Origin of the sequence: Aestuariimicrobium sp. G57, from assembly GCF_050110855.1 — a bacterium.
GTDB lineage: Bacteria > Actinomycetota > Actinomycetes > Propionibacteriales > Propionibacteriaceae > Aestuariimicrobium.
In genome coordinates, this window is record NZ_JBNINW010000001.1 from 184,232 (window position 1) to 285,165 (window position 100,934).

Annotated in this window: 96 protein-coding genes (1 of these 96 cut by a window edge); 52 read left to right on the forward strand and 44 right to left on the reverse strand. The window is 68.1% G+C overall.

What is annotated here, in order from left to right; translation table 11 throughout:
* Together scpA and mutA are read right to left on the reverse strand one after the other, a co-directional pair.
* Positions 1–380 carry the 5' end (the start) of a methylmalonyl-CoA mutase gene (scpA, locus tag ACQCX5_RS00880; RefSeq protein WP_434540135.1) on the reverse strand. 1,807 nt of this gene lie to the left of the window's left edge, so only the first 380 of its 2,187 coding nucleotides appear in the window; the start codon lies at positions 378–380; the stop codon falls past the left edge of the window.
* A complete protein-coding gene (mutA, locus tag ACQCX5_RS00885; RefSeq protein ID WP_434540136.1) occupies positions 377–2,248 on the reverse strand; it encodes a methylmalonyl-CoA mutase small subunit in 1,872 nt (623 codons plus the stop codon). Before mutA ends, scpA begins: the two co-directional genes overlap by 4 nt.
* A gap of 283 nt (positions 2,249–2,531) precedes the next feature.
* On the opposite strand from mutA, the gene ACQCX5_RS00890 reads away from it, so the two are divergent.
* Complete coding sequence (locus ACQCX5_RS00890; RefSeq protein WP_434540137.1) at positions 2,532–3,728, forward strand: DUF2207 domain-containing protein; 1,197 nt, start codon at positions 2,532–2,534, stop codon at positions 3,726–3,728.
* 89 nt (positions 3,729–3,817) lie between these two features.
* Here the strand turns inward: ACQCX5_RS00890 and ACQCX5_RS00895 are convergent, their stop codons facing one another.
* Positions 3,818–5,041: a pyrophosphate--fructose-6-phosphate 1-phosphotransferase gene (locus ACQCX5_RS00895; protein ID WP_434540138.1), complete on the reverse strand. Its 1,224-nt coding sequence runs from the start codon at positions 5,039–5,041 to the stop codon at positions 3,818–3,820.
* A gap of 109 nt (positions 5,042–5,150) precedes the next feature.
* Between ACQCX5_RS00895 and ACQCX5_RS00900 the strand changes: the two genes are divergently transcribed.
* Genes ACQCX5_RS00900 through ACQCX5_RS00910 form a run of 3 tightly spaced genes read left to right on the forward strand, consistent with a single transcriptional unit; the run spans position 5,151 to position 8,343 of the window.
* Complete coding sequence (locus ACQCX5_RS00900; protein WP_434540139.1) at positions 5,151–5,567, forward strand: pilus assembly protein TadG-related protein; 417 nt, start codon at positions 5,151–5,153, stop codon at positions 5,565–5,567.
* A 36-nt stretch (positions 5,568–5,603) separates the two neighbouring features.
* Positions 5,604–6,230: an L-threonylcarbamoyladenylate synthase gene (locus ACQCX5_RS00905; RefSeq protein ID WP_434540140.1), complete on the forward strand. Its 627-nt coding sequence runs from the start codon at positions 5,604–5,606 to the stop codon at positions 6,228–6,230.
* 55 nt (positions 6,231–6,285) lie between these two features.
* A complete protein-coding gene (locus tag ACQCX5_RS00910) occupies positions 6,286–8,343 on the forward strand; it encodes a M3 family metallopeptidase (protein WP_434540141.1) in 2,058 nt (685 codons plus the stop codon).
* A 9-nt stretch (positions 8,344–8,352) separates the two neighbouring features.
* On the opposite strand, the gene ACQCX5_RS00915 is transcribed toward ACQCX5_RS00910, so the two are convergent.
* Positions 8,353–9,231 (reverse strand): HpcH/HpaI aldolase/citrate lyase family protein, encoded by an 879-nt coding sequence (locus tag ACQCX5_RS00915; protein WP_434540142.1) that lies wholly within the window; start codon positions 9,229–9,231, stop codon positions 8,353–8,355.
* A gap of 107 nt (positions 9,232–9,338) precedes the next feature.
* Here ACQCX5_RS00915 and ACQCX5_RS00920 point away from each other — a divergent pair, with 107 nt between their 5' ends.
* Both ACQCX5_RS00920 and ACQCX5_RS00925 read left to right on the forward strand, forming a co-directional pair.
* A complete protein-coding gene (locus ACQCX5_RS00920; protein WP_434540143.1) occupies positions 9,339–9,830 on the forward strand; it encodes a DUF456 domain-containing protein in 492 nt (163 codons plus the stop codon).
* A 37-nt stretch (positions 9,831–9,867) separates the two neighbouring features.
* Complete coding sequence (locus ACQCX5_RS00925) at positions 9,868–10,164, forward strand: DUF2277 domain-containing protein (RefSeq protein ID WP_434540144.1); 297 nt, start codon at positions 9,868–9,870, stop codon at positions 10,162–10,164.
* A 28-nt stretch (positions 10,165–10,192) separates the two neighbouring features.
* On the opposite strand, the gene ACQCX5_RS00930 is transcribed toward ACQCX5_RS00925, so the two are convergent.
* From ACQCX5_RS00930 to ACQCX5_RS00955, 6 genes are all read right to left on the reverse strand, one after another.
* A complete protein-coding gene (locus ACQCX5_RS00930; protein WP_434540145.1) occupies positions 10,193–10,924 on the reverse strand; it encodes a rhomboid family intramembrane serine protease in 732 nt (243 codons plus the stop codon).
* The gene (locus ACQCX5_RS00935; RefSeq protein ID WP_434540146.1) at positions 10,921–11,628 is read right to left on the reverse strand and encodes an HD domain-containing protein; all 708 of its coding nucleotides are present in this window, start codon (positions 11,626–11,628) and stop codon (positions 10,921–10,923) included. The genes ACQCX5_RS00930 and ACQCX5_RS00935 overlap by 4 nt, the downstream gene beginning before the upstream one ends.
* Positions 11,629–11,635: 7 nt before the next feature.
* Positions 11,636–12,022, reverse strand: coding sequence for a hypothetical protein (locus ACQCX5_RS00940; RefSeq protein ID WP_434540147.1), 387 nt, complete (start codon positions 12,020–12,022; stop codon positions 11,636–11,638).
* Positions 12,019–12,690, reverse strand: a complete 672-nt coding sequence (locus ACQCX5_RS00945) for a transposase (protein WP_434540148.1) — start codon at positions 12,688–12,690, stop codon at positions 12,019–12,021. Before ACQCX5_RS00945 ends, ACQCX5_RS00940 begins: the two co-directional genes overlap by 4 nt.
* Positions 12,691–12,744: 54 nt before the next feature.
* Entirely contained in the window at positions 12,745–13,668 is a 924-nt protein-coding gene (locus tag ACQCX5_RS00950) for a PAC2 family protein (protein WP_434540149.1), read from the reverse strand.
* 159 nt (positions 13,669–13,827) lie between these two features.
* Positions 13,828–15,216, reverse strand: coding sequence for a glucose-6-phosphate dehydrogenase (locus tag ACQCX5_RS00955; RefSeq protein ID WP_434540150.1), 1,389 nt, complete (start codon positions 15,214–15,216; stop codon positions 13,828–13,830).
* A 97-nt stretch (positions 15,217–15,313) separates the two neighbouring features.
* Between ACQCX5_RS00955 and ACQCX5_RS00960 the strand changes: the two genes are divergently transcribed.
* Positions 15,314–16,162, forward strand: coding sequence for a transglutaminase-like domain-containing protein (locus ACQCX5_RS00960; protein ID WP_434540151.1), 849 nt, complete (start codon positions 15,314–15,316; stop codon positions 16,160–16,162).
* A 23-nt stretch (positions 16,163–16,185) separates the two neighbouring features.
* On the opposite strand, the gene ACQCX5_RS00965 is transcribed toward ACQCX5_RS00960, so the two are convergent.
* Together ACQCX5_RS00965 and ACQCX5_RS00970 are read right to left on the reverse strand one after the other, a co-directional pair.
* A complete protein-coding gene (locus tag ACQCX5_RS00965) occupies positions 16,186–17,148 on the reverse strand; it encodes a transglutaminase family protein (RefSeq protein WP_434540152.1) in 963 nt (320 codons plus the stop codon).
* A complete protein-coding gene (locus ACQCX5_RS00970; protein WP_434540153.1) occupies positions 17,145–19,673 on the reverse strand; it encodes a circularly permuted type 2 ATP-grasp protein in 2,529 nt (842 codons plus the stop codon). Before ACQCX5_RS00970 ends, ACQCX5_RS00965 begins: the two co-directional genes overlap by 4 nt.
* Positions 19,674–19,807: 134 nt before the next feature.
* Here ACQCX5_RS00970 and ACQCX5_RS00975 point away from each other — a divergent pair, with 134 nt between their 5' ends.
* Positions 19,808–21,220 carry an O-antigen ligase family protein gene (locus ACQCX5_RS00975; protein WP_434540154.1) on the forward strand — a complete coding sequence of 471 codons (1,413 nt, stop codon included), beginning with the start codon at positions 19,808–19,810 and terminating at the stop codon, positions 21,218–21,220.
* Here the strand turns inward: ACQCX5_RS00975 and ACQCX5_RS00980 are convergent.
* Positions 21,140–22,246 (reverse strand): acyltransferase, encoded by a 1,107-nt coding sequence (locus ACQCX5_RS00980; protein WP_434540155.1) that lies wholly within the window; start codon positions 22,244–22,246, stop codon positions 21,140–21,142. The genes ACQCX5_RS00975 and ACQCX5_RS00980 overlap by 81 nt on opposite strands.
* 91 nt (positions 22,247–22,337) lie before the next feature.
* On the opposite strand from ACQCX5_RS00980, the gene ACQCX5_RS00985 reads away from it, so the two are divergent.
* A complete protein-coding gene (locus tag ACQCX5_RS00985; RefSeq protein ID WP_434540156.1) occupies positions 22,338–23,309 on the forward strand; it encodes a DUF808 domain-containing protein in 972 nt (323 codons plus the stop codon).
* Positions 23,310–23,408: 99 nt separating this feature from the next.
* Positions 23,409–28,133 (forward strand): NAD-glutamate dehydrogenase, encoded by a 4,725-nt coding sequence (locus ACQCX5_RS00990; RefSeq protein WP_434540157.1) that lies wholly within the window; start codon positions 23,409–23,411, stop codon positions 28,131–28,133.
* Between the two features lie 40 nt (positions 28,134–28,173).
* Here the strand turns inward: ACQCX5_RS00990 and ACQCX5_RS00995 are convergent, their stop codons facing one another.
* Positions 28,174–29,196, reverse strand: coding sequence for a glycerophosphoryl diester phosphodiesterase membrane domain-containing protein (locus ACQCX5_RS00995; RefSeq protein WP_434540158.1), 1,023 nt, complete (start codon positions 29,194–29,196; stop codon positions 28,174–28,176).
* An 83-nt stretch (positions 29,197–29,279) separates the two neighbouring features.
* On the opposite strand from ACQCX5_RS00995, the gene ACQCX5_RS01000 reads away from it, so the two are divergent.
* Genes ACQCX5_RS01000 through ACQCX5_RS01020 form a run of 5 tightly spaced genes read left to right on the forward strand, consistent with a single transcriptional unit; the run spans position 29,280 to position 32,739 of the window.
* A complete protein-coding gene (locus ACQCX5_RS01000) occupies positions 29,280–29,735 on the forward strand; it encodes a fluoride efflux transporter FluC (protein ID WP_434540159.1) in 456 nt (151 codons plus the stop codon).
* Positions 29,732–30,088 carry a fluoride efflux transporter CrcB gene (gene crcB / locus ACQCX5_RS01005; RefSeq protein WP_434540160.1) on the forward strand — a complete coding sequence of 119 codons (357 nt, stop codon included), beginning with the start codon at positions 29,732–29,734 and terminating at the stop codon, positions 30,086–30,088. The genes ACQCX5_RS01000 and crcB overlap by 4 nt, the downstream gene beginning before the upstream one ends.
* Before the next feature lie 54 nt (positions 30,089–30,142).
* Complete coding sequence (locus ACQCX5_RS01010) at positions 30,143–30,769, forward strand: maleylpyruvate isomerase N-terminal domain-containing protein (protein WP_434540161.1); 627 nt, start codon at positions 30,143–30,145, stop codon at positions 30,767–30,769.
* A 46-nt stretch (positions 30,770–30,815) separates the two neighbouring features.
* Entirely contained in the window at positions 30,816–31,997 is a 1,182-nt protein-coding gene (locus ACQCX5_RS01015) for an alpha-amylase family protein (protein WP_434540162.1), read from the forward strand.
* Positions 31,998–32,049: 52 nt separating this feature from the next.
* Positions 32,050–32,739 (forward strand): (4Fe-4S)-binding protein, encoded by a 690-nt coding sequence (locus ACQCX5_RS01020; protein WP_434540163.1) that lies wholly within the window; start codon positions 32,050–32,052, stop codon positions 32,737–32,739.
* 490 nt (positions 32,740–33,229) lie between these two features.
* Here the strand turns inward: ACQCX5_RS01020 and ACQCX5_RS01025 are convergent, their stop codons facing one another.
* From ACQCX5_RS01025 to ACQCX5_RS01035, 3 genes are all read right to left on the reverse strand, one after another.
* On the reverse strand, positions 33,230–35,242 hold the full coding sequence (locus ACQCX5_RS01025) for a PKD domain-containing protein (protein ID WP_434540164.1): 2,013 nt from the start codon (positions 35,240–35,242) through the stop codon (positions 33,230–33,232).
* A 206-nt stretch (positions 35,243–35,448) separates the two neighbouring features.
* The gene (locus ACQCX5_RS01030; RefSeq protein WP_434540165.1) at positions 35,449–36,117 is read right to left on the reverse strand and encodes a response regulator; all 669 of its coding nucleotides are present in this window, start codon (positions 36,115–36,117) and stop codon (positions 35,449–35,451) included.
* Positions 36,090–36,761, reverse strand: a complete 672-nt coding sequence (locus ACQCX5_RS01035) for a sensor histidine kinase (protein WP_434540166.1) — start codon at positions 36,759–36,761, stop codon at positions 36,090–36,092. The genes ACQCX5_RS01030 and ACQCX5_RS01035 overlap by 28 nt, the downstream gene beginning before the upstream one ends.
* Before the next feature lie 155 nt (positions 36,762–36,916).
* Between ACQCX5_RS01035 and ACQCX5_RS01040 the strand changes: the two genes are divergently transcribed.
* Entirely contained in the window at positions 36,917–37,294 is a 378-nt protein-coding gene (locus tag ACQCX5_RS01040) for a PaaI family thioesterase (protein ID WP_434540167.1), read from the forward strand.
* Positions 37,295–37,296: 2 nt separating this feature from the next.
* Here ACQCX5_RS01040 and ACQCX5_RS01045 read toward each other — a convergent pair whose 3' ends face one another.
* From ACQCX5_RS01045 to ACQCX5_RS01055, 3 genes are all read right to left on the reverse strand, one after another.
* Positions 37,297–38,103, reverse strand: a complete 807-nt coding sequence (locus ACQCX5_RS01045) for a dioxygenase family protein (protein WP_434540168.1) — start codon at positions 38,101–38,103, stop codon at positions 37,297–37,299.
* 53 nt (positions 38,104–38,156) lie between these two features.
* Entirely contained in the window at positions 38,157–39,233 is a 1,077-nt protein-coding gene (locus tag ACQCX5_RS01050; RefSeq protein WP_434540169.1) for an NADH:flavin oxidoreductase/NADH oxidase, read from the reverse strand.
* Positions 39,234–39,304: 71 nt separating this feature from the next.
* Positions 39,305–40,786, reverse strand: a complete 1,482-nt coding sequence (locus ACQCX5_RS01055) for an FGGY-family carbohydrate kinase (protein ID WP_434540170.1) — start codon at positions 40,784–40,786, stop codon at positions 39,305–39,307.
* Positions 40,787–41,014: 228 nt separating this feature from the next.
* Here ACQCX5_RS01055 and ACQCX5_RS01060 point away from each other — a divergent pair, with 228 nt between their 5' ends.
* The 3 genes from ACQCX5_RS01060 (at position 41,015) to ACQCX5_RS01070 (ending at position 44,650) form a co-directional block, all read left to right on the forward strand.
* Positions 41,015–42,388 carry an L-serine ammonia-lyase gene (locus tag ACQCX5_RS01060; RefSeq protein ID WP_434540701.1) on the forward strand — a complete coding sequence of 458 codons (1,374 nt, stop codon included), beginning with the start codon at positions 41,015–41,017 and terminating at the stop codon, positions 42,386–42,388.
* 124 nt (positions 42,389–42,512) lie between these two features.
* Entirely contained in the window at positions 42,513–44,213 is a 1,701-nt protein-coding gene (locus tag ACQCX5_RS01065; protein WP_434540171.1) for an ABC-F family ATP-binding cassette domain-containing protein, read from the forward strand.
* Positions 44,210–44,650 carry a YchJ family protein gene (locus ACQCX5_RS01070; protein WP_434540172.1) on the forward strand — a complete coding sequence of 147 codons (441 nt, stop codon included), beginning with the start codon at positions 44,210–44,212 and terminating at the stop codon, positions 44,648–44,650. The genes ACQCX5_RS01065 and ACQCX5_RS01070 overlap by 4 nt, the downstream gene beginning before the upstream one ends.
* A 4-nt stretch (positions 44,651–44,654) precedes the next feature.
* Here ACQCX5_RS01070 and ACQCX5_RS01075 read toward each other — a convergent pair whose 3' ends face one another.
* The 6 genes from ACQCX5_RS01075 to ACQCX5_RS01100 all read right to left on the reverse strand — a co-directional run bounded on the left by ACQCX5_RS01075 (position 44,655) and on the right by ACQCX5_RS01100 (position 50,713).
* Positions 44,655–45,914, reverse strand: a complete 1,260-nt coding sequence (locus ACQCX5_RS01075; protein WP_434540173.1) for a M23 family metallopeptidase — start codon at positions 45,912–45,914, stop codon at positions 44,655–44,657.
* A gap of 114 nt (positions 45,915–46,028) precedes the next feature.
* Positions 46,029–46,730 (reverse strand): DUF6882 domain-containing protein, encoded by a 702-nt coding sequence (locus tag ACQCX5_RS01080; protein ID WP_434540174.1) that lies wholly within the window; start codon positions 46,728–46,730, stop codon positions 46,029–46,031.
* Positions 46,731–46,749: 19 nt separating this feature from the next.
* Positions 46,750–48,813 (reverse strand): NAD(+) synthase, encoded by a 2,064-nt coding sequence (locus ACQCX5_RS01085; protein ID WP_434540175.1) that lies wholly within the window; start codon positions 48,811–48,813, stop codon positions 46,750–46,752.
* The gene (locus tag ACQCX5_RS01090; protein ID WP_434540176.1) at positions 48,810–49,208 is read right to left on the reverse strand and encodes a (deoxy)nucleoside triphosphate pyrophosphohydrolase; all 399 of its coding nucleotides are present in this window, start codon (positions 49,206–49,208) and stop codon (positions 48,810–48,812) included. Before ACQCX5_RS01090 ends, ACQCX5_RS01085 begins: the two co-directional genes overlap by 4 nt.
* Positions 49,205–49,792, reverse strand: coding sequence for an HhH-GPD-type base excision DNA repair protein (locus tag ACQCX5_RS01095; protein WP_434540177.1), 588 nt, complete (start codon positions 49,790–49,792; stop codon positions 49,205–49,207). The genes ACQCX5_RS01090 and ACQCX5_RS01095 overlap by 4 nt, the downstream gene beginning before the upstream one ends.
* 33 nt (positions 49,793–49,825) lie before the next feature.
* Complete coding sequence (locus ACQCX5_RS01100; RefSeq protein WP_434540178.1) at positions 49,826–50,713, reverse strand: aldo/keto reductase; 888 nt, start codon at positions 50,711–50,713, stop codon at positions 49,826–49,828.
* Positions 50,714–50,759: 46 nt separating this feature from the next.
* Between ACQCX5_RS01100 and ACQCX5_RS01105 the strand changes: the two genes are divergently transcribed.
* From ACQCX5_RS01105 to ACQCX5_RS01120, 4 genes are read left to right on the forward strand one after another with little or no spacing between them, the layout of a single operon-like run.
* Entirely contained in the window at positions 50,760–51,302 is a 543-nt protein-coding gene (locus tag ACQCX5_RS01105; protein ID WP_434540179.1) for a DUF6328 family protein, read from the forward strand.
* A gap of 34 nt (positions 51,303–51,336) precedes the next feature.
* Positions 51,337–52,446, forward strand: a complete 1,110-nt coding sequence (locus tag ACQCX5_RS01110) for a LolA family protein (protein ID WP_434540180.1) — start codon at positions 51,337–51,339, stop codon at positions 52,444–52,446.
* Positions 52,443–53,384, forward strand: a complete 942-nt coding sequence (locus ACQCX5_RS01115; protein WP_434540181.1) for an ABC transporter ATP-binding protein — start codon at positions 52,443–52,445, stop codon at positions 53,382–53,384. The genes ACQCX5_RS01110 and ACQCX5_RS01115 overlap by 4 nt, the downstream gene beginning before the upstream one ends.
* Positions 53,374–54,207, forward strand: coding sequence for an ABC transporter permease (locus ACQCX5_RS01120; RefSeq protein WP_434540182.1), 834 nt, complete (start codon positions 53,374–53,376; stop codon positions 54,205–54,207). The genes ACQCX5_RS01115 and ACQCX5_RS01120 overlap by 11 nt, the downstream gene beginning before the upstream one ends.
* Before the next feature lies 1 nt (position 54,208).
* Here the strand turns inward: ACQCX5_RS01120 and ACQCX5_RS01125 are convergent, their stop codons facing one another.
* Together ACQCX5_RS01125 and ACQCX5_RS01130 are read right to left on the reverse strand one after the other, a co-directional pair.
* The gene (locus ACQCX5_RS01125) at positions 54,209–55,612 is read right to left on the reverse strand and encodes an MFS transporter (RefSeq protein ID WP_434540183.1); all 1,404 of its coding nucleotides are present in this window, start codon (positions 55,610–55,612) and stop codon (positions 54,209–54,211) included.
* On the reverse strand, positions 55,609–56,982 hold the full coding sequence (locus ACQCX5_RS01130; RefSeq protein ID WP_434540184.1) for an MFS transporter: 1,374 nt from the start codon (positions 56,980–56,982) through the stop codon (positions 55,609–55,611). Before ACQCX5_RS01130 ends, ACQCX5_RS01125 begins: the two co-directional genes overlap by 4 nt.
* A gap of 257 nt (positions 56,983–57,239) precedes the next feature.
* On the opposite strand from ACQCX5_RS01130, the gene ACQCX5_RS01135 reads away from it, so the two are divergent.
* From ACQCX5_RS01135 to ACQCX5_RS01160, 6 genes are read left to right on the forward strand one after another with little or no spacing between them, the layout of a single operon-like run.
* Positions 57,240–58,046 carry a helix-turn-helix transcriptional regulator gene (locus ACQCX5_RS01135; RefSeq protein WP_434540185.1) on the forward strand — a complete coding sequence of 269 codons (807 nt, stop codon included), beginning with the start codon at positions 57,240–57,242 and terminating at the stop codon, positions 58,044–58,046.
* The gene (locus ACQCX5_RS01140) at positions 58,043–61,771 is read left to right on the forward strand and encodes a nitrate reductase subunit alpha (protein ID WP_434540186.1); all 3,729 of its coding nucleotides are present in this window, start codon (positions 58,043–58,045) and stop codon (positions 61,769–61,771) included. The genes ACQCX5_RS01135 and ACQCX5_RS01140 overlap by 4 nt, the downstream gene beginning before the upstream one ends.
* 33 nt (positions 61,772–61,804) lie before the next feature.
* Positions 61,805–63,466 carry a nitrate reductase subunit beta gene (gene narH, locus ACQCX5_RS01145; RefSeq protein WP_434540187.1) on the forward strand — a complete coding sequence of 554 codons (1,662 nt, stop codon included), beginning with the start codon at positions 61,805–61,807 and terminating at the stop codon, positions 63,464–63,466.
* Positions 63,466–64,230: a nitrate reductase molybdenum cofactor assembly chaperone gene (narJ, locus tag ACQCX5_RS01150; protein WP_434540188.1), complete on the forward strand. Its 765-nt coding sequence runs from the start codon at positions 63,466–63,468 to the stop codon at positions 64,228–64,230. Before narH ends, narJ begins: the two co-directional genes overlap by 1 nt.
* Positions 64,227–64,967, forward strand: coding sequence for a respiratory nitrate reductase subunit gamma (gene narI, locus ACQCX5_RS01155; RefSeq protein WP_434540189.1), 741 nt, complete (start codon positions 64,227–64,229; stop codon positions 64,965–64,967). Before narJ ends, narI begins: the two co-directional genes overlap by 4 nt.
* A gap of 2 nt (positions 64,968–64,969) precedes the next feature.
* On the forward strand, positions 64,970–65,497 hold the full coding sequence (locus ACQCX5_RS01160) for a DUF6457 domain-containing protein (protein ID WP_434540190.1): 528 nt from the start codon (positions 64,970–64,972) through the stop codon (positions 65,495–65,497).
* Between the two features lie 40 nt (positions 65,498–65,537).
* Here ACQCX5_RS01160 and ACQCX5_RS01165 read toward each other — a convergent pair whose 3' ends face one another.
* The gene (locus tag ACQCX5_RS01165) at positions 65,538–66,884 is read right to left on the reverse strand and encodes a DUF222 domain-containing protein (protein WP_434540191.1); all 1,347 of its coding nucleotides are present in this window, start codon (positions 66,882–66,884) and stop codon (positions 65,538–65,540) included.
* Between the two features lie 548 nt (positions 66,885–67,432).
* Positions 67,433–67,711, reverse strand: coding sequence for a DUF2249 domain-containing protein (locus ACQCX5_RS01170; protein WP_434540192.1), 279 nt, complete (start codon positions 67,709–67,711; stop codon positions 67,433–67,435).
* A gap of 72 nt (positions 67,712–67,783) precedes the next feature.
* Between ACQCX5_RS01170 and ACQCX5_RS01175 the strand changes: the two genes are divergently transcribed.
* A complete protein-coding gene (locus ACQCX5_RS01175) occupies positions 67,784–68,476 on the forward strand; it encodes a helix-turn-helix transcriptional regulator (protein ID WP_434540193.1) in 693 nt (230 codons plus the stop codon).
* A gap of 11 nt (positions 68,477–68,487) precedes the next feature.
* Here ACQCX5_RS01175 and lpdA read toward each other — a convergent pair whose 3' ends face one another.
* A complete protein-coding gene (gene lpdA, locus ACQCX5_RS01180; protein ID WP_434540194.1) occupies positions 68,488–69,888 on the reverse strand; it encodes a dihydrolipoyl dehydrogenase in 1,401 nt (466 codons plus the stop codon).
* 114 nt (positions 69,889–70,002) lie between these two features.
* Here lpdA and ACQCX5_RS01185 point away from each other — a divergent pair, with 114 nt between their 5' ends.
* A complete protein-coding gene (locus ACQCX5_RS01185; RefSeq protein ID WP_434540195.1) occupies positions 70,003–71,529 on the forward strand; it encodes a helix-turn-helix domain-containing protein in 1,527 nt (508 codons plus the stop codon).
* 17 nt (positions 71,530–71,546) lie between these two features.
* Here the strand turns inward: ACQCX5_RS01185 and pdxY are convergent, their stop codons facing one another.
* Positions 71,547–72,395, reverse strand: coding sequence for a pyridoxal kinase PdxY (gene pdxY, locus ACQCX5_RS01190; RefSeq protein WP_434540196.1), 849 nt, complete (start codon positions 72,393–72,395; stop codon positions 71,547–71,549).
* A gap of 130 nt (positions 72,396–72,525) precedes the next feature.
* On the opposite strand from pdxY, the gene ACQCX5_RS01195 reads away from it, so the two are divergent.
* Together ACQCX5_RS01195 and ACQCX5_RS01200 are read left to right on the forward strand one after the other, a co-directional pair.
* Positions 72,526–73,302, forward strand: a complete 777-nt coding sequence (locus ACQCX5_RS01195) for a glycerophosphodiester phosphodiesterase (protein WP_434540197.1) — start codon at positions 72,526–72,528, stop codon at positions 73,300–73,302.
* Positions 73,303–73,368: 66 nt separating this feature from the next.
* Entirely contained in the window at positions 73,369–73,704 is a 336-nt protein-coding gene (locus ACQCX5_RS01200; RefSeq protein ID WP_434540198.1) for an RNA polymerase-binding protein RbpA, read from the forward strand.
* 24 nt (positions 73,705–73,728) lie between these two features.
* Here the strand turns inward: ACQCX5_RS01200 and ACQCX5_RS01205 are convergent, their stop codons facing one another.
* Both ACQCX5_RS01205 and lnt read right to left on the reverse strand, forming a co-directional pair.
* Complete coding sequence (locus ACQCX5_RS01205; RefSeq protein WP_434540199.1) at positions 73,729–74,226, reverse strand: FxsA family protein; 498 nt, start codon at positions 74,224–74,226, stop codon at positions 73,729–73,731.
* Between the two features lie 9 nt (positions 74,227–74,235).
* Positions 74,236–75,840 (reverse strand): apolipoprotein N-acyltransferase, encoded by a 1,605-nt coding sequence (gene lnt, locus ACQCX5_RS01210; protein WP_434540200.1) that lies wholly within the window; start codon positions 75,838–75,840, stop codon positions 74,236–74,238.
* A gap of 29 nt (positions 75,841–75,869) precedes the next feature.
* Between lnt and ACQCX5_RS01215 the strand changes: the two genes are divergently transcribed.
* Positions 75,870–76,826, forward strand: a complete 957-nt coding sequence (locus ACQCX5_RS01215) for a 5'-3' exonuclease (RefSeq protein WP_434540201.1) — start codon at positions 75,870–75,872, stop codon at positions 76,824–76,826.
* 4 nt (positions 76,827–76,830) lie between these two features.
* Here ACQCX5_RS01215 and metW read toward each other — a convergent pair whose 3' ends face one another.
* Complete coding sequence (gene metW / locus ACQCX5_RS01220; protein WP_434540202.1) at positions 76,831–77,424, reverse strand: methionine biosynthesis protein MetW; 594 nt, start codon at positions 77,422–77,424, stop codon at positions 76,831–76,833.
* Positions 77,421–78,578, reverse strand: coding sequence for a homoserine O-acetyltransferase MetX (gene metX, locus ACQCX5_RS01225; protein WP_434540203.1), 1,158 nt, complete (start codon positions 78,576–78,578; stop codon positions 77,421–77,423). Before metX ends, metW begins: the two co-directional genes overlap by 4 nt.
* 125 nt (positions 78,579–78,703) lie before the next feature.
* Here metX and ACQCX5_RS01230 point away from each other — a divergent pair, with 125 nt between their 5' ends.
* Positions 78,704–79,324 (forward strand): alpha/beta hydrolase, encoded by a 621-nt coding sequence (locus tag ACQCX5_RS01230; protein WP_434540204.1) that lies wholly within the window; start codon positions 78,704–78,706, stop codon positions 79,322–79,324.
* Positions 79,325–79,373: 49 nt separating this feature from the next.
* Here ACQCX5_RS01230 and ACQCX5_RS01235 read toward each other — a convergent pair whose 3' ends face one another.
* Positions 79,374–79,841 carry a hypothetical protein gene (locus ACQCX5_RS01235; RefSeq protein WP_434540205.1) on the reverse strand — a complete coding sequence of 156 codons (468 nt, stop codon included), beginning with the start codon at positions 79,839–79,841 and terminating at the stop codon, positions 79,374–79,376.
* Between the two features lie 80 nt (positions 79,842–79,921).
* On the opposite strand from ACQCX5_RS01235, the gene ACQCX5_RS01240 reads away from it, so the two are divergent.
* Both ACQCX5_RS01240 and ACQCX5_RS01245 read left to right on the forward strand, forming a co-directional pair.
* Positions 79,922–80,353: a Fur family transcriptional regulator gene (locus tag ACQCX5_RS01240; protein WP_434540206.1), complete on the forward strand. Its 432-nt coding sequence runs from the start codon at positions 79,922–79,924 to the stop codon at positions 80,351–80,353.
* A gap of 112 nt (positions 80,354–80,465) precedes the next feature.
* Complete coding sequence (locus ACQCX5_RS01245) at positions 80,466–81,926, forward strand: catalase (protein ID WP_434540207.1); 1,461 nt, start codon at positions 80,466–80,468, stop codon at positions 81,924–81,926.
* Between the two features lie 80 nt (positions 81,927–82,006).
* Here the strand turns inward: ACQCX5_RS01245 and ACQCX5_RS01250 are convergent, their stop codons facing one another.
* Positions 82,007–83,269, reverse strand: a complete 1,263-nt coding sequence (locus ACQCX5_RS01250) for a citrate synthase (RefSeq protein ID WP_434540208.1) — start codon at positions 83,267–83,269, stop codon at positions 82,007–82,009.
* Positions 83,270–83,357: 88 nt separating this feature from the next.
* Here ACQCX5_RS01250 and ACQCX5_RS01255 point away from each other — a divergent pair, with 88 nt between their 5' ends.
* The 7 genes from ACQCX5_RS01255 to ACQCX5_RS01285 all read left to right on the forward strand — a co-directional run bounded on the left by ACQCX5_RS01255 (position 83,358) and on the right by ACQCX5_RS01285 (position 88,363).
* Positions 83,358–84,218 (forward strand): Cof-type HAD-IIB family hydrolase, encoded by an 861-nt coding sequence (locus ACQCX5_RS01255; protein WP_434540209.1) that lies wholly within the window; start codon positions 83,358–83,360, stop codon positions 84,216–84,218.
* A gap of 24 nt (positions 84,219–84,242) precedes the next feature.
* Positions 84,243–84,812, forward strand: coding sequence for an isochorismatase family protein (locus ACQCX5_RS01260; protein WP_434540210.1), 570 nt, complete (start codon positions 84,243–84,245; stop codon positions 84,810–84,812).
* Positions 84,813–84,823: 11 nt separating this feature from the next.
* Positions 84,824–85,498: a DNA alkylation repair protein gene (locus ACQCX5_RS01265; RefSeq protein ID WP_434540211.1), complete on the forward strand. Its 675-nt coding sequence runs from the start codon at positions 84,824–84,826 to the stop codon at positions 85,496–85,498.
* Positions 85,495–86,514 carry an NAD(P)H-dependent flavin oxidoreductase gene (locus tag ACQCX5_RS01270; protein WP_434540212.1) on the forward strand — a complete coding sequence of 340 codons (1,020 nt, stop codon included), beginning with the start codon at positions 85,495–85,497 and terminating at the stop codon, positions 86,512–86,514. The genes ACQCX5_RS01265 and ACQCX5_RS01270 overlap by 4 nt, the downstream gene beginning before the upstream one ends.
* A gap of 1 nt (position 86,515) precedes the next feature.
* Positions 86,516–87,280: an MFS transporter gene (locus ACQCX5_RS01275; RefSeq protein ID WP_434540213.1), complete on the forward strand. Its 765-nt coding sequence runs from the start codon at positions 86,516–86,518 to the stop codon at positions 87,278–87,280.
* Positions 87,281–87,351: 71 nt separating this feature from the next.
* Positions 87,352–87,705 carry a hypothetical protein gene (locus tag ACQCX5_RS01280; RefSeq protein WP_434540214.1) on the forward strand — a complete coding sequence of 118 codons (354 nt, stop codon included), beginning with the start codon at positions 87,352–87,354 and terminating at the stop codon, positions 87,703–87,705.
* A 97-nt stretch (positions 87,706–87,802) separates the two neighbouring features.
* Positions 87,803–88,363, forward strand: coding sequence for a dihydrofolate reductase family protein (locus ACQCX5_RS01285; protein ID WP_434540215.1), 561 nt, complete (start codon positions 87,803–87,805; stop codon positions 88,361–88,363).
* A 7-nt stretch (positions 88,364–88,370) separates the two neighbouring features.
* Here ACQCX5_RS01285 and ACQCX5_RS01290 read toward each other — a convergent pair whose 3' ends face one another.
* Positions 88,371–89,975 carry an ABC transporter permease gene (locus ACQCX5_RS01290; RefSeq protein WP_434540216.1) on the reverse strand — a complete coding sequence of 535 codons (1,605 nt, stop codon included), beginning with the start codon at positions 89,973–89,975 and terminating at the stop codon, positions 88,371–88,373.
* Entirely contained in the window at positions 89,972–90,874 is a 903-nt protein-coding gene (locus ACQCX5_RS01295; protein WP_434540217.1) for an ABC transporter ATP-binding protein, read from the reverse strand. Before ACQCX5_RS01295 ends, ACQCX5_RS01290 begins: the two co-directional genes overlap by 4 nt.
* A gap of 84 nt (positions 90,875–90,958) precedes the next feature.
* Here ACQCX5_RS01295 and ACQCX5_RS01300 point away from each other — a divergent pair, with 84 nt between their 5' ends.
* From ACQCX5_RS01300 to ACQCX5_RS01315, 4 genes are all read left to right on the forward strand, one after another.
* Positions 90,959–91,447, forward strand: coding sequence for an RNA polymerase sigma factor (locus ACQCX5_RS01300; protein WP_434540218.1), 489 nt, complete (start codon positions 90,959–90,961; stop codon positions 91,445–91,447).
* The gene (locus tag ACQCX5_RS01305; RefSeq protein ID WP_434540219.1) at positions 91,444–92,049 is read left to right on the forward strand and encodes a methylated-DNA--[protein]-cysteine S-methyltransferase; all 606 of its coding nucleotides are present in this window, start codon (positions 91,444–91,446) and stop codon (positions 92,047–92,049) included. The genes ACQCX5_RS01300 and ACQCX5_RS01305 overlap by 4 nt, the downstream gene beginning before the upstream one ends.
* Positions 92,046–92,897, forward strand: coding sequence for a DNA-3-methyladenine glycosylase family protein (locus ACQCX5_RS01310; RefSeq protein WP_434540220.1), 852 nt, complete (start codon positions 92,046–92,048; stop codon positions 92,895–92,897). The genes ACQCX5_RS01305 and ACQCX5_RS01310 overlap by 4 nt, the downstream gene beginning before the upstream one ends.
* 121 nt (positions 92,898–93,018) lie before the next feature.
* Positions 93,019–95,337, forward strand: coding sequence for a N,N-dimethylformamidase beta subunit family domain-containing protein (locus ACQCX5_RS01315; protein WP_434540221.1), 2,319 nt, complete (start codon positions 93,019–93,021; stop codon positions 95,335–95,337).
* On the opposite strand, the gene ACQCX5_RS01320 is transcribed toward ACQCX5_RS01315, so the two are convergent.
* Entirely contained in the window at positions 95,323–96,129 is an 807-nt protein-coding gene (locus ACQCX5_RS01320) for a helix-turn-helix domain-containing protein (protein WP_434540222.1), read from the reverse strand. The genes ACQCX5_RS01315 and ACQCX5_RS01320 overlap by 15 nt on opposite strands.
* A 72-nt stretch (positions 96,130–96,201) precedes the next feature.
* On the opposite strand from ACQCX5_RS01320, the gene ACQCX5_RS01325 reads away from it, so the two are divergent.
* The 3 genes from ACQCX5_RS01325 (at position 96,202) to ACQCX5_RS01335 (ending at position 98,183) form a co-directional block, all read left to right on the forward strand.
* Complete coding sequence (locus tag ACQCX5_RS01325; RefSeq protein WP_434540223.1) at positions 96,202–96,573, forward strand: VOC family protein; 372 nt, start codon at positions 96,202–96,204, stop codon at positions 96,571–96,573.
* Positions 96,574–96,590: 17 nt separating this feature from the next.
* Positions 96,591–97,118, forward strand: coding sequence for a putative immunity protein (locus tag ACQCX5_RS01330; protein WP_434540224.1), 528 nt, complete (start codon positions 96,591–96,593; stop codon positions 97,116–97,118).
* A gap of 72 nt (positions 97,119–97,190) precedes the next feature.
* Positions 97,191–98,183: an LLM class flavin-dependent oxidoreductase gene (locus tag ACQCX5_RS01335; protein WP_434540225.1), complete on the forward strand. Its 993-nt coding sequence runs from the start codon at positions 97,191–97,193 to the stop codon at positions 98,181–98,183.
* 10 nt (positions 98,184–98,193) lie between these two features.
* Here ACQCX5_RS01335 and ACQCX5_RS01340 read toward each other — a convergent pair whose 3' ends face one another.
* From ACQCX5_RS01340 to ACQCX5_RS01350, 3 genes are all read right to left on the reverse strand, one after another.
* Complete coding sequence (locus ACQCX5_RS01340; protein WP_434540226.1) at positions 98,194–98,742, reverse strand: DUF1990 family protein; 549 nt, start codon at positions 98,740–98,742, stop codon at positions 98,194–98,196.
* A gap of 3 nt (positions 98,743–98,745) precedes the next feature.
* Positions 98,746–99,123 carry a nuclear transport factor 2 family protein gene (locus ACQCX5_RS01345; protein ID WP_434540227.1) on the reverse strand — a complete coding sequence of 126 codons (378 nt, stop codon included), beginning with the start codon at positions 99,121–99,123 and terminating at the stop codon, positions 98,746–98,748.
* 126 nt (positions 99,124–99,249) lie between these two features.
* Positions 99,250–100,140 carry a helix-turn-helix domain-containing protein gene (locus ACQCX5_RS01350; RefSeq protein ID WP_434540228.1) on the reverse strand — a complete coding sequence of 297 codons (891 nt, stop codon included), beginning with the start codon at positions 100,138–100,140 and terminating at the stop codon, positions 99,250–99,252.
* 98 nt (positions 100,141–100,238) lie between these two features.
* Here ACQCX5_RS01350 and ACQCX5_RS01355 point away from each other — a divergent pair, with 98 nt between their 5' ends.
* Positions 100,239–100,874, forward strand: coding sequence for a DsbA family protein (locus ACQCX5_RS01355; RefSeq protein ID WP_434540229.1), 636 nt, complete (start codon positions 100,239–100,241; stop codon positions 100,872–100,874).
* Positions 100,875–100,934: the final 60 nt, after the last annotated feature.

Genomic DNA, 100,934 nt, shown 5'->3' on the forward strand with positions numbered 1-100,934 from the left:
GCGTGGTCGGAGTCGTAGCCACGGTGCGTCGCCAGGTCGAAGGCGATCGAGAGACCCTTCTGGCCCGCAGCCAGGTTGCGCCGGTAGAAGGCGTTCGACTCCTCGGCGGTCGAGAAGCCCGCGTACTGGCGGATCGTCCACGGCTGCGAGGTGTACATCGTGGCGTAGGGGCCCCGCAGGAACGGCGGGATGCCGGGCCGGGTGTCGAGGAAGTCGAGCCCCGCGTAGGCCGATTCGTCATAGGCCACCGGCACCTGCACGTGCTCGGGCGTGTCCCACACCTGGGTCTCGCCCGCACGGTCGGCAAACAGCTGCGGTGCGTCGGCCGGGGGTGCACCCGCACCCAGGTCGATGCCGCTGAAATTGGGGATGCTGCTCATGCTGCTGCCTCCGCAAGGTCGAGGATCTCATTCAGGTGTGCCACGACGTCCATGCCGTCGAAGACGAAGCCGTCGACCAGTCCGGTGAAGTCCTGGCCCCCCAGCTCTTTGTCGCGCCCGGCCAGGTAGACCTTGGCCGCGCCGGCGCCCTTGAGGGCCGTGGCGACCGGCAGGGCCTGTTCGCCATAGACGCTCGTGGACGAGCAGAGCACGGCCACCTTGGCACCCGAGGCGGCGAACTGCTCGGCGAATGCGGCGGGGTCAGTGCCCTCGCTGGTCGGGATCTGGAACCCGGCCACGCTCTCGAGGTTCTCGACGAAGCCCAGCCGACCACCGAAATCACGGCGGGTGCCGATCGCAGCCAGGAAGACCTTTGGGGTGCCGGCGGCGGCGGCGCGATCGCGCAGCCCCTCGAACACCTCTGCATCGCGGCGCAGCGGGAACTGCTCACGTGCGTTCGGCGCGGTCGGGCGCGGGCGTGCGGTGATGGGCTGTTCGTCGCGCATCGGGAACATGCTGACGCCGGTCAGCGGCAGCTTGCGGGTGGCGAGCAGACCGCTGCGCGCTTCGACCGTGGCAGTGATCGCCGCGGCAATGGCACCCGAGGCGAAGGCCTGGCCGAAGCCGCCGTCGGACTCGATCTGCTGCACGCGTTCCCAAGCCGCCCGGGCAAGCTGGTCGGTGAGCGATTCGACGTACCAGGAACCGCCCGCGGGGTCGTTCACTCGTCCAATGTTCGACTCTTCGGACAGCACGATCTGCACGTTGCGGGCAAGTCGGCGGCTGAAGTCGCTGGGCAGGCCCACCACCGTGTCGAACGGCAAGGTGGTGATGATGTCGGCACCGCCAACCGCTGCCGCGAACGTCGAGGTGGTGGCGCGCAGGATGTTCACGTACGGGTCGTCACGCGTGAGCATGCGCTGCGAGCTGACAGCGTGGGCCAGGGCACCGCGCCGGAATTCATCGACGCCGGTGACCTCGCCGACGCGGGCCCAGAGGCGGCGCAGTGCCCGGAACTTCGCGATCGTCAGGAACTGGTCGGTGGTGGCGGCGAGGCGGAAGCAGATCTGGCCGAACGCATCGGTTGCCTTGATGCCTGCCGACTCGAGGTGGCGCAGGTACTCGATGCCGGTGGCGATGGCGAAGGCCAGTTCGTCGACATCGCCGGCACCCGCCTCGTGGTAGGCCAGCACATCGACGGTCATCGAGCGGGCCGACGGCAACTCGGCCAGGGCCTTGGCCACCCACTCGGCAGCGGGGGACAGGTCGACCGGGCGGTCGGTGTGCGCGGCCAGGGCGAACGGGTCAATGCCGAAGTTGCCCACCAGCTTGTCCAGCGGACGGCCCGAGTTCCTCCAGACGTCATACAGCGCCTGGGCGGCGCTGGCCTGGTCGGTGTGGCTGACCACCGAGACCGGGGCCAGGTCAAGAATGATGTCAGCCAGCTCGTCGGCGAGTGCCGAGGCAGGAATGGCGTCCGGGTCGACACGCAGCCACAACGATGTGGCGCCCCGTTCCATGTCGGCGAGCAATTGCTGCTTGGTGAATGCCAGGTCGGGGTCCTCGTGGTAGGCGCGCACGTCCCAGGCGACAGGGTCGCCGTCCTTGATGACCGACCCGCGGGTGTAGGGGTCGACGCCTGCGGCACCGAGGTGCTCCGGACCGTCCTCGCGGGTGTACAGCGGCTCGATGACCAGCCCGTCCACCGTCCTGGTACGCAGGCGCTCCAGCGCCTGGTCCACGGTGAGCTGCTTGCCCTCGGGACGACCCCGGTTGAGGACCTTCAGGACCTCTGCCTGCCACTGCTCATCGGTGGGGACGGGAAAGTCACCGGCCAGGAGCAGGGTTTGCGCCGCATCGGCATTCATCGGCGACACCTCTCTGGTAGCTGTCTTGACGCCGCCGATCGTCGCGGACCGCGGCGCAGGGTGGGGGGATGGAAGCCGCCCAACCCGCTGCAAACGACACTAAACCATCGTGAATTTCGATTTGTGGGGTGGGTGCCGTTTCGGGACACTGACGGTGCTGGGACAATGGGGTGCACGAGTCCACGCTCGTCCACAACCCCTTGGCCGTGACGCCATTGGCGGCCGCCGGTGCGTTGTGCGCAGTCGCTACCCTTGTTGTACAGCGCACAAGAGGAGAAGCTTCGTGGACAGTACTGACATCGGCCTGCTGGTTCTTGGAGCACTGGTGCTGCTGGTGATGACCGGCGTGTACTGGATCTCGCGCCGATTCGCCCACGACCGCATCTTCGCCGGGCCCACGCCTGGGCAGTTGCCCGGCCCGGGGCAGCCGGTCGAGGTGGCCCGCGTCAAGCCCGGCCGGGAGTACTCGGGCGAAGTGGCTGTGCAGTTCCAGCCCCCGAAGGGGCTGACCCCCGGGCTCGTTGGCACTGTGGTCGACGGCAAGGCCGACATGCATGACGTCACGGCGACCATCGTTGACCTGGCAGTGCGCGACTACCTCAAGATCTCGGCAGTGGACGCCCCTGACGGCCCCGACCAGCTGCCGGCACGCCGCGGACGTGCGGCCCGGCAGCCCAAGCCGAAGGACTGGGTGATCACCCAGTTGCGCCCGCCGAAGCCGCGGCCGGGCGAGAAGCCACTGCTGCCCTTCGAGGCACGCCTGCTGCAGGAACTGTTTGCCACCGGTCGCACCGTGCACATGTCAGAGCTGGGCAGCCGCTTCGCCAACACCATGCGAGCCACCCAGGCCGAGCTGTACGAGTCGGTCGTCGCCCGTGGCTGGTACGACAAGCACCCGCAGCGCGGTGCGGGTGCGGGCTGCTTCGGGGCGCTCAGTGTGGTGGCGGGTACGGTGTTCGGGATCGGGTTCGTGCTCGCCGGCGCATCGGTGGGCGGCGTGATCGCCGGGGCCATGGTCTTCGGTGGCGGCATCCTGGGCTACAGGGCGCTGCAGGGGCGGGTGCCCCGCACGGCCGAGGGCACCGCCGTCCACATCCAGACACTGGGCTTCAAGAAGTACCTCGCCACCGCCGAGGCCGACCAGATCAAGTTCGAAGAGGCGGCCGACATCTTCAGCCGCTACCTGCCCTATGCCATCGTGTTCGGCGTGGCCGACCACTGGGCCAAGGTGTTCGGCGAGGTCGCGGCGCGGGCGAGGCTCGAGGGCTATGACGTGCCGATGGTCATCGACTGGTTCGACGGCCTCTACCTCGGTGCCGTGGTCTTTGACCTGCTCGACGCCAGTGACGGCATCGGCCTGCTCGACTTCGTCTCGGGTGAAGGACTCGACATGCTGGGCAGCGGCGTTGAGGGCATCGCGTCATTGGCCGAAGGCGTGGGCGATTTCATCGACGGCATCGACTTCGACTTCGATTTCTGAGCCGTGGACTTCTGAGGACAAGCCTCGTGGGCCGATCCGTTCGGATCGGCCCACGTGCTGCCTGCTGGGTGGTTCAGTGGCTGGGTGGTTCAGTGCTGCACGACGACCCGCGTCGGCTGCGGCTGGCCGATGCCGTCAAGGGTAGCCACGAACCAGTCGGCGCTGATGTCGAAGTTCTTGCCACCCTTGATGCGGTCGAACGCGATGTTGGTGAGCACATCACCGTTCTCTTCGTCCTGGCCCACCACACCGGTCCTGCCCTCGAGCGCGCAGTCGACTGCCAGGTCGGTGCACTGCTTGATCAGGTCGAGGTCGGCCTGGTTGGCGGCGGCCGATCGGGCGAAGTAGCCGGACTTCTGCACCATCACCTTCTCTGCACCCAGCAGCTTGGCGAACTGGTCACCGAACCACTTGCCGGGGTTGATCTTGTCGAGCTTCACGTGGCCGAAGGGGTCGCGCGGGATTTCCTCGCCGGCCTTTTCCATCTCGGCGAGGATCGCATCGAGGCCCGCGCCCTCGGACAGGAAGATGGTCACGTTGCCGACCTCGTCCATGACCTTGCGCAGGCGATCGGCCTCGCCCTGCAGGTCGATCTGGCCCTCGGGCACGTAGACCGCGTGCACGTCCCAGGCCTCGCGCGACAGGCCGAGTTCGGGCAGCCACTGCTGCGTGTCGAGCCATTCGCGGTACTTGGCGGCGGTGGCGGCGGTCAGGTAGCCACAGTTGCGGCCCATGACCTCGTGGATGATCAGCATGCGCGACCCCGAGTTGTGCTCGGCCACGACGTTCCTGGCGAAGATGGCACCCTGCTCGGCAGCGGTCCAGGCCCCCAGCGACTGCTTGATGGGGATGATGTCATTGTCGATCGTCTTGGGCAGGCCCACGACGGTCAGGCCGTAGTCATGCTTGGCGAGGTAGGCAGCCAGGTCGGCGGCAGTGGTGTTGGTGTCGTCGCCGCCGATCGTGTGCAGCACGTCGACCCCGTCTGCCACGAGGCGGTCTGCCGCGACCTTCAGCGGGTCATCGCCCTCGTTGACCAGGCCGCGCTTGACCAGGTCGGCCGCGTTGGTGAGCTTCACCCGCGAGTTTCCGACCGGCGATCCGCCGAACAGGTGCAGCAGGTGTGCCTTCTCGCGCACCTCGGGGGTGACGCTCAGGTAGTCACCCTTGAGAAGGCCCTGGTAACCGTGCCTGTAGGCGATGATCTCGGTGTCGGGGCTGAGCTCGGTGTAGCGCTGGATCAGTCCGCCGATCGCGGACGACAGGCAGGGGGCGAAACCGCCGGCAGTGAGCAGGGCAACCTTGGAGACCATGGAGCGGCCTTTCTGTGGATCGGGTCAACGTCACCGCTGAGCCTATTCCACCGCAACGACCTGTGGACAGCACCCCCGCGTGACCCGCCCCATGGTCAAGACTGTGGCCATGACCCAGCACGTTCCCGTGCCAACGGCCCTGCGCCACCGCGACCGCGGCGCCAGCGTCACGGCCATGTTTGCCGCGGTGATGGTGGTGCTGCTGCTTTGCGTCGGGCTGGTTGTCGACGGGGGTGCCCAATCGGCTGCCCGGGCCCGGGCAGAGGCCGTGGCCACCGAGGCGGCTCGTGCCGGTGCCGCTGCAGCTGCGGGCGCCGACATCCAGGGCACGTCGGGCACCGGACGAGCGATCGCCGCCGCACGCGCCGTGCTGGCGAATCGCCGGATGCAGGGCAGCGTGAGCGTGCAGGGCGGCATGATCACCGTCGAGACCAGCACCAGCTCGTCCACGACGTTCTTGTCACTGATGGGTGTACGCCAACTGGACGCCCGCGGCAGTGCCACGGCCAGGCTCGTCCAGGTCTGACCCCCGACGACGCCCGGCAGGACTAGCATTCCGCTCATGGCCCGCTACCTCGACGTGCACCCGGACAACCCGCAGCCGCGGGCACTGCAGCAATGTGTCAGCACCCTGAAGGATGGTGGGCTGGTGGCCTATCCCACCGACTCGGGGTACGCGCTGGGGTGCGTGCTCGACAACAGGGACGGGCTCGAGCGCATCCGCAGCATCAGGGACCTCGACCAGCACCACCACTTCACGCTGATGATCAGCGAGTTCGCGCAGGTCGGGCACTGGGTCGACATGGACAACTGGGTGTTCCGCACCCTCAAGGCCAACACGCCCGGCCTGTACACCTTCATCGTGAAGGCAGCCCCTGAGGTGCCGAAGGTGATGCAGCACCCGAAGAAGAAGTCGATCGGCCTGCGGGTGCCCACGCACCGTTCGACACTCGCCCTGCTCGAGGCGCTCGGTGAACCACTGGTGACATCATCGCTGATCCTGCCGGGCGAGGACGAGCCCATGACCGACGGCTGGCTCGTCAAGGAAACCCTCGACCACCAGGTCGACATCGTGCTGGACGATGGCAACTGCGGGCTGAACGCCACCACGGTGGTCGACCTGACCGGCGGGGAGCCCGAGGTCCTGCGGGTCGGGGCCGGCGACCCCACCCCCTTCGTCGAGGACTGACTTGTCGTCGGGGCGGACCTGCGCCGCAGCGCCCACTGGCCATAGCATGACCTGCATGTCGAACCCCTTGCTGACGCCAAGCACCCTGCCTTATCAGTTGCCCGACTACGCCGCCCTGGGCGTCGAGCAGTACCGGCACGCGATCACGGTCGGCATGCAGAAGAACCGCGACGCGGTGCAGGCGATCATCAACAACCCCGAGCCGCCGACCTTCGACAACACCATCGCCGCACTCGAGGCCGCCGATCGTGACCTCAACCGGGCACTGAGTGCGTTCTACCCGGTGGTCACAGCCCACGGCACCGATGAGATCCGCGCGCTGGCGGCCGAGGTGGCCCCCGAGCTGGCGGCGCACAGCGATGCGATCTGGATGGACCAGGCGTTGTTCGGGCGCATCGCTGCCGTCGCCTCGGGCGACCTGTCCGGGCTCGATGCCGATGCGGCCCACCTGACCGGACGCTACCTGGTGCACGCCCGGCTCGCCGGTGCCGAGCTCGATGACGAGGGGCGCAGCGAGCTGGCTGCCATCAACGCCCGCCTGGCCGGCATGCGCCAGCGTTTCCAGGAACTGCTGCTCAAGGACACCAATGACCTCGCGGTGCACTTCACCGATGCTGCCGAGCTCGACGGCCTGCCGGCCGACCAGCTCGACCTGTGCGCCGATGCGGCCCGGGGCAAGGGCCTGGACGGCTACCTGGTGGCGCTGGTCAACACGACCGTGCACCCCTACCTGTCCGACCTGACGGTGCGCGAGAGCCGCCGCCGCATCTATGAGGCCACTGCCCAGCGGGGTCACCGCGGCAACGAGTTCGACACCACGGGCCTGGTGGTCGAGATGGTGGCGCTCCGCGCCCAGCGGGCGTCCCTGCTCGGCTACCCGACCCACGCCCACGCCCGGACCGCCGACCAGACCGTCGGCAACCCCGAGACGATCCGTGAGCGGATCCATCCCCTGGCGGCACCGGCGCTGGCGAACATGTACCGCGAGGCAGAGGCCCTGCAGGAACTCATCAACGCCCGCCAGCACGCCGCCGGTGAGGCAACATTCGAACTGGCGCCGTGGGACTGGCCCTATTACACCGAACTGCTGCAGCAGCTTCGCTTCGACCTCGATTCTGCGCAGGTGAAGCCCTACCTCGAGATGCACCGCGTCATCGAGGACGGGGTCTTCTTCGCGGCCACCCAGCTGTACGGCATCACGTTCACCAGCCGCAACGACCTGGTCGGGTGGCACCCGGACGTGCTCTTCTATGAGGTGGCCAATGAGGATGGCTCACCGCTCGGGCTGCTGCTGTACGACCCGTTCGCCCGGGACACCAAGCAGGGTGGCGCGTGGATGAACTCGCCGGTGCACCAGTCGCGACTCTTCGGCACCCTGCCGGTGGTCAGCCAGAACCTGAACCTGCCCAAGCCGCGCGAGGGCGCTCCCGTGCTGCTGACCCTGGACGAGGTCAACACGGCGTTCCACGAGTTCGGGCATGCGCTGCACGGGCTGTTCTCGAACGTCTACTGGCCGACCCAGTCGGGCACCGCAGTGCCGCGCGACTTCGTGGAATTCCCGAGCCAGGTCAACGAGATGTGGCAGAGCTGGCCCGAGGTGCTGGCCAACTACGCGCGCCACCACGACACCGGCGAGCCGATGCCTGCCGCGATGGCTGACAAGGTGCGCGCCCTCGGCGGCTTCAACCAGGGCTTCATGACCACCGAATACCTGGGCGCGGCGCTGCTCGACCAGGAACTGCATTCCCTGCACGCCGGCGAACAGGTCGGCGACCTTGATGCGTTCACGGCCCGTGCCCTCGAGCGGGTGGGGCTGGCGAACCCCTATGTCGGTCCCCGGTACCGGCCGTCGTACTTCGCGCACACATTCGGCAACACCTACGACGGGGCCTACTACTCCTACATCTGGTCAGAGATTCTGGACGCCGACACCGTGGAGTGGTTCCGCGCCAACGGCGGCCTCGACCGGGAACTGGGCGAGACGTTCCGGCGCGAGTTGCTCAGCCGTGGGGATTCGCGCCCGCCCATGGACTCGTTCAAGGCGGTGGTCGGACGCGAACCCGACATCACGCCGCTGCTGGTGCGACGTGGGCTGACGGTCGCCGAGGCCTGAGGCCCCGACTCAGAAGTGGTAGGTGTCCGAGGGTGCGGGGTAGGCGTCCTCGTAGCCCTCGGGCATGTCGAGACCGAACCGCTCGGCCAGCCCCAGGATCTTCTTGGCGCGGGCAAGGCGCGGCAGGTCGGAGCCGTTGCGGATCGTGCCGCCCTCGGACTGGAACTCGCTGAGGAAGTCCAGGGCCCACGACATGTCGCCGATCGAGGGGGAGAGGATCTCGTTGACAGTCGCGCACTGCTCGGGCATCAGGCAGATCTTGCCGGTCATGCCGAAGGCGGCGGTCACGCCTGCGGCATCGGCCAGGGCCACACCCACGGCACCGACGGCGGGCCCGTCGATGGGTCCGGGCAGGCCGGCTGAGCGGGACGCGATCGTGAACTGGCTGCGGGTGTAGGCGAGCACGGTCGAGTCGTCCGAGAAGCCGGTGTCCCGACGGAAGTCGCCCAGGCCGAAGCCCAACCGGAACAGGCCCTTGGTGCGGGCGATGCTGGTCAGGTTCTCGACACCGCGGGCCGTTTCGACGAGGGCCACGATCTTGACGCCGGGCAGCAGGGCCGCGGTGCGCTCGATGTGCTCGTGCGATTCGACCATGGCCAGCATGACGCCCTCAAGGCCTTGGTGCTTGCCGAGTTCGCTGCAGTCATCGGCCCACCAGGGGGTGCCGAAGCCATTGATGCGGGCCCACGCCTTGTTGCCGGCGCCCAGGTACTCGCTGACGTTGCTGCGTGCCTGTTCCTTGTTGTCGGGGGCTACCGCGTCCTCGACATCGAGCAGGACGACATCTGCAGCGCTGGCAGCGGCCTTCTCGAAGCGTTCGGGCTGGAAGGCATTGACCAGCAACCAGGAACGGGCGAGATCGGGTCCGACGACGACCTTGGGAGACAACTTTGTTTCCTTTCGGGGGAGTGAACCCCAGTAGGCTAACCCAGCCCGGCCCCCGGCCACACATCGCGACCCCGCCCGGACGAGGCATTGGTGCCTACCATGGGGACATGACACCACTACTGGCAGGCATCCTGGCCTTCATCCTCGCGCTCATCGGGGTGACGGGCATCGTCATCCCCGTGCTGCCGGGGTCCATCACCATCCTGGTCGGGCTGGCCATCTGGGGCATCTGGGGTGGTTCGGGCCAGGCCATCGCAGTGGCAGTCATCGGTGGCGTGTGCGTGCTCATCGGCATGGTCGCGAGCGCCGTGCTCACCAAACGCAACCTCGATGCCAGGCAGATCCCGCAGTGGCCGGTGCTCGTGGCGCTGGTGGGGGGTGTGATCGGCAGCTTCGTGCTGCCGGGTCTCGGGCTGGCCATCGGGTTCGTCGTCACACTGCTGGTCTGCGAGTTGGCCCGTGTGCGCGACGTCAAGGCGGCCGTGTCGACGAGTTGGACCGCCGTCAAGTCGGTGGGCCTCGGCATGCTCATCGAGCTCGGCATGGCGCTGCTGGCGATCACCGGCCTGAGCGTCTCGGTGCTGGCCACGCTGCTGTAGCCCATCAATCCATCCGCGTTCTGCCCAGGAGGAACACATGTGTCGCAACATTCGTCCGCTCTTCAACTTCGAACCCGAGGTGACTGACGACGAGGTGCGGTCCGCCGCGCTGCAGTACGTGCGCAAGGTGTCGGGGTTCACCAAGCCGTCGCAGGCGAACCAGCAGGCCTTCGACCGTGCCGTCGACGAGATCGCCCACATCACGGCCCACTTGATGCAGGACCTCGTCACGAACGCTGCGCCGAAGGACCGTGACGTCGAGGCCCAGAAGGCGCGGGCACGTGCCGAGAAGTCGGGACGCTATGCGATGACGGGGGCCGCTGCCGCGCAGTGAACCCGGCCTCTGGAGGATCGCCCGGCCTCTAGAGGATCGTGTAGCGGGCCACAATCGCTGCGACCACCAGTGCGGCGATCAACACCACCTCGACCCACATGGTGCGGATGCTGGTCTGCTTGCGCATGCCGCGCATGAACGCCCACGTGGTGCCTGCGCCCAGGATCAGCCCACCGATGTGTGCCTGCCAACCGATGCCGGGCACCAGGAACGAGATGGCGAGGTTGATCGCCAGGATGGGCAGCAGGCTGCCGGAGCGGACCAGCTTGTAGCGTTCCATCACCACGAGCGCGCCGAACAGGCCGAAGATGGCACCCGAGGCGCCACCGGCCTGGGTTTCATTGAGAGGGTTGAGCTCGGGTTGGGCGAACAGCAGGTACACGGCGCTGCCGCCCAGGGCCGAGACGAAATACAACACGATGAACTTCCACGCGCCCAGGATCATCTCGAGCGGTCGACCCAGCATGTACAACGCGAGCATGTTGAGCCCGATGTGGAAGATGCTGAAGTGCATGAAGGCCGAGGTGAGCAGTCGCCACGGTTCGTACATCGCCGAGGTGTAGGTGAGCACGATGCTGCTGGCGTAGCCGGGCACGAACAACTCGGCCAGGAAGCTCAGCACGTTGAGCGCGATCAGCACATAGGTCACGGGGTGGGCGAGCGAGGGTCGCTGCGGCCGCACGATGTAGCCCTGTGGCGGCAGGTACTGGGGCCGCTCGTACTGGGGCTCCTGGTCGTGTCCGGCTGGTGGTTGCGTCATGCGCTGGGGTCCTCGTCGTCATGGCTGGGGTTGAGCAGTCGCCGGCGCTCGTCGGTGAGGTTGCGTCTCGCCGGCGATTCCCACAGCCTGCGCCCGGTGGGCGTCCAGAACAGCTGGGGGCGGTTGAGCAGGGCGCCGGTGGCCGCGATCCGGTCGCGTTGCCACGCGAGCTCGGCCACGTCCGGGCGTTCGCGGCGCAACTGGGCGACGTGCGCCAGGTACTGGTCAGGGTCGGCGGCCAGCAGCGCAAGGTCGGCATCGCACATCCTGGCCCCGCGCCCATCGTCGGGTGCCGGGTCGTGGTTGATGGTCAGCAGCACCAGCCGGGCCACCTCGTCGATGTCGGTGCTGTCGAGCAGGCCGGCCAGCGCGGTGCGGGCCAGCTGTGCCGATTGCTGTTCGTCGGTCGGCTTGTCGTTGTGGTGCACCGCGTCGTGCCACCAGAAGGCCACCACCTCGAGCGGGTCACCGCCCAGTTCAGCCAGTGCGCCCAGGCCGGCGGCCAGGTGGGTGATGCCGTGGTAGTGCCGGTGGGGTTCATGCCAGCGGGTCAGCAGGTCTCGTCCCAGGGCTTCGACGTGGCTGTCGACCTCGGGGGTGTGTTCACGGCGGGGTCCCGGCACCAGGGCGCGCATGGCGGTACGCCAGGTGTCGAGCAGCCGTTCCCCGAGTTGCTGGTGATGGTCTTCGGTCAGGTCATCCATGTCGTCCTCACGTCAGCCCTGTGAGCCAGTTGGTCAGCGCACCACCGGCCACGGCGATGAGCACACTGATGAAGGTGCCGATGATGAACCGTTCCGAGACGCCTGCATCATGGGACTTCAGGTCGGGGTAGCGTGCCAACCCCTTCACCGCCAGGATGATGGCCAGGCCCGGCAGGAACCCACCGACGACGCAGGCGTAGGTGCCCAGCCGTTCCAGCGCGCCAATCCAGGCACCGCCCTTGAGCCGGTCGGCCGCCTGTTGCTGCTGTTCTGGCGGCGAGTCGCTGGCGACCTTCAACAGCCCCGCCACCAGGCGCACGCCGAAGAGCACCACGAAGGCACCGATGACGATCGCGATGCCCGAATCGACACCGAACTCGGCCCAGCGCTTCATGCGGGCCCAAGGGTCTCGCCGACGCGCAGCACCCGTTCGAAGAGCTGGACGAGCAGGGCGCGGCCCTCGTCACCCGGTTGCCATCCTGCCGTGCGCAGGCGCTGCGAGACGGCGGACGGTGAGATGCCCAGGGCCTCGGCGGCGGCCCGTCCGGTGCCCTCGGCGCGCAGCGCGTCGACCACGGCCCATCCCTCCTTCGTGCGTCGGCTCCACAGGTGGTGCAGCAGGCCGGCGACCGCCTGGGCGGCGGCGACATCCTGCGCGTCATCGCCAGCGTACCGGGGGGCAGTGACATCCCTGCCCGTGTGCCCACCGGCCACGAAGGCCAGGTCGCTGGCCGAGGAGTGTGCCCGGTCGACCGCGGTGCGCGCCGCGATGAATGCCCCACCACGTGATTCGCGCACGTGGGCGGGCAGCGGGTACTCGACCAGTCCGAAGCCGATGCCGATGCGCCAGTGGCCCTCGCGGGCGACGAACTCCAGCACGGCCGCGAGGGTCTGGGCCGAGCGGGTCAACAACTGCACCTCGTCACCGGCGGTGCGCTCGGCTGGCAGGGCCAGGTCGTGGGTCGCGAGCAGCGTGAGCAGCGCGGGCACCCGGTCGGGTGAAGAGCTGCTGCGCCGCTGGTCGATGTTGGCCACCGCCCACGTGAAGTCTTCAGCCTTCATGCCGATAGTTTAAGTCCTGCACCTGAATCGTTCAAGGGGAGTTGCCGGCCGGGGTCAGTCCTCGGGACGAGGCTCCTCGCCAAGGTCGCGCAGGAACGCCTCGGCCTCTGCGGCGATGTCATCGCCCGTGGGCAGGTCCTCGTGCGTGGCCGCGAGCCGTGGGCTGCTGGTCTGGCGCTCCTGGAAGTTGTCGAACTGCTCCTCGAGTGCATGCACCAGGCCGGTGGCCTCTTCGGACTCGGCCACCTCGTTCGAGATGGCGGCCCTGGTGATGCCGGCACGGATCGCCAGCTCGGTCGTCCGGATCGTGTGACCGGTGGCCTGGCTGAACGCGTTCACCAGCGCAATCGCGGCGTCGGGGAACTCGGTCTGGGCGAGGTAGTGCGGCACATGCGCCGTCAGGCCGATCACCTCGTAGCCCGCCTCACCGAGACGGAACTCGAGCACTGACGGGAACGATGCGCCAATGGCCATGCGACCGAACATGGGCGTGTTGCCCGGGATCAGGGCCGGGTCGCTGGCGTGCTTGGTGATCACGACCGGGCGGGTGTGCGGTACCGGCATCGGGATGGCGCCGCCGATCACCACCCGTTCGACCGAGGTCTGCTCGAGCACCCAGGTGATCGAGGCGACAAGGCGTTCCCACTGCAGGTCGGGCTCGACGCCCTTGAGCAGCAGGAAGGGTACCGACGACTCGTCGACCAGGTGGTGCAGCTCGATGCCGGGCTGCTGGTATTCGGCGATCCGGTCGGCGTCGAAGATCATCACCGGGCGCTGGCCGCGGTAGTCGATGAGTTGGTCGAGGTCGAAACGACCCAGCAGGTGGTGCGGGTAGGTGTCGATCAGGTGTTGATCGATCAACGACTGGGTCTGGCCGGCATCGACGAATCCGGTCAGGGTCACCAGCAGCGTGCGGGCGCGCACCGTGCGAAGGTCGATGTGCGGTTCTGGTTGGAACAGGTCCGAAGGAATGGTCATCGCTCACCTCCAGGGCGCGTGGCAGGGGTACTGGTCAGGGGATCCATACGTTCTCGCATTTACCACCTCAACGCCACGGCAGCCCTGGTGATTCCCACACCGGCACCCAGGCGCATTCGTGCTCGTCAGCGGCCAGTCTACCCCCGCCACCGGGCGCCATCAGCGCCAGGTGGTGGGCCCCGTCGAGCCGGCGCGGTATTCCTCGAGCGGCACCTCGTTGTTGTGCCAGGCCGCCAATACTGGCCCCAGGACGCGCCAGCACTCCTCGGCCATGTCGCCGCGCACCGACAGCAGCGGGTCGCCCGACAGGATCAGGTCGAGGATCTCGCCGTAGGGCCGCACCGGTGACTCACCGAGCTCGCTGTGCAACACCGTCTGCTCAAGGTCCCACCGGTCCCCGGAGGCATTCGTCGTGATCTGCATCGAGATCGTCTCGGGTGCGATGCCGATGGCCAGCACGTTGGGTTCAGGCGCGTTGTGAAACCCACTGACCGGGTGCACGATGGGCCGGTACTTGACGATGATGCCGCGGAAGCCGTCGCCGAGCGCCTTGCCGGAACGCAGCCGGAACGGCACGCCGGTCCAGCGCGCATTGCGCACCTCGAGGGTCACCTCGGCGAGCGTCTCGGTGTTTCGTGAGGGGTCGACCCCCGGTTCGTCGACATAGGACGGTACCTCGCGCTCGCCAATGGTGCCCGCCGTGTACCGGGCCCGGCGGCTCGAGGCGACCGGGTCGTCTGCCCACAGGTGGGTGGCGCGCAGGGCGTGCACCATGAGGTCACGCAGCTCGAGCTGGTCGATGGCTGCCGGTTCCTCCATGGCGACCATCGCCATGACGAGCATCAGGTGGCTCTGCAGCATGTCCTTCAGTGCGCCCGCACCGTCGTAGTAGCCGGCGCGCCCCTCAAGGGCCAGTTGCTCGTCGGTGATGATCTCGACCCGTTCGATGTTGGTGGCATTCCAGGTCGGCTCGAAGACCCGGTTGCTGAATCGCAGTCCGATGAGGTTCAGCACCGTGGCCTTGCCCAGGTAGTGGTCGACCCTGAAGACCTGCTCCTCGGGCACCAGGCTGGTCAGCAGCTTGTTGAACTTCTGCGCCGATTCGAGGTCATGGCCGAAAGGCTTTTCGATGGCCAGCCGCAGGTTGGGCGGCAGGTCGATGCGCGCGAGCGCTTCGCATGCCCGCTGGCTGATCGTGGGCGGCAGGGCGAAATACAGCACGATCGGGCGCTCGGGGTCGGCCAGCTCGGTCAGCAATTGGTGCAGCGCCGTGGCATCGGTGGCATCCATCCGCTTGTACTCGGTGCCCGCGACGATGGCGGTGCTGCGGTCGGCCGAGCAGCCGCCCTCGCACAGGGCATCGGCCACACGCTGCTTCCAGTCCTGCTCGGACAGGTCGTCCGCAGCCGCGCCCACGAGATGGATGTCGTGGTGTGGACGCTGGCGCAGCAGCGTGCCCAGACCGGGCAGCAGCAGCCTGTGGGTGAGATCACCCGAGGCGCCGAAGATCACCAGGGTCGAACGCTGCTTGGCGAGATGTTCGGACATGACACCCTTTCCTGATGCGGACGTGCTGGAGCTTGTCGCGCCACCACTCTAGGCCCCGCGTGGCAGGCTGGCGGCCGAAGTGCCCTACAGTGGCGCCGTGCCCGACGCCCTGCCACCTGCTCACGCCACCCCCACCACCACTGTCAGCGCCTCGCTCGATGTGGCGGTGACGGCACCCGCCGACATCGTCTTCTCGATCGCCGTTGCCTCTGGCCACCGGCTGGTGTCGGAGTCTTTGACGATGACCTCGACGCACCAGGGCGGTGAGGCCACCCCCGTGGCATTCCATGAGTTCGTGGCCAATCCCCAGGTGCGGCTGCACCGCACACCGAAGGCCCCGGTGGGCCTGTTGCAGGTGCGCTACCAGGCCGAGGTCGGCGAACTGCTCACCCCGGTGCCGCATGGCGAGCCCGAAGAGATCCTGTACGGTCGACCCTCGCGCTACTGTGATTCCGACCGGCTGGCCCAGGTGGCCTGGAACTACTTCAAGGGGTTGCAGGGCACCGACCTGGTCAAGGCCGTGCGCGAGTGGGTGAACACGCACATCGCCTACACCCTCGGCAGCAGCCGGGTGGTCGATGGCGCCCTCGAGACCTACCTGTCGCGCAAGGGGGTGTGCCGCGACATGGCGCACCTGACCATCACGTTCTGCCGCGCCATGAACATCCCGGCCCGCCTGGTCTCGGTCTATGCGCCCGGGCTGACGCCGATGGACTTCCATGCCGTGGCCGAGATGCTGGTCGACGGTCGTTGGTACATGATCGACCCAACCGGGCTGGCGCCGCGCCAGACGATGGTGCGCATTGCGACCGGGCGCGACGCCTCGGACACGGCGTTCATGACCACCATCGGTGGACGTACGCAGCTGAAGTCGCTGAAGGTGACCGCGACGAGCTCGGCCGACCTGCCGAGCGACGACGGCCGGGAGCTGATCGAACTGGTGTGACGCCGCCGACCCGCTGGTGCTGCTCAGGCCGGGCCGACCAGCGTCTCCCGATCACCGACCCTGATGACATCCACCCCGACTGACAGCGATGAACTGTCAGCCTCGGTGGTGATGACCCCCTTCAACGGTGAGACATCGGCGAAGTCACGGCCCCAGCCATTGACCACATAGCGCGAATCGGCGAAGTGGGCATTGGTCGGGTCGATGTCGACCCAGCTGCCGTCGGGCACGAGCACCGACGCCCAGGCGTGGCTGGCGTCCGACCCCTCGAGCTTCTGCTGCCCCGGCGGGGGAGCGGTCTCGATGTACCCGCTGACGTAGCGCGTCGGCAGCCCCATGACCCGCAGGCACCCGATGGCCAGGTGGGCAAAGTCCTGGCACACGCCCTGGCGCAGGTCGAGCAGCTGCTGCAGGGTGGTGCGGGTGGTGGTGGCGCCCGGCCGATAGGCGAAGTCGCGATAGATCCCCAGCGTCAACGAGGCCAGCGCATCGCCGAGGGGTGCGTCGGGGGCCAGCAGGGTGTGCGCATAGGCGATGACGTCGTCGGTGATGGTCACCTTCGGTGATTCCAGCTCGTAGAGCACCTTGTCGACCACGTGTCGGGGGTCGCGGTGCACCAGTTCGACGGCCTCGGCGAGTGTCCACCGGTTGAGCGCCGCGATCGAGGTGCCCGGCCAGGCGACGTCGACCAATGACTCCTTGGTGATCTGCAGCGTCGTGTGGGCGTCCGGTACCTCGAGGTAGTGGGACAGGTTGCCGAAGTAGTCGACATGCTCGTGCACGACCGATGCCGTGGGGCTCACCGTGAAGGTGGTGCTGACCACTTGCTGTGACGCGCAACTGCGGGGTGAGAGCAGCCCGCGCTCGTAGCAGTCGGTGACTGGCTTGTTGTAGGTGTAGGTGGTGCGGTGCACCACCCGGTAGCGCCGCGGCACCATGTGCTGGGGCGACTGTTCCATCATGGACTGGTCGACGGTCCCGGTCATCCGCGCAGCCTCGGTTCGACAGTGTTGAACCAGCCCGTCTGGCGGAACACCCGGGGTGCCGGTCGCTGGAAGTGTCGCCGGGTGATGGCATCGGACAGGTCGCGGGTGTCGTCGGCCGCACCCACCAGCACGTCGCTGATGTGTTGCCACGACCCGCTGCGCAACAGGGGCGCTTCACCCTGTACGCGTTCGCGCAGGGCCCGGGTGCGCGCGGCCGCGTGGTCGTCACCGATCAGGACGAGGTCGCGTTCGAGCTTTGCCCACTGGAAGCACACCGAGCGGGGGTTGTTGGGTTCGAGCACGAGCAATGCCATCGCGGCATGCAGTGGGCGCGGGGGCAGCGTTCCGAGGGCCTGGCCGCGATGGTGGCTGATCAACGACTCACAGACGGCCATCACCGACTCGGCCACCAGGTCTTCGACCGACATCGACAGGTCGGCGGCGAACACCTCACCCAACAACCACAAGGTGTTGGTCGCCCGCTCGATGCGCGTGCCTGCGTCGATGAAGGCCCACGTGTGGTCGCGCATCATCGACTCGCCGTTGATGCCGGCCAGGGCCTGGGTGGCGCCGACCACCGACGTCAGGTCGAGTTCGTCCGAGGCCCGGGCCATGTCCAGGCCCAACTGGCTGATCAGCGGCCACACGTCCATCGACAACATGTCCGGCACCTCGTGGGCGGCGCGTTCCAGCTGGTCGATGTCGTGGGCGAGGCTGCCCGGCTGGCCGGGGTCGGTCGCTGCGCGCCGCAGCAGTTGCCGTGACGACTCCGCGGGCCGATCGGTGCCCACCGTCTCGGGCATCGCCGTCATCGAGGCCACCGCACCGCCCACCAGGGCCAGCACCTGGTGACCCATGGTGCCCACCCGGTTGCCGTAGTCCTCACTGAGGTCGAGGGCCTTGCGCAACAGCCGGCTGGTCGACTCGACCCGCTCGGTATAGCGGCCGTACCAGAACAGGTTGTCGGCGACGCGGTTGGGCAATGGCTGCTGGTCGCGACCCTCGACCCACAGCATCGGCTCGTGCCCGACCGGACGGGTCAGCACCCCCGGCACGGTGTCGTCGGCCTCGAGCACCCACACGTCCTTGGTCAGCGCTCCCGAGCCGCTGCTGATGCGCCACGCATCGCCTGATGGTGCCACCCGTGCCAGCCCGCCCGGCATCAGGGTGTACCCGCCGTGCTCGGCCACGGCAAACGTGCGCAGCACGGTGCGGCGGGGCACCAGTCCCTCGGGCGTGACCACCGGCGTGGTCGAGGCCATCACGGGGTCCTGCCCCACCCAGGCCCAGGGCTGTTGGCGCAGCTGGCGCACGATGGATTCGCGGTCCGTGCGCGAGAGCGTCCAACCGGCCCGGGCCGCGCCGGCCCCAGTCCGGTGGATGGGCTTGATCACCAGTTCGTCGAGGTGGGTGACCACATGGTCGAGCTGGGTGGGGTCACCGCACCACCAGGTGGGTGCCGGGGGAAGCAGCAGGTCTTCGCCGAGCAGTTCGCGCGCGACCCGTGGCAGGAACAGGTTCAGCGCCGGGTTCTCGAGGACGCCCGAGCCCAGCCGGTTGGCGATGGCGAGGTTGCCCTGCCGCGAGGCCTCGAGCAGGCCGGCCACGCCCAGTTGTGAGTCCGGACGAAACTCCAGCGGGTCGCAGAAGACCGAGTCCACGCGGCGCAACAGCACATCAACACGTGTGCGGCGGTCGTCGTCCAGCACCCAGAGCGCAGCGTCGCGGACGGTGAGGTCGTCGGCCTCGACCAGCGAGTAGCCCAGCAGTGTCGCCAGGAAGCCCTGCTCGTAGGCGGTCTCGGACGCCGACCCCGACCAGAGCAGTGCGCCCCGGGGCATGTGTCCGGTCTGCGGGGCCGCGTCGAGCAGACTCTGGCGCATCGACTGGAAGAACCCCCGCAGCCGCCGCAGCCGGGTGCCCCGGTGCAGGTCTGCCATCACCCGCGAGGTGATGCGCCGGTTGACCATGGCATAGCCGGCCCCCGAGGGCGCGGCCGTGCGGTCGTCCAACACGTGCCACAACCCCTCGGCGTCGCGACCCAGGTCGGTGCCCACGATGTTCAGCTGCGGGCCGCCGGCGAACGGCACGCCATGGGCCTGCGGCAGGAATTCGGGGTGTCCCAGCACCACCTCGGCGGGCAGCACCCCCTGCCGGATCAGCAGCTGGTCGCCGTAGATGTCGGCGACCAACAGGTTCAGCACCGTGAGACGCTGGGCCACCCCGCGCTCGATCTGCTGCCATTCATCGGCGTCGACCACCATCGGCAGCGGGTCGACCTTCCACCGGTTCGGGTTGAGCGTGCCCCCGTAGTGCACGCCGTCCTCGTGCACGAGGCGGCGGGCATCGGCTGCGGCACTGAGCAGGCCCGTCAGGCCGCTGCTCTCGATGACCGACGACAGGATGCGCTGCGGGTCGCGCACGCCTTCGGCGCCGATGACTTCGTCCCAGGCCTCGCCGTGCGAGACCAATTCGGCATAGGGGGCCAGCGGGGAGGAATCCCAGTCGAGTTCCTCGACGCTCATCCGCGCTCCTTCCGACGGCGTCATCGAGACTAGCCGAGCGAACAGTCGTTGCCCGGGAAATCCTGCAAGGGACATACAGTGGTCCCCGGTCCGCGGCGGTCGCGGCGACTGGGTGCAGGAACGGGGAGGTGGTCATGCCCGAACAACCGACGAGGCGTGAGCGCGTGCTCGACCGCATTGAGAATGCTGCGCTGGTCTGCTGGCCGATGCTCGTGCTGGTGGCGCTCTACCTGCCCAGTGGGTTGGCCTCGCCGCACCGGCTGGTGGTCGCACTGCTGCTGGCCTGCGCGGCGCTGCGCATCGTGTGGCGACCGGTGCTGTGGCGTTCGCCGGCCCTCTGGGGTGCGTTGGTCGTCGGGGCCGGTTTCGCGGTGTTCGGGCTCGTCGGGCTTCGCCGCTACCCCCACCTGAGCGCAGGTGTCGAACTCGGCCAGGTCGCGTTCCTGGTGCTCGCGTTGGTGGCGATGTCGATCGTTGGACGACGCACCGCGGCCATCTTTTGGCTCATCGGCGGCTGGTGCATTGCCGGGGTGGCGGCCAGCGCCGTCGGCATCTGGGAAACCGTCACCAACTGCCACCTTTCGGTGAACGCCCCGGGCGCCTATTGGGGGCAGCGGGCCGCGACCTGGAAGATCAACAGTGCGTTCTTCGACAACCCGAACCTGTATGCCTACTTCCTGGCCGTGCTGATGGCGCTGGTGGTGCTGGCCGGGTTCGCGGCGAGCGCCCTGCCCACCGCGCGCCGGCGTGCGGCGGGTCGGGTGGCGGCGGTGGTGGGCTTCCTCGTGCTGGCCCACCAGCTGTACATGACCGACGGTCGCGCCGGCATGCTGGCGGTGGCGCTGCTGGTGCTCGGGCTGCTGCTGCGCTCGTGGTGGGGACGCGGGCTGGTGGCGGCCGGGGCGCTGGCTTTCTGGGTCGGCGTGCGCGTCGGGTTCGGCCCGGCGGTGAGCCTGTGGGCAGCCATCTACGAGGTCTACGACCAGGCCGATGAAGCCCCCCGGTCGACATGGATCCGCGTGCAGCTGGTCAGGAGTGCCTGGCACATGCTGCGTCAGTCCGACTGGATCGGCGTCGGCCCGGGCGGCTACCCGCTGCGCAACATGCTGCCCGACAACCCCATCAACGTGTGGAACATGCCCAACCCGCATTCAGGCATCGTCGAGGTGATGGCCGAGTACGGCCTGGTGACGGTCAGCCTGCTGATGCTGGCCCTGCTGGTGGCGGCGGTGGCCTGTGTGGTCATGAGCGTGCGTCGCCGGGGCCTCGACCGCAGGGCCGGGGTGGGGGAGTTCGTCTCACGCTGGTCACCCACCCGCACCACGCTGGCGATCACGGCGATCCTGGCCGTGAGTGTTCCGGTTGTCTCGCTGGCGCACAGCACGTGGTTGCGCCAGCCGCTGACCGCCTTGCACCTGGCCACGCTCGTCGGCCTGGTCACGTGGGGGCTGGTGTCGTGGCGCGGCTCAGATCACCCAGCCGACCCAGTCGCGACCACGGGGCAGTCGTTGCAGCACGGCCCGGACGACGAGCGCGAAGAGCAGTGAGCCGGCGAACACGACGACGGTGACCAGCACCAGCAGCACGGGGGTCGGCAGGGGGCCGTTCGCCATGGTCCAGCCGGCGGCGCGGAACCCGCGCATCACGATCGCGAGCAGCGCCGGGTGCACCAGGTAGATGCCCAGCGTCGCGGCCCCGAGCGCCGTGATGACCTGCCGCTGGCCGGCTGACGGCTCGTGCGCGCCACCCCACTGCTTCGCGGCGACGAAGACGGCAGCCGCGGTGGCGGCCGTCGTCACCAGCGGGTAGGCATAGAACGCGGTGGTGAACTTGCCCTGCGCCGTGCTCGCCATCGCCGTGGCGATGATGGTGAACGCGATGCCGGCCAGGCCGGCGACGTGGATGCCCAGGCGCTGACGGGCGCTGTGCTCGCGGTGGGCCAGCCACCAGCCCAGCACGAAATAGCACAGGTACCCGGTGTACTCGGGCATCATCCGGTAGAGCCCCTGGCCGGTGAGCGCACCGAGCAGCGTGAGCACGAACGTGGTCACCGGGCCACCCACCACCAGCACGAGCACCAGCCAGTCGGCATGGCGCGGTTCGGTGCGGTGCAGGAACAGCCGCACCAGTGGGGACAGGAAGTACAGCGGCACCAGCATGTAGAGGAACCACAGGTGGTACCAGGTCGGGTTGAACCACATCTCGACCAGCCACTGCGCAGTCGAGGCGACCGTGACGGGCTGGTTGCCCAGCACCATGGTGAAGATGCCGTAGAGCACGCTCCAGATGACCAGGATCGACAGCAGGCGCAGGGCGCCCCGCAGCGTCTTGCGGTAGGCCGCGCGCAGGTCGTCCGCGGCCGCCGAGGGCCGCAACAGAAACATGCCCGAGACCATCACATAGATGGGCACGCACCACCTGGTGGCCCCGTCGAGGATGTTCATCCAGTGCATGTCGCGTGACCCCACACGTACGTCGAGCAGCTCGTAGCCGGCGACGTGCAGGGCCACGACGGCCAGCATGGCGATCACGCGCAACAGGTCGGGATAGAGGAGTCGCTGAGGAGTGGGCACGTGTCACGACACTAGTACGCGGCACCGCGGGTGGTATTTTCTAGCTGCAGTCGACTGGCTGCGTCGTCGCCCGAATCCCGGAGGTCCCAACGTGGCCGGTGGTCTCGCCGCCCTGCTCGATGACGTGGCAGTCATCGCCAAGATGACCAGCGTCGCTGGCTCCAAGGCGGTGGGTGTGGTGGTGGACGACGCCGCCGTCACCCCGCAGTACGTGCACGGGTTCTCACCCAAGCGCGAACTGCCGATGATCTGGCGCATTGCCAAGGGCTCGCTGCTCAACAAGGCGATCCTCATCGTCGTGCTGATGCTGCTTGACACGTTCCTGCCCGTGGTCCTGACCCCGCTGCTGATGCTCGGTGGGCTCTACCTGGTCTTCGAGGGTGCTGAGAAGTTCTACGAGGCGGTCAAGGGCGGGCACGAGGCCGAAGAGAAGACCCCCGTGGTCGAGGCCGGCCCCAACCACGAGAACACCATGGTGCGCAGCGCGATCACCACCGACTTCATCCTGTCGGCCGAGATCATGGTGATCTCGCTCAACACGATCAACGACTCGATCAGCGGTGGCATCAGCATCGGCATGAAGGCGGTGACGATGGTGGTCGTCGCGATCCTGATCACCCTGCTCGTCTATGGCGTGGTGGCGCTCATCGTCAAGATGGACGACATCGGCCTGGCCATGACCGAACGCAGCGACCCCGGCAGCCAGAAGATGGGCAGGCTGCTCGTCAACGGCATGCCCTGGGTGCTGCGGGTGCTCTCGACCGTCGGCATCGCCGCGATGCTGTGGGTCGGTGGGCACATCCTGGTGTCGGGGTTCAACACGCTCGGGTGGCACGGCCCCTATGAGTTGGCCCACCTGCTGGCCGACCCGGTGCACTCGGTGCCCGGCATCGGCGGGTTCCTGGCCTGGCTGGTCGACACGGTTTATTCGGCGCTCGTCGGCCTGCTCATCGGTTCGGTCATCGCGGTGGTCATGCACTTCCTGCCCTTCCACCAGAAGAAGCCGCACGACAAGGACATCCCCGAGCCGACCAAGGATGCTGCCACCGTCGGCGAGCACTGAGCGCCACGCTCCACTAGGCTGGACCTGCCCACCGCGGTGAAGAGGTCCGACAACGACGTATGACCGGCCCCGATGGGCTCGAAGAGGACATTAGCGTCGATGATCAACGGTACGGAACGCGAAGCGATCCACCGGGCCATCCGTTCCCACGGCGAGGTGGACGAGGCCTACTTGGCGGCCTATTACGGACTCGTCCCCACTGAACGGCTGCTCAAGCTGCGACCCGAAGACCTGCTCGGCATCGCACTGGGCCACCGGGAGCTCGCCAGGACCCGCCAACCCGGCCAGGACCTGGTGCGCGTGCACACGCCCACGGTGGCGCGCGACGGCTGGGCGGTGGGTGCCAGCGTCGTCGAGACGGTCACCGAGGACAGGGCGTTTCTCGTCGACTCCTTGCGGGGCACCCTCGAGATGATGGGGCACCGGGTCAGCGAGGTGTTCCACCCGATCTTCCACGTGACCCGCACGCCGTCCGGCGACCTCGTCGATGTGGTCGCCCGCAACGGCGATGACGGGCCCGGTACCAACGAGTCGTGGATCCATCTGCACATCCCGCGCCTGCACGACCCTGCCGAGGCCGAACACCTCACGCAGGTGCTGCACACGGTGCTGGGCGACGTCCGTGCTGCCGTGGACGACTGGGGGGCGATGTCGGCCCAGATGTGGCAGGCCGCCAACCACGTCGACGACCGCGAGCAGGCCGCGCTGCTGCGCTTCCTCACCGAGGACGAGTTCGTCTTCCTCGGCAGTGTGCGCTACGACGTCGAGGGCGAAGAGGTCATCGCCAACAATTCCACGCGCCTCGGCATCGCCCGCAGGCTGCTCGACGCCGCCGACCTGCCACTCGACACCCCAGCGCGGCAGCTTGCCTGGGGCACGCATCAGGTGATCGTCACCAAGGGCTCCCACCCCTCGCCACTGTTGCTCGGGCGCCACAACGACATCGTCGCGGTCAAGGTGCCCGGCCCCGACGGCGCCCCGGCCGCGGAGATTCGGTTCGTCGGTGCGCTGGCCAACACCGTGCACAGCGGGTCGACCAGTCGGGTGCCGTCGCTGCGCACCATCTCGGCCCAGGTGCTCGCAGACCTGGACGTGTCCCGTGACTCGCATGCCGGTCGCGAACTGCTCGAGGTCATCGACAGGCTGCCGCGCCAGACGCTGTTCAACGCCGACCCGCACGCACTCGCCCAGAGCACGCTCGAACTACGGGAGCTCTCGGCCCACCCGCGGGTGATGCTGCTTGCCGACGTCGAGCCGTTCCAGCGCTATGTCACGTTCACCGCACTGCTGCCGCGCGACCGGTACTCGACGCGATCGAGGCTGCAGATCACCGACATCCTGATGAAGGCCGTGGACGGCGCCTCGGTCGAATACCAGACCCAGGTCTCGAACTCACCCCTGGCGCAGCTGACGTTCACGATCCGGGTCGCACAGGGCAGCAGCGTCGGCCACATCGACGTCGACGCCCTCGAGCGGGTGATCGATGGGGTGGGCCGCGACTGGAACGAGGAACTGCAGGCCGCCCTCGTCGAGGAATTCGGGGATGCCCGCGGCGATGAGCTGGCCGGGCGCTACCTGCGGGCATTCCCGATCTCGTACACCGAGCAGATGTCAGGACGTATCGGTGCCTGGGACACCCAGCAGCTCGACGCGCTGCGTGACGAGCCGCTGCGGCTCACGCTCTATCGCCCGGCAGGCGCTGCGGACGGCGTGCGCCGGCTCAAGCTCTACCTGTCCCGCGACGCCACCTTGTCGACGTTGCTGCCGCTGTTCAACGACCTGGGGGTCACCGTCACCGACGAGCACCCCTACGAGGTCACCCCGCGCGACGGCCGGACCCAGCACCTGCTCGACCTCGGCCTGCACGCCGACGAGCAGTACTGGCAGGCCCCGGGGGCGGCCGAGCGGTTCCAGGACGCGGTGCGCGGCGCATGGCTGGGCACGGTGCAATCGGACGGGCTGGCGGCGCTGGTGTTGGTGGCAGGGTTGTCCGTACGCCAGGTGGTGATCCTGCGCACAGTCGTGGCCTACCTTCGGCAGCTGGGCCTGAGCTACTCGACCGCACACGTGCACCAGGTGCTGCTGCGCCACCCCGAGGCGGCACGACTGCTCGTCGACTTGTTCGAGGTGCGCTGCGACCCCGACCGATTCGACGACATGGACGAGCGGCAGGCTGCGGCCGACCAGGTGGGGGAGTCGTTGGCCGAACAGGTCGACGCCGTCACCTCACTTGACCAGGAGGCGATCCTGGAGGGGTGCAAGTCGGTCATCACGGCTGTACTGCGCACCAACTTCTACCGGCGCGAGGCCGATGGTGGGCCCGAGCCCGCCGTGGCGCTGAAGCTCGACACCCAGACCATCGCGCTCGCGCCGCAGCCGCGTCCGTACCGCGAGATCTGGGTGCACGGCCCCCGGGTCGAGGGCGTGCACCTGCGGTTCGGCCCCGTTGCCCGCGGCGGGCTGCGCTGGTCCGACCGTCGCGAGGACTTCCGCACCGAGGTGTTGGGCCTGGTCAAGGCGCAGGTGGTCAAGAACGCCGTCATTGTGCCGGCGGGGGCGAAGGGCGGCTTCTTCGCCAAGCGGTTGCCGCCCCCCAGTGACCGCGAGGCGTGGCTGGCCGAGGGGCGGGTGGCCTACCAGCAGTTCATCGGTGCCATGCTCTCGGTCACCGACAACCGGGTCGACGGCCAGGTCGTGGCGCCCGAGCGGGTGGTGCGCCACGACGAGGACGACACCTATCTGGTGGTGGCCGCGGACAAGGGCACGGCCACCTTCAGCGACCTGGCCAACGCCATCTCACTGGCGCGGGGGTTCTGGCTGGGCGACGCCTTCGCGTCCGGTGGTTCGAACGGTTTCGATCACAAGGCCATGGGCATCACCGCGCGTGGCGCCTGGCAGTCGGTGATGCGGCACTTCCGTGAACGTGGCCTCGACACCCAGGCCCACGACTTCACGGTGGTGGGCATCGGCGACATGTCCGGGGACGTCTTCGGCAACGGCATGCTGTGCTCACCGCACATCAGGCTCGTGGCGGCATTCGACCACCGCCACATCTTCGTCGACCCGAACCCTGATGCGTCCACGGGGTTTGCCGAACGTGAGCGGCTCTACCACCTGCCCCGTTCGTCGTGGGCCGACTACGACACCACGCTGATCAGCGAGGGGGGCGGTGTCTGGGCCCGGGACGCGAAGTCGATCCCGGTGAGCGAGCAGATGCGCCTGGCGCTGGGGCTCACTCTCGACAAATTGACCCCGCCGGAACTTGTCTCGGCCATCCTGCGGGCACCCGTGGACCTGCTGTGGAACGGCGGCATCGGCACCTGGGTGAAGGCCTCGTCCGAAAGGCACGACCAGGTCGGCGACCGCGCCAATGACCCGGTGCGCATCGATGCGGCCGAATTGCGTTGCCGGGTCGTGGGCGAGGGCGGCAACCTGGGCTTCACCCAGCGTGCCCGCATCGAGGCGGCGCTGGCCGGGATCGGGGTGAACACTGACGCGATCGACAACTCGGCGGGCGTGGACACCAGTGACCACGAGGTCAACATCAAGATCGTGCTCGACGGTGCGGTGCGCGCGGGCGACCTGACCGCCAAGCAGCGCGACCAGCTGCTGGGCGAGATGGTCGACGAGGTCGCCGAACACGTGCTGCGTACCAACTACGAACAGAACGTGCTGCTCGGCAATGCCCGCACGCAGGACGCCCAGATGGTCGGCCCGCACCAGCGACTGATGCGCCAACTGGAACAGACCGTCGGTGTTGACCGGGCCCTCGAGGCGTTGCCGAGTGATGCAGAGTTGGTGGACCGTCAGTCGCGCCTGGGCCGTGGCATGACCACACCGGAGTTCGCGGTGGTGCTGGCGTGGGCCAAGATCGAGATCAAGCAGCAGCTGATCCCCTCGCCCGTGCTGGACGACCCCTGGTTCGACCACGTGCTGGTGGACTACTTCCCGGCGTCGGTGCGGCAGCGGTTCGCGGCGCAGATCCATCAACACCCGCTGCGGCGCGAGATCGTGGCGAATGCCGTGGCAAATGCCGTGCTCAACCGCGGCGGCATCTCGTTCGTCTTCCGGGCGACTGAGGAAACGGGCGCGAGTGTTGAGGACGTCGTCGAGGCCTTCATCGCCTGCCGCGAGGTTTTCGGGCTCGGCGACTACACCGAAGCCGTCGAAGCGCTCGACAACCTCGCCCCGACGAGGGCGCAGACCGAGCTCTACCTGCGGTTCCGGCGGTTGCTCGACCGGGCGGTGCGGCGCACGGTGCTCAGTGGCGGCGTTGATGACATCACGGGGTTCGTGCGGAAGTACCGGTCGGGCGTCGAGGCGCTCTGGGGCCTGGTGCCGGGGTTGTTGCAGGGCCGGCTGGTGGGGGAGTACCAGGCGACCGTGCGCCAGCTGACCGAGTGGAACGTGCCCGACGCCCTGGCCCGCCGATCCGCGGGACTGGGGCCCGCCTACGTGGCGTTCGATGCCGTCGACCTGGCCACCAAGCATGGGGTCGAGGTCAGCGAGGTGCTGCGGATCTGGTTCGACCTGCTGCAGCGGCTGCGGATCAGCGACCTGCTCGATGCCATCACCCGGCTGGGCCACCAGGACCGCTGGGATGCGATGGCGCGCACCTCGGCCAGGCTCGACGCGCAACATGTGCTCGGACGGGTGGTCAGCTCAGTGCTCGAATGCGGCCAGAGCGTGGACGAGTGGTATGCCTCGCATGAGCCGCGCATCACCGAGGGCATGGGCACCGTCCTCGCGGCACTGCAGGTGGAGGACGGGGGACTGGCGCCGGTCTCGGTCAGCCTGCGGGCATTGCGGAACCTGGCGAGGTGAAGGCCACCCACTGAACAATGTCTGGTTCAGTGTGAGGACTTCACTGCCAGCTGTTCGGTGGGAAATTGTATGGCGGTTGCGGGTGCGCGTACTGCTGCGGCTGCACCAGCATGGGGGCGCCGATCGGGCGCACTTCACCGCGCTGGCGCCGGTCGATGTCGGCGTAGACGACGAACAGCACCACCTGCATGAAGACCGAGCCGAACGCGCTGATGGCCTGCATGACGACCTGCACGATGCCGAACGTGACCAGGTCGATGCCCGACAGCGCGTTCGGGTCAGACAGGTCGACCGTGGTCCCGTTCTGCACGATGCCCTGGGCGACCGACGAGACCAGGCTCATCAGCAGGCCGGCCACCAGGACCACAGCGAGGATGCGCCAGAAATGACCCTTCGTCAGGCGCCACGACTCTGCGTACGCCCCGAAGCCCGACCGGCCACGCAGCGCGGCGGCCGGCACCCCGAGCGAGAACTTCGTGATCAGCACCAGTCCCACCGGGATGGCCAGCAATGACAGCACCAGCAGCACGCCGATGGAGGCGAGGATCGCGCCGGCCTGGTCCTGGGTGGGCTGGGAGGTCGTGAGCACCGTCGCAAGGCTGGCGAACACCAGCACCATGAGACCGACGGTGAGCAGAATTCCCACCGCCGAAAGCAGTACCTGCACCCATCCGAAACGGGCCAGTGTTCCCTTCGTGCGCCCGGCCGCCTCGCGCCAACTGCGTGCCTGGCCCCAGGCGCTGCCCTCGGCCACACCCAGGGCGATGCTCGCCACGTACAGGCTGGTCAGCGCAGAGACGGCGCTGATCAGGAACAGTGGCAGCGCCAGTTGAACCATGAATCCCGCGAGCTGCTCGGGCCCCTGCGGCATGTCGAGCTGGGTCAGCACGACGGCAGCGACGATGCCGGTCACCACCAGGGTGACCACGGCCTGCACCAGGGCGAGCAGCGCATAGATGCCGATGCGCTGGCCGAACAGCCTCAGCGCACTGGCGAGCAGGTCGCCGAAGTCGATGGGGCTGGGCGGCAGGGCCGGGTAACTGGCGTTGGCAGGTGCGGTCATGGGCCCAGACTATTGAGGCACCGGTCCATGGACGAGTGCTGGGCGGCGGCCTGTGGACAACGTGACGGTCTAGCATGCGGTGGGTGAATGAAGAGTCATCGCGCCCTGCCTACCTGCGGGCCCCGCTGCTCGCGCTGGTGGCGCTGGGCGGTGCCGCGGGCACGGCGATGCGGGCCGAACTGGGCCGGCTGCTGCCGCATGCGCCCGGCACCTGGTCGTGGTCGACGCTGTTGGTGAACCTGGTCGGTGCCTTCGTGCTGGCGGTGCTGCTGGAACTGCTGGGCCGCCTCAGGCGCGGTCACCTGCCCCTGCGGCTCATGCTGGGCACCGGGGTGCTGGGTGGGTTCACCACCTATTCGGCGTTCTCGGTCGAGACGGTGCAGTTGTTGCAGTCCGGGCGGGCGCTGCTGGCGCTCGCGTACGTGGTGGTGACCGTCTTCGGGGGGCTCGTCTTGGCCCTGCTCGGGTTGCGGCTGACCGGTGCCCACGGCACCTGGGGGCACCTGTGGGCGGCACGCGAACCGGGAGCGGCGTCATGATCATGGTGCTCGTGGCGCTGTGCGGCGGTGTCGGCGCCGCGGCCCGGTTCTTCGTGGACGGCGTGGTCAACAGCCTGCGGCGCCACTCAGTGCCCCAGGGATCGCTGGCGGTCAACCTGCTGGGCTCGTTCGGCCTGGGTCTGCTCGCCGGCTGGTGGACGGGCCGCTCCGATGAGGTGTTGTTGCTGGTCGGCACAGGGTTCTTCGGCGGCTTCACCACCTTCAGCACGGCGACGCTCGAGTCGGCCCGACTGATCGCCGAGGGCCGCTGGCGCACCGGCGTCGTCCTCGCGGTGGGCATGGTGGTGGCCTGTGTCGCGGCGGCGGCGTTCGGCTGGTCACTGGCACCGTGAAGCGGGTTCTGCGAAAACCTTGTGGGCACCCCGGTACCGGGCAAGACTGGGGCCATGAGTGATCCTGCAGCCTCCCGTGAATGGTTCAACCGTCTCTCCGTCGGCGCGCTGTCGCTGGTCGACCAGCTGCCCGATGATGCAGCCCACCGCCCGGGCCTGGGCAACTGGACCCTGGGCGAGCTGGCCGTCCACACCCTGCGTGCGTGGACGACCCTGACCAAGTACCTGTCCGAGGACGAGCCCGAGCACCCGCACGTGATCAGCGCAGCGGACTACCTCGTGGCCGGCCTGACCCAGCCCGGCGTCCACGAAGGTGTGGAACAGCGTGCCCGGGCAGATGCTGCCGAGATCGGCGACAGCCTGTCGGCGGCTGCGCACGAGGCGTTCGCCGCCGCGCGCGAAGCCCTCGGTGAGGCCCCGAACAACCGGGTGGTGGCCACCCGCTTCGGCAACCTGCAGGTGCGGGAATACCTGCGCACCCGCAACCTCGAACTGGCCGTGCACGGGCTCGACCTGGCCGGGGCCCTGGACGTGGAACCACCGGCAGTCTTCGCCGAGGCAGCCGTGCCTGCGCTTGCCCTGCTCGGCGAGGTTGCGGCCAAGCGCGGCACAGCCCTGGAGCTGGTGCGGGCTGCCACCGGACGTGCACCGCTGCGGCCTGACTACACTCTGCTGCACTGAAATTTACAGGTGCACTGGCATCTGGACGTCGGCCCGAGAGGCAACCGTGCTTGTTGACCACGCGATCTGGTGGCATGTCTACGCCCTCGGGGCGGTGGGTGCCCCGGTGCACCAACCGGACACCCCGGGGCAGCACCACCGGCTGCGCGCGCTCGTCGACTGGCTCGACTACGCCATCGAACTCGGCTGTTCGGGGCTGTTGCTGGCGCCGGTCTTCACGTCGGTCAGCCACGGCTACGACACGCTCGACCATTTCAGCATTGACCCCAGGTTGGGCGACGATGCCGACTTCGACCACCTGATGGACGAAGCCGGCCGACGCGGCATGGCGGTGATGCTCGACGGGGTGTTCAACCACGTCGCGCGTGAGCACCCGCAGGCCGCTGTGCTGGGTGCGGCGAGGTCGTGGGAAGGCCACGAGTCATTGACCGAGCTCGACCACGCCAACCCGGCGGTGGCCGACCTCGTGGTCGACGTGATGCTGCACTGGTTGCGGCGCGGCATCGCCGGGTGGCGCCTCGACGTCGCCTATGCCGTGCCGGCCGAGTTCTGGCGGGCCGTGCTGCCCCGGGTGCGCGCCGAGTTCCCGGACGCGCTGTTCCTGGGCGAGGTCATCCATGGCGACTACGACGAAATCCTGGCCGACACGGCGCTGGACACCCTGACGCAGTACGAACTGTGGAAGGCGATCTGGAGTTCACTGAAGGACACGAACCTGTGGGAGCTCGCCTGGGCACTCGAGCGTCACGACACCTTCTCGTCCACCCACGTGCTGCAGACGTTCGTGGGCAACCACGACGTCGACCGCATCGCCAGCGTCGTCGGCGATGACGGCGCGGCCATCGCGGCGGGGCTGCTGTTGACCCTGCCGGGCATGCCGAGCATCTACTACGGCGATGAGCAGGGCTTCCGCGGCACCAAGGCCGCAGGGTTCACGGCGGATGACCCGATGCGCCCGCCGCTGCCGGACGGTGGGCCGGGCGCGTTGCTGCCCATCGGCGCGTGGTTGTACCGCTGGCACCAGGACCTCATCGGCCTGCGGCGCCGCCATGCCTGGCTGACCCGCGCCCACGTCGTCGTCCTCGACAAGACCAACGAGACGATGCATTACGCGTGCACGGGTGGGGCAGGGGAGCGGCTCGACGTCGAGGTCGTGCTGGCACCCGCGCCATCGTTCCGGGCGCAGGTTGAGGGCGGCGAAACCCTGGAGTGGTCGCCCGGTCGCTGAGTTCTCGGACGAGTGCTGGCATTCGTGCGGTCAGCGCGGCAACATGGGGGCCATGTCGGACAACGAAGTCACCGAAGCCACTGCCAGCAACCACGAGTTCCTCATCGCCGAGACGGCCAACCAGGCCGGCGATGCCATCATCGCGATCGACCGCGAGGGCATCATCCGGGTCTGGAACGCCAAGTGCGAGCAGACCTTCGGCTGGTCGGCGGACGAGGCACTGGGGCAGCCGGTCGAGATGATCATCCCCGAGAAGTACCGGGCAGGCCACGAGCACGGGTTCGGCAACGCGATGGCGTCGGGGCATCTCGCATCAGACGGCAAGGCACGGCTCACACGGGCGTTGAGCAAGAGTGGTGAGCCCACCTACGTCGAGATGACGTTCGCCGTGGTGAACGATGCGTCCGGTGCGGCTGTGGGTGCGGTGGCGGTGGCCCGGGCGGCCGAGAAGCCCGACCGGGGCGGTGCCCAGGGGGCGCAGCAGCAGGCCGACCCACGCGACGAGAAGGGCCCCCGCAAGCTGTACACGGGGCCGCTGGTCGACGTGAGTTTCGAGGCGGAGCTGTGCATCCATTCAGGCAACTGCACCGGGGGAATGCCGTCGGTGTTCAACACGCGCAAGCGCCCCTGGATCGACCCCGGGGTGGCCGACACCCCAGAGAAGGCGGATGAGCTGCGTGCGGTCATCCGCCGGTGCCCGAGCGGGGCGCTGCAGATCGTGGAGCACGAGCAGGGGGAGTGACTCGGGGGCACCGGTGCGCACAGCAGTGTGCATCGACCGGCGCGAAATGGCCCGAAATGCCCGAAATCCCGCTGGTCGATGCACGCTGCTGTGTGGGGGGACGATCTACATGATCGGGTGAAGTTCTTCGCCCAGATCGACCCCGTCCGGCCGAAGAACTTGCTCCAGAGCGAGTTTCCCTGGTTCTCCGGGCGGGATGGCATGCACAAGTGGGCGCGGGTGTCATGTGTACAAGTTTGTGGACGGGCGGGGGCTGGTGAAGGGCCGCGCACGAGCCTCGTCCGCCGGTTGGGACCACACCGAACATGCGCAAGTGGCGCAAGTGGCGCTGGTGCAGCCGGTTCGGCCGATTCGGGCAGCACTCGTGACGTGAGTGCCAGTTCCGCCAGTTCGTGTCAGTCCCGGTGCGTGACCACCCACAGGGAGCGGCACCCGGGCGTGAGGAACACGCACCGGGTGCCGTTGTTGGCATCAAGTAACAGTCAGCTGATCACTTGGTGTTCAGCTTGAACACCCCCGCTGCGCTCGCGGCCCGGTACGTGCCTGCCACACCGCCCCAGTCGGCCGTGATCGGGTAGGTGCCTGGCTTCTGGTTCAGCACGATCTGCCCGGTGGCGACGCCCTGGGCATTCGTGGTCACCGTGGTCTGCTGGGCGCCGATGGTCACGACCACACTCTGGTTGGCGATCGGACGACCCAGCGCGTCGACCAGGGTGACACTGACGGGGGCTGCCTTCTTGGGCTTTCCCGTCACCGCCCCGGTGTAGGTCAATACCGTCGCCATCGTGTTGACGTGCAGGCTCTGCGTGGCCGACGTGCTGGCCTCATACAGCGTCGAGCCCGCATAGCCGGCGACCACCGGGTGGTCACCGGCCTGGGGGGCCACCACTGTGACGCTGGCCGAGCCCCCGGCACCGGTGAGCGCCTGTCCTGCAGGGCTCCCGTCGAGCGTGAAGTCCACCTGCGCGCCGTTCACCGGGTTGCCGAACTCGTCGACCACCGACCCCGACAGGGTGACATGTGCCGAGTAGGTTCCGGTCGTGTCGCCCGTGTACGAGGTGGTGGTGGCCCGCTTGGTCACGGTCACCGGGATGTTGGCCGAGGTGCAGCCGCCGTCCTTGTCGCATACGGTCAGTCCCACGGTATAGTCGCCCGGGACGGCCCACTGGTGGGTGACCGAGGCACCACCGGACGAGATCACCGTCCCGTCACCGAACGTCCACGCATACGTGAGCGTCGCCTGGTCACCGGCCCCCGGGTCGACCGCCTGCGCCTGCAGGGTCAGGGGTCGTCCCCACGCCAGGGTGGCATTGGTCGGCGTGACGCTGAGATTGGGCGCCCGGTTGCCCACCGACACCGTGAAGGACTGCGTGTCGGACAGGCCCGTGACATCGGTGAACGTCACGCTGCCGGTGTAGGCACCGGAATCGGTGAACACCTTCGTCGGGGTGGGCCCGTACTGCGTGGTTCCGTCCGAGAACCGCCAGACGAACGAGCCACCGGCAGCGCACGGGCCGGTGGCACTGGCCGCGAAGGCGATCCCGCTGCCTTCATTGCCGCTGTACAGGGCGGTCGTCGTCACCACGGGCGCGATGTTGTTGGCCTGCAGCACCCCCATGTCGATCGAGCCGCCGGCATGGTTGAGGCTGACGCTGCCTGCCCGGGCGTCAACGGGGAACGACTCACTGTAGACGTTGATGTAGGGGAAGTCCGGGTATGGCACCAGGGGGATCGGGACGGGGGAGGACACGTCGATGTTCAGCTGCACGCTGGTGTTGAACGTCAGCGTGCGCTGGGCAGCCAGGTCGGTCATGGCGTAGGTGAGGGTGTCCCCGGCCCCGACGCGGCAGCTCACCGTCAGCGGGTCGGTCTGGGTGCTCTCGGACGGGGCCAGCACGGCGTTCGGGGCCACTGCGGTGCCCCCTGAGGTCGCTGCCCGGTTGGCAGTGGGGGAGAGCAGGTCAGTGATGGCGACCTGCGAGGTCAGCTTGAGCGACACCTTGGGCGAGAGTGGCGCCAGCGACCCGACCACCGAATCAGGCACCGGTTGGAACACGTCCAGGGAGGCCGACGAGATCGTGCAGGTGCCGTAGTGACCTGATGAGTCCGGGGTACAGGTGCCGCTCATCGGCACCGACGCGGTGAATGAGATGCTCACGTCGTTGCCTGACACATTGGCCGTGCCGGTGAGCGTGGCCGAATAGGTCATGCTCAGGTGCCCCGAGGTGGGGTCAAAGGAGTACCCGGGGTCGAGGTGGCGGCCCTGGCGCACGTTGTCCGGGTCCCAGCCGACGATCAGCGACCCGCTCTCGGACCACGTGGTGCTGGCCGACAGGGTGACGCTGCCGCTGAAGTCACCCGAGGTTGCCGTCTTGGTGACCGAACCGAGACTCGCGGTGTCGGTGAGCGTCACCGGGATCGTGCCCGTCGCCGAGGTGACGGCGTGGGCGGTGGAGAGGAACGTGGTCGTCATCAAGGCGGTGACGGCAAACAGGGTGGTCACGACGTGCAGGGGACGCACTCGACGATGAGTGGGCCCCGCGGTGACGCGTGCGGGGAGGATGGGCATGGGAGGGCTCCAATCTGTTGACGCGGGGGGCAGGGGTCCCGCCCCGAGCAACGGCCCACCAGACACTCAACGACCCTGTGGTCCCGGGTGTCACGGGACAGAGTCCCGGCATCGCAGGGAGGATTGCCACGGGGGCGGGCTCAGGGCGTGCGCCCCAGACCCGCCTCGCGCGCCTTGCTGACCGCCTGGGCCCGGTCGCTGACCTGCAGCTTCGCGAACACGTTCGAGACCAGGTTGCGCACGGTTTTGGGCGAGATGCCCAGCCGGGTCGCCACGGTCTGGTTGTCGCAGCCGCGGGCCACCAGCGCCAACACCTCGCGTTCGCGTGGGGTCAGGTTCTCGAAGGGCAGGTGCGCGCGGGTGACGGTGTCGAACCAGGTGTTCATGCGTCCCGTCAGTGCGCCCGAGAAGACGACCCCGCCGACGGCGATGGCCCGGATCGCCTCGAGTACCTCATCGGGCCCGGCTGTCTTGACCAGGTACCCCCTGGCCCCGGCCCGGAACGCCCGGAACACCACTTCGTCGTCGTCGAACATGCTCAGCATCAGCACACCCGGCGGGTGCTCGAACTGGCAGATCCGCCGGGTGGCCTCGACGCCGTCGAGCCCGGGCAGGTTGAGGTCCATCACCACCACGTCGGGTCGCAGCAGCTCGGCCTGCACGCAGGCGTCGTCCCCGTTGCCGCAGGTGCCCACGACCGCCAGGTCGTCCGCCACGCCGATCAGCCCGGCGAGCCCCTGCCGGTAGACGGGGTGGTCCTCGGCGAGCAGCACCCTGACGGTCATGGCCGTGCCCCGAGCGGCAGCCATGCCTGGACGGTCGTGCCGGGTTTCCCATTGCGCCGACGGACGACGCATCGTCCACCCAATTCGGCCGCTCGTTCGCGCATGACGGTCAGTCCCACGCCGGCGCGCACCTCGTCGGCCACCCCGATGCCGTCGTCGCTGACCCGCAGCGTGACGCCGGTGGCGTCGCGTGCCAGGCAGATGCCGACCCATCCCGCCCCGGAGTGGTGCGCGACGTTCAACAGCGCGCTGGACACGATCCGGTAGATCGCGACCTCAAGAGCGGCCGGCAGGGGAGCCTGCCAGTCGCCCCGGGTCTCGAACCTGGCACGGATGGGCCTCAGGTCGTCCGTGCGGTCGCGCAGGGCAGCCAGCAGGCCGCGGTCGTCGAGTGCGGGCGGACGCAGGTCATAGCTGAGGGTCCGCAAAAGGGTGGCGGCCGCAGCAGCCTCGACCACCATGGCCGAAAGGATGGCGTCGACGGCCTGCCGGTCGAGATGTTGCTGGGCCACCAGGGCCCTGGCGGTCTGGGCCTTCAGCCCCAGCCCGGCGACCGTCGGGGCCACGTCGTCGTGCAGGGTGCGCCGCAGCGCACGCCGTTCCTCTTCACGTGCCAGGACGATGCGCTCGCGGGACTCGTGCACCTCGGTGACGCCAAGGTCAGCCATGGGCCCATGATCCTCCCGGTCTGCAGGTACCCGCAATGGGGGACCATGGGCCGGGGCTCTCGAGTGTATTCTGACATAATGTTGCTTATCGGGTTTTCACGTCAACGGGTGACTACGCCTCGTAGTGACACTCCAGGATCCGCCAAGATGAATCCATGGAATCCCCGTTCCGCACCAACAACGACATCCTGTGGTCCGACGACGACCGCGTGATCTGCCACACCGACCAGCGCCATGCCAACGTCGGCGGCACCATCCACGGCGGCGTCATGGCGACGATGCTCGATTCGGTCATGGGCGGCCTGGTCATCCGGGCGCTGCCCGACGACCGCACGGCCGTCACCTCGTCGTTGACCGTCAACTACCTCGACCCGGGCTACGTGGGCGACGTGCTCGTGGCCACCGGGACGATCCGCCGGCTCGGGCGCACCACGGCGTTCGTCGACGCCACCCTGACGCGCCAGGACGACGACACCCCGCTGGCCACGGCCACCGGGGTGTTCGCCATCATCGTCCGGACGTCGCCCAGCTGACCTCAGGCGAACTGCCAGCTGCGCTTCGACAGGCCGTACCAGAAGCCGTCGACCGTCGACTCGTTGTCGAGCCCGCCGGTGGCATCTGCCGCACCCAGAGCCACATACAGCGGCGCCCAGTGCTCGGTGCGCGGGTGGGCCTCATCGGCCGCGGGCGCCACGAACGAGAAGTTCATCAGCGCATCGACGTCCTTGGCGGCCATGGCCTCACGTGCCCAGGCGTCGAACTCGGCCGACTCGACCGGCGGCGTGGTGTCGGCACCCTCGCTCGGGCGGAACCAGCGCAGGTTGTGCGTGGTGAAGCCCGAGGTGATGATCATGGTGCCCTGGTCGCGCAACTCCCCCAGCTGCTGGCCGATGGCGAACAGCTTCTCGGGTTCGAGCGTCGGCATCGACATCTGCAGCACCGGCACATCGGCATCCGGGAACAGTTCGACCAGCGGCACGTAGGCGCCGTGGTCCAGTCCGCGGGTCTCGTCGTGGAACAGCGGCGTGTCGTCCGTGGCGACCTTCTTGGCAATGTCCTGGGCGAGCTCGGGCGCGAGCGGCGCGTCATAGGTCACGTTGTAGTAGCGCTCCGGGAAGCCCCAGAAGTCATAGACCAGCGGCACCTTGTGGCTGAACGAGCTCACCGTGATGGGTGCCTGTTCCCAGTGTGCGGACACCACCAGGATGTTCTTCGGCTTGGGCAGGTTGGCCGACCACTGGTGCAGCTGATCGGTCCAGGTCGCGTCATCGGCGAGCGGCGGTGCCCCATGGCTCAGGAAGAGGATGGGCTGGCGGGTGGCCTGGGTCTGGGTCTCGGTCATGATGGGTCCAACGTTAGTTGAATGTGCAAATATTCCGCAAGTGGTGGACGAGCTCAGAGGTAGGCCCGCTCATACTGGTGCGGCACCAGCGGCACATCGGCCCGCAATACACTCGCCGCCCGGATCGCGAAGTTGGCATCGCGCAGGAACGCCCGCCCGACCCGCACCACGTCTGCCTGCCCCGTGGCGATGACGTGCTCGGCCTGGTACGGCTCGTCGATCTTGCCGACGGCCGAGACGGGCATGCCGGTGGTCTGCTTGATGGTGGCGGCCAGTGGTGTCTGGTAGCCGGGACCAACCGGGATGTTCGCCCCAGCGACGTTGCCGCCCGACGAGACGTCGACCATGTCGACGCCGCGCTCCCCCAGCCAGCTCACCACCTGGCAGGCCTCGTCGATGTCGAACCCGCCGTCGGTCCACTCCGTGGCCGACAGCCTCACCAGCAGCGGCATTCCGTCCGGGATGACCGCACGGACCGCGTCGACGAGGCGCAGCAGCAAGCGTGCGCGGTTCTCGAGCGGGCCGCCGTACTCGTCGGTGCGCTGGTTGCTCAACGGCGACAGGAATTCGTGCACGAGGTAGCCATGTGCCGCGTGGATCTCGACCAGGTCGAAGCCTGCCTCTACCGCACGCCGCGCAGCCGCGGCCCACGCCTCGACCACAGCGTCGATGCCGGCGGCGTCGAGCTCGACCGGGACGGCGTAGCCGCCGAAGGCCACCGCCGAGGGCGCGACCGTCGGCCAACCACCCTCGGCGACCGGCACGGTTCCCTTGTTCTTGTGCCAGGGCCGATATGTGGACGCCTTCCGACCGGCATGCGCCAACTGGATGCCGATGGCTGCCCCAAGGGAATGCACCAGGTTGACGACGGGCACCAGGGCATCGCGCTGGCTGTCATTCCACAGCCCCAGGTCCTCGGGGCTGATGCGTCCCTCGGCGGTGACCCCGGTCGCCTCGATGACCACCGCGCCGGCACCACCCCTGGCGAACGACCCGTAGTGCATCAGGTGCCACGGGGTCACCACCCCGTCCTGTCCAACCGCCGAATACTGGCACATCGGCGGCACCCACAGCCGGTTGCGCACGGTGAGCCCGCGCAGGGTGATGGGGGCAAACAGGGTATGGCTCATGCCGGGAACAACCCGGCCGGGCACCCTGCGTATTCCATCACCCTGCGTGTTCCTTCACCCCGGGCCCACCCTCATTCCGCGTTCTGGAAGGCCGCCAGCGCGTGCATCTGCGCCTGCGTCGCCGGGTACAGGTCGCGGTAGACCTGGTAGAGCGCGTTGTACTTCTCGTGCGCCTCAGGGTTCGGCTCGACGACCCGCTCGACCTCGTTCCAGGTGGTGTCGATCGGCACGAGGCCGGCACCCATCGCGGCCAGCAGCGCATCGCCATAGCTCGCACCGATGGTCACCTTCGGGATCTCCTGCGAGATGCCGATGACGTCGCTCATGATCTGCGGCCACAGGCCACCAGTCGTCCCGCCACCGACGGCGACGTAGCGCGAGGCCTGCCCGCCCGATTCCTTGACGGTCTGCAGCAGGTGCCGGGAACCGTAACCGGTCGACTCGAGCACGGCGCGGTAGATGTCGCCGCGGGTGTGGGTCAGGTTCAGCCCGGCCAGCAGTCCGCGGGCGTCCGGGTCGGCGATCGGTGAGCGCTCGCCCGAGAAGTACGGCAGCAGCACCAGCCCGCGCGCACCCGCCGGTGACTCACCGGCCTCTTTGGTCAGGGCTGCGTAGTCGGACGAGACCACATCGCTCAGCCAGGTGGTGAGCGAACCCGTGGTGCTCATGCCGCCCGACAGGTTGTAGGTGCCCTTGAGCAGGCCCGAGCAGCTCCACAGGTCGGGGCCGATCATCGGCTTGTCGCTGATCTCGACCGCCACCATGGTCGAGCCGTACATCAACATGACTTCGCCGGGGAACTTCACCCCGACCGAGAACGCCTCGACGAACGCGTCGGTCGACCCCATGACGACGGGCGTGCCCGGTGCCAGCCCGGTGACACGGGCGGCGGCGTCGGTCACATGGCCGACCACCTCGTTGGCCCAGGCCAGCTGCGGGAACTCCAGGTCGCCGCAGATGTCACGGCGCCACTCGTCGACCCAGTCGGTGGTGAACGGCGAATAGACCGGCTCACACATCGACGCAGAGAGGTGGTCGATGACATACGCGCCGGTCAGGTTGAACACACAGTACGAGTGGGCCATGAACCACTTCTTGGTCCGCTCCCAGATCTCGGGCTCGTTGCGGCGCACCCAGAGCATCTTCGGTCCGACCGACTGGGTGGTCATGTTGTTGCCGCACACGTCGAGCACCTTGTCGGCGCCGTAACGCTCCGTCAGCTCGACGATCTCTTTGGACGATCGCGTGTCCACGCCGTACAGGATGCCCGGCCGCAGCGGTCGTCCACCCTCGGTCGTGGGCAGGAAGTCGGGGCCGATGCCCGAAATGGCGACACTGGCGACGTTGCCCACCGCGCGCGAGGTGAGCTCGCGCAGGATGTGGGCACAGTCATGCCACCACACCTCGTCGGCGTCATGCTCGGCGAAGCCGGGGCGCGGGAACGACGTGTCGTGCTTCAATGTCGAGGTGTGCACCACCTCGCCGTCTGCGGTGGCCAGCACGCCCTTCGTCGAGCCGGTGCCGATGTCAATGCCGATGACGTATTCGTCCATGATGTGGAGTCCTCTCTGACTGCTTCACGTGGGCCAAGCATCGCACCAGTCATGGTGAAAAAACCAGAGCGGCTGCGGAAAATCCACAGTTTCGATGATGACGTGTCCCCGAGCATGCGCACCGAGCGTTGCTCGCAGTGGACAGCAATCGCTTACTACGATGAGGCTTGTCGAGGCGGACAGCAGCCGAGGCAGGACAGGAGCCGAGTGACCACGTCAGTCTTCGAGATGTTCAAGGTCGGCATCGGTCCGAGTTCGTCCCACACCGTCGGCCCAATGGTCGCGGCGCGCCGGTTCGTCACCGACCTGCGCGATTCGGGTCTGCTGACCGAGGTGCGTCGGGTCGAGGTGACGTTGTGCGGCTCCCTGGGGGCCACCGGCCGCGGCCATGCCAGCGACCGCGCCGTCGTGATGGGGCTCGAGGGTGCTCGTCCACGCAGCGTTGACCTGGCCTCGTTCGCGACCCGGCTTGAACGACTCGCCGACGACTCGCACATCGGGCTTGCCGCGAACGTGGACGAGGCGCCACACCCCATCGACTTCGACCCCGACCGCGACCTGCTGCTGGTCTCACGCAAGCGGTTGCCGCGCCACCCCAACGGCATGGTCTTCACCGCCGAGCTGGCCGATGGCGAGACCGTCGAGCGCACCTACTTCTCTGTCGGCGGTGGTTTCGTGGTCGAGGGCGACGAACCCGAGCACATCAGCTCCCCGGGCGCACCACTGCCCCATCCGTTCGACTCTGCCGCGCAGTTGCTGCAACGCTGCCACGAGCACGGCTGGACGATCCCCCAGTTGGCCCTCGAGAACGAACGCGCACTCGGGGTGGTGCCCGCCGCCGAGGTCGAAGCCGAGGTCGCCCACCTGTGGCAGGTGATGAGTGACTGCATTGACCGTGGGCTGGTCACGCACGGCACGCTGCCCGGACGCCTCGCGGTGCGCCGGCGTGCACCAGAACTGCACCAGCGGCTGCTCGACCAACAGATCGCGCCCGGGCATCGCGACGAACTGGCCACGATTGACTGGCTCGGGGTGTGGGCCATGGCCGTCAATGAAGAGAACGCCGCGAGCGGCCGGGTGGTCACCGCACCCACCAACGGGGCCGCCGGGGTGATCCCGGCCGTGCTGCGTCACGTCGTCAGCTGTGCTCCTGCCAACCCGGACCAGGTGGTGCTCGATTTCCTGCTCACTGCCAGCGCCGTCGGGTCGATCATCCGCCGCAACGCCTCGATCTCGGGGGCCGATGTCGGCTGCCAGGGCGAGGTCGGGTCGGCTGCGGCGATGGCGGCCGCCGGCTTCGCCCAGGTGGAGGGCGGCACCCCTGAACAGGTGCTCAACGCCGCCGAGATCGCCATGGAGCACCACCTGGGCATGACCTGCGACCCGGTGGGCGGACTGGTGCAGATCCCGTGCATCGAACGCAACGCGATGGGCGCGGTGAAGGCGTTGATGGCCGCCCGGTTGGCGCTGTCGGGCGGCGACGTGCAGAAGGTCAGTTTCGACACGGTGGTCGAGACGATGCTGCGCACCGGACGCGACATGAGTGACAAGTACAAGGAGACGTCGACCGGCGGACTGGCGGTGAGCATCATCGAGTGCTGAGCGGGTTATCCGTTTGGCGATGCGGAGTTGGCCGGGTTAACCTCGACGGCATGTGGAACTGAACCTCGTCCTTGTCGGCGCGTGGGCACTGCCCCGCCGGCACCCGTCGACCCGAGGTTCCACCATGTCCCACCCCACTGCCCTGCTCGAACGCGGCGCACACCTGCGCGCTGACGGCATCAGCAAGTCCTACCCCGACCGCCGCGTGCTCACCGACGTCTCGCTCACTGTGCCCGCCGGCGAACGGCGTGCGCTGATCGGCGAGAACGGCACCGGCAAGTCGACGCTGCTGCGCATCCTCGCCGGTGTCGAGCCCGCTGACTCCGGTGAGCTGCATGCCCCCGGACGCGTCGGCCTGCTCTGGCAGCAGTTGCCGTTCGAACTCACCGCCACCCTCGCCGAGGTGGCCGAGGACGCCCAGGCGGCGCCCCGCGCCGCCCTGCAGGAGTTCGACGACGCCACGGCTGCGCTGGCCGGTGCCCCGCACGACGGCGCTGCGGCCCACCGCTATGCCGCCGCCCTCGAGGTAGCGACCCACGCCGACGTGTGGAACCTCGACCGACATGTCGACATGGTGCTCGACGGTGTGGGTCTCGGCGGGCTCGACCCCGCCCGCCCCACCGGTGAACTGTCCGGCGGCCAGCGCGCCCGCCTCGCGCTGGCGTGGCTGCTGCTCGCGCGTCCGGACACGCTGCTGCTGGACGAGCCGACCAACCACCTGGACGACCACGGCGTGGCCTTCCTGGCCGAGATGCTGGCCACCTGGGCGGGGCCGGTGCTGTTCGCCAGCCACGACCGTGCGTTCCTCGACGAGGTGGCCACCGGCATCATCGACCTCGACCCGGCACCGCGCCCCCACACGCTGCTCGACGGGCTCGGTGAGGGGCCGGCGAGCGGGGTCGGCACGACCGCCTGGACCGGCACCTTCACCGACTACCTTGCCGCCCGCCGCGACGAGTACGACCGGTGGCAACGCCAGTACCGCGACGAGCAGGACGAGCTCAAGCGCCTGCAGCAGCAGCTGAGGGCCAGCCACCAGGTCGGCCACGCCGGCGCCACGCCGCGCACCGAGGGCAGGGCGGCCAAGAAGTTCTATGCCGACCGCAACGCCACCGTGGTCTCACGCCGGGTCAACGACTTCACTGCCCGACTCGACGAGCTGAAGACCCAGCAGGTCGCCAAGCCGCCGGCGCTCTTCGATTTCGCCGGTCTGGACATCGCCCCGCGCACGCCCCACGGCGTGCCCTCGGTCGTGCTGGCCGCATCCGGGGTCGCGGTCGACGGTCGCCTGCAGCCCACCAGCATCACCATCGGCCGCAGCGAGAAGTGGCTGGTCACCGGCGCCAATGGCAGCGGCAAGTCGACGCTGCTGAAGCTGCTGGCCGGCCAGCTCGCGCCCGATGCCGGCACGGTGACCAGCCCGCGCCAGGTCACGCTCGCCATGCTCGACCAGGATGTCGACCTCGACCCGGACCTGTCCCCCGCACAAGCCTATGCCGACCGGCTCGGCATCGCACGGGCCGAACAGGTGCCGCTCGGCCAGTTCGGCCTGGTGCACCCGCGCGACCTGCACCGTCGGCTCGGCTCTCTGAGCGTGGGCCAGCAGCGCCGACTCGCGCTGGCGATCGTCCTCGCCGGGGCTCCCGACGTGCTCGTGCTCGACGAACCGACCAACCACTTCTCGCTGGCGCTGGCCACAGCGCTCGAGCAGGCCCTGCCCAGCTACCCCGGAGCCGTGGTCATCGCGAGCCACGACCGCTGGCTGCGCCGCGCATGGACCGGGCTGCGACTCAGTCTCGACGGTTCGGGCACAATCGAGGCGTGACTTCTGAATCGTTCTTCGCCAATGCGCCCCGCGACCTTGCCCCGGACGCCGACTGCCCCTGCGGGCGGGACAAGGCCTACGGCGACTGCTGCGGGCGCTACATCGACCAGCGCGACGTGCCCCCGACGGCTGAGGCCTGCATGCGCTCGCGCTACACCGCCTATGTGCTGCGCAATGGCGACCACCTGTTCCGCACCTGGAGCCCGAAGACCCGCCCACAGACCATCGACCTCGAGAACATCAACTGGTCGGGCCTCGAGATCAAGGCGACCCGGCTTGGTGGGGTGCTTGATGCCACCGGGCAGGTGGAATTCATCGCCCACTGGCTGCTCGAGGACGGTCACCAGGCTGACCTGCACGAAGTGAGCGACTTCGAGAAGCGCGGCAACCGCTGGGTCTACGTCAGCGGCGAGCACCACTTCCACAACGCCGGCTGACAGGTCAGGGGGCGGCGGGCAACGTCGAGGACGGTTCGCTGGGTGCCGAGGTGTCCGCCGCAGCGGTGGCTGCCTCGCTGGTCGCGGAGGCCGGGGAGGTGGCTGGCTCGGACGTGGCTGGCGCCGGCGTGGTCGGTGCGGGAGTCGATGGCGGGGTGCTGGTCGCTGGCGGGGTCGATTCCGCGGGCGAGGTGGCGGGCGGGGACGATGTCGCCGGCACTGACGGGGTGGGCGTTGTCGACGGGCTGGGTGATGTTGACGGGCTGGGTGATGTCGACGGTGAGGGCAGCGGCCGCGTCGGCTTCGGACATGCCGACGCGCCGGCGCCCGGTGATGTCGACGGCTTCGGCGACAACGACGACAGCGGACCCTGGCTCACGCAAGGCTGGGCCGAGGGACTGGCGCTCGGTGATGCGCTGGCCGATGGGCTCGGCGGGGTGACGACCCGCACGTCACGCATCTTCGACAGGTCGACGATGACGGCCTTGCCGTTCAGCCACGGCAGCGGGTCGGTGAACTGGCCGTCGGCAAGCACCTCGAAGTGCAGGTGGCAGCCCGTGGAATAGCCCGTCGAACCGACCAGACCGACGCCGTCCCCTGCCTTCACCTTCTGCCCGGGCGTGACCCCGATCGCGGACAGGTGGTTGTAGGTCGTCTGCACCCGGTGACCGCCCAGCATGCCGTGGTCAATCTTCACCTGGACACCATTGCCACCGGCCCAGCCCGTCGAGACGACGACGCCATCCGCCGCCGCACCCACCGGCACCCCGCAGCCGACGCCGAAGTCGATGCCGGTGTGCAGCTTGTAGACACCCAGGATCGGGTGCAGCCGCATGCCGAATGACGAGGTGATCGCGCCCGGGACCGGCATCGAGAGCAACGAGCCTGACGCGACCTTCACGCGCTTGACCGCAGTCTTGACGATCACTGTCGGCTTGGACAGCACGGCGGTGTCCTCGCCGGGCGCATGGGTGTCGATGCTGGGGGTCGAACTGGTGCCCACACCCGGGGGCTTGCCATGCCCCGACTTCGGCACCGCGGTCGGCACTGTGGTGGTCGTCTGCATGGGCTCGAGCTGGCCCAGGTCGGCGCGCTGCACCGAGCTGCGGTTGGTGATGACCGTGCGGGCGTCGGATTGCTGCTGCTGGGCCGGTACCGCCCGGGTCACTGTCGGGATGGCGACGGTTGCAGCGGCGACCGCCCCGACCATGCAGGCGGTCGAGACGAGCGAGCCGAGCGCCGCGCGCAGCCCGCGTGTCACCATGACGCCCCTCCACCTTCCCGCGACGCTGTTACGAAATCCACGCTACGCCGCCATTGGGTCGCTGTCACGGGTGTTCAGGCACCAGACAGGCGGCGTGCAAGGTTTCTGCAAGGTTCAGCCCACGACCTGCGGGGCGCCGTCCTCGCCGAAGGCCACCGTCACGGTGCCGTCCTGCACCGCCAACTGCAGCGAGCCGAAACCCTCACCCCACTGGTAGCTGATGCCTCGTCCCTGTGCATAGCCCTGCACCGCCCGACGCGCGTCGCTGACCAGGCCGGTGCCGGTCGCGTTGCCGACCAGCGCCGTGACCGAGGCGACCGTGGGTGCCGGGGGCATGAACCCGGCGGGGTCGAGCAGCAGGACGACCTGGGCGGTACCGGCCGGGACCAGGTGGGCGGTGGGCATGCCGGTGATGCGGCACGCCACGGCCGCGAGCGCGAGCGGATGGGTGGCCACCTGGCCGTCCGGCACCGGGTGCTCGGCCTCGGCCAGCTGCGCGATGCCCTGCCCGGTCCCGAAGTCACGCACGCGCGACGACAGGATCGAGATCGGCTTCTCGGCGTACTCGGGCATGGCCCACGCCCACCTGGCCACCGCCGGATCGGCCTGGACGACAGCCGCGATGTGCATGGGCACGACCACCTCGTTGCGCTTGACCAGTCGTGGCAGGAACGTGATCTGGCGACGGTCCAGGTCGACCTTGGCCTGGTCACTGCCGCCACCGGTCTGTGCATCGATGAAGTCTGCGAAGGCGAGATGGTTTTCCAGGTGCAGCAGGATGGAATCGTCCAGCACGTTCTCGTACGTCAGGGCCATGGCTCCCACCCTATGCTGCTCAGGCCTGCGGCACCTCGCGCTCGAGCTCGGCGAGCCAGGCGGCCGACGACACGTCCGAGGGCATCCGCCAGTCGCCACGCGGGCTCAACGCACCACCGGCCAGCACCTTGGGCCCGTTCGGGATGGCCGAGCGCTTGAACTGGTTCGAGAAGAACCGCTTGTGGAAGGTCATCAGCCACTGGCGGATCGTCGCCAGGTCATACTCGGTGCGCTCGTGGTCTGGATACCCGGCGGGCCACTGCCCCGCGTCGATGTCATGCCAGGCATGCCAGGCGAGGAAGGCAGTGCGCCCCGGACCGCTGCCCAGACGCAGCAGCTGGTACAGGGCGAAGTCGTGCAGCGCATAGGGCCCGATCGAATCCTGCGTCGACTGCGGTTTCTCGCCCTCTTTGGTGGGGATCAGCTCGGGGGTGATCTCGGTGCCCAGGATCGACAGCAGCGTCTCATTGACGTCGTCGGCGAAGATCTTCTCGCTGACCACCCACCTGATCAGGTGCTGCATCAGCGTCTTCGGCACGCCGGAGTTCACGTTGTAGTGGCTCATGTGGTCACCCACGCCGTAGGTGCACCAGCCCAGCGCCAGCTCGGACAGGTCGCCGGTGCCCACCACGATGCCGCCTCGCTGGTTGGCGATGCGGAAGAGGTAGTCATACCGCAGGCCTGCCTGCACGTTCTCGAACGTGACGTCATAGACCTCTTCGCCGCTACCGAATGGGTGGCCCATGTCCTTGAGCATCTGGGTGGCTGCCGGGCGGATGTCAAGCGTCTCGAAGGTGACACCGAGTTGTTCGGACAGCTTCTGGGCATTCGACTTGGTGTGCTCGGTGGTGGCGAACCCGGGCATCGTGTAGGCGAGGATCTCGCTGCGGTCGCGGCCCAGTCGGTCCATGGCCCGGGCGCAGACGATCAGCGCATGGGTCGAGTCGAGCCCTCCCGAGACACCGATGACGGGACGGGCGCCGCCAGGCTTGTCACCGCCGATGGCCCGCAGCCGGGTCTCGAGTCCTGCCACCTGGATGTTGTAGGCCTCGTAGCAGTCGAGCGCCAGCCGCGATGGGTCGTCCGGCACGAACGGGAACCGGTCGACATGGCGGCGCAACCCGATGTCGTCGCGCGGCGCGTCGAGCGTGAACGACACCCGACGGTAGTCATCGACCACCCCGGCCAGCGCCCGCCGGTTGTCGTCGAAGCTTCCCTGGCGCACGCGTTCGGCGCGGATGCGGCGGCAATCGACGTCGGCGATGGTGGCCACCGGCTGCTGGCTGAACCGGTCGGACTGGCCCAGCAGGTCGCCGAGTTCGAAGATAAACGTCTGGCCGTCCCAGGCAAGGTCGGTGGTCGACTCGCCGGTGCCCCCGGCCGCGTACAGGTAGGCCATCAGGCAACGCGCGGACGCCGAGCGCCCCAACAGCAGCCGGTCTTCGGCGCGCCCGATCGTGATGGGCGAGGCCGACAGGTTCACCTGGACCGTGGCACCGGCCAGCGCGGCCTGCGCCGACGGGGGCACCGGCACCCACATGTCCTCGCAGATCTCGACGCCGAGCACGAAGTCGGGGTTGTCACGGGCCTCGAACAGCAGGTCGTTGCCGAACGGCACCTGCTCGCCGCCGAGCTGGATCGTCTCACCGCGGACGTCGTCCCCGGGCGCGAACCATCGCCGCTCATAGAACTCGCGGTAGTTGGGCAGGTACGACTTGGGCACCACACCCAGCACGGCCCCGCGGTGCAGCACGACCGCGCAGTTGTAGGCCCGGTTGCGCCACACCAGGGGGGCGCCCACGACGACGACTGGCAGCTTGTCGGTGGTGGCGACCCGGACGGTCTCGATCGCGGCCAGCGCGGCGTCGAGCAGGGGCTGTTGCAGCAGCAGGTCGTCGATGGCATACCCGGTGATCGACAGTTCGGGAAAGACGACCAGCCCGACCGACTCACCGTGCAGGTGGTTGATCGCCTCGACCACCCGGGCGGCGTTGGCCTCGGGCTGGGCGGGTGAGATGGGCATCGAGGTCGCCGCCACCCGGACGAAGCCGTGGTGGTAGGCGGAGCGGAAGGCAGCCGTCATGGTGTCATCGTGGCATACACGGCAGCCGCGAGCGCGACATCTGCGGGCAACCAGTCGAGCGCCGCGAGGTCGTCCGGGGCCACCCAGCACAGGTCGTGGTGGTCGTCACCGACGGTTGGGTCGGACTGGCTGGTGGCGAAGAAGGCGCGCAGCTCGAGGTGGTCGTTGATGGGCCAGTGGCCGTGGTCGGGGCCGGGCAGTTCGTCACCCAGGGTGACCTCGATGCCGAGTTCCTCGCCGATCTCGCGCACCAGCCCCTCACGGGCAGACTCCCCCGGCTCGGTCTTGCCGCCCGGGAACTCCCACTTGCCCGCGAGCTGGGCCGGGTAGGCCCGTTGGGCCGCGAGCACCCGGCCATGCCCGTCGACCAGGATGGCGGCGACGACGAGCCTCACCCGAGTTTTGCAGCTTTCGCCGCGGCCTTGGCCTCTTTCTTGGTGGCGCGCACCTTGGCCAGCGATTCGGGGTCGCTGATGTCGGCGGCGGACCGGAAGCCGGGCTGGCCGTAGTCACCCGCCGACTGCTGCCAGCCGGGCAGGTGGAGGCCGCGGGTCTTGCCGAGCATCGCCAGGAAGATCTGGGCCTTCTGCTGCCCGAAGCCGGGCAGCGCCTTCAGCCGCTTGAGCACGGTGGCGCCGTCGACGAGCGCGCCGTCGGGGCCGCGCCAGAGGTTGGCGGCTTCGCCGTCCCACTCGTCGACGAGCACCGTGCACAACTGGTGCAGCCGGGTGCCCATCGACCCGGGGAACCGGTGGATCGCCGGCGCCACACTGGCGATGGCCACGAACTCGTCGGCAGGCAGTGCAGCGATCTTCGCCACGTCGAAGCCACCCATGCGCTCGGCCAGCACCGCGGGTCCCGAGAACGCCTTCTCCATGGTCACCTGCTGGTCGAGCAGCATGCCGCACAGCAGGGCGTTGTCATTGCGCGCCAGCAGGGCGTCGGCGTCGGGGTTGCCGGTCAACCAGAAATCAGCCATGCCCCGAGCCTAACCGCACCTGCAGGGTGGCCGTCACTCCGTGAGCAGCCGCGCGTTCAGCACGTCCAGTTCTGCCTCGGTCAGCTGCAGGTCCATCGCCTTCGCCGAGTCGATGATCGACTCCGCGCGGGTGGCGCCGGGGATCGGGATGACATGGTCGCCGAGCGCCAGTTCCCAGGCGAGTGTCACCTGCTGCGGGCTGACGCCGTGGTTCTGGGCCACGGCACGGATTTCGGGGAACCGGTCCCCCAGCCCCTTCGCGTAATGGCCGGCCCCCAGCGGCGAGAACGGCACGAACGCGATCCCGCGGTCACCACACCAGCGCAGTTCCTGCCACGAGGTGTGGTTGAACCGTGGCGAGAACTCGTTCTGCACGGCCGCGAGCCCGCCCTCGCCCAGCACCTCGACGGCGACCTGGATCTCTTCGACATTTGCGTTCGAGACGCCGACCTCCCTGATCTTGCCCTCGTCCTTGAGCTGCTTCAGCGCCGCGACGCCGTCTGCATACGGTCGGGTGCGGTCGGGACGGTGCCAGTAGAACAGGTCAATCGCCTCGACCCCCAGCAGGCGCAGCGCCTTCTCGACGGCCCCGCGCAGGTACTCGGCCGACCCGTTGCGGCCCCAGCCCTCGCCCTCGTACCGGGCGATACCACCCTTGGTCGCCACCACGACGTTGTCGCGGTCGCCGCCCCACTGCTGCAGGGCCTTGGCAACGAGTGCCTCGTTGTGGCCCATGGTGTCCCACGTCGGGGCATAGATGTCGGCGGTGTCGACCAGGGTGATGCCGGCGTCGAGCGCCGCATGGATCGTGCGGATCGCGGCAGACTCATCCACGATGGGCCCGTTGCGCAACGACAGGGGCATGGCCCCGTACCCGATGGCTGAAACGGTGAACTGTCCAAGGCGACGCTGAGGTGTCATGCCACGAATACTAGGGACCCGGGCCCGCGTGACATAGGTTGGGGTGATGGAAGCTGCGCCCGACCAAGGCCGCCATGAGACCCCGCTCGAGGGCTGGGACCGCAATCTGGGCGACCTGCTGCAGGAGTTGCGCGTGCTGCAGACCGGTCCACAGATCCTCGCCGGTTTCCTGCTGATCCTGCCCTTCCAGTCGCGGTTCGACGAGCTTTCCCGCGCGCAGCTCATCACCTACCTGGTCGGCCTTGCCCTCGCTGTGCTGACCGTGCTGCTGCTGATCGCGCCGGTCGGGGTGCACCGGGCGGCGTTCCACCGCCGCCACAAGCAGCAAGTGGTGCAGCTGGCCCATGTCTTCACGCGACTGGGGCTGGCCATGCTGGGACTGTCGATGAGTGTGGTGCTCGGGTTCATCTTCAGCGTCGTGCTCTCGCCCGCCTCGGGCTGGTGGGCGGGCGGCCTCGCCGTGGTCGCGTTCACCGCCGGTTGGTTCGTCCTGCCCCTGTGGCTCAGCCGGGTGTGGGACGAGCAGGACCAGGCGTCCGGTACCACCCCGGGCGACCCCGAACAATCCCCCAACCAGACCCGGGTCTGATGCTTTTCGCGTCGCTGCGAGCAAGAATTGGACCATGAGTGTGCTGCAGCGTCATCCCCGTCTTCGCTGGCTCGTGCCACTGACCGCCCTCGCGCTGGTCGCCGGTGTCCCCGCCGCAACCCAACGACTTGCCCAGGCCGACCCCGGCCTGCCGCCCCGCACCGCGGAACAGCTGCTGACCGACCTGGCCACGGCGAAGCCGCGCCCACTGTCGGGCACCGTGCAGCAGGACATGAACCTGGGCCTGCCGACCCTGCCGAACATCGGCGGTGGCTCGACCGGTGACCTGTCACCCCTGACCCTGCTCACGGGCCAGCACACCTGGAAGCTCTGGACCAATGGCTCCGACTCGTTCCGCGTCGCCAAGGTGAACGGCTCGGACGAGATCAACGTGATCCACAACCCGCAGGTCACCTGGGTGTGGAACAGCCAGACGCGTGAGGCGGTCAAGACGACCCACACGGAAACGCAGAAGCGGCCGTCCCCCTCGACGACGCCCACCATCACCCCGGACGCGGCTGCCAAGAAGGTGCTGGCGGCCATCGAGCCCACCACCGCCGTGACCACGGACTCGGCCACCACGGTCGCCGGGCGTGATGCCTACCAGCTGGTGCTGACGCCCAAGGCTGAGGGCAGCAAGGTCGCCAAGGTGTTGCTGGCCATCGACGCCGAGACCAAGCTGCCGCTGCGCGTGCTCGTGACGGCCACCGGGGCCACCACCCCCGCGGTCAACATCGGCTACACGAGCATCACCTACGCCGATCCCGACCCGGCGAACTTCCAGTTCACCCCGCCGGCTGATGCCAAGGTGTTGACGGCCGAGCAGAAGGCTGCGCAGCAGAAGGACGAGTCGGGCAAGACCCCCGACCCCAACACCACGCCGAAGACCCAGGACAAGCCGGCCTCGTCGAAGACAGTCGGCGAGGGCTGGACCGTCGTGCACGTCACCAGTGTCCCCGCCGGCACGCTCGACACGACCGACCCGACCGTGGCACAGCTGCTCGGCCAGTTCCGTGACGTCAGCGGCGCCTGGGGCAAGGGCAAGCTGCTCGAGACTGCGCTGTTCAGCGTCGTGCTGACCGACGACGGCCGTCTGGCCGTCGGCCCGGTGCAGCCCTCGCTGCTCTACGCAGCCCTCTCGTGAGCGAACCTGCGCCCGAGCACGCCGTCGCCAGCACCGGACTGACCAAGCGCTTCGGCAAGCGCAACGCCGTCGATGGCATCGACCTGGCTGTGCCGGCCGGTGCCGTCTATGGCTTCCTGGGGCCCAACGGTTCGGGCAAGACGACGACGATCCGCATGCTGCTGGGCCTGATCATGCCCACGGCGGGCACCGCCACCGTGCTGGGGCACATGGTCCCCGACCAGGTGATCCTGGCGCTGCCCAGGGTGGGTGCCATGGTCGAGGGCCCGGCGATGCATGGCCACCTGAGTGGACGGGCGAACCTCGGCAGGCTCGACATGGCTGATGCCACTGCCGACCCGCGCACCCGCAAGCAGCGCATCGGCGAGGCCCTCGAGCGGGTCGGTCTGCAAGCCGCGGCCCACAAGAAGTTCAAGGCCTATTCGATGGGCATGCGCCAACGCCTGGGCATCGCAGCGGCCCTGATGCGCCCGCACGACCTGTTGGTGCTCGACGAACCCACGAACGGTCTCGACCCGCAGGGCACGCGCGAGATGCGCCGACTGGTCACGTCACTGGCCGACGACGGGTCGACCGTGCTGGTCAGCAGCCACCTGCTCAGTGAAGTGGAGCAGATGTGCACCCACATCGGGGTCATGAGCCATGGGCGGCTGGTGGCCCAGGACTCCCTCGAGGGGTTGCAGTCGAAGGCCACGGGCCAGGTGCGTCTCGAGACCCCCGACCCGGACCTTGCGCGCGGGGTGTTTGCGGCGTCCGGGCTGGTCGGCATCCAGGTCGACGGCCATGAGGTGCGTGCCGACGCGGGCGAGGTGGCACCTGATGACCTCGTGCGGGCCCTGGTGGCGGCCGACGTGCGGGTGCGCTCGTTCACCACCACCGGCCACCGCCTCGAAGACCTGTTCGTCGAGCTCACAGGGGAGGGCTTCAATGTCGACTGAGGTCCGCCGCCACCGCGGGTCGTTCTGGCGGTTGTTCGGCTCGGAAATGCAGCTGATGCTGAGCAAGTGGCGCAACCGCATCGGCATGGGGGTGCTGGCCCTGTTCCCGATCATGGTCACCATCGGCATGTGGCAGGACTCCCGCAGCGGCGGCATGTCCGAAGCCATCGGCGGGGTCACCAACGGCCTCGTGGTGGCCATGCTGGCCCTGATCGCCGAGTCGGCCATGTTCCTGCCGCTCGCGGTGGCGATGCTCTCGGGTGACTCAATCGCCGGCGAGGCGAACCAGGGCACCCTGCGCTACCTGCTCACGGTGCCCGTCGGACGCACGCGCCTGCTGGCGGTGAAATACCTCTCGCTGATGGTCGGCGCGGTCATCGGCACAGTGATCGTGCTCGTGGTCGGCGCCGTGCTGGGCACGATCGTGCTCGGCGGCGGCACCTCGGCCAGTCTCTCGGGAACCACCATGAGCTACGGGCAGACCCTGTGGCGGCTCGTGATCGCCGGCGGCTATGTCTGCCTGATGCTCTGGGCCATCGCGGCCATCGGGTTGTTCTTCTCGACGCTCGTCGACCAGCCGATGGCCGTGACCGTCGCCGTGATGGTGGTCGTGGTGCTGATGTGGATCCTGCTCACGGTCAACCAGCTCGACTGGCTGCACCCGTGGCTGCTCACCCACCGCATGCAGGCCTTCCTCGACGTGATGCGTGACCCGATCCACTGGTCCACGATGCGCACGGGCGCGTTGGTGGCCCTGGGCTACATCGTGGTGTTCACCAGCCTTGCCTGGGCGCGTTTCACCGGCAAGGACATCTCGACCTGAGTCAGCTCTTCTTCGGCGCCCCCGGACGCGCATAGCGCCACCAGGTGATCCCGGTGCACATCACGGCCCAGGCCACGCCGATCCAATAGAACGGTACGACGCCCAGCGTGGTCAGGCCGATGCCGAACAGGAATGGGCCGAAGGCGGCGATGGCGGCTGTCCAGCCGATGACGCCACCGGCCTGGCGCTTCTCGAAGATCATCGGCATTTGCTTGAACGTCGAGGCGTTGCCGATGCCGCTGAACAGGAAGATCAGCAGCATGCCCCACAGGAACCGTTCGAAGCCCGCCTCGAGGGTGGCCGCCGAGGTGAGGTCGGGGGTCAGTCCGCCGATCGTCCACCAGATCGACCCGATCAGGCCGATACCCGACACGAGGGTCCAGATGGCGCCGCCCATCCTGTCGGTGAGCGGGCTGAACAGCACGCGAGCGCCGGCGCCGACGAGCGGGCCGAGGAACACATAGGTCGCCGCATCGGGCACGTCATAGCCGGCGATCAGGATCTGTGCGCTCGCCCCGGACCCCTGCACGATCTGGGCATTGCCCGCGCCGTACAGGTTGTTCATCAGCAGGCCGAACTGGGCCGACAACCCCGAGAACGTGCCGAAGGTCATGATGTAGAGCAGGGTCATCCACCACGTGTCCTGGTTGCGGAAGATGTCGAACTGCTGGCGCACGTTGGCCTTGATGGGCACCGACTTGAGGTAGCGCCAGGCCAGGAAGGCCCCGATCAGGATGAAGGGCAGCCAGATGAATGATGCCGCTTGGTACCAGACCTGCTGGTCGGGCTTCCCGGGGACCTTCATGTTCTGGCTGATGCCCAGCCACCAGAACATGCCGAAACCGATGATCCAGGGCGTGAGCAGCTGCACCAGCGAGACGCCGAAGTTGCCGATGCCCGCCTGCAGGCCCAGAGCGGTGCCCGAGAGGCGCTTGGGGAAGAAGTAGGACGTTGAGGGCATGAAGCCAGAGAACGCGCCGCCGCCGATGCCGGCCAGGAAGGCCAGCACCAGCAGTTCCCAATAGGGCGCGGTGCCGGGCAGCATGGTGCGCACCCCCCAGCCGAGCACGGGGAAGAACAGCAGCAGCGTCGTCAGGGTGACCATCTTGCGGGTGCCCATGATGGGCGGCAGCACCATCCAGAACAGCCGCAACAGTCCGGCGGCGAGTCCTGGGGTGGCCGCCAGCCAGTACAGCTGGCCCTTGCTGAACGTGTAGCCGATGGAGTTGAGCTTGGGGATGATCGCACTCGGCAGGAACCAGGCGACAAAGCACATGGTCAGGCTGAACGTGGTGATCCAGAGCGTGCGCCAGGCCAGCTTCTTGTCCCACGTCTCTTCGTTCTCGGGGTCCCAGCTGGTCAGCCATTCAGTGCCTGAGCGGACGTCTGTGGTGTTGGTGCTCATGCGCGGGTCTCCTCACGGAAGGGGTCGAGTGCCGGGGCGAATGTGGGGCTGGTGGGTGAGGCGGGGACGTCGATGTCGTCCTCGAGGTGCGGTGATTCGGCGTGCAGCATGCGGTGGATCGTCAGGTGCATCCACGCCAACGAGATGGCCGTGACAAGGAACAGGATCGCGAAAGTGGAGTTCGCCATACCGGTGAGCTGCTTGGCATAGGCGAACATCGGGGGCAGGAAGAATCCCCCGAGACCACCAAGCATGCCAACGAGTCCACCGACCGAGCCGACATTGTCGGGAAAATAGGTGGGGATGTGCTTGTAGACCGCGGCCTTGCCGATACCCATCGCGCAGCCGATGAGGAACACCAGGGCGACGAAGCCCCACAGGCTGATGGTGTAATGCATGACTTCGGCACGGCTGCCGTCCGGCTGGTACAGCACGATGTGGCCGTTGGGCATCATCAGCACCCCGGACGCCGCGAGCATCACCAAGAAGGTGAAGTACATGGCGCGCCTGGCGCCCCAGCGGTCGCTGAGCCAGCCGCCCACCGGCCGCAGCAGTGACGCCGGGAAGATGAAGGTGGCGGTCAACAATCCGGCGGTGGTGAGGTTCACGCCGAAGTTGTCGACGTAGTACGCCGGCAGGTAGGCCGACAGGGCCACATAGGCACCGAACACGACCACGTAGTACAGCGCGAAGCGCCACACCCGCACATCGCGCAGCGGCACCAGCATCTCGGCGATGGTCTTCGAGGCGCCGGGCACGTGGTCGTGGCGCGGGGTGACGAAGTACATGGCCACGGCGCAGGCCAGCAGTAGCACTGCGTAGATCACCGGGATCAGGCGCCAGCCACCGACGATGCCGAGGCCGTACGTGGCACCCGCGGTGGCCAGGATGAGCGGCGGACCGATGAACTTGGTGACCGAGGCGCCCACATTGCCGGCGCCGAAGACCCCGAGGGCGAACCCCTTGCGTCCCGGGCTGAACCAGGCGTTGTTCCAGGCCACGCCGACCGAGAAGCTGTTGCCGACGAAGCCGACCAGGAAGGCCAGCACCAGCAGCATGGGGTAGCTGTTGGCGAAGCTCACCGCGAAGGCGGCGACGGCACCGACGACCAGCATCACCAGCATGACCCTGCGGCCACCGATGCGGTCGGCGAGCATGCCCGCCGGCAGCCGCCACATCGACCCGTTCAGCACCGCGACGGCGCTGATCCAGCTGAGCTCGACATCACTGAGTCCGAACTCGGCCTGGATGGGCTTGCCGAGGATGCCGAACATCAGCCACACGGCGAACATCAGCGTGAAGGCGATCGTCGACATGGTCAGCACCCGTGCCGCTCCGGGCACCTGGCGCTGCTCTGCGCTTTCAACCATGACGGACTCCTGAATAATTTGGAGGAAGATCCTTTTAATTGGCTGTCGGCATCCGTCTATTCGGAGCCTCAGGAGGATCACACCATAGGCCGCCCCTTGCCGTCAACTACCTCGTGTAGTAGCTTCATCCCCGCTGGATTCCTAGTCCGGCGTGGAATTTGCCATCCGACGCACGTGCCAACGCCCCATCTGGCTATGCTCGTGGCAACATCCTGCAAATCGAATGCAACGAAGCCGTCCAATGAACGAGGGATGCAGTGTCTGAACACTCTGGGTCTGCACCAGCAGCGCAGCCGCTCGACGAGCTGTCCTCACCCGTGCGCAGGGCGATCGTCGACCTGCTGGCGAACCTGCCTGCGCTCGCCCCGGCCGGCGAACCCAACCGCTCGGGCGGGTTGACCGCGGCCGACCTCGCCGCCCGCCTCGACCTGCACGTGACCACCGTGCGCCACCATCTGGAACGCCTGGTCGCAGCCGGGCTCCTCGACCAGCGTGACGAACGCTCCGGGGTCGGACGTCCACGTCGTCACTACACAGTGAACGGTGGTCACCTGGGCGGGGCGGGCGCAGCACCCACCCACGACGCCCCGGCCCACGAGACCTATGCCTTCGAGCTGCTCGCCAGCGTGCTGGCCGAGGGCATGGCCAGCGGCGATGGTCCGACTGCCACCGAGGCGGGGCGACGTTGGGCACGGGCGCACGCCGCCGCACTGGTCGGGGACAACCCGATCACCGCGCCGGCGGACTCCCCCGGCACGTGGCTGGCCAAGATCGGCACCGTCATCGACATGCTCGACCGCTGGGGCTACGAACCCACCCTCAACACCCGTGACGCCGGCCGGACCGCCGACATCCGGTTGCACCACTGTCCCCTGCGCACCCTGGTCCAGACCCACCCGACCGTCGCCTGTGGGGTGCACCGGGGGGTCATCGAGGGGACCCTCGAGGCCATCGGCGAGTCGCAGGTACACGTGGGCCTGGTGCCCTTCACCGAGCCCGACCTGTGCATCGCCCACCTCACCACCGACGCCCAGTTCCAACCCGCGAAAGGCGCACGACCATGACTGATGTCCAGCCCCGGCCCAGCTCCCGTCTCGACAGTCCCCTCGAGGACGCACTCATCGGCGCGGGCAAGTTCTTCACCCGCGGCGAAGTGTCCGCCGACAACCGGGCGGTGTTCAAGCAAGGTGGCGGCAGTGACTGGTTCTACCGTGACCGCTGGGCCTACGACAAGGTCGTCCGCTCGACCCACGGCGTGAACTGCACCGGGTCGTGCTCGTGGAAGGTCTACGTCAAGGACGGCATCATCACATGGGAGGCCCAGCAGACCGACTACCCGTCAGTCGGTCCTGACAAGCCCGAGTACGAACCCCGCGGCTGCCCCCGCGGTGCTGCCTTCTCGTGGTACACGTACTCCCCCACCCGCGTGCGCTACCCCTACATGCGGGGCGTGCTGCTCGAGATGTACCGGCAGGCGAAGGCCGAGCACGGTGACCCCGTGCTGGCGTGGGCCTCGATCGTGCAGGACCCCGAAAAGGCGAAGCGCTACAAGTCGGCCCGCGGCAAGGGCGGCCTGGTGCGTGCGACCTGGGAGGAGGCTGTTGAGCTCGTCGCCGCCGCACAGGTGTACACCATCAAGCGCTGGGGGCCCGACCGGATCGCAGGCTTCTCGCCCATTCCGGCCATGTCGATGGTCTCGCACGCGTCGGGCGCCCGGTTCACCAGCCTGATCGGTGGCACCATGCTCAGCTTCTATGACTGGTACGCCGACCTGCCCGTAGCCAGCCCCCAGGTGTTCGGCGACCAGACCGACGTGCCCGAATCGGGTGACTGGTGGGACGCCGGCTACCTGATCATGTGGGGCTCGAACGTACCGCTGACCCGCACCCCGGACGCGCACTGGATGACCGAGGCGCGCTACCGCGGCCAGAAGGTGGTCGCGATGTCCCCCGACTACGCCGAGAACGTGAAGTTCGCGGACGAGTGGCTGCCGGTCGCCCCGGGCACTGATGCGGCGCTGGGCATGGCCATGGGGCACGTGGTGCTGAAGGAATTCTTCGTCGACAAGCAGGTGCCGTACTTCGAGGAGTACACCCGCGCCTACACCGACCTGCCGTTCCTGGTCACGCTCGACCAGGCCTCGTCCGATGGTGAGGGCACCGTCTACCGACCCGGCAAGAACCTGGTCGCCGGCGACTTCGACAACGCCGAGGCGGGCAGTGAGAACGCCATGTTCAAGCCGGCGCTGTGGGACACGGTCACCGACGCCCCGGCGATTCCCAATGGCACGCTGGGCCACCGTTTCGGCGACGAGGGCATGGGCAAGTGGAACCTCGACCTGGGTGACCTGGTGCCCGCGCTCACACTGCAGGCTGCAGAGGCCGGGTCGTCCGGGGTGGCAGAGGTCGAACTGCCGCTGTTCGACTCCCCCGATGGCGAGCCCACCCTGGTGCGCCGTGGTGTGCCGGTACGCCGGATCGGTGACCGGCTGGTCACCACCGTCTTCGACTTGATGCTTGCCCAGTACGGCGTGGGTCGTCCGGGACTGCCGGGCGACTGGCCGACCGGCTACGACGACGAAACCGGCGCCTACACCCCCGCGTGGCAGGAAGCCATCACCAATGTCCAGGCTCACCTGGTCACCCGTGTGGCCCGCGAGTTCGCCCAGAACGCCGCCGACACCCGCGGTCGGTCGATGATCCTGATGGGTGGTGGCACCAATCATTGGTACCACTCCGACCTGATCTATCGGACGATGATGATGCTGACCACCATCACCGGTTGCCAGGGACGCAATGGCGGTGGCTGGGCGCACTACGTGGGTCAGGAGAAGGCCCGCCCCATCACCGGGTGGGCGCAGATGGCCTTCGGACTGGACTGGTCACGTCCGCCGCGGCAGATGATCCAGACGGGTTACTGGTACATCAACACCAACCAGTGGCGCCATGACACTTTCGATGCCGATGTGCTGGCTGCTGGCGATGCCGGCAATGGTCTGTTCAAGAACACCTCGACGGCCGACCTGTTCGCCCAGTCGGCGCGCTCGGGCTGGATGCCCAGCTACCCGACGTTCGACCGCAACCCGTTGACATTGGCCGACGACGTCGCCGCCTCGGGCAAGCCTGTCGGTGAGTACGTGGCGCAGTCGCTCAAGGACGGCTCGCTGAAGTTCGCCGTCGAAGACCCCGATGCCGAAGAGAACTGGCCGCGGGTGCTGATGCTGTGGCGGGCCAACCTGTTCGGCAACTCGGCCAAGGGCGATGAATACTTCCTCAAGCACCTGCTCGGCACGGACAATGCCGTCACGGCTGCCGAGACCCCCGAGCATCTTCGTCCCCAGCACATCAGATGGCGTGACGAGGCACCCCAGGGCAAGCTCGACCTCGTCCTGACCCTCGACTTCCGCTCGACCAGCTCGACGCTGATGAGCGACGTCATCCTGCCGGCGGCGACCTGGTACGAGAAGCATGACATCAACACCACCGACATGCACCCGTTCGTGCACCCGTTCACCCCGGCCATCAACCCGCCGTGGCAGTCGAAGACGGACTGGGAGACGTTCGCGCTGATCTCGAACAAGTTCTCAGAACTGGCACGGACGCACCTGGGCACACGCACCGACGTGGTGGCCGTGCCGCTGATGCATGACTCCCCCGACGCGATGGCCACGCCGCATGGCATCGTCGCCGACTGGAAGACCGGTGAGGTCGCCCCGGTGCCGGGCGTGACGATGCCGAAGTTGGTGCTCGTCGAGCGCGACTACACCACCATCGGCGAGAAGTACGGATCGGTGGGTCCCCTGCTGGACAAGCTGGGCACCACGACGAAGGCTGTCACAGTCGACGTGAATGACGCGATCACCTATCTCAAGGGCAAGAACGGCGTGCGCTCCGGCGGCGTCGCCGACGGGCGTCCGAAGCTCGACAACGGCATCAATGTCGCCGAGGCGATCATGGGACTCGCCGGCACCACCAACGGACACCTGGCAACGCAGGGGTTCAAGACCCTCGAGAAGCGCACGGGCACCCAGCTGCACGACCTGGCGGCCGAGCATGAAGGCAAGATCATCACGTTCAACGACATCGTCAGCCAGCCCACGCCGGTGATCACCTCGCCGGAATGGTCCGGTTCCGAGTCGGGCGGGCGACGCTATTCGCCGTTCACCATCAATGTCGAGCGGTTGAAGCCCTGGCACACGTTGACAGGTCGACAGCACTTCTACCTCGACCACGACTGGATGGACGCGCTCGGTGAGAAACTGCCGACCTATCGCGGCCCGTTGAACATGACCCAGCTGTTCGGCGAGACGCCCCTCGGCGAGACCAACGAGCTCGGCGTCTCGGTGCGCTACCTGACCCCGCACTTCAAGTGGGCGATCCACAGCCAGTACCAGGACAACTGGTTCATGCAGAACCTGTCGCGCGGCGGCCAGCAGGTCTGGATGAGCGTCGAAGACGCCCAGCGCGTCGGCATCGACGACAACGACTGGATCGAGCTGGTCAACCGCAACGGTGTCGTCGCGGCACGCGCCATCGTGTCGCACCGCATGCCGAAGGGCACGGTGTACATGTACCACTCCCAGGACCGGCTCATCGACGTGCCGCTCACCGAGACCAACGGACGGCGCGGCGGCATCCACAACTCGATGACCCGCATCCTCATCAAGCCGAGCCACATCATCGGCGGCTACGCCCAGTTGGCCTTCGCCTTCAACTACCTCGGGCCCACCGGCAACAACCGCGACGAGGTGACGATGCTGCGCAAGCGCACCGCCCCCCTGGCCTACTGATCACCAGCCCCCAGAGCACAGGAGACACAGATCATGCGCATCATGGCCCAGATGGCAATGGTGATGAACCTCGACAAGTGCATCGGTTGCCACACCTGTTCGGTCACCTGCAAGCAGGCATGGACGAACCGCACCGGCATGGAGTACGTCTGGTTCAACAACGTCGAAACCAGGCCGGGGCTCGGCTATCCCCGCACCTATGAGGACCAGGAGACCTGGAAGGGTGGCTGGGAACTCGGCCGCAACGGTCGGCTCAAGCTGAAGGGCGGCGGTCGGCTCAAGAAGCTGCTGACCATCTTCAACAACCCGAAGCTGCCAGAGATCGACGACTACTACGAGCCGTGGACCTATGACTACGAGAACCTGCTGAACGCACCTGCGTCGTCGAAGACGTTCCCGGTGGCCCGGCCCCACTCGATGCTCGACGGGCGTCCGATGAACCCCCAGTGGGGCGCCAACTGGGACGACGACCTGGGCGGCACCTACAAGACCGGCCACAAGGACCCGATGCTGAAGGGCATCGAGGACAAGGTGACGTTCGAGTTCGACCAGTCGTTCATGTTCTACCTGCCGCGCATCTGCGAGCATTGCCTGAACCCCACCTGCGCCGCGTCGTGCCCCTCAGGTGCGATCTACAAGCGTGAAGAGGACGGGATCGTGCTGGTCGACCAGGAGCGCTGCCGCGGCTGGCGGATGTGCGTCTCGGGGTGCCCGTACAAGAAGATCTATTTCAACCACTCGACCGGCAAGGCCGAGAAGTGCACCTTCTGCTACCCGCGCATCGAGGTGGGCATCCCCACGGTGTGCTCCGAGACCTGCGTGGGACGACTGCGCTACATCGGCCTGATGCTCTATGACGCCGACCGGGTGCTCGAGGCCGCGTCGACGAAGGATGAGAAGGGGTTGTACGAGGCCCAGCGCAGCGTCTTCCTCGATCCGCGCGACCCCGAGATCGCCGCCGAGGCCGAGCGCCAGGGCATCCCGTCAGACTGGATCGAGGCCGCGAAGAAGTCGCCCGTACGGCGACTGATCCAGGACTACCGGGTGGCGTTGCCGCTGCACCCGGAATACCGCACCATGCCGATGGTCTGGTACATCCCCCCGCTGAGCCCGATCGTCGACGCCGTGCGCGAGACCGGTGAGGATGCCGAGGAGGCCGGCAACCTGTTCGGCGCCATCGATGCCCTGCGGATCCCGCTGGAATACCTGGCCAACCTGTTCACTGCAGGGGACGTGGCCCCGGTGCGTCGCGTGCTCGACAAGCTGGCGGCGATGCGCTCGTACATGCGCGACATCAACCTGGACCGCGAGCCCAACGAGGAGATTGCGGCGGCCGTGGGCATGACCGGGGTCGAGATGCGCGAGATGTTCCGACTGCTGGCGATTGCCAAGTACGAAGAGCGCTACGTCATTCCCACCGCGCATGCCGAACAGGCCCATTCGCTCGAGGAACTGGCCACCGACTGCCCCGTCGGTGAGGGCGGCCCGGGTGCGTTCGGCGGTGGCTCGGGCGGGCCGGTGCCGGTGGCGATCCAGACGCTGCGCGAGACGAAGGCCCGCATGCAGGCCGATGAAATGAGCCAGGTGCCGGGTGCTGTGAGCTACCTCGAATGGGATGGCAAGGGCATGCCGGGCAAGGCGTCGCCCGACGATGTCGCCGCCCGCCATGGCATCCCGGGCGAGGAGCGTGGCTGATGTCGCCCCTTGCCCCCATGGAATGGCTCGGGCGCCTCAAGCGCCGGGAACCGTCGGCGCAGGCGGCGTCCGGGGTGCGCCACTACGGTGAACCCACGCTCGACGACGCCACCCTGCGCGGCGTCTGGCAGGTGTGTTCGTTGCTGCTCGGCTACCCGGACGACCGGTTGCTGGGGTTGTTGCCGGCGATCAGGCGGTCGATTGCGAGGTTCCCTGACGAGGCTGCAGGACCGCTGCTGGGTCTGGTGAAGCACCTCGAGTCGACGCCAATGTCGCCGCTGCGCACCGCGTATGTCGAGACGTTCGACACCACCCGCAAGTGCGCCCTGCACCTCACCTATTACGCCCATGGCGACACCCGCAAGCGCGGCATCGCGCTGGTCCAGTTCAAGCAGGCGTTCCGACGGGCGGGGCTCGAGGTCACCGAGGACGAGCTGCCTGACCACCTCGCCGTGGTGCTGGAGTTCGGGGCCACCGGCGATGTCGCCGTCGCCTGGAAGCTGCTGAACGACCACCGCGCCGGCATCGAGTTGCTGCAGTGGGGTCTCGACGCGAAATCCTCGCCGTGGGCCGGCGTGGTCACGGCATTGCGGACGACCCTGCCACCGCTCGACGGCGGCCAGGAAGAGGCCGTCCGCAAGCTGCTCGCCGACGGACCGCCAGACGAAGAGGTGGGCCTCGACGGCTACTCGATCGACCCGCTGCTCAACCCACATCCCAACGACGACCAATTGCTTCTTGAATCACTAGGAGACCCGCGATGAACACCTTCCTGTGGGCCGTGTTCCCCTACCTCGCCATGGCCGTGTTCGTCGTCGGCATCATCTGGCGCTATCGCTATGACAAGTTCGGCTGGACGACGCGCAGCTCGCAACTGTACGAAAGCAGGTTGCTGCGGATCGGCAGTCCACTGTTCCACTACGGCATCCTGATGGCCGTGGTTGGGCATGTGATGGGCCTTGTCATCCCGAAGTCGTGGACCGATGCCATCGGCATCGACCAGCACAGCTACCACCTGATCGCAGTGATCGGCGGTCTGGTGGCCGGGGTGATGATCTGCGTCGGGTTCGCGATCCTGGTGTTCCGACGGCGCACCGTCAAGACGGTGTTCAACGCGACCACCGTCAATGACAAGGCCATGTACCTGGTGCTCGGCGTCACGATCCTGTTCGGCATGTGGAACACCATCTCGACGCTGATCAGCGATGAGTACAACTACCGCGAGGGTGTCTCGCCGTGGTTCCGCAGCATCTTCACGTTCCAGCCGCAGGTCGACCTGATGGCCGCAGCGCCATTCCAGTTCCAGGCGCATGCTTTCATCGCGTTCCTCTTGATCCTGATCTGGCCGTTCACCCGCCTCGTGCATGTGTTCAGCGCGCCGTTCCAGTACATCTTCCGCCCCTATGTGGTCTACCGCAGCAAGGGCGAGGTGTCCCGGGGCGGGGCCACGCCGCATGCCCCGGCTGACACCTGGCGCAGCCCGACCGCCCGCAGGAGGTAGTCATGCCGAAGCCACCCCTCGATGTCGCGCCGTGGCGGGCATGGCTCGACCACGTCTGTGGGGCGCTGGATGTCGATGTGCTGCTCGTCGACCCCCACTTGGTGCATGCCCTGACCAGCGAGGTTGCCGAACGCTGGACTCGAGCGATGGCGCCGGTATCTGCGGCGCTGTGGGGCATGGCCGGGGTGACGGACGACGCCCGGGCGAAGGTGGTGGCTGCGGCGCAGACGGCTGCGGCGGTGCCCGGCGGTGAGCAGGACCCGGCGGCGTGGGCGCGTTTCGTGGACGACGCGTGCGCGCGGCTGGGGTTGGATCGCCGGCTGGTCGACGAACTGGCCATCCTGGACTTGACCAGACAGGTGGCGCACGCCGGGGCCCGTCCGGTGGCCCCGGTGGCGGCGTTCGTGTGGGGGGTGGCGATGGCGTCGGGTGGTGGCGCAGGCGATGGCGGTGGCGACGCGGCGCCCGAGGTGGTCATGGAAAGGCTGCGGTCAGCTGTCGCCTCGGCTCCGACGCCAGCCACGGTCTGAGGGCATGCCGGGGTGCGGCGGGTGCGGCTGGGTGGCTGGGTCAGGCGGCGGGCAGGATCTGTCCGGTGGGGTCCTCGATCAGCCAGGTGTGGCTGGGGGTGACGAGGTAGCCGAACCCGAGGGGTGATTTCCAGAGGTAGGTGCCGGGTGACGGCTGGGACAGTCGCCAGCCGCCGTGGGTCTTGGCCCGGTGGACCTTTCGGGAGAGTGGGGCGAGGTTGTCGGGCCTGGTTAGTGGTTGTTGGCCTGGTCGGGGTGGTGCCCAGGGGATGGTGTGGTCCAGGTCCAGCCCTCGTGAGGACTTCTTGGAGTAGGGGAAGGCTTCGTGGGGGTTGCGCAGGGTGATCCATTCCCGCATCCGGGGTGGCACGTGGTAGGCGTCGGTGGGTGCGAGTTCTTCCGGGTTCAGGACGGGACGGACGTTGATGCGGGTGTTGCCGGTGAGGTGTTTCACCCAGCCGGCGAGTAGGGAGCCGGCTTTCTCGACCTTCACGAGCCCTTCGCCGGTGTGCAGGGTGGTGTCGGTGAGGTGGACGATCAGGTCGGTGCGGGGCAGTAGTTGGTCGGGGTCGACGGTGATGGTGCCGCAGGTGTGGCCGCGTTGGCCCTGTGCGGGGCAGTCGGGGTTGAACCCGTCGGCCTCGCCGGGCAGCTCATCTGTGAGGGCGGCTTGCAGCAGCTGCAACGCCCGTGCTGGGGTGGCGAGCAGGCCGAGTGCCTGGGCGCGCCGGACCTGTTGGGATTCGCGGTTGCCGCCGTGGGCGAGGATTTCGGCGAGCCGGTTCAGTTGGGCGTCGAGGAAGATCGCATCCGCAGTATCGATCGTCGCCGACACGTCGGCGACGCCGGCCCCGGAGCCGTCGACGCCGCGGGTGTTGATGTCCACCCGCCGCCTCGCCAACGCCTCGTCCACCGGCGGTTGGGTGGGGTCGTGCAGCAGCTCCTCGACGCACGCTTTGATGAACTCGAGCACGCGGCCGAAAGCCATGGTGTTGAGCCAGTGGGGCAGGTCCCTGTCGAGACTGACGGCCTGCTCATACGACAGTTGCCAGGTGGCGCTGGCGAGTTCGGTGGCCTGCCAGACGCGGAGGCGGCCGTCCATCAGCACGGCCCAGGTGTTCGGCAGTCGGTGCCTGACAGCGAGGGCATGCGCGATGTGGATCCTGACGGCTTCTTCGGACTGCCGCAGCGCCGCCGCCAACTCCAACGTGCAGAACTCCGCCACCCCCGGCGTCCCGTCCCCGCCCCACTGCACCAGCCGCTCCGTCCCGGCGAGCACGGGTGATTCTTCCGGGATGTAGCTGTATTGGTCGGCGAACTCGGCATAGAGCCGGAACTCCTCAGCCTCCGCGCGGCATTTGGCGAGGAACGCATCATTCAACGCCACGAGCTTCGCCCGCGCCCCTTCAGCGCTGATCTCGGTCTTCGCGAACCGCTGCTCCGAGGGTCGCCGGTCAATCGGCGGCCTCGGTTTGCGTGTCCGCCTCGGCCACGACCGAGCCGGCTCCGGGTCGGGCGCGGCTGGCGCAGGTCTGGTTCGTGTTGGAGTTGGTCTTGCAGGTGTTGCGGCGTTGGATCCCATCCGGACCACCTCGCCCCTTCATCTCGAGGGAATGAACCACGATCCGACACCACCTCGTGTCGAACGGTTGTTCTATTCTCGCAAGCCCATCGACCCCACACAACCCCCGGGCAAGATCTGTGGAAAACTATTTCCCCACCAACCTCGCGGGCACCCATCGCCGGCAACACCGTGCAGAAACCTCGCCCCAGACCGAGGTTCCCGCACACCGTCCCCACTGTGGACCGTCCCTGGTGGACCAGCGCCCCACAGCAACAGCCGCGTCGGCAACATCACCGACGCGGCTGCAGGGGTGGCGCATCGGCGATGTCCGCCCCGTCCGGGCTCGCCGCGCGCCATCAACACCCAGGTCGTCACACCCGGGCGAGCTTCAGCTTCCAGGCCTCCGGGCCCTCTTCCAGGTAGCTGATCTCGATGCTGTCCCCATGTGCCTGCTGGATCTGCGCCAGCAGCGGCAGCGGGTTGTGCGGCGCCACCAGCGCCAGCGCGCTGCCGGGCTGCAGCGAGTCAACCGCACCCAGGATCGCCGCATGGCGAATGGCGTGGCTGATGGTGCGGGCGTCGATCACGGGCAGGTCGTCATGTTCGCCGCAGCCGCAGGTGTGCTTCTCGACGATGGGCAGGTCGGTCATCTGTGAGCCTTTCGAAGGGTTCGTGCATCAATTCTTACAGACCAAGCTGTAGTTATTCAGTATGATCACACCATGAGCACCGCGCTGGGACCCACCCCCCTGATATCCCAGTCCGCGATCACGCCGGCCCGGGCCAAGGTTGCCCGGGCGCTCGCCGACGCCGCCACTCCACCCACGCTCGCCGAACTCGTCACCACGCTCGGCGGCCACCCCAACACCACCCGGGCCCACCTCGATGCCCTCGCCACCGCCGGTCTCGCCACTGTCGGCACCAGGGCAACCCCCGGGCGCGGGCGGCCGGCGTCCACCTGGCAACTCACTGACCACGGACGACGTGCGCTGGCCGGCGACCCCGCCATCACGACGCATGTCGAGGTGATGACGGCCATCGCAGCCCATCTTGACGACCTGCCCGACGGACCCGATCGTGCCCACCGCATCGGGCACGACTGGGGCCGGCAGCACCAGCTCGACGGCAGCCCCGCGCAGCTGCTGCCGCTGCTCGACGGGCTTGGCTTCTCACCTGCTGGCGACGGCGACGTCGTCCGTCTGCTCACCTGCCCCCTGCTCGGGTCGGCACGCGAATACCCCGCCGTGGTCTGCGGGCTGCACGCCGGTCTGATCGCGGGGGCCACCGGCCGGGACGACCTCGCCCTCGAGCCGTTCGCCGAACCGGGGGCCTGCCGTGTCGTGCACCGCGTCGTGCACCGCCATGCAGACGAGGGCCCGGGCGCAATGCCCGAGCCCTCCGAGTGCCAGCCCTGATCAGTAGGTGATCAGTAGTTGATCATGTGGCCGCCGATGCCCTCGGCAGCCTCCTTGAGAGCCTCCGACAGGGTCGGGTGCGCGTGGATTGCACGGCCGATCTCATCGGTGGTCAGGTCGTACTGCTGGGCGAGCACCAGCTCGGGCAGCAGTTCGGTGACGTCGGGGCCGATCATCGAGGCACCGAGAATCTCGTTGTAGCGCGCATCGGCGACGATCTTGACGAAGCCGACGCCGTCGCCCAGGCCCCAGGCCTTGCCGTTGGCGGCAAAGGGGAACTTGGCCGTCTTGACCTCGTACCCCTTCTCCTTGGCCTGGTCCTCGGAGTACCCGAAGCTGGCCACCTGCGGCTGGCAGTAGGTCGCACGCGGGATCATGTCGTAGTTGATCGGCTCGGTGGGGGCACCGGCGATGGTCTCGGCGGCCACGACGCCCTGGGCCTCTGCGGCGTGGGCGAGCATCATCTTGGCGGTCACGTCACCGATGGCGTAGACGCCCGGCACGTTGGTGCGCATGTATTCATCGATCGCGATGGCGCCGCGATCGGTCAGCGCCACGCCGGTCTTGTCGAGGCCATAGCCCGAGAGGCGCGGGGCGAAGCCGAGTGCCGAGAGCACCTTGTCAGCCTCGAGCACCTGGGCGTCGCCGCCCTTGGCCGGGGCCACGGTCACGCGCACGTTCGAGCCGGTGTCCTCGATCGACTGCACGGCAGTGCTGGTGAGCACCTTGATGCCGAGCTTCTTGTACTGCTTGGCGAGCTCGGCCGAGATTTCCTTGTCCTCGGTCGGCACCATGCGGTCTGCGTACTCGACGATGGTGACGTCGACGCCGTAGCTGTTGAGCACATAGGCGAACTCGGTGCCAATGGCGCCCGAGCCGGCGATGATGATCGAGGCGGGCAGCGACTCGGCAAGGATCTGCTCTTCGTAGGTCGCCACGTTGGCAGAGACCTGAGTGCCCGGCAGCATCTTGGCGACGGCGCCGGCAGCGATGATGATGTTCTCGCCGGTGACCTGCTCGACGGCGCCGTTGTCATCGGTGACGTTGATCGACTTCGGGCCGGTGAACTCGCCCCAGCCGTTGTACTCGGTGACCTTGTTCTTCTTCATCAGGTAGTGGATGCCGTTGGTCATCCGCTTCGAGACCTCCCGGCTGCGCGTGAATGCCTTGCCGTAGTTCGGGGTCATCTGGCCCTCAAGACCGAACAGGTCGGCTTCCTTCGTCACGATGTGTGCGAGCTCGGCATTGCGAAGCAGGCTCTTCGTGGGGATGCAGCCCACGTTGAGGCAGACACCGCCCCAGTACTTCTTCTCGATGATGGCGGTCTTCAGGCCGAGCTGCGCGGCACGGATGGCGGCCACGTATCCACCGGGGCCAGCGCCCAGGATCACGACGTCGTAATGTGCACTCATGGCGCCCACTCTAGTGCGAAGCGGCACCACGCAGGCGCGGGGTTCGCGGCTGGACGACACTCCTAGTCACCGCGGCAGCTAGGGATTAACTCTCATGTGAGTTAAGCTGTGCGAATGACCGATACCACCGCAGTCAGCATCGGACGCCTGATCCGCGACGCGCGAAAGCAGCGTGGGCTCACCCAGCAGCAGCTCGCCGACGCGCTCTCGACTTCGCAGAGCGCGATCACCCGCATCGAGTCCGGTGGCCAGAACCTGAGCCTCGAGATGATCAACCGCATCGCCGACGCGCTCGACAGCCCCCTGATCACCCCTGCGGGCGGCGGCACCATGAACCTGCGCATCCAGGGCGGCACCAAGCTGTCGGGCAGCATCGAGGTTCGCTCGTCCAAGAACGCCGCCGTGGCGCTGCTGTGTGCCTCACTGATCAACAAGGGGACGACCCGGCTGGTGGGCATCGCCCGCATTGAAGAGGTCAACCGCATCCTCGAGGTGCTGAGCAGCATCGGTGTTTCGGCCGAGTGGAGCGACGACAAGTCGGTGCTCACCCTGCAGCGCCCCGCTGAGCTTGCCCTGGACAGGATGGACCTGGATGCCGCCCGCAAGACGCGCTCGGTGATCATGTTCCTCGGCCCGCTGCTGCACTACTACGAGAAGTTCCAGCTGCCCTACGCCGGTGGCTGTGACCTCGGTTCGCGCACCGTCGAGCCCCACCTCAACGCGCTACGTGAGTTCGGCCTCGACGTCGTGGCCACCGAGGGTTTCTACAACGCCACCGTCGCCGCCGGCGCAGACACGGTGCGCAGGATCGTGCTCACCGAGCGCGGCGACACCGTCACCGAGAACACCCTGCTGGCTGCCGCCCAGACCCCGGGCACCACGATCATCCGCAATGCCTCGCCGAACTACATGGTCCAGGACCTCTGCTTCTTCCTGACCGAGCTGGGCGTCACGGTCGAGGGCATCGGCACCACGACATTGACCGTGACTGGTGTGCCCGACATCAACGTCGACGTGGAATACGCCCCCTCGGAGGACCCCATCGAGGCGATGAGCCTGCTCACCGCCGCGATCGTCACCGGCTCCGAACTCACCGTGACCCGTGCCCCCATCGAGTTCCTCGAAATCGAGCTGGCCGTGCTCAGCGAGATGGGCCTGTCGTACAGCCTCACCGACGAATACACGTCCCGCAATGGCGCCACCCGCCTGGTCGACGTCACCGTGCACCCCTCGACGCTGCGTGCGCCCAAGGACAAGATCCACCCCATGCCGTTCCCGGGGCTCAACATCGACAACCTGCCGTTCTTCGCAGTGATCGCGGCAGCCGCCGAGGGCGAGACCCTGATCCACGACTGGGTCTATGAGAACCGCGCGATCCACCTGCTCGAGCTGGGCAAGCTCGGCGCCAACGTCAAGCTGCTCGACCCGCACCGGCTCGAGGTCAACGGCCCCACCCGCTGGCGCGGGCGCGAGCTCGTGTGTCCCCCGGCCCTTCGTCCGGCTGTCTGCCTGCTGCTGGCCGCGCTCGCGGCACGCGGCGAGAGCGTGCTGCGCGATGTCTACATGATCAACCGCGGCTACGAAGACCTGCCGGCGCGCCTGAACGCGCTGGGCGCCGACATCGAGGTCTTCTTCGAGTGAGGCCCCGTGGCCCCGCCTCAGGCGATCCGCTGCGCGGTGAACCTGTGGGTCGGGGCCACGATCTCGTCCTGGGCCGGGACGATCCTGAGCTCCAGTGAATCGAGGTCGGTCGTGGCCTTGAGCACGCCATAGACCGAACCGGCCGTCAGGGCCAGCACTTCGTCCATGGGCAGCCCCGACAGCAACCGCGCGAGGAAGGTCGCGGTGGTCAGGTCGCCCGAGCCGGTGAATGAGCGGTCGAGCAGGGGCGTCTCGACCTGCCAGGCACCCTCATCTGTCACGGCCACCATGCGCATGGCGGACTCACCCTCGAACACCGCCGACGTCACCAGTACCGTGTTCGGCCCCTGGCTGCGCAGCGCCTGGGCGGCCTCGACCACCTCGGCCAGGCTGCCCACCGTGCGGTCGGTCAGGTATTCCAGCTCGAACAGGTTGGGCGTCATCACATCGGCAGCCGGCACGACATGCTCACGCATGAATTCCGGGATACCGGGGCGGGCATAGAAACCGCGCCCGTAGTCGCCCATGACCGGGTCGCAGCAATAGATCGCTGCAGGGTTGCGTTGCTTGACCAGAGCAGCCGCCTCGAGGATCACCGCACCCATGTCGGGAGCACCCTGGTAGCCCGAGAGCACGGCATCACACCTGTCGAGCACCTCGCGGTCGTCGATGCCCAGCACGACCTCGCGCACGTCGGCCGCCGGGATCAACGGGCCACGCCACGCGCCATAGCCCGTGTGGTTGCTGAACGTGACGGTGTAGACCGGCCAGGTCTCGATCCCGAGACGCTGCAGGGGAAAGACGGCCGATGAGTTGCCGGCGTGCCCATAGGCGACGGCGGACTGGATGGACAGGATCGTGGTCACAATCTGCAATTCTTGCACGCACAACGAGACCCCCGCCATCGCGCGTCGCCGCCGCTCGTGGGAGTATCGTCCTCAGTGACCTGCGCGAGAGAAGGTGTCGCCCAGGCATGAGCAAGCCAGGAGATGGTCGATGCGCGCGGCAGACCACACGTACTTCGACGCCCCGTTCGTGGCGATGGCCCATCGGGGCGGACCACTCCTGCCGACGAACATCGGGCGTGAGAACACCCTGCTCGCCTTTGAGAACGCCTTGTGCCTTGGCTACCGCTACATCGAGACCGACGTGCACCTGACCCGCGACGGCCACCTCGTGGCCTTCCACGACGAATCCCTCGACCGGGCGACCGACCGCTCGGGGCGCATCGGCGAACTGAGCCTGGTCGAGGTGCGCCAGGCCCGCGTGGGCACCGAGCGGGTGCCCACCCTGGACGAGGTGCTCGACCAGCTCGACTGCCGCATCAACATCGACATCAAGGCCAACAGCGCCGAGGCCCCACTGGTGCGCGCCCTCGAACGCCACCATGCCCTCGATCGCGTGTGCGTGGGATCGTTCAGTGAGGTGCGCCTGCGCCGGTTCCGGGCGCTGTCGGGTGGACGCGTCGCCACCTCGGTCGGGCCCCTGGGCGTGGCCGCGGGCATGTTCGCCGCGCGCACCGGCTTCGGGCCGAGTGCAGTGGGCGCGGCCTTCCAGGTGCCCGTGCGCACCCGGATTGCCGGGCGCATGGTCGATGTGGTCACCCCGGCGTTCGTGCGCAGGGCCCACTCATGGGGCAAACAGGTGCACGTCTGGACGATCGACGACCCCGACACCATGAACGAGCTCATCGACATGGGCGTCGACGGCCTGATCAGCGATCGCATCGACGTGCTGAAACAGGTGCTGGTGGCCCGCGGGCTGTGGTCCTGACTGTTCCTGCCCGCCGCTTGGTGGGGGTCGCTACATTGAAAGGGACCCTTTTCGAGGAGGAACACCATGGCCGACCGAGCACTGCGTGGAATGGGACTGGGTTCGAAGAGCTTCGAGGATGAGGAAGGCATCGAGTTCGCCAGCCGTCAGCAGCTGGAGTTCAAGTGTGAGCAGGGCCACGTCTTCGAGTTGACGTTCGCCGCCGAGGCCGAGCTGCCGCTCGAATGGGAGTGCCCCCGCTGCGGCCGCAAGGCACTGCGCACCGACGGGGCCCTGCCCGAGGACAAGCAGGAGAAGCCCCCGCGCACCCACTGGGACATGCTGATCGAGCGCCGGTCGATTCCTGACCTGGAAGACCTGCTGGCCGAGCGGCTTGAACTGCGCCGCAACGAACAGCTCTGATCCCCCGCAGCTCTGATCACCTGGTCAGAGCACGCGCCCCTCGAGCGCCGGCGGGGCCGTGTCATCGTCGGACGAGTCGGGGCTCGGCTCGTCCACGACTTCACCCGGGATCACGGTGGGCCCACCGAAGCTGGCACCACGCACCCCGATGACCTTGTTCATCACCCAGCGCGGCAGTTCGCGGCCACCGGGCAGCAGGCACAACAACGCCAACACGTCGGTGATGAAGCCGGGCAGCAACAGCAGCCCACCGGCCACGAGCACCAGGGCTCCGTCCGACAACTCCCGTGAGGGCACCTGGCCCTTCTGGGTCGTCTCGACGAATGAGTGCAGCGTGGTGCGGGCCTGGTAGCCGATCAGCGCGATACCCAGTGCGGCGATGCCCAGCACGATGAACAGCGTCGGGAAGAACCCGACGGCCCCGACGGTGCGCCACAGCAGCCAGATCTCCAGGATCGGCACCGCGATCACGACCAGCGCGATGACGAGTCCCACCCAGCGGAATTTTCCGGCCTGTTCCATGACGAAATACTACCCGGCGTCGGAAACGGCCCTGCCTCGCACGGCCAGCACCACCCCGGCCACCAGCCCCAGCGCGGCGACGACGGCAGCGACCAGTTCCCACGCCGGGCCCACGATGACCGCCGGGGTGGCGCCGGCGCGCAGCGGCACGGTGTAGGTGGCAGACGCCGAGGTCGACTCACGGGTCTTGTCGATCACCCGTCCCCTGGCGTCGATGTAACCCGAGAACGAACTCGTCGTTGACACCACGATCTCGCGGCGCAGTTCCATGGCCCGCACCCGGGTCATCTCGAACTGCTGGCGCGGTTGCCCGGTGGCGGTGTAGGTGGCGTTGTTCGACTGCACCACCAGCAGCTGGGCGCCGTTCGTGGCGGTGTCGTACACGGTGCTGTCCCAGGCCAGTTCGAAGCAGATGACGTCGCCGATCCGCAGCCTGGTGGCATCAGTCCCGACACCGAGCGGCACGTCGAGCACCCCCGGCTGGTTGCCCGGCACGGCCTGGTTGCCGACCTGTTCCAGGATCGGCAGCAGGGGCAGCAGGGTGTCACGCAGGGGGATGAACTCACCGAACGGCACGAGGTTGCGCTTGTCGTAGCGGCCCTGGATTCCCTGTTCGGGGTGCACCCACAGGCCCGTCGTCTGGCGCTCACCCTTCCCCGGGCCCGCCATCACTGACCCGACGAAGATCGGCTTCTCGGCGAACTTCACGGCCTCGTTGATCAGGGCAGCAGTCTCGACATCGCGCGTCGGGTCGATGTCGGTGGAATTCTCGGGCCACAGCACGAAGTCAGGCATTGGTGTGGCGCCCACGCGTGCCTTGGCCATCAGCATGATGGTCTCGCTCAGGTGGTTGTTGGTGACCGAGCGGGCATAGCCCATTGCCTCTGACCCGGCCGTGCCGTCGACATTGCCCTGCACCATGCCGACATGCACCTGGGCGCCGGTGGCCGGGCGTGCGGGCGCCAGCCCAGCGATCGGCCCCACCGCGAAGATCGCCGCCACCAGCCCCACCGGCAACAGAGCGCGACGCCAGGTGACCACCGACGATGCGTGGGCCGCGCGCACGAGCACCCGTTCCACGCCCCAGGCCAGCAGGGTGCCGCTGAGCGCCACCAAAAAGCTCACGCCGCCCACGCCGATCCAGGGCAACAGGCCACCGAGCGGGGAGTCTGCCGTCGTGAAGCCGAGGCGCATCCAGCCGAAACCGCCGAACGGCACCCGCGACGAGGCGAACTCGGCCAGCGACCACATGGCCGCGGTCAGCACGGGCCACGCCGGCAGGTTGCGCACTGCGGACGTGCCCCAGCCGATCAGCAACCCCCAGACCGCCATGAACAGGCACAGCGCCGCCCCCACGTACCAGCCGAGCACTGAGATCCAGCCGACGAACAGGGTGAACAGTGACAGGCCCATCAGGTAGCCCCAGCGGGCGCCGCGGCCGAGTGGGCTGCGTGCCTCCTGGACCCCCCAGCGCAGCACTACGGTGAACAGGGCGATGCCGAGCGGGGCCAGTGGCCACCACTTCAGCGGGGCGAAGGCCATCGACACCAGGGCCCCCGCAAGCAATGCGCCGACGGGGGCCACCAGTCGGACCGGCTGTGGTTTCTGAGTCATGACGCCACCCATGATGACATGATGCGGCAATGCAGACGCGCATGCTCTTCGACACCGCCACCTTGTACTTCCGGTCGTTCTTCGGCCTGCCCTCATCGATGGTCGCCCCCGACGGCACCCAGGTGAACGCGGTGCGCGGATTGCTCGATTCGATCGCCCGTCTGGTCGACCAGTACCGCCCCACCGAACTGGCCTGCGCCTGGGACAACGACTGGCGCCCGACCTGGCGGGTGGCGCTGGTGCCCACCTACAAGACCCATCGCCTGTCCCCCGGCCGCCGCGTCGACGTGGTCGGTGCCGCCGGCAGGGGCGCGGTCAGTGGCCAGGCCGAAGAGACCCCCGCCGCGTTGACCACCCAGGTGCCGATCATCCTCGACGTGCTCGATGCCTTCGGCGTGCCCGTGATCGGCGTCGACGACCACGAGGCCGACGACGTGCTCGGCAGCCTCGCCGCCCAGCCAGGGTTGCCGTCGCTGGTCGTCACGGGTGACCGCGACCTGTTCCAACTGGCCCATGACGACACCGTCGTGGTCTACATCGGCAAGGGCGTGGCCAAGCACGAACTGGTCGACGACGCCTGGCTGCAGGCCAGGTACGGCATCACCGCCCGGCAATATGTCGACTTCTCGGTCTTGCGGGGTGACGCCTCGGACGGTCTACCCGGTGTGGCCGGCATCGGTGAAAAATCGGCCGCCCAGCTGGTCACCACCTATGGCGGCCTCGACGAGCTCGCGGCTGCCGCGTCCGACCCCGAATCGACGATGAGCAAAGGGCTACGGACGAAGCTGGCCGGGGCCATCGACTACCTGGGGCCGGCACGTGAGGTGGTGCAGGTGGTGACCGACCTGCCGGTCGGCGAGGCCAACCTGAGGATCGCCGACATGGCCACCGATGACGCCCGCCTCGATGCACTGGCCGAGCGCTGGGCGCTGGGATCGTCCGTCACCCGACTGCGCGAGGCGCTGGGCGCCGCGCGCGCCGGTTGATGCCTCAGGCCCGCCCGAGCCGGTAGATCGCGGCCCCCGCCAGCAGGTTGGGGAAGCGTTCGACCAGTCCCCCGGTCGAGCCGTCCTCGCTCAGGGCCACCCGTTGTTCGATGCGCAACCTGTGCGAGGTCAGGAAGGCCTCGAGGTCGACGAGCGTGGCGTGGTGCAGGTTCGGCGAGTCGTACCAGTCATAGGGCAGGTCTCGCGACATCGGCATGTGCCCGGCGAGCAGGCGCAGGCGGTTGCGCCACATGCCGAAGTTCGGCATCGAGACGATCAGCTTGCGCCCGATGCGCGACATCTGCGCCAGCACCTCTTCGGGGTCACGCACCACCTGCAGCGTGCGCGAGAGCACCACCACGTCATAGGAGTCGTCGGCGAACTCGCCGAGCTGGGTGTCCAGGTCGAGTTCGACGACATCGACGCCACCCCGGATGGCCTCGAGCACTGCGTCGTTGTCGATGTCGACGCCGGTGCCGCGGCAGTCCTTTGCCCGGGTCAGGTGCTGCATCAGCGCCCCGTTGCCGCAGCCCAGGTCGAGCACGCGGGCGCGGTCCGGGATCAGGTCGGCGATCAGTGACAGGTCAGGACGGATCATCGGGGAACCCCCAGCAGTGCCTCGCGGCCCAGGAATGCCAGCACCGTGTCGTGGTACTCGGGGATGTCCAGCAGGAACGAGTCGTGGCCCCACACCGACTTGATCTCGCGGAAGCTGACGGGCAGTTGGGCATGTTCCAGCGCCCTGACGATGCGCCGCGAATGGGCTGTCGAGAAGCGCCAGTCCGAGTCAAAGCTCACCACCAGGAAGTCGACCGGGTTCTTCCGCAACGCAGCCAGCGCGTTGTCACGGGCGAAGGGGTCGAAATAGTCCATGACCCGGGTCAGGTACAGGTAGCTGAGCGCGTCGAACCGCGTCAGGAACTTGTTGCCCTGGTGTTCCAGGTAGCTCTCGACGGCGAAGTCGACGCCGAAACCGCGCGCCTGACCGGGGTACTGCGCCGAGCGGCCGAACTTCTCTTCGAAGGCATCCTCGGACAGGTAGGTGATGTGCGCCATCATCCGTGCGGTCGACAGCCCGGTGTCAGGGCCCTGCGCGTCGGGGAACTGCCCGCCGGCGAAGTTCGGGTCGCGCATGATCGCCGAGCGGCCCACCGCCGAGAACCCGATGTTCTGTGCGGTCAGCCGGCTCGACGCAGCGATGATGATGCCCCGGTCGAGCGTTTCGGGATGGCGCAGCGACCACTCGAGCACCTGCATGCCCCCCAGCGACCCGCCCACCACGCCGGCCCACCTGTGGATGCCCAGGAATCGTCCAAGGGCCAGGTGCACCGTCACGAAGTCGGACATGTCGAGCAGCGGGAAGTCGAGCCCGTAACGCTGTCCGGTGTTGGGGTTGACCGATCGCGGCCCCGTCGTGCCCCGGCAGCCACCCAACAGGTTGGCGGATACGACGAACCAGCGGTCGGTGTCGATGGGCTTGCCCGGGCCGATCATGGTGTGCCACCAGCCCGCGACCCCGGCCTCATTGGTGCCTGCGGCGTGGGCGTCGCCCGTCAGCGCATGGCAGATGAACACAGCATTGCTGGCCTGTTCGTTCAGCGTCCCGTACGTCTCGTAGGCCACCTCGACCTCTTCGAGCAGTTCACCGCTGGCCAGCACCAGTGGGGCCTCACTCGTGAACAGCATGGCCTCGTGGGTGTGCACCATCGTGGGCGCGGGCCCGTCGTCAGGGGGTGCAGTGTGCTCAGCCATGCCGCCCAGTCTTTCGCACCCGCGCGGGATTGACACACTCGTGTCGCAGTGCGGCGTTTAGTTGCATGTTCATGTATTGTCGTGCCGACGTCTGTACCGTGACCCCGACCTGCCAAGGAGTTTTGATGCGTCTTGATGCCGATGCCGTGCTGTGGGACCACACCGCCGGCAAGGATGCACCCCTGCTCGTGCTGCTGCACGGCCTGGGTTCGCACGAGGGTGACCTGTTCGGGCTCGTGCCGCACCTGCCGGACTACGTCAACGTGGCCTCGCTGCGGGCACCGCTCGCCGTGGCCAACGGCGGGCGTGCCTGGTTCAACGTCAACATCGGCGAGGACGGCCGACCCTGGCATGAGGCCCACGAGATCGAGGCCGCGGGGCAGGACGTCGTCGCCTGGCTCGACTCGCTGGGCGAGACCTACCCACGGGTGGCGCTGCTGGGGTTCTCACAGGGGGCCGCGATCACCATGAAGGTGGCCAGCATGATCCCCGACCGCCTCGAATGTGTCGTGGCGCTGTCCGGCCTGCTGCCGAAGACCGTGGACGATGCGCAGCCCACGTCGCTGCCGGCCTTCATCGCCGCGGGCGACTTCGACCAGGTCATCGGGGCCGATCGCACGGCTGCGGTAATCAGCTGGGCTGAGTCACACCTGGCCGCCGAGGTGCACCACTACCCCATGGCACACGAAGTGATCGCCCCCGAACTGGCCGACGTGCGTGACTTCCTGGGGCGCCATCTGGGCTGAGTCGGGCTACGTGTGCCGGCGCAGTTGCTCTGGGGTCAGTGGTTCGAGGTCAGTGGTTCGAGGTCAGTGGTTCGACGGATCGGTGTACCCAGGCACCCAGGGCCAGCGCGCCCAGCAGTGCGACGCCGAACGCGACCAGGAAGGGCCACGTGTTGCCCCACAGCCGGAATGACCAGCCGAGCCACGCCATCATCACGACGGCGAAGATGACCACCCACACGAGCCACATCGCCACCGCAGCCAACAGCGCACGTCCGAGCGACTTGCGCAGCCACTCCCGGGCGGCGGCGGCGACCACGCCGGTCACCGGGGCCACGGCCAGGCTGGCCATTCCACCGAAGACAGCACCCATGCCCACCGCCCACCACACGTCAGCAGCCGGTGCCGGCACGATCAGCACCACCATGGTGGCTGCCCCGGCGAGCACCAGCGTGGCAACCACGCCCAGCGACACGGGGAAGAACACCTTCAGCGACCCGTCGGAGGGGTTCATCTCGGCGGCGGACGGGATCGGCATGCCGTCCATTATGGCGCGTGGCGCGCCGGGAGCCCTCGGGTTGTCTTGACTGGATCCAGAAGATGATTAACTTGGATGTCATGGTGAACGACGAATACCCCACGATGCTGCGGCGCGTGGGCCTTCGTGTCACCGCCCCACGACTGGCGGCACTCGCCGCCATCCATGACCTGCCGCACAGCGACGCCGACCAGGTTGCCGGGGCGGTGCGCGAACGCCTGGGCACGGTCTCGAAGCAGGCCGTCTACGACGTGCTGGCCGCACTCACCGACCACGGTCTCGTGCGGCGGGTGGCGGCCGACGGGCACCGCGCCCGCTACGAACTGCAGACCCTCGACAACCACCACCACATGGTGTGCCGCTCCTGCGGCGCGCTCGAGGATGTGCCCTGCCAGGTCGGCGAGGCGCCCTGCCTGGAGCCCAGCATCGACCACGGCTACGACCTCGAGGTGGCCGAGGTGCTCTACCTGGGGCTCTGCCCGTCGTGCCGGGCCGCCGCCGTACGTGTCTAACCTGATCACAACGTTTTTTTGACCGACTCCAGACAAGCACTAGATTGGCTGGTGTGGGCGCGTTGGCCCACACCCGGAAGCTGACCGAAGTGAATTGACAGGAGACCCGACAATGACTGTTGACCCGAACCACTCGCACTCCACCACCGAGAGCGGTGCACCCCGCGAATCCGACCAGCACTCACTGAGCGTCGGGGCTGACGGGCCGCTGCTGCTGCACGACGTCGCCCTGGTCGAGAAGTTGGCCCGCTTCGACCGCGAGCGGGTGCCCGAGCGCTCGCCCCACGCCAAGGGTTCCGGCGCCTTCGGTGAGTTCACCGTCACCCAGGACGTCAGCCAGTACACGAAGGCGAAGTTCCTGCAGCCGGGTGCGACCACGCGCATGCTGGCCCGGTTCTCGACCGTTGCCGGCGAACTCGGTTCGCCCGACACGTGGCGTGACGTGCGCGGTTTCGCGCTGAAGTTCTATACCGAAGAGGGCAACTTCGACATGGTGGGCAACAACACCCCCGTCTTCTTCGTGCGTGACCCCATGAAGTTCCCCGACTTCATCCACTCGCAGAAGCGCATGCCCGACACCGGCCTGCGGTCGAACAACATGCAGTGGGACTTCTGGAGCCTGTCGCCCGAGTCAGCGCACCAGGTGGCCTACCTCATGGGTGAGCGTGGCCTGCCCCGCACGTGGCGCAACATGAACGGCTATTCGTCGCACACCTATTCGTGGAACAACGCGGCCGGCGAGCAGTTCTGGGTCAAGTGGCACTTCCACACCCGCCAGGGCATCGAGAACATCTCGAACGACGAGGCCGCCAAGCTGGCCGGTGACGACGCCGACTTCCACCGCCGCGACCTGTTCGAGGCCATCGAGCGGGGCGAGTTCCCCAGCTGGAAGGTCAGCGTGCAGGTCATGCCCTATGCCGATGCCAAGACCTACCGGTTCAACCCGTTCGACCTCACCAAGGTGTGGCCGCACGCCGACTACCCGCTGGTCGAGGTGGGCGAGTTCGTGCTGAACGAGAACCCCGCCAACCACTTCGCCCAGATCGAGCAGGCCGCGTTCAGCCCCTCGAACACCGTTCCCGGGACGGGCGTCTCGCCCGACAAGATGCTGCTGGGCCGCGTGTTCAGCTACCCCGACGCACAGCGCAACCGCATCGGCACCAACTACAACCAGCTGCCCGTCAACCAGCCGATCTCGCCCGTGAACGACTACGGCAAGGAGGGCTCGATGCAGTACCACCACAGCGGCAACGCCCCGGTCTACTCGCCCAACTCCTACGGCCGCGCCTACCAGGCTGAGCAGGGCCCGGTCGACAACGGCTGGGAATCCGACGGTGCCATGGTGCGCAGTGCCTATTCGCTGCACGCCGAGGACGACGACTTCGGCCAGGCCCACACGTTGGTCCGCGACGTCTACACCGACGAGCAGCGCGCCGCCCTGGTCGAGACCGTGGTGGGTTCGCTGCGGGCCGGTGTCGAAGAGCCCGTGCTGACCAACGTCTTCACCTACTGGAAGAACATCGACCAGCAGGTCGGCGAGCAGATCGAGCAGCAGTACCGCGCGCAGGCCTGATCGCCTGAGCGTCTGACAACTTTACACCGCTGCCGCCCGGGGATCCCCGGGCGGCAGTTCGCGCGCGTGAGCCCCTCTGTTCAGGCCCCGGCACGCCCCTCGAGCGGCACGAACGACCGCTCACGGTGCCCGGTGTAGACCTGACGAGGCCGCATGATCTTCTGTTCGGGGTCGGTGACCCCTTCGAGCCACTGGGCACACCAGCCCGCCGTCCGGGGCACGGCGAACAGCACGGTGAACATCTCGGGCGGGAACCGCAGTGCCTCGTAGATCAGGCCCGAATAGAAGTCGACATTCGGGTAGAGCCGCCGGCTGATGAAGTACTCGTCCTCGAGCGCGACCTTTTCGAGTTCGCGCGCCACCTCGAGCAGCGGGTTCCTGGCGCCAGTTGCCTCGAGCACGTCCTCACAGGCCTTCTTGATGATGCGGGCGCGGGGGTCGTAGCTCTTGTAGACCCGGTGCCCGAAGCCCATCAGCCGCGCCTTGCCAGCCTTCACGCCCTCGATGAACTCCCCCACCCGGTCAGGGCTGCCGATCTGCTTGAGCATCGCGAGCACCGCCTCGTTCGCCCCGCCGTGCAGCGGCCCGAACAGTGCGCCGATACCGGCGCCCACCGAGGTGTAGACATCGTTGCCGGCCGAGGCCACCGCCCGCACCGCGTTCGTCGAGCAGTTCTGCTCGTGGTCGGCATGCAGGATGAACAGCACCTCGAGTGCCCGGGTCACCCGCGGGTCGGCGCGATAGACGAGCTGTTGGCTCTGGAACAACATGGCCAGGAAGTTGTCGACATATCCCAGTTCGTCGTTGGGGTAGACGTAGTGGCGCCCGATCGACTGCCGGTATGCCCACGCGGCGATCGTGGGGATCTTGGCCAGCATGCGCACGATGTTGCGCTCGCGTGCTTCGGGGTCGGCGATGTCGCGGGCGCTGGGGTAGAACGTCACCATCGAGGCCACCCCCGACATCAGTTTGGCCATGGGGTGGGCGTCGTAGCGGTAGGACTGGATGATGCCGCGCACGTTCTCGTGCACGAACCGGTGCTTGTTGATCTCGTTGTTCCACACCGCCAACTGGTCCGGGGTGGGCAGCTCGCCGTAGAGCAACAGGTAGGCCACCTCAAGGTGGGTGGCATTGCCTGCCAGCTGCTCGATCGGGTAGCCACGGTACTCGAGGATGCCCTGGTCGCCATCGATGTAGGTGATCGCGCTGCGCACGGTCGCGGTGTTCACCAGGCCGGGGTCATAGGTGCTCAGTCCGGCCCTGGCGAGGTCGGCGCCGCGGACGACCCCGTTCTCGGCGGGGATGTCGGTGCTCTTGCCGTCTTGGGTGCTGGTCAGCTGCATGCGTACACCCTAGGAGGCGATTCCAGCGGGGTGGACCCGGCCCGGCGCAAACGCGTTCTGGCAGTACGATTGGTCACATATGCGTGACATGACCTCTGCCCCGTCCGAAGTTGTTCCCTCGTGGTCGGCCATCGCGCGCGGCCCGCACGATGTGCGCATGGTCGTCAGCGACATGGACGGCACCCTGCTCGACGATGATGGCGCCGTCCCCGAGGGCTTCTGGCCGGTGCTGGACTGGATGCAACAGCGCGGCATTGTCTTCGTCCCGGCCAGCGGCAGGCAGTACGCGACGCTCACCCGGCTCTTCGACCACGTCGACGACAACCTGTCCGTGGTGGCCGAGAACGGCAGCATGGTGGTGCACGACGGCGAGGTGGTCTCGGCCACGGTCATGTCGCGCGATGTGGTGCGCCAGGTCATCGAGGCCGCGCGCAGTGCCCCCAACGCCGATGACCTGTTCGTGGTCGTGTGCGGGTTGCGCAGCGCCTACCTGGACAGGACGGCGCCGGAGTTCGAGGCCGACTCGCTGAAGTACTTCGCCAAGCTCGAGCGCGTCGACGACCTGCTCGACGTCGATGACGACGCCCTCAAGATCGCGATCTATGACTTCGGTGACACGGAACGCACCGCAGCCACCCAGTTTGCGCACCTCGCGGACGACGGCCACCACCAGGTCATCGTCTCGGCGGCGCGCTGGATCGACGTGATGAGCTCACAGGTCGACAAGGGCCAGGGCGTCCGTGCGCTGCAGCGGGCGCTCGACATCACCCCCGGCCAGACTGTGATTTTTGGCGACTACCTCAACGACCTGCAGATGATGGCTGCCGGCCAGTGGTCCTTCGCGATGCAGAACGCCCACCCGCAGATCCGCGCGACGGCGAAGTACCTGGCGCCGCGCAACACCGAGCATGGTGTCGTGACCGTGCTCGAACACCTGCTCGGCATCTGAGCGCCGGGTGCCTAGGCTGTGGGCATGACTTCGGGATTGCTGATCGTCGACGTGCAGAACGACTTCACCGAGGGCGGTGCGCTGGCCACTGCAGGTGGCGCGACCGCCGCGGCTGCCATCACTGCCCACCTGGCCACCCATGACTACGACCTCGTGGCCGCCAGCCGCGACTGGCACCACGGCGACGATGACAACGCCGGGCACTTCTCGCCCGAGCCCGACTACATCGATACCTGGCCCGTGCACTGCGTCGCCGGCACTGAGGGGGCCGACTACCACCCGGCGCTGGCCGTCGAGCGCATCGATGTGCATGTGCTGAAGGGGCAGGGGGTGCCGGCGTATTCGGCGTTCGAGGGTGCCACCGAGGACGGGTCCACGCTGGCCCAGGTGCTCGCCGATCGGGGCGTGACGCACCTGGATGTGGTGGGCATCGCCACCGACCACTGCGTGCGGGCATCGGCGCTGGACGCGCGCCGCTTCGGGCTTGACGTGCGCGTCATCGACAGTCTGACCAGCGCCGTCAGCCCCCGGACCCGTGCTGCGGCACTCGACGAACTGCGCGCGGCCGGTGTCACCGTCGTCGACCAGGCGTGAGGGCCGACCACATGACCGACGCGACCGTGAGCCAGGTGCTCGACCAACTGGCGGCGCTTGACGACCCGAAGATGCGTGCCGTGAACGAGCGGCACGGCGATGACCATGGGGTGAACCTGACCAAACTGCGCGCCGTGGCCAAGGCCCTGAAGACCAACCAGCCCCTGGCGCTCGACCTGTGGCGGACCGACAACACCGCCGCCCGGTTGGTGGCGCTGCTCATCTGTCGCCCCAAGCTGTTCAGCGCCGACGACCTTGACCGGATGCTGCGCGAGTCGCGGTCGCCAAAGGTCTTCGACTGGTTGGTGAACTATGTCGTGAAGAAGTCACCGCATGCCGAAGAACTGCGCGTCGGCTGGCTCGCCGATCCCGACCCGGTCGTGCAGTCGGCCGGGTGGGCGCTCACCAGCGAACGGGTGGTCAAGCGTCCCGAAGGCCTCGACCTGTCGGGACTGCTCGATGTCATCGAGGCTGAACTGAAGGACGCGCCCGAACGGCTGCAGTGGGCCCAGAACTACTCACTGGGGCTCATCGGCATCCACCACCCTGACCTGCGCGCCCGGGTGCTCGACATCGGTGAGCGGCTCGAAGTGCTCAAGGACTACCCGACAGCGCCGAACTGCACCTCGCCCTATGTGCCGATCTGGGTCAACGAGATGGTCAGCCGCGAAGCAGCACGCACATGAACGACGTGCTGGGCACTCCCCTGCCGATTGCTGCCGCGCCCATGGCCGGCGGGCCCACCACCGTGGCTCTCTCGGCGGCCGTCGCGCGGGCTGGCGGTTTCCCGTTCCTGGCCGCGGGCTACAAGACTGTCGAGGCGATGGCCGACGAGGTCGAAGCGCTGCGCCGGCAGGCACCGTCGTTCGGGGTGAACCTGTTCGTGCCACAGCGGTGGCCGGTTGACCAGCAGGCCGTGGCTGACTACGCGGGAGAGCTTGCCCCATGGGCGGCTGACTTCGGAGTCGAGGCCACGCCGCCCACCGGCTCGGACGACGACTTCTTCACCGAGAAGGTGGCCCACCTGGTCGCCCATCCCGTGCCCGTCATCAGCTTCACCTTCGGACTGCCCGGGGCCGATGTCGTCCGCGCCCTGCAGCTGGTCGGCAGCCGGGTCTTCGCCACCGTCACCAGCCCGGACGAGGCAGTGGCGGCGGCTGGTGTCGGCGCCGACGCCCTGGTCGTCCAAGGGCCCGGCGCCGGCGGCCATTCGGCGGTGTTCGACCCCCACGCCTGGCCCCCGCCGAACGAGACCGTCGACGTGCTGCGGGCCATTGGCCGGGTCACCGACCTTCCGCTCATCGCGGCGGGCGGCATCGACGGGCCGACCGCGGTGCGGGCGCTGCTCGACCAGGGAGCCGCGGCAGTGTCGGTCGGCACCTTGCTGTTGCGCTGCGACGAAGCTGGAACGAACACCGTCCACCGGGCGGCGCTGGCGAGGACCGACTGGGCTGACACTGTGATGACAAGGGCTTTCACCGGTCGCCCCGCCAGATCGCTGCCGAACCGGTTCGCCACCACCTTCGCGACCAGCGCGCCCGCGGCCTACCCCGAGGTGCACCACCTGACCCGACCGCTGCGCCAGGCCGCGCTGCGACGCGGCGATGCAGAATTCGTGCACCTGTGGGCCGGCGCTGGCTACCGCCATGCCACCACCGGGCCCGCAGGCGAGGTCATCGCGCGGCTCGCGAATAACCTCTGACGTGAGCTCGACCACCACCCCGCGGACTGGCGGAATGTCGCCCCTGCTGGTCGCCGCCTTCGCCATCGCCGGCGGCGCCTCTGTCGGCAACCTCTACTGGGCCCAGCCGCTGCTGGCGGTGATCGCCGAGACATTCCACATCCCCACGGCCTCGGCGGGCACGGTTGTCACCGTCACCCAGTTGGGCTACGCCATCGGTGCCCTGCTGATCATCCCGTCCGGCGACATCGTCAACCGCCGTCGGGTGATCCCGGTGCTCATGTCGCTGGCTGCCATCGCGCTGCTGATGACCGGGCTCGCACCGAGCTGGCCGGCCCTGCTCGCCGCGGTGGCCGCGATCGGGCTCACCACCGTTTCGGGCCAGATGCTGATGCCCTTGGCCGGCGACGTCGCCACCCCCCTGCAGCGCGGCCGCGTGCTGAGCATCGTCGCCTCGGGAATCCTGCTCGGACTGGTGCTAGCCCGGGCCATCAGCGGGCTGCTCGCCCAATGGCTGGGCTGGCGCGCCGTCTTCTTCGTGGCCGCAGGAATCATGGTCGTGCTCGCCGTCGTGATGGCGCGCCTGCTGCCGGACCTGCCACCCCGCGAACGCCTCACCTACCCCACCCTGTTCGTGCGCATGCTCAAGCTGTTGGGCAACCCGAAGGTGCGGGCCACCATGGTGCTGGGCGTGCCGACGATGGGCATCTTCACCCTGTTCTGGACCGCACTGACGTTCCTGTCTCGGGCCCGCCCTACCACTACTCGGTCACCACCATCGGACTGATCAGCCTGCTCGGTGCCGTCGGTGCACCGGCGGCGACCGTCGCAGGGCGGCTCCATGACCGCGGCCTGTCGATGCAGGCCATCGGCAGTGGTTTCGCCGTCATGCTGGTGGGCCTTGCCCTGGCTGGGGTGGGCGGGCAGCAGCTGGGGTTGGTGCTGGTCGCCATCGTGGTGGTGCAGTCGGGGCTGCAGGTCGCCCTGGTGCTCACCCAGACCCGCATGCTCAGCATCGACGGGTCGGCCCGCAGCCGGCTCAACACGCTGTACGTGGTCACGAACTTCCTGGGCGGCGCCGTGGGGTCCACGCTCGCGACGTTCCTGTGGCCCCGCGGTGGCTGGCCGGCCGTGATGGCGGCGGGCGCCGTGGTGGTCGCGTTGGCATTGCTCGCGTGGTTCGTCCAGTGGACGAGGCAGCGCGCACGGTAGTCGACCCGAACACACCGAGTGCGCGGACCAGCACGCCACCCTTGCGGATCGCCGTCGGCTGACGTTCGATGGTGGGATCCCCCACCAAGGAGCCACCATGTCCCGCAAACTCATCGCCGGCCTGTTTTACTCGGTCGACGGCGTTGCCTCTGATCCGAACACGTTCCAGTACGACTCGTTCGATGCCGACCTCGGTGCCCTGATGACCACGACGATCGCCCCCGTCGACGAGATCATTCTGGGTCGGGTCACCTACCAGGAGTGGGCGGGGTACTGGCCCAATGTCACCGAGGGTGATGATTCCGGCTTTGCCGACTTCATCAACACCACACCCAAGCATGTGGCCAGTTCCACGCTCACACCCGTCGACCTGACCTGGAACAATTCGAGTCTTGTCACCAGCGACCTGCTCGCCTTCATCCGGCAGCTCAAGCAGCGCCCGGGCGGTGACATTGCCGTGCAGGGCTCGCTCTCGGTGGTGCGCCAATGCGTTGATGCCGGGCTCATGGACGAGCTCAGCCTGATCGTCCACCCGGCGCTGGCCGGGGGCGGTCGCCGGCTGTTCGAGGGGGCGAATCACCAGCGGCTGACGCTGCTTCGCTCGCAGCAGACCGAGAAGGGCAACATCGTCGCCACCTACGGCCCGTTCGCCGGCTGATCGTCGACTACCTCGCGAGGTCGCGTCGACGGAAGCCCGCGAAACCGACCACCAGCAACACGGCGGTCACCCCGGCGACCCCCAGCAAACCCCACCAGTCCCGGTCGGGGTTCGCCACGGCCGGCACATGCCAATAGGGGCTGATGCCCAGCGCCCAGTCCGGCAGCTTGAACGAGGGCCCCAGCAGCGTCAGCAGGAACGTGACCGGCACACCGGCCCATGCGGCGATCGCCACCCCGGGACGTGCGCCCACCACCGCCACCGACAACGCCACGACCGCCCAGACGGCAGGCACGGTCGCGGCCGCCTGCCAGACCACGTCACCGAAGCTGAGCCCGACGTCAGAGCCTTGCACCCGCAACCCGATCACCGCGCCGGCCAGCAGCACCAGCACCGCGACCAGACCCAACGCCAGCAGCACGTTCGCGGCGTAGTAGGTGATACGGCGCGCCCGGGTGGCGATCACCGGTTCGAGCCGGTCCTCCCGCTCCTCCGAATGTACTTTCAGCATGACCAGCACCCCGGGCACCGACGCCACGATGCCGAGCAGCGCGATGATGGTGTGCAGGAAGACGCCGACGAGTTGGTCGGCGGTGGTGGCACCGGCCGCCAGCACCGCCGCCACCCCGGGTTGCTCGGCCAGGATGTCCTTGACCGAGACGGTCATGTAGCCGAAGACGAAGCCCAGCATCACCATCACCGCCAACCACAACAGGATCGAGCTGTAGTTCAGCCGCAGCGCCAGCCCCCAGGTGGTGTGCACCCGACCCCGTGCGGGACCGGGGCGCGGTGAGATGACGCCCTGCCCGAAGTCGCGGCGCGATTCCATGATGAAGGCGACCGTGAGCAGCACCAGCGTCAGGCCCACGGCCAGCAGCAGCGGCCACCAGTGGTTTCCCGAGGCGGGTCGGGTTTCGGTCATCCAGCCCAGCGGGTTGACCCAGATGGTCCACTGCGGCGCGTCGATGGCATAGGCGAACCCCCGCAGCACGAACAGCGTGCCCAGCGTGCCGATGGCGAGCGTGTTCGAGGTCCGGGCATCGGCCCCCAACTGCGCGGCCACTGCGGCCACACCCGTGAACATCCAGCCGGTGCAGGTGAACGTGGCGGCCAGCAGTGTCGATGCCACGACCGTGCCACCGCACAGGATCGTCACGGTCGCCGCCACGATGCCCAGCAGCAGTGACCCGAGCACGCCCATGCCGACTGCTGCCCCGAGCCGGGCACCGCGTCCGAGCACCCCGGACGCCAGCAGTTCGGCCTGGCCCGAGTCCTCCTGGCCACGGGTGTTGCGGGTCACGGCGAAGGCGGCGCCCAGCGCCGCGATGAACCCGCCGAGCGCCAGTGATCGCCACGCATTGAAACCCTCGTCTGTGGTCAGGTCGAAGGCAGGGCCGAAGACCAGCCCGATGGCAGGGTTGGCCCCCACTGCCGTCGAGAAGGCGAAGCGGTCGAAGGCGTCGGGGAACAGCCACGGGTAGATGAGCACTGATGATGCCGAGAGCAGCGTGGCCAATGCCGCGAAGGGTCCGAAGTTGCGGCCGTCGTGGTGCAGGGTGGTGCGCAGCAGGGTGCGGGCCCCGGCGGTGTACCCGCGTGGGTGTCCGCTCATCGTGGCGCCTGGTCGGCGTCGTCACCGTACAGTCGCAGGAACAGGTTCTCGAGCGACGGCGGCTCGACGGTGAGCGACGTGATCCCACACCGGGTCAGCGCCGTCATGGCCTCGCCGACCCGTGTGGACTCCACGTGGCCGGTGAAGCTGCCCTGGTCATAGCGGGGGTCGTGGAACAGGCCGAGCGCATGCTCGTCCGGGGGTTGGCGCAGCATGGCATGCACGGCGGTGCGGGCCTGGCCCCGCAGCTCGCTGAGCGTGCCTTCCTGGACGATCACGCCCTCGCGGATGATGCTGATCCGGTCGGCCAGGGTCTCGACCTCGCTGAGGATGTGGCTGGACAGCAGCACCGTGGTGCCCCGGGCCTTCGCCTCGGCAATGGTCAGCTGGAACGCCGCCTCCATGATCGGGTCGAGTCCGCTGGTGGGTTCGTCCAGCACCAGCAGTTCGACATCCGACGACAGCGCCGCGACGATGGCGACCTTCTGGCGGTTGCCCTTCGAGTACTGCCGGCCGCGCTTGGTCGGGTCGAGTTCGAAGCGGTCGACCAGTTCATCGCGTCGGCGCTGGTCGAGGCCACCGCGCAAGGCACCGAGCAGGTCGATGGCTTCGCCCCCGGTCATGCCGGGCCACAGCGAGACATCGCCGGGCACATAGGCGAGCCTGGAATGCAGGTCGACCACGTCGGTCCAGGGATCGCCACCGAGCACCCGGGCCGTGCCGGAATCGGCGCGCAGCAGGCCCAGCAGCACCCTGATGGTGGTCGACTTGCCGGCGCCGTTGGGGCCGAGGAAGGCATGCACCTGGCCGGGGGCGACGCTGAGGTCGACACCGCGCAGTGCTTGGAAGGTGCCGAACGATTTGGTCAGCCCGTGCACCTCGATGACGGCATCACTCACAGATCAAAAGTACAAGACAGCACCTGGTGCGGAAGGGGTGGACCTCACGTTTCGCCCGGCTGGTGCGTCTACGGTGTGATGACGATGCAGATTCCTTTCGAGCAGGCAGTGCAGCACCACGGCGCCACGGTGCTGCGGGTGTGTCGTGCCGTGCTCGGCCCCGGGCCCGACGCGGACGACGCCTGGTCCGAGACATTCCTGGCCGCACTGCGCACGTGGCCAGACCTGGCCGACGGCACCAATGTCGAGGCCTGGTTGGTCCGCGTGGCGCAGCGCAAAGCCATCGACATCACGCGGGCGCGGGCGCGGCATGCGGTGCCGACAGCCACGGTGCCCGAACAACGTTCACGCCACGGTGTCCCCGGCGACGACGACCGCGAACTGTGGCAGGCGGTGGCTGCGCTGCCCGAACGGCAGCGGTTGGCGCTCGCCTACCACTACCTCGGCGGGCTGCCGCACACCGAGACCGCTGCCCTCATCGGCGGCACCCCCGAAGCAGTCCGCCGGGCCGCCTCCGACGGACTGAAGACACTCAGACGTACCTATCCCACCAAGGAGGTGGACCCGCGATGACCGAGACCACCATGCCGACCACCACCGAATTCCCGATCAGCCCCGGCGACCTGGACCGGCTGCACGCACGTCTCGCCGCCGATGCCATGGCCCAGGGCATGATCGACGTCGCCTTCCGCACCATCGATTCCCCAGTGGGTCGACTGCTGCTCGCCGCCACCCCTCGGGGGCTCGTGCGCGTCGCTTTTGAACGGGAAGGCTTCGACGACGTGCTTGCCGCGCTCGCGGCCCGGATCAGCCCGCGGGTGCTGGCGGCACCGGCCCGGCTCGACGCCGCCGCCACTGAACTCGACGAGTACTTCGCCGGCCGTCGCCGATCCTTCGACCTGCCGCTCGACCACAGCTTGTCGACGGGGTTCCGCGCCCAGGTGCAATTGCTGCTGCCGGACATCACCTACGGCCACACCGCCACCTACAAGCAACTCGCCGAACGGGCGGGCAAGCCGGCGGCCGTTCGCGCGGTTGGCACGGCCTGTGCCACCAACCCGCTGCCGGTGGTGGTGCCCTGCCATCGCGTCCTGCGTTCCGACGGCAGCCTGGGTGGCTACCTGGGCGGGTTGGAGGCCAAGAAGGCACTGCTGCAGCTGGAACACGCCGCGTGACCCCACCCGGGTTCGAGCAGCTCGTGGCCGCCAACGGCGCTTTCGATGCCGACGCGGCCGCAACGACGCTGCTCACCCACGCCGTTGCGGGCCTGCACCACCTTGATCCGTCAGGCATGTCCCTCACCCGCTGGCTGGTCGTCGGCGGTGCACCGGTGCTGGTGCAGGTGACGCTGCAGGCGACCGGGGTGCTGGTGCGCACGGCGTCCACCGACAACGGGGTCAACGAGGCTGTCGTCGAGCTGACCAGGCACTGGTTCGACCTCGAGACCGACCTGGCCCCGATCAATGCCCACCTCGGCGCCGACCCGGTGTTCACCGAGCATGTGCGCGCCCGACCCGGGCTGCGTGCCACCCGGGTGCCCGTCGGCTTCGAGGCGGTGCAGTTGGCCGTGCTCGGCCAGCAGGTCTCGCTCGCCGCCGGACGCCTGTTCGGCGCGCGGCTGGTGGCCGCATACGGCTCGTCCACGGATCACCCGCACCTGCAGAGGTTCCCCACGGCGACCGTGGTCGCGGCCCAGCCCCTCGACGCACTGCGGGCCAGCATCGGGTTGACCAGGTCACGGGCGCGGACCGTGCACGAGGTCGCTGCCCTGTTCGCTGACCTTGGCGATGACCAGGTGCTGCCCGACCGGCCGGTGCTCGCAGGCGTGCACGGCATCGGTCCCTGGACGCTCGACTACCTGGCCATCCGTGCCGACCGCGACCCGGATGCCTTCCCCGTCAACGATGCCGTGCTGCGTCGAGTGCTGTCGTCGCGTGGGCTGGATGATGCCCCTACCGCTGCAGTGGCATGGCAACCGCACCGCAGTTATGCGGCCCTGCGGTTGTGGTCAATGGCTGTCTGAGTGGGATATCCCACAACGCCGGGACACCGTTACGTAACACCGTGACATCAGTGGGAAGCTGTCTCGTGGACCGTCTTCTGGCACCGACGCCAACGAACGGCCGGAAAGGCTGAGTACCCCCATGAACCCCCGGCGTGTCCTGCTGTCGATCCTGCTTGCCACGGCGTTGGCCCTCGGTGGCCTGGGCATCAACGCACCCGTGGCACCGGCCGCCACCTGGGTCGAACAGGAGAACGCCAAGCCCGGCACCCGCGACTGGGTCATTCCCGCCGGCGAACTGGCACCCGCTGATGAGCTTGCCGGGTACGCCACGCAGACGTCGGTCACCAGCGGGCAGGACGTGGTGCTGCGCATCGACAGCCCACGCAGCCGGCGCAACCGCGTGAGCGCATTCCGGCTCGGGTGGTACGGGGGCACTGGTGGGCGTCTTGTCGACCAGACGCCCTGGTTCACCGCGACGCCACAGTCGCCCGCCACCTTCATCGAGACGAACCCGGACGGGCTGCTGATCAACATGGTCGACGCCTCGCACTGGGAGGACACCATCACCCTGACCACCACCGACTGGCCCGAAGGCGTCTACCTGCTCATCATCGAGAATGAGCGCGGGGCCAGGTCACCCATCCCGTTCGTGGTGCGGTCGGCCTCATTTGCCGGGCGCACCGTGATGGTCTCGGCACCGTCGACGTGGCAGGCCTACAACATGTACGGCGGGTACTCCGCCTACCGTGGCACCAACCCGTTCGGCGGCACCACGGGCACCCTGCGCTCACGTGAGATCTCGTTCAACCGGCCACTCGACCCTGCCACCGGCGTCGACCACTTCATGGTCATGGAACGCGCCGGAGTCGTCGAAGCCGAACGCACCGGTGTCAACCTGGCCTACACCACCAATGTCGACATTGCCCACGACGGTGCCACCGCCTATGCCGGGGCGGCGGCGCTGATCTCGCTCGGCCACGACGAGTACTGGGACAACCCCCAGGAACAGGCCTTCCGCACGCTGCGCAATGGCGGCACCAACCTCATCTTCGCCGGGGGCAACACGCTGTGGTGGCGCATCCGTTACCTCGACGCCCATCGTCGCTACGAGATTTTCAAGGATGCCGCTGAGGACCCGGCCACGGTGGCGACGGAGAAGACGGTCAACTTCTCCGACTCGGTGACGCTGGGGCTGCTGGGCGCACGCTATTCGTGCTACGCGGTCGAGGCGCCGCTCGTGGTCACAGACCCTGCGTTCTTCCTGTTCCAGGGTACGGGTGCGGTGCGCGGCAGCCAGTACCCCGGCCTGCTGCGCGAAGAGGTCGACAGCGCCTATGACATCTGGGCCAGCCCCGCCAACCTGTCGGTGGCCGCGCACTCCCCGTTCCAGTGCCAGCCCAACGGCGGCACCTCGCTGTTCGCCGACTTCACCTACTACAGCGTGGCCTCGGGTGCGGGTGTGGTGAACATGGCCAGCATGGGGTTCATCATGGCCATGGACGAGCTGAACCAGCACCGTAGGCCCTTCCCCCAGCAGTCCATCGACTTCGCCCGCACCGTGTTCAGCAATGCCGTGCGACAGGCGTCGATGGGCCCCCTCGGGCTGCGCCACCGACCGTCCGGCAACGCACTCGAGGTGCTGTCGGGACACTACGCAGCCCCGGTGGACTACGACCTTGACCAGACCGTGCCGGTGCCGGGCAGCGGCGTCTTCGGCGACCTGACCCGCGACCGGCTGGCCGATGTCGTGGCCGTCCAGAAGGACACCGGTGCGCTGCTGCTGTACACCACCGGCACCGGTCCCGCACTCACCGGTCCCGACCAGGTCGGTACCGGGTGGGCACGCATGACGTGGCTGGCGCTCGTCCCCGACCTGAACGGTGACGGGCACACCGAACTCGCGGCGCGCCGCGACGACGGCACGCTGTGGCTCTACCCGGGCAGCTCTGTGGGCTGGCGCACCCCCACCCGCATCGGCACCGGTTGGGACGGCATGGCCACCCTCACCGTCACCCCCGATGTCACCGGTGACCGCCTACCCGACCTGTTCGGACGCCAGGCAGACGGCCGCCTCATCCGCTACAGCTTCACCAGCCTGACCACCGGGCTGTCGCGCGCCGCCGTGGTCGGCAAGAACTGGCAGTCGATGACCACGCTTGTCGCAGTGGACGACCTGTCCGGTGACCGCTACCCCGACCTCATGGCCGTGCGCAACGATGGCGCGCTCATGCTGTACACCACCCGCGGCGGTGTGCTCACCTGGGTCAAGCAGGTGGGGCGCGGCTGGCAGGGGTTCACCCACATCCTGTCCCCCGGCGACATGAACGGCGATGGCCGCCACGACCTGCTCGGCGTGCGGGCCGACGGCAACCTGTACTTCTATGCCAACACCGGCACAGGCTGGGGGTATCCCCGCCCGATCGGCCGCAACTGGACCGGTATCTCACTGCTCGCCTGAGCCTCCTCCCCCACGCTCGGCGTAGTCCGCCGGGGTGTGCCCGGTCACGCGCCGGAAGTCGCGGATGAAGTGGGCCTGGTCGAACCAGCCCAGTTCGGCGGCCAGGCCCGCCCAGTCGTCGTGACCCCCCCTGTCGATGGCCTCGAGGGCCTCGCTGACCCGGCGACGCAGCAGCACCCGTTTGGCGCCGCCGCCCACGTGGTGCCTGAAGAGGCGTTGGATCGTCCGGGGTGAACAGCCCGAGTGCAGCGCCAACTCGGCCACCGTGGTGATGGGCTGCGTCTCGGCGAGCTGCCAGATCTCGCGGAAGCGCACCAGGTCGCGCGTGTCGACGGGCGCCTGCGCCAGCAGCCAGGCATCCAGCGCGTGGGCGGCGGTGGCAGCGTCATCCGGGATTGTGTGGAGCGCAGTGGTCTCGGGAAAGACCTCTGCCGCGGGCACCGTCCGGTTCAGCAGCGAGACCAGGTCGACGGGGACGAAGGCCAGCACCCCGCCCGGGCGGAACTTCACGCCCACCACCGAGCCGCGTCCCGACAGGGTCACGTCGAAGCGGCCCTCGGTGCCCGGTCCGGTGAACCAGACGCCCTGCCCATCGGTGTCGGCGCGGCTGACCCCGCCCCGTTCGACGGTCAGGTGCACTGTGGGCGACCACACGGTGGCGCGATGGGCACGCTCCCCCGGTGGGAGTTGCCAGGCCACCGACCAGTAGTGCTCGACCCATGGCGCCAGCGCCGGTGCCGGCGCGGCGGTGTCGTACGTCGACCTGGTGAGCAGTTCTTCGGGTTTCAGCACCCGGCCCAACAAGTGGTCGCGTGTCGCTTTCGTGCTATCAGCGCCAGGGGCCATGCCAGCAGCATGGCAGACATGACCGATCCAGTCGCGCACATTGCCATGCTCACCCTTGATGCCCCCGCCGTCGAGCCGCTCGCCTCGTTCTGGTCGGCGGCGCTGGGCTGGCCCATCGCCTTCCAGGACGAGAACTACGCCATGCTCACCGGCCCGACGCATGCCCTCGGCATCGGTGTCACGCCCGATTACACCGCACCGTCGTGGCCGGACGACGGTCACAAACAGTTCCACCTTGATCTCACCGCTGACGACGTCGAACAGGCAGCGGCGCGGCTTGTCGAGCTGGGTGCGAGCCGTCCGGACGAGCAGCCCGGCGAGACGTGGGTCGTGCTGCTCGACCCGGCCGGCCACCCGTTCTGCGTGACGGATGCGGCGAACTGGGGCTGAGGTGCCAATGTGGGGACATGACATCTGCGCAGGCCCTCAGCGAAGCTGACCGTCGAGTCGTCGCCCTCTGGGCAGCCGACAGTGCCGAACGGGTGCTGCCCCTGTTCGAGGCCGAGGCACCGGACGATGCCCGTGCGCGTGACGGCATCGCCCGGGCCAGGGCGTTCGGCCACGGTGAGCTCGATGCGGCAGGTGAGATCCGGCGCCGGTTCGAGGCCGGACGGGCAGCCCAGTCGGCCACGAGCCATGCGGGCGTGGCGGCTGCCCGGGCGGCAGGACAGGCCTCGGGCGTCGCACACATGGGCGCCCACGCCCTGGGGGCTGCCGCCTATGCCGCGAAGGCTGCGGGGTTGGCGTCGGCCAATCCGGACGACGCGCGCCGTGCAGAGGTGCGCTGGCAGCTGGCGCAGATGACCGATGAGGTGCGAGCGGCCCTGAAGGGGCTGCCGCTACTGGGCGAGGACTCGTCCGGGCCGCTGGGACCGGGGCTGCTGGCCAGCGGTGAGCTGGCGGTAACGATCCGGGAGATCCAGTCGGGGCTGTAAGGCCCGGCTTGACCTTCACACCGACGTGAATGTTTATGGTTGCCCCATCAACCAGCTGTCAGGAGTCCTGTGATGTCGTCTGCCCGCATTCCACTGTCCGTCGTCGACCTGATGCCCTCGCGTGAGAGTGATCCCTACACGCGCACGATGAGCGACACGCTCGCGTTCGCCCAGGGCGTTGAGAAGGCCGGGTACCACCGCTACTGGGTGGCCGAGCACCACAACTCCGAGGCGCTGGCCTCGTCGGCCACGGTCGTGGTCATGGCCGAGGTGGCGGCAGCGACCTCGACAATCCGCGTCAGTGCCGGCGGCATCATGCTGCCGAACCACGCGCCGTATGTCGTGGCCGAGCAGTTCGGCACCCTCGACGCCTTCCACCCCGGACGCATTGACCTCGGTCTGGGTCGCGCCCCCGGCACCGACCCGTGGACGTCGCGGGTCCTGCAACGCGATGCCGGTGCGGCGTCGAGCTTCCCGGACGAGGTCTCGCTGGTGCAGGCATGGCTCGGGCCCGTCCAACCCGGTCAGCATGTGCAGGCGCTGCCGGGCCAGGGCAGCAACGTGCCGATCTACATCCTGGGCTCGTCGACGTTCGGAGCCTCGCTGGCGGCGCAGCGTGGCCTGCCGTACGTGTTCGCCTCGCACTTCGCCCCCGACCACCTGATGACGGCGCTCGATCTCTACCGGACGAACTTCCGCGCTTCCGAACACCTCGACCGCCCCTACGCCATCGTGGCGGCGAATGCGGTCGTCGCCGACACCGATGAGCGGGCGCGCTACCTGTTCACAGCCATGCAGCAGCGCTTCGCCCTGCTGGCGCGTGGCCAGATGAAGTTCGTGCCTCCGGTCGACGACATCGAGACGGTCTGGAGCCCTGAAGAGAAGGCGGTGGTGAACCGGATGCTGGCCGAATCGCACGTGGGCTCCCCCACCACCGTGCGCGACGGCCTCGATGACCTGGTCGAGCGCACCCGGGCCGATGAGCTGATGCTCAGCGCCGAGACCTGGGACCTCGGCGACCGCGTCCGCAGCTTTGAACTGCTGGCGGATGCGTGGGGTATGTGACCGCCAGGATTCAGTCGAGCGGCGCCGCGAGGGATTCGAGGTAGCTGTCCCGAAGCCCTCCCCGCAGCAGCAGGACCACGGGGTAGGCAAGGGCCCACGGGCCCTTGCCCGGCCCGCTGAAGGTGCGCAGCACGAAGTGCACCGTGTCGTCGGGACGGTGCTCGACGACGAAGGCCACCTCGCCGCTGACCGGGTGGCCGCTGAGCGTGCCGAACGCGAAGCCTTTTCGGTCGGGCTCGTCGATCACGTGGACCACCCGGACGGGCATGCTCATCACCAGCGGGCCGAAACGCCGACGCATCCGCACCGTCAGGCCCGGTCGCACCTGGTTGGTCGCATCCTCACCGACCGGCAGGATGGAATACCCCGCGCTCCGCTGGATACCCCAGGACATCGTCTGCTGCCACGCGTGCAGCCACCGGGCCGGGCCGCTGCCGACCTGCACGGATTCTTCGGAGACGCGTCCCCCGGTTCGTCCATCGTCAGCGGCCTTGTGGTCCTGGGTGATGCCCACGGCGGCGTAGTTGAAGTGTTTTCGGTCCAGCCGGTGCTGTCGCATCGGTCAGAACATGCCGTTGTCGTTGGCTGCTTCGGTCGGGATGTCCTGGATGACGTCCCAGTGCTCGACGACCTTGCCGTTCTCGAGGCGGAAGATGTCGGCGAGCGCGCGGCCCGGCTTGCCGGGCTGCAGGACGAGCTCGGAGTGGGTGAAGACGAGGTCGCCCTCGGCGATGACGCGCCTGATGTTCAGCTTCAGCTCGGGGTTCTCACCGCGCAGCCACTCGACGAAGCCGATGAAGGCCTCCGGGCCGTCCGGCGCCTGGGGGTTGTGCTGGATGTAGCGGTCGCCGATGTGGTCGGCCACAGCCTTGGCGGGATTGCCGTCGAAGGCGGTCTGGTAGAAGTCGACCGTGATCTGCTTGTTGGTGTTGAGGTCCATGTCCTGGGCTCCCTTTCCGTTTCTGTCCCGGATGTCACAGCTGCTGTGACGGGCCCCAGATTACGGACACGCAAACTACCCTTACAAGGTATCGCCGCGCCTCAACAGGGTTAAAATCGGACACGGTCAGTTCTGCGCGGGGTCGCCGCCGGCGCGGAACTGCTGCCGGAAGGCGGTCGGTGTTGCGCCCGCGCGCAGCGCGAAGTACTTGACGAAGTTGCTGGCATCGGGAAAGCCGAGCCGGGCTGCGATGACCGCTGCAGGGTCATCGGTGTGGGCCAGCAACCGCTTGGCTTCGAGGATCACACGGCGGTCGATGAACTCCTTCGCGCCCACACCAGCCGCATCGATCGTGGCGCGGGTCAGCGTGCGGGGCGCGTAGCCGAGACGCCGCGAGTAGTAGGTGACATCACGGTGCTCGGCAAAGCCGGCTTCGACGGCGGCACGGAAGCGCCTGAACGTGTCGGCTGGTTCTTCGCGATGCGTGCCCACCAGCGCGGACTGGTTGGCGAGCCGCAGCAGCAGCACAGTGAGCAGGTGGTGCAGGATCGCCGCCCGCACGGGGGTGGGCGCATCGGTGCTCTTGAACTCCGTGACGAGGTGGGCAAGTGCCTGGTGGACGACGCCCGCGTCGGTGTCTGGAACCCATAGGGCGCCACCCAGGGGGTCGTCGAGCGCAGCCTCGGCAGCAGTCGCCGGGGACAGGACGTCAGCCGAGAACAGGACGACATAGCCCGACGCGCCCGAGAGGTCACCAAACCGCTGCACCTGACCGGGACGCACCCACAACCACGCGCCGTCGGCGAGGGCGTAGTCCTGGAAGTCGACCATGTGCCAGATCACACCGTCGTCGACGGTGAGCAGCAGGTGGAAGTCGGGACGTTCCGCCCGGAGTGAGGGCGCATGGGCTTGCATCCGGCGGTGCAGTTCTGAGATCGAGAGCACCTCGACCGCCGGCGCACCCCCGACAGGCGGGGTGTACCTGACCTCAGGAATCACATCCTGTCCGTTTTTCACCACATTTCGACTGTAGCGCACCTCGTCCAAGCGCTGGCCCACTCCTAACTTTGACAACAAGATCAACCACTCACAGTCATCACAGACAGGAGTTTGCCATGAACACCCGAGCCCGAGTCACCTACGCCTTCGACGCCTACTGCGGCTGGTGCTACGGCTTCGGCCCCGGCCTGCGAGAGTTCGCCGAACAGAATGCCGACCGCATTGAACTGCAGGTCCTGTCCGGCGGCCTCTTCACCGGCCCCCAGGCCCAGCCGATCGGCGCATTCCCCCACATCCGCGGCGCGAACGAGCGGATTTCGAAGCTCACCCACGTCTCGTTCGGCGACGGGTACCAGGACGTGCTCGAGGACGGCACCCGGGTGATGGACTCCACCGACCCCGCGACGGGACTGGTCGCACTGCGCCAGCAGGCGCCGGGGCGTCAGGCTGAGATCGCGGGTGCGATCCAGCGCGCCTGGTATGTCGACGGTCGCGACCTGTCCGACGTCAAGGTGTACCGCGACATCGCCACCGAGCTGGGCCTGGACGCCGACGCCGTCGAGGCGGCCTACCTCGGCCCGGCCACCCGCGCCCAGGCAGAAGGCGACTTCCAGGAAGTGCGTGAGCTTGGTGTCGATTCCTACCCGACGCTGCTGCTGCACACCGAGACCGGGGTGCACCGGCTGGGCGGTGCGGTGTCGAAGGCGGCCAACCTGACCAAGGCGCTGAACCAGCACCTCGACACGGTCTGAGCGGTACTTCTGAGCACTACAGCGGTGCCGAACCGTTCGACTACGAACGGTTCGGCACCG

Coding starts and splice junctions, on each gene's coding strand:
- ACQCX5_RS00965 (WP_434540152.1), bottom strand. CDS start 17,148: ATGACCGGGACCGTCGACCAGTCCATGATGGAACAGTCGCCCCAGCAC.
- ACQCX5_RS00905 (WP_434540140.1), top strand. CDS start 5,604: ATGGCCCGCTACCTCGACGTGCACCCGGACAACCCGCAGCCGCGGGCA.
- ACQCX5_RS00995 (WP_434540158.1), bottom strand. CDS start 29,196: ATGACCGCACCTGCCAACGCCAGTTACCCGGCCCTGCCGCCCAGCCCC.
- ACQCX5_RS00975 (WP_434540154.1), top strand. CDS start 19,808: ATGCCCGAACAACCGACGAGGCGTGAGCGCGTGCTCGACCGCATTGAG.
- lnt (WP_434540200.1), bottom strand. CDS start 75,840: ATGACTCAGAAACCACAGCCGGTCCGACTGGTGGCCCCCGTCGGCGCA.
- ACQCX5_RS01345 (WP_434540227.1), bottom strand. CDS start 99,123: ATGGACCTCAACACCAACAAGCAGATCACGGTCGACTTCTACCAGACC.
- ACQCX5_RS00950 (WP_434540149.1), bottom strand. CDS start 13,668: ATGACCATTCCTTCGGACCTGTTCCAACCAGAACCGCACATCGACCTT.
- ACQCX5_RS01020 (WP_434540163.1), top strand. CDS start 32,050: ATGTCGGACAACGAAGTCACCGAAGCCACTGCCAGCAACCACGAGTTC.
- ACQCX5_RS01040 (WP_434540167.1), top strand. CDS start 36,917: ATGGAATCCCCGTTCCGCACCAACAACGACATCCTGTGGTCCGACGAC.
- ACQCX5_RS01215 (WP_434540201.1), top strand. CDS start 75,870: ATGCAGACGCGCATGCTCTTCGACACCGCCACCTTGTACTTCCGGTCG.
- ACQCX5_RS01315 (WP_434540221.1), top strand. CDS start 93,019: ATGAACCCCCGGCGTGTCCTGCTGTCGATCCTGCTTGCCACGGCGTTG.
- ACQCX5_RS01205 (WP_434540199.1), bottom strand. CDS start 74,226: ATGGAACAGGCCGGAAAATTCCGCTGGGTGGGACTCGTCATCGCGCTG.
- ACQCX5_RS01130 (WP_434540184.1), bottom strand. CDS start 56,982: ATGGTTGAAAGCGCAGAGCAGCGCCAGGTGCCCGGAGCGGCACGGGTG.
- ACQCX5_RS01110 (WP_434540180.1), top strand. CDS start 51,337: ATGAGTGTGCTGCAGCGTCATCCCCGTCTTCGCTGGCTCGTGCCACTG.
- ACQCX5_RS01065 (WP_434540171.1), top strand. CDS start 42,513: ATGTCCCACCCCACTGCCCTGCTCGAACGCGGCGCACACCTGCGCGCT.
- ACQCX5_RS01270 (WP_434540212.1), top strand. CDS start 85,495: ATGAACGACGTGCTGGGCACTCCCCTGCCGATTGCTGCCGCGCCCATG.
- ACQCX5_RS01305 (WP_434540219.1), top strand. CDS start 91,444: ATGACCGAGACCACCATGCCGACCACCACCGAATTCCCGATCAGCCCC.
- ACQCX5_RS01075 (WP_434540173.1), bottom strand. CDS start 45,914: ATGGTGACACGCGGGCTGCGCGCGGCGCTCGGCTCGCTCGTCTCGACC.
- ACQCX5_RS01235 (WP_434540205.1), bottom strand. CDS start 79,841: ATGCCGATCCCGTCCGCCGCCGAGATGAACCCCTCCGACGGGTCGCTG.
- narJ (WP_434540188.1), top strand. CDS start 63,466: ATGTCGCCCCTTGCCCCCATGGAATGGCTCGGGCGCCTCAAGCGCCGG.
- ACQCX5_RS01055 (WP_434540170.1), bottom strand. CDS start 40,786: ATGGACGAATACGTCATCGGCATTGACATCGGCACCGGCTCGACGAAG.
- ACQCX5_RS01140 (WP_434540186.1), top strand. CDS start 58,043: ATGACTGATGTCCAGCCCCGGCCCAGCTCCCGTCTCGACAGTCCCCTC.
- ACQCX5_RS01160 (WP_434540190.1), top strand. CDS start 64,970: ATGCCGAAGCCACCCCTCGATGTCGCGCCGTGGCGGGCATGGCTCGAC.
- ACQCX5_RS01100 (WP_434540178.1), bottom strand. CDS start 50,713: ATGACACCTCAGCGTCGCCTTGGACAGTTCACCGTTTCAGCCATCGGG.
- ACQCX5_RS01230 (WP_434540204.1), top strand. CDS start 78,704: ATGCGTCTTGATGCCGATGCCGTGCTGTGGGACCACACCGCCGGCAAG.
- ACQCX5_RS00895 (WP_434540138.1), bottom strand. CDS start 5,041: ATGGTCTCCAAGGTTGCCCTGCTCACTGCCGGCGGTTTCGCCCCCTGC.
- ACQCX5_RS01300 (WP_434540218.1), top strand. CDS start 90,959: ATGCAGATTCCTTTCGAGCAGGCAGTGCAGCACCACGGCGCCACGGTG.
- ACQCX5_RS01095 (WP_434540177.1), bottom strand. CDS start 49,792: ATGGCTGATTTCTGGTTGACCGGCAACCCCGACGCCGACGCCCTGCTG.
- lpdA (WP_434540194.1), bottom strand. CDS start 69,888: ATGAGTGCACATTACGACGTCGTGATCCTGGGCGCTGGCCCCGGTGGA.
- ACQCX5_RS01185 (WP_434540195.1), top strand. CDS start 70,003: ATGACCGATACCACCGCAGTCAGCATCGGACGCCTGATCCGCGACGCG.
- ACQCX5_RS00945 (WP_434540148.1), bottom strand. CDS start 12,690: ATGAAGGCTGAAGACTTCACGTGGGCGGTGGCCAACATCGACCAGCGG.
- ACQCX5_RS01060 (WP_434540701.1), top strand. CDS start 41,015: ATGTTCAAGGTCGGCATCGGTCCGAGTTCGTCCCACACCGTCGGCCCA.
- ACQCX5_RS00970 (WP_434540153.1), bottom strand. CDS start 19,673: ATGAGCGTCGAGGAACTCGACTGGGATTCCTCCCCGCTGGCCCCCTAT.
- crcB (WP_434540160.1), top strand. CDS start 29,732: ATGATCATGGTGCTCGTGGCGCTGTGCGGCGGTGTCGGCGCCGCGGCC.
- metX (WP_434540203.1), bottom strand. CDS start 78,578: ATGGCTGAGCACACTGCACCCCCTGACGACGGGCCCGCGCCCACGATG.
- ACQCX5_RS01085 (WP_434540175.1), bottom strand. CDS start 48,813: ATGACGGCTGCCTTCCGCTCCGCCTACCACCACGGCTTCGTCCGGGTG.
- mutA (WP_434540136.1), bottom strand. CDS start 2,248: ATGAATGCCGATGCGGCGCAAACCCTGCTCCTGGCCGGTGACTTTCCC.
- ACQCX5_RS01285 (WP_434540215.1), top strand. CDS start 87,803: ATGTCCCGCAAACTCATCGCCGGCCTGTTTTACTCGGTCGACGGCGTT.
- ACQCX5_RS01035 (WP_434540166.1), bottom strand. CDS start 36,761: ATGGCTGACCTTGGCGTCACCGAGGTGCACGAGTCCCGCGAGCGCATC.
- ACQCX5_RS01200 (WP_434540198.1), top strand. CDS start 73,369: ATGGCCGACCGAGCACTGCGTGGAATGGGACTGGGTTCGAAGAGCTTC.
- ACQCX5_RS00930 (WP_434540145.1), bottom strand. CDS start 10,924: ATGACGCAACCACCAGCCGGACACGACCAGGAGCCCCAGTACGAGCGG.
- narH (WP_434540187.1), top strand. CDS start 61,805: ATGCGCATCATGGCCCAGATGGCAATGGTGATGAACCTCGACAAGTGC.
- ACQCX5_RS01330 (WP_434540224.1), top strand. CDS start 96,591: ATGACATCTGCGCAGGCCCTCAGCGAAGCTGACCGTCGAGTCGTCGCC.
- ACQCX5_RS01195 (WP_434540197.1), top strand. CDS start 72,526: ATGCGCGCGGCAGACCACACGTACTTCGACGCCCCGTTCGTGGCGATG.
- ACQCX5_RS01170 (WP_434540192.1), bottom strand. CDS start 67,711: ATGACCGACCTGCCCATCGTCGAGAAGCACACCTGCGGCTGCGGCGAA.
- ACQCX5_RS01325 (WP_434540223.1), top strand. CDS start 96,202: ATGACCGATCCAGTCGCGCACATTGCCATGCTCACCCTTGATGCCCCC.
- ACQCX5_RS01260 (WP_434540210.1), top strand. CDS start 84,243: ATGACTTCGGGATTGCTGATCGTCGACGTGCAGAACGACTTCACCGAG.
- ACQCX5_RS01080 (WP_434540174.1), bottom strand. CDS start 46,730: ATGGCCCTGACGTACGAGAACGTGCTGGACGATTCCATCCTGCTGCAC.
- ACQCX5_RS01340 (WP_434540226.1), bottom strand. CDS start 98,742: ATGCGACAGCACCGGCTGGACCGAAAACACTTCAACTACGCCGCCGTG.
- ACQCX5_RS01250 (WP_434540208.1), bottom strand. CDS start 83,269: ATGCAGCTGACCAGCACCCAAGACGGCAAGAGCACCGACATCCCCGCC.
- ACQCX5_RS01355 (WP_434540229.1), top strand. CDS start 100,239: ATGAACACCCGAGCCCGAGTCACCTACGCCTTCGACGCCTACTGCGGC.
- ACQCX5_RS01125 (WP_434540183.1), bottom strand. CDS start 55,612: ATGAGCACCAACACCACAGACGTCCGCTCAGGCACTGAATGGCTGACC.
- ACQCX5_RS01245 (WP_434540207.1), top strand. CDS start 80,466: ATGACTGTTGACCCGAACCACTCGCACTCCACCACCGAGAGCGGTGCA.
- ACQCX5_RS01280 (WP_434540214.1), top strand. CDS start 87,352: ATGCAGGCCATCGGCAGTGGTTTCGCCGTCATGCTGGTGGGCCTTGCC.
- ACQCX5_RS00900 (WP_434540139.1), top strand. CDS start 5,151: ATGACCCAGCACGTTCCCGTGCCAACGGCCCTGCGCCACCGCGACCGC.
- ACQCX5_RS01265 (WP_434540211.1), top strand. CDS start 84,824: ATGACCGACGCGACCGTGAGCCAGGTGCTCGACCAACTGGCGGCGCTT.
- metW (WP_434540202.1), bottom strand. CDS start 77,424: ATGATCCGTCCTGACCTGTCACTGATCGCCGACCTGATCCCGGACCGC.
- ACQCX5_RS00940 (WP_434540147.1), bottom strand. CDS start 12,022: ATGAAGCGCTGGGCCGAGTTCGGTGTCGATTCGGGCATCGCGATCGTC.
- ACQCX5_RS01175 (WP_434540193.1), top strand. CDS start 67,784: ATGAGCACCGCGCTGGGACCCACCCCCCTGATATCCCAGTCCGCGATC.
- ACQCX5_RS01030 (WP_434540165.1), bottom strand. CDS start 36,117: ATGGCTGCCGCTCGGGGCACGGCCATGACCGTCAGGGTGCTGCTCGCC.
- ACQCX5_RS01105 (WP_434540179.1), top strand. CDS start 50,760: ATGGAAGCTGCGCCCGACCAAGGCCGCCATGAGACCCCGCTCGAGGGC.
- ACQCX5_RS00925 (WP_434540144.1), top strand. CDS start 9,868: ATGTGTCGCAACATTCGTCCGCTCTTCAACTTCGAACCCGAGGTGACT.
- ACQCX5_RS01335 (WP_434540225.1), top strand. CDS start 97,191: ATGTCGTCTGCCCGCATTCCACTGTCCGTCGTCGACCTGATGCCCTCG.
- ACQCX5_RS01290 (WP_434540216.1), bottom strand. CDS start 89,975: ATGAGCGGACACCCACGCGGGTACACCGCCGGGGCCCGCACCCTGCTG.
- ACQCX5_RS00935 (WP_434540146.1), bottom strand. CDS start 11,628: ATGGATGACCTGACCGAAGACCATCACCAGCAACTCGGGGAACGGCTG.
- ACQCX5_RS01050 (WP_434540169.1), bottom strand. CDS start 39,233: ATGAGCCATACCCTGTTTGCCCCCATCACCCTGCGCGGGCTCACCGTG.
- ACQCX5_RS01240 (WP_434540206.1), top strand. CDS start 79,922: ATGGTGAACGACGAATACCCCACGATGCTGCGGCGCGTGGGCCTTCGT.
- ACQCX5_RS01010 (WP_434540161.1), top strand. CDS start 30,143: ATGAGTGATCCTGCAGCCTCCCGTGAATGGTTCAACCGTCTCTCCGTC.
- ACQCX5_RS00955 (WP_434540150.1), bottom strand. CDS start 15,216: ATGTCCGAACATCTCGCCAAGCAGCGTTCGACCCTGGTGATCTTCGGC.
- narI (WP_434540189.1), top strand. CDS start 64,227: ATGAACACCTTCCTGTGGGCCGTGTTCCCCTACCTCGCCATGGCCGTG.
- ACQCX5_RS01255 (WP_434540209.1), top strand. CDS start 83,358: ATGACCTCTGCCCCGTCCGAAGTTGTTCCCTCGTGGTCGGCCATCGCG.
- ACQCX5_RS00920 (WP_434540143.1), top strand. CDS start 9,339: ATGACACCACTACTGGCAGGCATCCTGGCCTTCATCCTCGCGCTCATC.
- ACQCX5_RS00990 (WP_434540157.1), top strand. CDS start 23,409: ATGATCAACGGTACGGAACGCGAAGCGATCCACCGGGCCATCCGTTCC.
- ACQCX5_RS01120 (WP_434540182.1), top strand. CDS start 53,374: ATGTCGACTGAGGTCCGCCGCCACCGCGGGTCGTTCTGGCGGTTGTTC.
- ACQCX5_RS01045 (WP_434540168.1), bottom strand. CDS start 38,103: ATGACCGAGACCCAGACCCAGGCCACCCGCCAGCCCATCCTCTTCCTG.
- ACQCX5_RS00910 (WP_434540141.1), top strand. CDS start 6,286: ATGTCGAACCCCTTGCTGACGCCAAGCACCCTGCCTTATCAGTTGCCC.